Consider the following 107,665-nt stretch of genomic DNA (forward strand, 5'->3'; position numbering starts at 1 on the left):
GAACACCACCAGCTTCGCCCTGGCCAACGCCGGCAAGCTGCGCTCGCGCGGGGTCGAGCTGGAGACCCAGTACCGCCCCAACCAGGCCTTCCAGTTCTCGGGCAACGTCGCCTATGCCGACACCCGCGTCGAAGGCTTCGCCCCGGCCTGCTACCCCGGCCAGACGGCGGCGCTCGGCTGCGTGGGCGGGCGCCAGGAGGTCACCGGCAGCGCCCTGACCAATGCGCCCATGTGGTCCTACACCCTGGCCGCCAGCTACAACCGCGCGCTGGAATCCATCCCGTTCGACCTGACGGCCGACCTCTCCTACAGCTACCGCTCGTCGGTGTTCTTCACCTTCCGCGACCCCAACACCGTCCAGCCCGGCTACGGCCTGCTGAACCTGAACGTCGGGCTGAAGAGCCAGGACGGCCGCTACGGCGTCACCGTCTTCGCGCGCAACCTGCTGGACGAGCAGTTCGTCTCGGGCATCGGCACCGGCTTCCTGGACACCAACGCCACCGGCGCCGGCTACACCCAGAGCATGACCGTCGACGCGTTCCGCCGGGTCGGCGTCGAGGCCCGTATGCACTTCTGACGCAAAAAGGCCGGCTCGCACCACGGCGAGCCGGCTTTCACGATCTTCCCCCTCGGGCGCTGCGCAGGCCGCGCCCTTCTTTTTTGCCTACTCGTCGAAGTAGCGGGCGAAGCGGCAGAGCAGGTCCGAGGGCTGGGCCAGCGGGCCTGAGCCATAGCGCTCCCACTCCTGCGCCCACAGCCGTTGAAGCCGCGCCAGCACCTGCGGATGGCGCTGCGCCAGGTCGACCGTCTCGGCGTAGTCGACCTCGGTGTTGTAGAGTTCCCAGCGGTCGGCCTCGAACGGCGTTCCGCACTTGTGCATGGCCACCGCGCGCCAGCCGCCGTCGGTGATCGCCCGATTGCCGCGCAGCTCGAAGTATTGGGTGGTGCGGGCCGGAGCCCGCGGATTGGCGAAGCTCGCCCCGAACGAACGGCCGGCCACCGGCAACTGGCGCTCGCCATCGACGACTTCGGCGAACCTCGCGCCCGCCGCCTCCAGCAGGGTCGGGCCGATGTCGATGACGTCGACATATTGGCTGCGGACGGCGCCGCCATCCTTGATCCTCGCCGGCCAGCTGACGATCAGCGGCGTGCGCACCCCGCCCAGATAGGGCCATAGCTTATAGCGGCGGAAGGGCGTCACGCCGGCCATGGCCCACGGCCGCGGATAGGCCGCCTGGGTTTGCGCCGTGCCGAGTTCGGCCAGCCGGGCGCGTTGCTTGGCGGGCGCCAGGGTGTTGGGCCGGTAGAGCCCGTTGAACTCGCCCGCTTGCCCGGCCTCCGAAGCCGCGCCGTTGTCGGAGAAGAGGACGACGAGGGTGTCGTCGTCGAGGATGTCGAGCAGCCGTCCGACCTGCTCGTCGGCGTGTTGCATGAAGCCCGCATAGACTTCCATATAGCGGGTGAAGACCGCCTTTTCGTCCTCACTCAGCGCGGTCCAGGGACGGTCGCCCTCGTTAGGGGGCGGCAGGGCGGTGTCGGCGGGGATCACGCCCAGCTCTTTCATCCGCGCGAAGCGCTGGCGGCGGATCTCGTCCCAGCCCTTGTCGTAGACCCCGGCATAGGCGTCGGCGTAGCGGGCCGGAACCTGCAGCGGCGCATGCGCGACGCCCAGCGCCAGGTGCAGGAAGAACGGCTGGTCGGGCGCCTTGCGGCGATGTTCGCCGACCAGAGCGATCGCCTTGTCCGCCAAGTCGCTGGACAGGTGATAGTCGGCCGGCAGCGTCGGGCGGATGTAGCCGTTGTTCTCGACCAGATCGGGTCTGTACTGGTCCGTCCAGCCGCGCGCGAAGCCGTAGAAATAGTCGAAGCCGCGTTGCAGCGGCCAGTCGCCGCGCTCGGCGTCCGCGCCCAACTGCTCCTTGGGGATCAGGTGCCACTTGCCGACGATCCAGTTGGCGTAGCCGGCGCCCTTCAGAGCCTGGGCGAAGGTCTGGGCGTTGTGCGGGATGTGGAAGGCGTTCTTCGGGAACGAGCCTGCCGGGGCGACCATGCCGAGGTCGGGGACGTCGGGCATGTTCACCGTGTGGCCGTTGCGACCGGTGAACATCGCCGCCCGGGTGGTCGAGCACACCGCCTTGGTGTCGAAGCGGTTGTAGCGCAGGCCTCTGGCGGCCAGGCGATCCATGTTCGGCGTGCGGATCTCCGAGCCGAAGCATCCGAGATCTGAGAAACCCACGTCGTCCAGCACTATGGTGACGATGTTCGGCCGCTTGGCCGCCTTGCGCGGCGCGGCCGTGGCCGCCCGAGCCAATGCGGTGGACGCCAACAGCGAGGTGAGCAGGACGCGGCGGTGGATCATGGCGGGCTCCTGGATACGATCCGCCCGCCGAGGCTGCGAGCGGGGCCTCGTGCAGACGGCCAGCGCCGCCCTCCACCGCAGGTTTCGGCCTGCGCGACTATTATGTCAACTCTATAGCATCGTAATTCAACGCGCGCCGGGCGGGGCCAGCAGGCTCTGGATCAGCGTCCGCAGCTCCTCGTCGCTGACGGGCCAGTTCAGCGAAAGGAAGTTGCGCGCGATGCCGTTCAGGACATTTAGGATCACCGGCGCCGGCAGCGCCGGCGGCGGCTCCATTCGCGCCAGCGCCTCGGCCAGCGCGCCGGAGTTGCGACCGCGGCGGAACCGCGAGCCGGCTGTCATCGCGGCGCCGATCTCCGTGTTCACCCGGCCCTCCGTCTGCAACGCCACCGAACAGGCGCCGAGTTGGGGATGGGTGTAGAGCTCGATGAGCTTGTGGGCGAAGACCTCCAGGTCCGCCGCGGGCGCGCCGGTGTCCTTGAACTCGGCGTCGTTCCAGACTTCGAGGAAGGCTTCGACCACACAGGCCGTCGGGGTCTCCCAGCGGCGATAGAAGCTGGCCTTGGTGACGCCCGCCTCGGCGCAGACCCGCTCCAGGGTCATGCCTGAGAACCCGTGCCGGGCCAGCACCGACAGGGCGGCGGCCTTGATCCGCCCTTCGAGCGCAGTGTCACGCGGGCGGCCGCGCCCACGCCGCGCCGGCTCGGCCGTCTTGGCCTCGGTCGAACTCATGACCTTGGATATCTCCCGCACCGAATCCGCGCCGGCCAGGCGGGGCCGGCGCACGCCTCCAGAGGCCCCTCCTGCCCAGCTCCGTCAACCCCTGCGCCTAGGCCAGCTGCGCCTCGACGCTGGCGCGGGCGGCGGGATAGTCGGCCTTGCCGTTCGCCGCGCGCAGGTTGCGGTCGGCGATGACGATGCGCTTGGGAGTCTTGTAGCCGGCCAGGGTCTTGCGCACGTGGGCGCGCAAGGCCTCCTCGTCCAGCGCCGCGCCCTCGGCCAGGCGCACCACGCCAGTGACCGCCTGCCCCCACTTCTCGTCGGGCAGGCCGATGACCAGGGCGTCCTCGACGCTGGGGTGGGTCTTCAGCGCCTCCTCGACCTCTTCGGGAAAGACCTTCTCGCCGGCGGTGTTGATGCAGGCGCTGCCGCGGCCCAGCAGGGTCAGCGAGCCGTCCGGCTCGACCACGCACCAGTCGCCAGGGATCGAGTAGCGCACGCCGCCGATGGTGCGGAAGGTGCGCGCGGTCTTCTCCTCGTCCTTGTAGTAGCCGAGCGGATTGGGCGGGCCGATGGCGACGATCCCGGGCACGCCCGAGCCGGGCTCCACCGGCCGGTCCTGCTCGTCGAACACCTTGCACCGCTCGCCCAGCATGAACTTGGCGGTCTGCACCTCCATGCCCTTGGCCATCAGCGACACGCCCATGCCCAGCGCCTCGGACGAGGAGAAGGCGTCCGACAGCACCGCCTGCGGCATGTGCTCCAGCATCCCCTGCTTGACCTCGTAGGACCACATGACCCCCGACGAGACGATCATCTTCACCGACGAGACGTCCCAGCGGCCCGGATGCGCATTCAGGGCGTTGAGGATCGGGGTGGCGAAGGAGTCGCCGACGATCACCAGGGTGTCGGGCTGGTTTCGGTCGATGGCGGCCAGCAGTTCCTCAGCCTCGAACTTCACGCCTTCGAGCGTGATGACCGTGCCGCCGCCCAGCATGGCGTTCATGCCGGTGAGCAGGCCGGTGCCGTGCATCAGCGGCGGGGCGGGCAGGACGCGTCCCTGCGGCCCGACGGCCTTAACGTGCTCGGCCAGGGCCTCGAGCGTCTCCGGCACCGAGCCCATCTTGCGGGCCGCCGCCAGGGTGATCTCGCGCAGGTCGTGATGCGTCCACATCACGCCCTTGGGCATGCCGGTGGTGCCGCCGGTATAGATGAAGAACTCGTCCTCGCCCGACCGCTCAATGCCGAGCGGCGAACCGTCGCCCTCCGCCGCCAGGTCCTCGAACCGCTCGGCGAAGTCGGCGACCTGACCGTCGTTGCTGACCTCAACCCAGGTCTTCACCTTGGGCAGGCGCGGGCGGATCTGCTCGATCGCATCGCGGAACTCCGAGGCGTAGACCACCGTCTGGGCGTCGGAATTGTCGAAGATGTACCAGACCTCTTCGGGGGTGTAGCGGTAGTTGACGTTGACGTGGGTCAGCCGCGCCTTCCAGCCGGCCGCGACCGACATGAGGTATTCGGGCCGGTTGCGCATGTAGATCGCGATCTTGTCGCGAGGTCGCGCGCCGCGGGCGATCAGGGCGCGGGCCAGGTTGTTGGTCGCCGCCCTCGCCTCTCCCAGTGTGATGATCCGCTCGCCGTGGATGAAGGCCGGATGATCCTGGGGCAGGACCGGCTCCACGGCGTCGAGAATGTCTCCGAAATTCCAGGGCATCGCTCACCTCCCGTCCGCGCCCCGGTCTTCGCCGGGTGCGCGTGTGACTGACCTGGGATGCTATCGACCATTCCTGACGTCGCGGAAGGGAATATCTCTGTCGACTTCCGGCTCCTTGGGCAGACCCAGGACCCGCTCGCCGATGATGTTGCGCTGGATCTGGTCTGTGCCGCCCCCGATCGAGGTGAAGTAAGCGTTGAGCGCCAGGAAGTTGGCGTCCTCGGCCCGTGGGTGATCGGGACCTTCCAACAGGCTGCCCGCGCCCAGGATCGCTGCGCGCACCCGCGCCTCCTCGTGCAGGATGCGGCTCATGGCCAGCTTGCCAAGGCTCATCACCGGCGAGGAACTGCCCTGGGCCAGGTCGGCCTTGGCGCGGGCCGTGTTGAGGGCGTTCAGCCGCTTGTAGGCGATGACCTGGGCGATGTCCTGCCGCAGCAGCGGGTCCTCCAGGCGCCCCGCCTCGCGCGCCAGCGCAATCAGCGGTTCCTCGGTCTTCGATTCCGCCGCGCCGCTGCGCGGCCCTCGCGCGCCCTCGCCCATCACCGAGCGCTCGTAGGCCAGCGCGGTCTGCAGCACCCCCCAGCCCTCGCCCAGGTTCTTGAGCAGGTTCTCCTCGGGGACGACCGCCTCGGTGATGAACACCTCGTTGAAGTGGCGCTCGTCGGTAATCTGCCGCAGCGGCCGCACCTCGACCCCCGGCTGCTTCATCGGCAGGAAGAAGAAGCTGATGCCCTTGTGCTTGGGAACGTCCCAATCGGTGCGCGCGATCAGCATGCCGTAGTCGGCGGTGGCCGCGCCGGACGTCCACACCTTTTGGCCCGTCACCACGAAGTGGTCGCCCTGGCGGTCGGCCCGCGTGCGGATGCCGGCCAGGTCCGATCCCGCGCCCGGCTCGGAATAGAGGAGGCACATGCCGACCTCCTGGCGCAGCAGCGGCAGGATCAGCTTCTGCTTCAGCGCCTCGGTCCCGCAGGCCAGCAGGGTGTTGGCCCAAAGGTTTGTCCGATCCTGGCCCGTACCCGGCGCGCCGACGGCGGCGAATTCGCGCTCGATGATCTTGGCCTGGGCGTTGGAAAGCCCGCGCCCCGACCATTCCGGCGACCAGCGCGGAACCGCCCAGCGCGCCTCGACCACCTTGGCCATCCAGGCCTTCTGCTCGGCCGAGACGGTCCAGCCGGCCCCCTCGCCGCCGCTGCGCTTGGGCAGCCCTTTCCAGTTGTCGGCCAGCCAGGCGCGGACCTCGTCGCGCAGGGCCTCGTCGGTGACGGTCTCCACCATGGTCAGGCTCCCAGCGCCTTAAGGAAACGTTCGCGGTGCAGGTTCGAGGCGCCGAACAGCTGCGCCCCCGAGCGGGCCCGCCGCAGATAGAGGTGGGCGGGGTGCTCCCAGGTGAAGGCGATGCCGCCGTGCATCTGCACCGCGTCGGCCGTGGTCCGCACATAGGCGTCGGCGCAGGCGAAGGCGGCCAGGGCGACGGCGGCCTCGGCGTCCGGGGCGGCGTCGGCCAGCTTGGCCGCGGCGTTGCGCGCCGCCGAGATCGCGCTCTCGCTCTCAAGCAGCAGGTCGGCGGCCATGTGCTTGATCGCCTGGAACGAGCCGATGGCGCGGCCGAACTGGAAGCGGGTCTTGGCGTAGTCGACGGTGAACGCCAGGCACCGCTGGGCGCCGCCGGCTTGGTCTCCGGCCAGGGCGACCAGAGCCAGGTCGAGCGCGGCCTGCACCGCCGGCCAGGCCGCGCCCTGCAGCCGCCGCGCGGGCGTCTCCTCGAAGGTGATCCGCGCCAGCCGCAGGGTGTGGTCGAAGGTCGGAAGGGCCGCGATCTCTACGCCGGCCGCATCGGGCGCGACCTCGAAGACCGCCAGGCCGTCCGGCGCATGGGCCAGCACCAGCAGCACGCCGGCGTTCTGGCCGTGGAGGACATAGCTCGCAAGGCCGCTGAGCGCGCCCCCGGCCGAGGCGCTCACCGCCACGCCCTCGGGCGACCAGCTTCCGGCGTCGCCGGTCAGGGCGGCGGCGGCCAGGGTGGTCCCGGCGGCCATGCCCGGCAGCAGCCGCGCCTTGGCCTCGGCGTCGTCCAACCCCTGGAGCAGCCCGGCCGCCAGCACGCTGGAGCCCAGCAGGGGCGCGCAGAGCAGGCTGGCGCCGGCCGCCTCCATGACGTTTTCCAGCTCCAGCGGCCCGGCCCCCGCGCCGCCATAGGCCTCTTCGATCACCAGGCCGGCGACCCCCATGTCCGAAAGCTGGGCCCACAACGCCTCGTCGTAGCCACTAGCGGTCTCCATCGTCCGGCGGACATCCGCCTCGGTGCTGCGGTCGGCGAGCAGACGGGTGACCGCATCCCTCAGCGCCGTACGTTCCTCTGCCGACAGGCTCGCCACGTCGCGCTCTCCTTGATTATCGGACGGCTTCCGTCTAAAAATATGCACATGGCGGATGTGATCGCAAGCAGGAGCGCCGGCCGGGGCCGGCCGCGCGATCCGGGACTGGAAGACCGCGTCTTCGACGCCGCCATCGCCCTCTATGCCGAGGCGGGCTGGGCCGGCTTTTCCTTCGAGGCCCTTGCCAGGCGCTCGGGCGTCGGCAAGGCTGGGCTCTATCGCCGCTGGAGCGACCGCCAGGAGCTGCTGCGCCAGACGCTGGAGGCCCGCTGGCTGGCCCCGGCTAGGATCGAGACCGGCGCCCTGCGCGGCGACCTGCTGGCCCTGGCCCGCCAGGTCTTCGCCGCCTATGCCGGCGAAAACGCCCGCGTCGCTCGCTGGATGGCGATGGACGGCGAGCGTCATCCCGAGGTCCGCAGCGCCACCGCCCCCTATGTCGAGACGACCATTCGCCAGGGCCGCGCCATCGTGCGGCGCGCCATCGCCCGTGGCGAGATCGCCGGCGGGACCAATCCGGGCCTGCTGATGGACCTGGTGGTCGGCGGCGTGATCAATCACGTGGCCACCACCCCCTTGCGTTTACGCGGCGCGATGGTCGCAAAGATGGACGCCTTCACCACCGACCTGGTCGACACGGCGCTGAGAGGGATCGGCGCCGCCCCGAGCGAGGACAGATGAGCATCAGCGACAACACTCCCGTCATCATCGGCGTCGGCGAGGCCTCAGAGCGGATCGGCGCGCCCGGCTACGCCGCGCTGTCGCCGGCCGCCCTCGCGGCCGGCGCCGCCAAGGCCGCTATCGAGGACGCCGGGGCCGGCGACATCGCCGGCCAGATCGACGTCATCGCCGCCATCCGTCAATTCGAGGTCTCCGGCCCCGGCGCCAAGCCGCCGTTCGGCGCCGCCGACAACTTCCCCCGCTCGGTCGCCGCCCGCATCGGGGCTGATCCGCGCCATGCGATCCTGGAGATCGTCGGCGGCCAGGGGCCACAGCACCTGGTGAACGAGTTCGCCCACGCCATCGCCGCCGGCGAGACCCGCATGGCGCTGATGGTCGGTTCCGAGGCGATCTCCACCGTTCGCCACCTGGCGACCCAGGGCGAGAGCCGCGATTGGAGCGAGGCGATCGGCGGTCAGCTTGAGGACCGCGGCTACGGACTGGAAGGGCTGCTGACCTCCGACCTTGCCGGCCACGGCGCGCGCACGCCGATCTCGGTCTACGCCCTGTTCGAGAACGCCCGCCGCGCACGCATGGGCAAGGATCGGGCGAGCTACGGCCTGGAGATGGGCGAGTTGTTCGCCCCCTTCACCAAGGTCGCTCACGGAAACCCCCACGCCATGAGCCAGGAGGTCTACACGCCCGAGGAGCTGGCGACCGTAACCGGCCCCAACCGCCTGACCAGCGATCCCTTCCCCCGCCGGATGGTTGCGCGCGACCAGGCGAACCAGGGCGCGGCAGTGCTGATGACCTCGGCCGGAAAGGCGCGCGAACTGGGCGTGCCCGAGGATCGCTGGATCTATCTTTGGGGCGGGGCGGACGTGAAAGAGCGCACGCCCGTCCAGCGACAGGACCTGTCGAAGAGCCCGGCCTCGACCGCCGCCGTCCAGCGCGCCCTGGACGCGGCGGGCGTGCGTCTTTCCGACATCGGCGTCTTCGACCTCTATTCCTGCTTTCCGATCGCGGTGTTCAACATCTGCGACGCCCTGGGCCTCTCGCCGACCGATCCGCGCGGTCTGACGGTGACCGGCGGCCTGCCGTTCTTCGGCGGCGCAGGGAACAACTACTCCATGCACGCCATCGCCGAGATGGTCCGCCGCCTGCGCGCAAAGCCGGATACGGTGGGTCTGGTCGGCGCCAACGGCGGCTTCCTGTCGAAATATTCCGTGGGCGTCTATTCGGCCAAGGCCCGCGACTTCGCACCGTTCGATTCCAAGCCGCTGCAGGCCGAAGTTGATAGCTGGGCGGCGCCGGCTCTCGACCAGGCCTATTCCGGCGAGGCGGCGGTAGAGACCTACACCATCGACTATGCCGGCCCCGCCCCGCGCGGGGTGGTGGTCGCCCGCACGCCCGCCGGCGCCCGGATCATCGCCATGACGCCGCCCGACGACGCCGCGGTGGTCGGCGAAATGATCGCGACCGACCCGCTGGGCCGCCGCGCCATCCTGGCTCCCGGCGAGGGCGGCAAGGTGCTGGTGACGGGGCTCGCGGGCTGATGGACGCGACCGTGCAGGACCTGAACAAGACCCTCGGCTTCGTGCGCCGCGTCTCCATGGATCCGGAAGGCCGCGCCGTCATCGAATACGAGGCCGGCATGCACATGTGCCACTCGGGCGGCGTGGTGCAGGGCGGCTTCGTCACCGGCTGGATCGACGCGGCGATGGCGCATGCGGCCATGGCCATGGCCGGCCCGGACGTCACCCCGATGTCGCTGGAGCTGAAGGTCAGCTTCTTCGCGCCGGCCAGACCCGGCCGGGTGATCGCCGAGGCCTGGGTCGAGCGGCGGGGCAAGCGCACCTGCTTCTTCGAAGGCCGTTTGCTGGACGGCGAGGGCAAGGTGCTGGCCAAGGCCAGCTCCACCCTGATGTTGGCCGCCCGCGACCGCGTCGAAGCGGCGGCGAAGGCCGCAGCGCAGTAGGCGACCCTAGAGCGCTGAAATGTCGAGTCGGGCCAACCGAGCCCGGCGTTCGGCGTAACGGTCACCGAGCGCCGCAGTGCTCAGGAACGTGGCGAGGATGCGCTCGGCCACGGCGGGCTCGGTGACGTCGGCGCCCAGCACCAGCACGTTGGCGTCGCCATGCTCGCGAGCGGGGGCGGCTTCCTCCAGCGTGTGCAGCAGCGTGGCGCGGACGAAGGGGAAACGGTTGGCGGTGATCGCCATCATCTGCCCGCTTCCGCAGATCCCCACGGCGAAGTCCGACCGGCCGGCCTTCAGCTCGGCCGCCAAGCGCAGCGCATAGTCCATGGCGTTGACTCGCTCGCCTTCGCTGTCGGCCCCGCAGTCGGTCACCCCATAGCCGTTGGCGGCCAGCCAGGCCTTCAGCCGCGCCTTCAGGGCGACTCCACGATGGTCGGTCGCAATGGCGATCGGCTTGTCGGTCAGCTTGCGGATCATGGCGCGACCGTAGCGTCCCCGCCGGCCTTCCGCCATCGGCGTTAGGGGGTGGGCTGGGACGCGGCCCGCGCCTCGACGGACGGTGCGAAACCAACGGCGCGGGCGCGGGCCTCGCCGCGAGCCATCTCCTTCACAAGATCGGCGACATAGAGGTTGAAGTCGACCTGAATGGTGTGCCGCTTGGCCTGGTAGTAGTGCCCCATATGCAGGGCCTCGTCCTTGCCGATCACCTCGCTCATCTCGGCGACTGGCGGCGGACGATAGCGGCCGGTCAGGTATGCGGCGGCCAGCTTGGACTGCTGCTCGGCGAAGTTCACCAGGGTCGGCAGGGGCTGGGCCAGCCCCATGTAGAACAGGTTCGGCACGCCGGGCTTCATCATCCGCTTGAACAGCGGCAGACGGTGGTCGGCGTCGGGGACCAGCTCGGGGTCGTCCAGGAACGGAAAGCGCATGTCGTAGCCGGTGGCGAAGACGATGACGTCGACCGGCTCGACGCTGCCGTCGGCGAAGCGGACCTGGCGCCCCTCCAGCCGCGCGATCGCCGGCTTGAACTTTACGTCGCCGCAGCCTGCCCGGGTCAGGAACTCGCCGGAGACCGAAGGGTGGGCCTCCAGCGGCTCGTGGTCGGGACGCGGCAGGCCGTAGTCCTCCATTCGGCCGATGGCCTTCTTGATCGCCCCCCGCGCCAGGGCCAGGCCCAGCTTGCGCGGCATCCAGGACGGCAAGGCCGCCTTATCCGCCGGACGGCCGTGCATGTATTTCGGCAGCACCCAGACGCCGCGCCGGGCCGAGACCCACAATGTCTTGGCGATCGGCCGCTGGGCGAGCTCGGAGGCGATGTCCATCGCCGAATTGCCCATGCCCACCACGACGACGTTCTTGCCGCGCATGTCGACGGGGTCGAACGGGTCGCGATAGGCGTGGCTGTGGAACGCCGTCCCGTCGAACTCGCCGTCATAGGCGGGGATGCGCGGGCTCCAATGGTGGCCGTTGCAGACGAAGAGCACGTCGTAGAGCCGGGTCTCACCGGTCGAGAGCCGCACCCGCCACAAGCCGTCCTGCGTGCGGCTGGCGTGTTCGACGGCGGTGTTGAAGGTGATGGTCGGCCTCAGGCCGAAATGCTCGACATAGTCCTTGAAGTACTGAAGCAGCTGGGCGTGATGCGGGAAGTCGGGCCAGTCCTGGGGAACCGGAAAGTCCTCGAAGGCCAGCCGCCATTTCGAGGTGTCGATATGCAGGCTCTCGTAACAGGCCGAGAGGCCGTTCGGATTGCGGTAGTACCAGTTGCCGCCGATGTCGTCCGACAGCTCGAAGCAGTCGTAGGCGATGCCGTGGTCCTTCAGCCGCTTGGCGGTCGTGAAGCCCGAGCACCCCGCGCCGATGATGCAGGCCTTGAGCGCCACCTCGCCTCTCCCTTCAGGTCGGTCCGGAGGGAGAGGCTAGTCCGGCGCCACGCGCGGCGCCTAGCATGTCGTCGCGGAAGGCTCAGCCGCGGCGCAGCAGCCTGACCGGGCCGATCAGGCCCGACGGACGTAGCGGCGCGTCGGGCCGGTAGGTCGGGGTGGCGACGAAGGCGACCTTCTGCGCGCCGGGCTGGACGTCGCCGATCAGGCGGTTGGCCCAGACGTTGGCCACGCGGATTTCCAGACTGTTGCGGCCGCGCTTGACCGCCGAGGTGACCTCGATCCGATGCGGCAGGCGCCAGCTCGTGCCGACCAGCTTGCCGTTGACCACCACGTCCGCCAGGTCGCCGACCTGGCCCAGGTCGAGCCAGATGCCGCCGCCGGTCTGCGCCAGGTCGAAGTCGCGGCGATAGGTCGAGACGCCGGAGAAGTAGCGGACGCCGGGGTCCGCGTTCCTGGACAGCGACTCCAGCCGTTCCAGCTTCAAGCTGGCCGGCGCGCCGCGCCCCTCCTCGAAGGTCACCGCCCAGCCGCCGCCGAGATCGGCCAGCTCCTGGTCGGCGGCATCCGGGATCGCATGGCTGGCTTGGGTCGAAGGCTCGCGGAACACTATGAAGACCGCGTCGTCCGGGTCGAGCTTCAGGTCGACCACCGTGCGCCCAGCTTCGGTGCGATAGGCGACGTCCTCGACCGCGCCGGTGTCGGCGCGCCACAGCACCGGGCGATGACCCGTGACGCGGAAGGCGACGCTGACCGGCTCGGCCCGCGCCTGGCGGTTGCTGACGAAGTAGACCTCGCCGTCGGCCAGCTTGCGGTGCACGAACATCAGCTTGGCGTCGGCCGCGCCCTTCACGACCTCGAAGTCGCGGACCAGGCCGAGTTGGACGAGGGCGGCGTTGAGGTCGCGGGTGGCGATCACCCGGCCCCTGCCGACCTGGCCTCCTGCTGCGCCCCAGAGGCCATCGGCCGCCTGCGCGACGGCGCGCGGATCGTCGGTCAGGCTGGGCGAGGCGCTTGGCCGTTCGCCCACCAGGGTCGCGCCGTCCTTCACCAGCTGGGTCAGTCGCTGCAGCACCGCCAGGGTCAGCTTCTGGCTGGCCCCGCCGAGATAGAGCACTCGATAGCTCATGCCGGTCGGCGTCGTCAGCGCCCCATCCTTCACGCTCAGATGGTTCTGGAGCACGTCTGGGTTCACGAAGTCGTAGCCGAAGCCTGCCGGTTCGTGGGGAATGGCGCGGTCGATGAAGAGGCCCGTGAGCGGCGCCTCCTCGCCGTAGAAATAGGCGACGTCGGCGTGGAAGCGGCCCTGCTGCAGCATGAAGGCGCTGCGCGACAGGTAGTCGACCCAGGGCTTGGCCTGGCCGGCCCAGGTGTCGTGCCGGTTGAAGTACTGGCCGAAGACCGCCAGCGAGAGGCCCGGCTTCTTTTCGACAGGTTGGTGGACGGAGGTATGGATAACCGGCCGATTGACCCCTAGCGCGAACTGCAGGTCGACGTTCGACTTGAGGTCTGCGGGCGCGAAAGCCCAGGGCGAAGACCCCGCCGTCAGCGACTCCGCGCCGACGATGTTCTGGCCGTAGATGTGGGCGACCGAGGCCGCGCCGCGCAGGTCGGCGATGTAAGGGAACCGCGGCCCGTCCTCGCGCCGGTAGGTCCACATCGCGCCCATCGGCACGTCCGCGTGGCGGCGCATGGCCATGTCGTCGCCCAGCGACGGGCGGCCGAACTCGAGGGCCTCGGCGTAATGGACCATGCCGCGCGCATGGGCGCTCTCGGCGATCTGGCCGTAGTGATGCTCGGCCAACAGGTCGCCGATCGTGCGGCGGAAGTCGAAGAGGAAGGCGTCGCTGCGCGCTGCGTTCTCGACGATCACGCCGGTCAGGACCGGCAGCCAGGGAACCGGATCGTAGCCGCGCAGGCGGCGAAACTGGGCGACCATGTCGCCCGTCCAGTTCATCGGCCCGACCTCGATGCTGTCGTTGAGCAAAGCCTTCAGGCCGCGCTTGCCGATCAAGTCCTTGCCGGTCGTGGCTTCGAAGGTGTCGAGATAGGTCTCGATATAGGCCTTCACTGCGGCGCGATCGAGCTTGTCCACTTCCAGCCCGGTCGCCTCGGGCGTCGCGGGATGGTTCTGCTTGCCGGTCAGCGACCAGCCGAAGCGGAGCACCTTCCAGCGGCCCTTCGGCGGGGTCCAGTCGAGCCTTCCGTCCGGGCTCATCTTGCCGGTGAGGTCGATGACGGTCCCTGCCGCTACGGGGCGCTCGGCGACCCCGGCCGGGGTCTCCAGCGCGTAGTAGTCGGGCGCCACGCCAAAGCCTGCCTTCATCTCGGCGGCGTGGACCCGCGCGGCCTCGAACAGGGCGAAATGGCTGACCCCGATGGTCGCCGGCGTCCTGGACGCATCGAAGGTCGAAAGGATCACCGCCCCCGGCACGCTGCCGAGCCGCTCCAGCCCCGGGATCCAGCCATAGGCGTCGAAACGGATCCGGAAGCTTCGCGCCGTGACGGGCGGAAAGCTGATCGTGCGGCGCGCGACGCCGGCCTCGGGGAAGCTCGCCGCCGGCCGGAAGGTCACTCCATCATCGCTGGCCTCCAGGTGCGCGGCGAGCAGGCTCGCGGAACTGATCTTCAGTCCGAGGGTGGCCGCGCTGATCGTCCGCGGTCGATCGTAGTCGACCCGCAGCCAAGCCGCCGCGTCCTTCGTGGCGGCCGGCAGATCGACCGTGGTGGCGTGGCGCCCGTCGCTGAGCACGGCCGCATCCACCGCCCCGGCGCTGGAACTCAGCCTGCCCTGGGCCGGCTCGCCGCCCTCCGGCGCCGGATAGGCTACGACCAGGGTGTCGGCGTAGAACTGTGGCGTCGGCTTGCCGGTGTCGGCGGCGATGGCGTCCTTCGGCGCCGGCGCGTCCTGGAAGTAGCCAGTGGTGCTGGGCGGCGCGGCCAGCACGCCGTCGAAGCGCCTTCCGCCCTCGACGAGGGTCTCGCTCCAGACGAACTTCTTGATGCCCTCCTCGGGCGTCACCCACGGCCCGCCGGTCTCGCTCCAGCCGGCCGACGAGGCGATGGCCAGCTCCAGCCCCAGCTGGTCGGAGAGTTCGGCCGCGTAGCGGAAGGCGTCCTTCCATTCCGGCGTCATGTAGCTGAGGCGCTTTTCCACCACCTGCGGGGTGAAGAGCTGGGCGTCGAAGTTCTGCAGGCCCCCTATCCCGACACCGTGCATCCATTCGAGGTCGCGCTTGATGCCCTCCTTGGTGACGTTGCCGTTCATCCAGTGCCACCAGACGCGCGGGCGTGCGGCGTTGGGCGGATTGAGGAAGGCCTCGCGCAAGGGATCGGGCGCCATCGTGGAAGCTCCTCTGCTCTCGGCTGCGGCCGGCGCGGCGGCGTAGGCGAACGCTGCGCCAGCCATCATCAGCGCGCTGCGGCGCGTCGGGGACGAACTCAAATCAAATCCTCCGTGCGAAATCAGGGCCGCGCGTGGCGGGCGCCGAAACCGCCATAGAGCGCCACGGCTGCGAAGCTGATCGCCGGCAGCAGGAAGGCGGCCGGGACGCCGTAGGACTCGGCCATCAGCCCCATTGGATAGGGCAGCAGCACGCCGCCGCCGATCGCCATGACCATCATCGAGGCGCCCTGCTTGGTGGCCGCGCCCAGCCCCGCGATCCCCAGGGTGAAGATCGTCGCGAACATCGCGCCCATGAAGAAGAACGTGCCGATCAGGGCCACCGCCGAGACCTTCTCGATCCCTGCGGCCACCACCAGGCAGAGGACGAGGTTGATCAGGCCGTAGAGGGTCAGGATGGTCCGCGGCGCGACCTTCAGCAGCAGCGCGGTGGTGGCGAAACGGCCCGCCAGATAACCCGCCGTGGCGATGGAGAGCATGAACGCTCCGCCGCGCGAAGACAGCCCCGGCCAAGTCTCGGTGACAAGGTTGATGAAGAAGGCGCCAATCCCGACCTGGGCGCCGATGTAGAGGGCCTGGGTGACGACGCCGAGCACGAAGTGGCGATGCGCCCAGACGCTGCCGACGGCCCCGTCGGACGCGCCGTCGTCGTGGTCGGACAAAGCCGGGTCGCCCTGCTCGGGCAGCCGGGCGCGCCAGACCAGGAGCGCGAACAGCAGCACCGCCACGGCGATGACGAGATAGGTCGCCTGGACCGCGCCCTGATCGCTGGCGCCCTCGCTCTTCTCGGCGAAGAACAGGAAGCCGCCGATCAGCGGGCCGCAGAACACGCCGAGCGCATTGAAGGACTGGGCGAGATTGAGGCGGCGCGGCGCGTGCTCGGCCGGACCGAGCACGGCCACATAGGTGTCGGCGGCCGTCTCCAGCACGCAGAGCCCCGCCGCCAGCACGAACATCGAGCCGACGAAATAGGTGAAGCCGCCGGCCTGGGCGGCAGGAATGAAGAGCAGCGCGCCGAAGGCGGTGACCAGCAGCCCGGCGATGATGCCAATCTTGTAGCCGGCCCGCTGCAGCAGCATGCCGGCCGGGACGCTGAGCAGCAGGTAGGCCCCGAAATAGGCGATCTGCAGCCAGGTCGACTGCGCCTTGCCAACGTTCAGCGTCTCCTGGAAGTGCTTGTTGAGGACGTCCAGCAGGCCGTAGGCCAGGCCCCAGATCGAGAAGCAGGCGATGGCGATCGCCAGCGGCCCACGCAGCGAAAGCGACGGCGCAGCGACCCTTTCCGATGCGATGCGTGTCTCGAACGCCATACCGAACCTCCCCATGCCGCGCTTGCCGCGTGTCTTGCGGGCAGACTGCCCGTGATTGTTAGTGAACGCAAATGATTAGTTTCAATCAATCCGATGGCGAGATCGCATGCCGCAGATCGGAGAGCCGAGTGGAACCGGTCAGCGCCATAGCCACCTTCATCTCCGTGCCGATCAGGTCGATGACGTGCCGTACGCCCGCCTCACCGCGCGCAGCGAGAGCGTAGGCCCAGGCGCGGCCCAGCAGCACGCCGTCGGCGCCGAGGGCCAACATTCGCGCCACGTCGAGGCCCGAGCGCACGCCGCCGTCGGCGAGGACGGTCAGGCGGCCCGCCACCGCCCGGGCGACCTGCGGAAGGGCGCTGGCTGTGGAGACGACGCCATCGAGTTGGCGCCCGCCATGGTTCGAAACGACGATGGCGTCGGCGCCGAGATCGGCGGCGGCCACAGCGTCGCGCGGATCGAGCACGCCCTTCAGGATCAGCGGCCCGGTCCAGCGCTCGCGCACCCAGGCCAGGTCCTTCCAGGTGACGCCGGGATCGAAGTTGTCGCGCATCCAGGCGAAGAAGTCCTCGAGCCCGCTGCGCGGCCCCAGGATCGGCGCGACATTGCCCAGGCTGTGCGGACCGCCGCGCAGGCCGACGTCATAGGCCCAGCCCGGCCGTATCATGGCCTGGGCGGCGCGGCGCAGGGCGCCCGCCATCCCGCCGGCGCCGGCAAGGCCCGAGCGGTAGTCGCGATAGCGGGTTCCCGGCACCGGCATGTCGACGGTGAAGACCAGGTGCGTGCAGCCGGCCGCCTGCGCCTGGTCCAGCAGGTCGCGCATGAAGGCGCGGTCTCGGATCATGTAGAGCTGGAACCAGAAAGGCTTCTCAACCCCGGCCCGCACCTCGGCGATCGAGCAAGCCGACACGGTCGAGAGGCAGAACGGCACGCCCGCGGCCTCCGCCGCCCGGGCGGCCTGAACCTCGCCGCGCCGGGCGTTCATGCCGGCCAGGCCGATGGGACCAAGCGCAATCGGCAGCGGCTGGCGCTGCCCCAGCAGCTCGCTTGACAGGTCGATCTGCGAGACGTCGCACAGGACCCGCTGGCCAAGCGTCACCGCCCGCAGGTCGGCGAGGTTCCGCGCCAAGGTCGTCTCGTCATACGAGCCTCCGTCGATGTACTCGAACAGGAAGGGCGGCAGGCGGCGGCGGGCGAGCGCCCGATAGTCCGAGATCGAGACTGGCTTCATAGGATCAGACGCAAAGGCCGGCGCGCCACGCGCGCGCATAGCTGTCGAGAGCGAACGGAAGCGGCGCGACCGCGACCAGGGGCGAAGGCGGCGGCAGGTCCGGCGCGATCAGGCGCAGGGCGCCGTAGGGCACGTCGTCGTGCGCGTTGGAGACATAGACCTTCTGTCCGCCGCGCAGAGCCGCCAGAGCGCGCACGAACACCTCATGCTCGGCGAAACGTCCCTCGACCAGCAGCCGCCCGCGCGACCCGATCAGGTCGAGGGCCTCACTAGCCATGAGCGCGAGGTAGAGTTCCATGGCCGCCCGCCGCTGACGCTCGTCGTCCGGCCGCCGGTCCCAACGGCCCACATCCTCAGGGAACGGGCCGACGCCGGGGGCGAAGGTGGGGTAGAGCGCAGCGCCTGCCTCGAGCACCAGCCGGGCGCTCTCCAGGTCGGCGGCCTGGGGGCCGATATCGGCCGCCTGGCAAATGACTTCGGCCTCGCGCCCGCCCATGAACCGGGCGGACAGCGTCGGGCGGCCGAAGGCGTCGACATTGACCAGACAGTCGCGGCGCGGATCGAGCGCCGTGCGCTCTGCGGCCTGCTCGCCGGTCGAGCGCAGCGCCACGAACCATGTGCCGGTGGAGAGCACGGTGGCGTCCTCGGCGGCGATCTCGGCATGACCGCGGGCAGCCAGCAGCGCCGCGTTGCTGTCGTGCAGGCCGCACAGCACCTGGCAGTCGGCGGACAGTCCCAGCGCCGTCCACTCCGCAGTAACAGGCCCCAGCACCGCCCCGGCGCGGCGCAGCGGCGGCAGACGCCGCGCCCATCCAGCGTCCTGCGCCAGGGCGCTGGGCGCGCCGTCCCACGGACGCCACAGGTCGCTGTGGCAGCCCAGGCTCGTCACCTCGCTGGCGGTCACGCCGCTGAAACGCCACGCCCAGTATTGCGGCCAGGGCAGGATGGCGAGATCGTCGGGCCAGGGTCCGGTCAGGGTTTCGAGGCGATGCAGCTGGAAGCCGAGGTTCAAGCCCACGGGGAGGGCCGGCGACCCGGTCGCTTCGAAGGCGTCGCGCCGCGCGAGATAGGCCGCCCGTTCCTCCTCTCCGCCCTCGTCCTCATAGTCCATCGGCGGCGCGAAGAGCCTGCCGCCAGCGACAAGAGCCGCCGCCGCGCCGTGTCCGACCGGCACGATCGCCCGTACGTGCGCGATCCTGGCGAAGTCAGCCAGCACCGGCGCCATCCAGGCCTCGATGCCCGCGGCGTCGAGCGCGCGGTAACCGGCGCCTTCGATGATCTCGTTTTCCCGGACATGACGCGCAAGGCAGCGCCCGGCGCGATCCCAAAGCGTCAGCTTCGCGTTGGTCTTGCCGATATCCAGCACCACGGTGCAGCCGTCTTCCACGTCGCCCCCATCGATCAATTTTGACTGCTTTTTATCGAAAATGATTGATTGTTGAAAGAGGGAAGGTTAGCCTTCGCTATCATGTCGAGCCTCACCGCCCCAAAATCCGCCCTGCTCTTCCAAATCCCCGCCTCGCGCTGGTCGGACGCGGACGCCGCGTCGAAGTCGCCGGAAGAGCTGCTGCTCTATCGCTCCAATCTGCTGGGGTCCGACCTCACCGTCACCAACTTCGGCGGCGGCAACACCTCGGCCAAGCTGAAGGGCGCGGACCCGCTGACCGGTGAGACCGTCGAGGTTCTGTGGGTCAAGGGCTCTGGCGGCGACATCGGCTCGATGAAACTGGACGGCTTCTCGACCCTCTATCTCGACCGGCTGCTGGGGCTTGAGAAGCTCTATCGCGGCCTGGAGTTCGAGGACGAAATGGTCGGCTACCTGCCGCACTGCACCTTCGCCCTGAATCCGCGAGCAGCCTCGATCGATACGCCGCTGCACGCCTACCTGCCCTTCGCCCATGTCGACCATGTGCACCCGGATGCGATCATCGCGCTGGCGGCGGCCTGCGGCGGCGAGGCGGCGACGCAGGAGATCTTCGGCGGCAAGGTCGGCTGGCTGCCCTGGAAGCGGCCGGGCTTCGATCTGGGCCTGCAGTTGCGGGACTATGTGGCCGCCAATCCGGGCCTGCGCGGGGTGATGCTGGCCGGGCACGGGATCATCTGCTGGGCCGACACATCCAAGGCTTGCTACGAGAACACCATCGACCTGATCGCCAAGGCCGCGGACTACCTCAATGCGCGTCTGGCCAAGGCCCCAGCCTTCGGCGGCAAGGCGCTCGCCCCCCTGCCGGCCGAGATTCGCGCCAGGACCGCGGCGGCGCTCATGCCGCGGCTGCGCGGCCTGATGACCGGCGAACGCCCGAAGGTCGGCCATTTCAGCGACGACGCCGAAACCCTGGAATTCGTCGGCTCGCGCGACTTCGCGCGGCTGGCCGGCGTCGGCACCTCGTGCCCCGACCACTTCCTGCGCACCAAGATCGCCCCGCTGGTGCTCGATCCGGCGCGGATCGACGACGGCGACTATCTGGCTCAGGCGCTGGCCGACTATCGCGAGGGTTATGCCGCCTACTATGGCCGCAACGCCGGCCCCGCCGATCCCAAGATGCGCGACGCCAATCCGGTGGTCGTGCTGCTGCCCGGCGTCGGCCGCTTCACCTTCGCCGCAGACAAGGCTACCGCCCGCATCGCCGGGGAGTTCTACGCCAACGCGATCAACGTGATGCGGGGCGCCGAGGTGATCGGCGGCTATGTGGGCCTGCCCGAGGGCGAGGCCTTCGCCATCGAGTATTGGGCGCTGGAGGAAGCCAAGCTGCAGCGGATGCCCAAGCCGAAGCCCCTCGTCGGCAAGATCGCGCTGGTGACCGGCGCAGCCGGCGCCATCGGGGCCGCAGTGGCCGTACGCCTGCTGGCCGACGGCGCGTGCGTCTTCCTGACCGACATCAGCGCCGACGCCCTGGAGGAGCGCCGCGCGGACCTCGCCGCGCGCTTCGGCAAGGACCATGTCCGCGCCGGCGCCTGCGACGTCACCAATGAGGATCAGGTCGCCGGCGCCTTCGAGAGCGCGGCGCGCGAGTTCGGCGGCCTCGACATCGTCGTCGCCAATGCGGGCCTGGCCTCCTCCGCCCCCATCGAGGAGACCAGCGTCGCCCTGTGGCGCAAGAACTACGACGTGCTGGCCGAGGGCTATTTCCTGACCAGCCGGGCCGCCTTCCCGCTGATGAAAGCCCAGGGCGGCGGTTCGATCGTCTTCATCGGGTCTAAGAACGCGCTGGCCGCCACGCCCAACGCCTCGGCCTATGCGTCGGCCAAGGCCGCCTCGCTGCACCTGGCCCGTTGCCTGGCCCTGGAAGGCGCCGAGCACGGCATCCGGGTCAATGTGGTCAACCCCGACGCGGTGATCCGCGGCTCGCGCATCTGGGACGGCGACTGGCGCAAGGAACGCGCCGGCGCTTACGGCATCGACCCGGGGGAGGAGTTGGAAGAGTTCTATCGCAAACGTTCGATGCTGAAGCGCAGCGTGCTTCCAGATGACATCGCCGAGGCGGTCTGGTTCTTCGCGGGCGAAGCCTCGGCCAAGTCGACCGGCAACATCATCAACGTGGACGCGGGCAACGCCCAGGCGTTCACCCGCTAAGCGACGGAGTCCGCGCCGTGACCACCAACCCGCCGCTCGCCGCCGACCGGATTCAGGCCCACAACGCCGCGCGCATGGACGCGCTGCGCGATGAGTACGACAGCCTGGGCCGCGCGCTCGCCCGCCGCGGCGCCGACATCGAAGCGATCAAGGCCAAGGTCGCCGAGTTCTCGGTGGCCCTACCAACCTGGGGGAGCGGCCGCGGCGGCACCCGCTTCGCCAAGTTCCCCATGGCGGGCGAGCCGACGAACATCCATGAGAAGCTTGCCGACTGCGCGGTGGTCCAGCAGCTCAGCCAGGTGACGCCCCGGGTTTCGCCGCACTTCCCGTGGGACAAGGTCAGCGACTACGGCGCCCTGCGCGAGGAGGCCGCCAGCCTCGGCCTCGGCTTCGATGCGATCAACTCCAACACCTTCCAGGACCAACCCGGCCAGGTCCACTCGTACCGCAGCGGCAGCCTCAGCGCCCAGGACCCGGCGGTCCGCGCCCAGGCTGTCGCTCACAATATCGAGTGCATCGAGATCGGCGAGAAGCTGGGCGCAAAGGCGCTGACCGTCTGGGTCGGCGACGGCTCCAACTTCCCCGGCCAGCAGGATCTTGGTCGCTCGCTTGATCGCTATCTCGAGGCCGCCGCCGAGATCTACGCCGCTTTGCCCGGAGACTGGCGAATGCTGCTGGAACACAAGATGTTCGAGCCCGCCTTCTATTCGACGGTCATCTCGGACTGGGGATCGAGCGTTCTGGCCGCCCAGACCCTGGGGCCCAAGGCGCATTGTCTGGTTGACCTCGGCCACCATGCGCCCAACGTGAACATCGAGCAGATCGTCGCGCGACTGCACCGCTTCGGAAAGCTGGGCGGCTTCCATTTCAATGATTCCAAGTACGGCGACGACGATCTCGACTCCGGCTCGATCAACCCGCACCAGCTGTTCCTGGTGTTCAACGAGTTGGTGGAGGCCGAACTGAATCCGCGCGAGGGCTTCGATCCCGCCTATATGATCGACCAGTCGCACAACGTCACCGACCCGATCGAAAGCATGCTGTCCTCGGCCGAGAGCATCGCCCACGCCTACGCCAAGGCGGTGCTGGTCGACCGTGGCGCGCTGCACGCCGCGCACGAAGCCGACGACGTGATGATGGGCTTCCAGGCCCTGCGCCAAGCCTATCGCACCGACCTGACGCCGGTCCTGGCCATGGCGCGTGTCGAGGCCGGCGGCGCCGTCGATCCGCTCAGCCTCTATCGCGAGCTGCGCTGGCGCGAGCAGAAGGCCCAGGAGCGCAAGCCCGTCGGCCTGGGCGCCGGCATCGTCTGACGTTTCCTGATCAATCTTGATTGCGCCGCATCGAGAAGCGGCGGAGATTGGCGCCGGAACCATCCGGGGGAAACATGCACGCCACCGAGCGCGAACGGCTCATACTGGACCTGCTGCAGGCGCGCGGCTTCATCGGGTTCCAGGAGCTGGACCAGAAGGTGGACGCTTCCCCCGCCACCATCCGCCGTGATCTGGAGCGCCTGGCCGGCGAAGGCCGCATCGAGCGCGTACGCGGCGGAGCGCGGCTGGCCGGGCCGGTCGAGACGGCCGCGGCCGACCGCCCACACCTGCGCGGCGTGCCCTTCCACGAGAACATCGCCCGCCACACCGCCCAGAAAGAGGCCATCGGCCGCGCCGCCGCCGAGCTATGCCATCCGGGCGAGGCGGTGATCATCGACGGCGGCTCCACCACCCTGCAGATGTGCCGCCACCTGGAGCCGCTGGAACTTCAGGTCCTCACCAATTCTCTGCACATCGTCAGCGCCCTGTTGCCCCAACCCAACACCCGCATCGCGATTCCGGGCGGCTCGGTGTTCCGTGAACAGAACATCGTGCTCAGCGCCTTCGAGGACGACGGCGTCAGCCGCTACCACGCCAGCAAGATGTTCCTGGGCGCCGAGGCAGTCGGCCGGCACGGCATCCTCCAGAGCGACATCCTGCTGGTGCAGGCCGAGCGCCGACTGCTGAGCCGGGCCGACGAGCGCATCCTGCTCGTCGACTCCAGCAAGTTCACAGCCTCGGCCGGGCATCTGGTCTGCGGACTGGACGAGATCCATGTGCTGATCACCGACGACGGCGTTTCGCCCGAACATCGCCGCATGTGTGAGGACGCCGGGGTGCGGGTGATCGTCGCCGGCTAGGAGCCGACGAGACGGCGCAGGCCGTGCAGGAACTGGCGGACGTCCGCCTCGAGACCGCCGACCGCCCCCGCTGAAGCCTTCGCCGCGACCAGCGACGCCTCCAACTCCGTCAGCCGCCAGCCCTCGTCCGGTGACAAGGGCAGGCGGCGCGCCTGGCGCAGCAGCACGAGCAGCTCGTGCGCGCGCCGCACGACGGCGAAGGCCTCCGACATCGGCCCCAGCAGGCCGGGCTCGCCTCGCCAGCTGCGCCCGTCGAACAGGTCCTGGGTCACCCGCTGGCCGGCGCCCAGGCAGTCGTAGCCGACACAGCCGGCGAACCCGCGCCGGGCGCGCGCGGTATGGATGGCGCAGCGGCCCGCCTCCGTGAGATGCCCGCACGCCGCGCCCGCCGGCTTGTCGAACGCGAACAGCACGCCGCGGTCGAAAGCCAGGGCCACGCAGCACAGCGCCGCACAACGCCCGCAGTCGGGGCGCAGGTTGATCTCGGTCATGATGGAACCCCGCAGCGCAGGCGCTGCGGCGCGCGTCACGGCGACGGCGCTCGAAGGACCTGCGGTACGGGAAAAATTCCCGGCCCCGCTGAGGGGACGGTCAGACAGGCCGCAAACCTAAGCGATGGGCGCGCAAGGGCCAAGCCCCTAGCTCCTAGACTGGCCGTCCCGGCCAAGGCGCCTGCGGAATGGCGAGGTCGCCCGCGTCCATCCGGGTCAGAAGGTCGAGAGCCGCTTCACGCACCGCGCGATCTTCCGAGGTCAGGTCTCCCGCCAGCTCGGCGAGCAGGGTGGCCGCAGCATCGTCCAACACATCATCGTCGATCCAGCGCGCCAGCGACCGGACAAGATGTTCGGCCGCGCGGGCGCGCAGGTCCAGCGGACCGGTCATGGCGCATCCCCCGCGGCAGCGCCGCCGCCCGGCGCAAGCGGCTCCACGCTTGCCTCCATCCAGTCGAGCGCGCGCTCCAGGCTAGCCGGCGGCAGGGATTGGAGGCGGCCGAGCAGACGCGTTAGGCGCTGATTACCGGCCAGCAGATCCCACAACCGTCCCTCGGGATCCGACGCGGCGGCCGGCAGCAGCGCGGCCGACGGCGCGTCGAGAATCTCGGCGAAGCGGCAGAGCATGCTGGCCGACAGCCGGCTCTTGCCGGTTTCGTACTTCTGAATCTGCTGGAAGGTCAGGCCCGCGGCCTCCGCCAGCGCCGCCTGGGTCATGGCCGCCGCCCCTCGCAGCGCGCGTAGGCGCAGGCCGATCTCCCGGTCGACCTCGCCGGCGCGCCGGATCGTCGCCTCGTTGCTCGTTCCCGCGTCGGTCACCCGTTGCGCACCCCTTTCGGGATCACATTAGGACAGATTAAGACTCATATTAAGAACTATTTGCATCCAAATTGGTCGGCGCGCGCCCCCCAAAAAAAAGAGGGCGGAGCCGATCGGCTCCGCCCAAGACCCGCGGGGGAAACATGCGCCGGAGGCCCGGCGCAGGCAGGTTGGTCAGAACTTGACGTCCAGGGTCAGGTAGAACGACCGCGGCTGGACGGTGATGATGTTGAGGAACTGGTTCGGATCGGCCGCCAGGCGGGCCGGCGTGAACCCCTGGCGGTCCAGAGACGACGTCAGACCGCCGCCGGACGCCCAGCTCATCACCCCTTCGCTGTTGAAGAGGTTGTTGACGTTGGCCGACAGCCGGACTTTCGGCGTCACGTCCCACGACCCGCCGACGTCGACCTGGTGGAAGCCAGGCAGGTCGAACGTGTTGTAGCGGTTGGCGGCGCGGTCGCCGAGGTAGCGCCAGGTAGCGAAGACGCTGACCGCGTCGATCGGCCGCCAGGTGGTGGTGAGGGTGGCCGAGATCTTGGCGCTGTTGTCAGCCTTGCCATCCGGCACGCGCACCAGCACGTCGTCGGCCTCGCCCGGGGTGTTGGCGATCCAGGTGGCGAAGTTCTTCGACTTCGGGTCCTGCAGGGTCGCCTGGAGCTGGAGCGACAGGGTGTCGGTCGCCTCCCAGCCCGCGTCCACCTCGACGCCCCAGGTCTCCATGGTCGCGAAGACCGGCGCCGGGTTGTAGGTGCTGCCGTCGGCGCGGTTGAACACCTGCACCGAGCCGACATTGCTGAGCTTGCTGTAGAACGGGTTCAGGGTGACCTGGATGCGATCGAACACCATCCGATGGCCCAGCTCGACCTGGAAGATCTCCTGGGCGATCGAAGGGGTGTTGGCAGCCGCGGCGGGCGTGTTGATGGCCGAGTAGAAGCTTAAATCCGGCGCCTTCTTGCCGCTGGAGACCCGCAGATAAGTGCTCTGCTGATCGTTCCAGCGATAGGTCGCGGCGGCGGAATACGAGGTGAAGTTCATGCTGCGGTCATAGGCGACCGGCGCGCCGAGGCCTTGGCGGACGTTGTCGTAGAGGGTGTTCGGATTGCCGTCGAGGCCGCCGGGAAGCTGGCTGGCGGCGGGCGCGCTGGTCCAGTTGGCGCCCTTGTTCTCGATGCGCTCATAGCGCAGGGCGCCGTTCAGTGTAATGGCGTCGGTGAGATTCCAGTCGCCGCCCGCGAACAGCGAGGCCTGGACCTGCTTTGCACGGGTCAAGGTGGCCGAGACGCGGTTGCCGATGGAGCCGTAGCCGTCGGGATCGGTGACCTGCTGGATCACGCCTGCCGGAGTGGTCAGCGTCACGACCATATTGGTCGGCCGGTCGGCGATCGGCGAGACCGCGACCCCGGCGCCGCCGGTGACGTTCTCGACGTCCGAGCGGGCGTAGAAGGCGCCGAGGGTCAGGCTTCCGGACTCGAACTTCCGGGTGACCGACACCTGGTCCATCACCTCCTCGACCTTCGGATTGTAGAACAGCGCCGCCTGGGACAGCACGCCATTCGCCAGCACCGACTGGTTCGGCAGGTTGTTCGTGACCACGGTCGCCGTGCCGCCGACGCGATTCACCTGGGCCAGGAGCGCGCCGGTCTTGGCGTCGCGATAGGTGTAGAGGCCAGGCGCGGTCGTGCCGACATAGGCGGCCAGGATCGGATCGGTGAGCGACACCGGGAAGATCACTCCGCCCGAGTTCCAGTCGAGTTCGTTGCGAGAGATGCGCAGCGAATTGCTCAGGCTCCAGCCGCCGCCGAAGTCGTGGTCGATCCGGGCGCCGAAAGACGCGGCCTTGGCATGGGCGAGATTCTTGCCATCCCAGGTTCGCGGGCCGGCGCCGGCGTAGGGCTCAAAGCTGTGGCTGGTGGGCGCAGGCAAGAAGCTCGTGTCATTGCCGAGTTCTGCGACCACCTTCGGATTGTTGAAGTTGCGGGCCGGCAGGAACTCGAACCAGCCGTTGTGGTCATTCAGGTACTTGCCGAACAGCTGGATGCGGCCGGCGCCGTAGTCGTAGGTCAGGTTGCCCTTGACCTGACCACCGCTGTTCATGTCGTAGCCGGGGTCCCGCGCGCCGCGGCTCTGGCGGTAGAAACCCGAAAGGCTGTAGGCGAGACCGGTCTCGCCGATCGGCCCGGCGAAGTAGGCGTCGCCGCGATAGTAGGGATTGGCGCCCTCGCCCTCAGCGCCAAACTTCAGGCGGATCTCCCGCTCAGCTTCCACGCCGCCCTTGCGCGAGATGTAGTTGAAGATCCCACCCGGCGCGTTCGGACCGGTGACCGTCGCGGTGCCGCCCCGCAGCGCCTCGACCCGGCCGAGGCCGATGTCCGGGCGCAGGAAATAGTCAGGCCCGTAGTTGGTGAAAGTGACATTGGTCACCGGCAGGCCGTCTTCCTGCAGCGAGACGTAATAATAGCCCCCCGCCGCCTCGACCGAGTTGGCCGATACGCCGCGCGAATAGACGATGTTGCGGATCTCGCCGAGCGCGGAGTTCACATAGACGCCAGGGACCGCCTTAAGCAGATCGGCGGCGCTGACCGGGGCCGCGCGCTCCAGTTCCTCGGCGCCGATCACCGAGACGGCGACCGCGGACTTGCCCTTGCTGGCTTCCGAAAGAACCCCGGTGACGATCACTTCGGCGACCTCGTCGCCCTGCGCGGCCTCGGCGTGAGCCTGCGCGCCGAGGCTCGCCGCCAGGACCAGGAGCGAACCGCCAACCAGCAGTCGGTGCATGGAAATCCCCTTTTTGCGTTTCCCGCAGCGCCGTCCGCGGCGCTCTTTTTCTTGAAGCCCGACAGGCCTCATGACCGCTGACTAACCTCAATTTTGATCACAAACAATCACTTTTGAGTGTAATTGATTACATATCAATCAATTTCAATCACCGCGTCGTACCCGAAGAGGCGCGGCCTGCTCATCGCGCAGGGTTCGGTTCCGTGGGGCTCGGCGGCTCAGCGCGCCGGAGGCAGGTCGCCTTCGTAGAGGACGCGCAGGAAGCGTTGCAGAAGCACGATCGACTGCTCGAGCTCGGCGCGGTCCTTGACCAGCATGAGGTCGATGGAGAGGCCCCGCACGGCGGCGACGAACAGCCGCCGCATAGCGTTGAATTCGGGAATGTCGGGCAACTGCGCCTCCCGCAGGATCGCCTCGACCGTCCCCTTGGAGACCGCTTCGATCTGACGCTGAAGGGGGGCCAAACGGGCGGCGAGTTCAGGATCCGAGCGAGATCCCATCATGATCTCCAGCACCGCCATGGCCGAGGGGCGGGTGAAGGCGTCCCACATCATTTCGGGGAACTTGTAGAACCGCTCGCGCGGGGAGACCGCGCTCATGCCCCGCTCGCGGTATTCGTTGGTCTCACGCGAATAGACGTCGCTGACCACAGCCAGCATCAGATCCACCTTGGTCGGATACTGGTGAAGCATGGCGCCACGGCTGACGCCCGCCTCCTGGGCGATCAGCCCGCTGGTGGTGGCGCCGTAACCGAGCCGGTGCAGGACTGCGATCGCGCCGTCGATCAGCTTGCGCTGTGTCTCGGCGCTGCGTTGCGCCTGAGTTCGGCGCACGACGGCTGCACGCCGCGGCGCCCTGCCCCCGCGCGCCCGCACCGAACCTGCCTGCGCCTTATCGCCCGCCAAATCCGATTCCCCGCGCCCGTCGCCAATGTAGCCCTGCTTCACCCGCAATGTCAGCGCAGACAACGGGCGGCGCACAATGGCTATGTACATACGGGATATCCTGCTTGTAAATGTCGCGACAGCAGGGACGAACGGGGATGAGCATGTGGGCGGGATGGATGGCGGCGGCGGGCATGACCTTGGCTGGGGCGGCCTGGGGAACCGAAGCGCCGCAGGTGCGGCTTGACACCGGGCTTGCGGCAGGGGTCTCGGCTGGCGACATCGACATCTATCGCGGCCTGCCCTACGCCGCGCCGCCGGTCGGCGACCTGCGCTGGCGCGCACCGCAGCGCCCGGCCCCCTGGCAGGGCCTGCGGGACGCGAGCGCTTTCGGCCCTGCCTGTCCGCAACGCGGCCCGCAGGGCGTCGCCGACATTGTCGCCTATGGCGCGGCGCCGGAACCGACCAGCGAAGATTGCCTGACGCTCAATGTCTGGGCGCCGGCCAGGGCGGCCGCGTCCCCGGCGCCGGTCATGGTCTGGCTCCACGGCGGCTCCGGACGCATGGGCTCAGGCGCGCTGCCCTACTACGACGGCTCGGCTTTCGCGCGCGACGGAGTGGTGCTGGTCACGGTCAACTACCGCCTCGGACACCTGGGCGCCTTCGCCCACCCGGCCATCACCCGCGAGAACGGGCCGAAGGGGGCCTACGGCCTGATGGACCAGGTCGCTGCCCTGCAATGGGTCCAGCGCAACATCGCCGCCTTCGGGGGCGACCCGAGGAACGTGACCATCTTCGGCGAGTCCTCGGGCGGCATCAGCGTGCTGACCCTGACCGTCATGCCCTCGGCGAAGGGCCTGTTCCACAAGGCCATCGTGCAGTCGGGCGGCGGCTGGTACCCGCCATTCGGCAAGGCCGACCAGATCGAGGCGGCGGGTGAAGCGGTGGCCCGCGCGGCCGGCGCCCCGGCGAACGCCAGCGCCCAGCAGCTGCGCGCCCTGGACGCCAGGGCGGTCGCGGCCGCCACCGGCGACGCCCAGACCTATCCCGACAAGACGTTGCTGCCCGAGCCCCAGACCATCGCCGTGGACGCCGGACGCCATGCGGCCGTGCCGCTGATGATCGGCTCGAACAGCGGCGAGGACTCTCTGCTCGATTACGGCGGCGGCATGGCTCGCGCCAAGGCGGCGACCAAGGCCAAGGACCTGGCCAAGCTGCGCAAGGTCTACAAGCTCGATCCGTCTCAGGACGAAATGGCCATCCGCTACAGCCTGAGCGATGGCCTGCTGGCGGCGCCGGCCCGCTGGGTCGGCAAGCGCTGGTCGAAGCATGCACCCGCCTATGTCTACTATTTCGATCACGTCGACACCGCCGACCGCGCCCGGCGCGAGCGCGCCGCCCACGGAGCGGAAATCTACTACGTCTTCCAGACGCTCGGCCTGCAACCGCTCGATCCGCCTGCGCCCTCCGAGGCCGACCGCAGGCTGGCGGCCGAGATGCACGCTCGCTGGGTCGCTTTCGCGCGCACCGGTTCGCCCAATATGGCGGGCGCTGCGCCCTGGCCCGCCTACGAGCCGCGGAAGGACGAAGTGATGGTGTTCGGGCCGGAGACATCGGCCAGCCGCCACGCCTTCCGCAAGCCGGTGCTCGACTGGCACGAGCGCCGCATGGCGCCGCTGATCTTCCTTCTGCGGATCAAGACAGAAATCGAGCGCCTGTTTCGCTTCTAGCGGCCCTTCAGCCGCTCGCGCCAGAAGGCCGCGGCCTCGTCCATCGCCGCCTTGCCCTCGGGCGCCCCGGCCATGACCATCATGCCGGGGAAGGCATGCGGCATGCCCTCGTAGAGCTCCAGGCGCGACTCGCTCCCCGCAGCGCGGATGGCGCGATGCAGCCGCACCATGTCGCTGATCAGGATCTCCTTGGTGCCGCCCTGGATCAGGGTCGGCGGATAACCCTTGGAGAAATCGCCATAGACCGGCGAGACGTAAGGATTCTTCTGGTCGGCCGGGTCGGCGTAGAGGTCGAAACCCGGCTGGACATTGCCGGGCGGCAGCACCGGATCGGCCTGGGCCAGGGTCACGTAGGTGTCGCCGGCGCGGGTCAGGTCGGTGGCCGGCGAGATCAGGATCAGGCCGGCCGGCATCGGCAGGCCCTGGTCGCGCAGCTTCAGGGTCGCCGCGGCCGTCAGATTGCCACCGGCGCTCTCCCCAAAGATGCCGATCGAAGCGGGCTTGCGGCCCTGCGCCAACAGGGCGCGATAGACCGCGACCACCTGGTCGGTGGCGATCTTCCAGTTTCCTTTCGGCGCCACCGCGTACTCGATCGAGAACACCCGCCGGCCAGTGGCGTGCGCCATGATAGCCGCGCCGCGCAGGCTGGAATGGATGCTTCCGTAGATGAAGCCGCCGCCGTGCAGGTAGATCAGCGCCGTACCGTCGTCGCGATAGTCGCGCGGCAGCACCTCCAGCACCTTCACCCCGCCCAATTCCTGCTCGGTCGTGGTCAGGCCCAGGGCCGTCAGCGGCGCATTGCCTGCGTCGGCCGCCTTCTCCCCAGCCAGGTAGCGCGCCTCGATCTCGGCGCGGGTGCGGGCGATCTGCTGATCCGCGGTCAGCACGAAGGGCCGGTAGCGGGCGTAGAGCGCCGCAGCTTCCGGCGAGACGGTGCTCGGCACATAGGCGCGCAGCGGATCGGCGGGCGCCGACGTCTGCGCCGTGGCGCTCGCAGCGCCCAGCACCGCGTATCCTGCGATCACAGTTGCCGACAGCGCACGCATGGTTCCCCCTCCTGGCTTCGGCGGCGGATACTGAAGAGCAATTTACAAGCAGGCAAGACTGCTTTTATCTAAACGTGGGCGCAGTCTGTCCTCCGGGCCGGGTCCACGCTCGTCTCAGGCGGTCTTGGCTTCCATCAGATGCAGTTCCTCGACCATCGCCTTGCGGATCTCGAACTTCTGGATCTTGCCGGTGACGGTCATCGGGAATGCGTCCACGAAGCGGACATAGCGGGGAACCTTGTAGTGGGCGATCTGGCCCTTGCAGAAGGCGAGGATCTCCTCGGGGCTCGCGCTCTCTCCGGCCCTCAGCTTGATCCAGGCGCAGATCTCCTCGCCGTACTTCGGGTCGGGCACCCCGACCACCTGCACGTCCTCGATCTTCGGGTGGCGGAAAAGGAACTCCTCGATCTCGCGCGGATAGACGTTCTCGCCGCCGCGAATGACCATGTCCTTTATGCGCCCGACGATGTTGCCGTAGCCTGCCTCGTCCAGCACGGCGAGGTCGCCGGTGTGCATCCAGCCTTCGGCGTCGACGGCCTCGGCGGTCTTTTCCGGGTCGTCCCAGTAGCCGAGCATCACCGAATAGCCGCGGGTGCAGAGCTCTCCCGCCTGGCCGCGCGGGACGATTGCGCCGTCCGGCCCCACGATCTTCACCTCCAGATGCGGCTGCACCCGGCCGATGGTCGAGACGCGGCGATCCAGGGCGTCGTCGACCGCGGTCTGAAACGAGACGGGACTGGTCTCGGTCATGCCGTACGCGATGCCGACCTGCGTCATGTGCATTCGGTCGATCACCTTGCGCATCACCTCCACCGGACAGGGCGAGCCCGCCATGATCCCGGTGCGCAGCGAGGAGAGGTCGAAGCGCTCGAACTGTGGATGCTCGAGCTGGGCGATGAACATGGTCGGCACGCCGTGCAAGGCGGTGCAGCGCTCGGCCTCCACCGTGTCCAGCACCGCCAGCGGATCGAAGGCGTCAGCCGGATAGACCATGGTCGCGCCGTGGACGCAGCAGGCCAGGTTGCCCATCACCATGCCGAAGCAGTGGTAGAGCGGCACCGGGATGCACAGCCGGTCGCCCTCGCGCAGGCCCATCGCCAGCCCGACGAAGTAGGCGTTGTTGAGGATGTTCCGGTGCGACAGCGTCGCGCCCTTGGGCAGGCCCGTGGTGCCACTGGTGAACTGGATATTGATCGCCTCGTTGCGGTCGAGGCGCGGCCCTATCTCAGCCAGGGCCGCGTGCTCGGCCTCGCCCGCCAGGCCTGCGACGTCCTCGAAGGCCAGCCAGCCGGGCCGCGGCTCACCGCCGATGCGGATCACGCTCTTCAGCATCGGCAGGGCCGGCGAAGCCAGAGCGCCGGGCGCGCAGGCGGCGATCTCCGGCGCCAGGGCCTCGGTCATGGCCAGATAATCGCTGGACTTGAAGCGGGCGGCGCAGATCAGCGCCTTCGCCCCCACCTTGGCGAGCGTGTATTCGAGTTCGGAAGTCCGGTAGGCCGGGTTGATGTTGACCTGGATCAGGCCGGCCCGGGCGGTCGCGAACTGGGCGATTGTCCATTCGGCGCAGTTGGGCGCCCAGACTCCGACGCGGTCGCCGGGCTCAAGGCCGAGCGCCAGCAGGCCGGCGGCGAAAGCGTCGACCTGCCCGGCGAATTCCTTCCAGGTCAGGCGCACATGCTGATGGCGGCTGACCAACGCCTCGACGTGGGGCCAGCGTTCGGCCGCCAGAGCCAACGCCTGGCCGATGGTGTGCTCCAGCAGGGGCGGCTGCGCCGCGCCAGCGACCACGCTCGAAGTGTCCACGATTTCCTCCTGGAGGCTGCGCGCTTTCCGGCCGGATCGTCGCACCAAGGCCGCGGCGCCCGCTACCTCGGAATCTCCATCGAACCGTCTGGACGCGTGATCGGAATTGATCATTGACGCAATCACGATCAATCAATAACGTCAATTTGCGAGCGCGCAACACCGGATGCCCGCTCATGAAAACGATACCATCAACAAACCGGCCCGATCTCAGGGGCTGTTACGGGGGAAACGAGATGAGCCAGGAGATGGCGCTTCGCGCAGTGGATCCGTCTGTTCGGAAATTGGCGCGCTGGATGATTTCCGCGAGCGTGCTGGCCCTGGCGGCCACGCCGGCCCTGGCCCAGGACAAGAACGGCAAGGATGGTGACATCGTCGAGGAAGTCGTGGTCACCGGCACCCTGATCCGTGGGATCGCGCCGACTGGCACCAACGTCATCGACCTCGGCCGCGACGAGGTGATCGCCACGGGCGCGGCCTCGTCCAACGACCTGCTCGCCTCGATTCCGCAGATCGGTAACTTCGCCACCGTGCCGGCGGGCTCGGCTGGTTTCGGCAACCCGATCGTGCGCCCCAACATCCGCAACCTGGGCGGCTCGGGCGGCTCGACCACCCTGCTGCTGATGAACGGCCATCGCCTGGTCGGCGCCGGCGTCCTGCAGACCTCGTCGGACCCCTCCATTATCCCGCCCGGCGTCGTCGAGAAAGTCGAGGTGATTCCGGACGGGGGCTCGTCGATCTACGGCTCCGACGCCATCGGCGGCGTGGTGAACTTCATCACCCGCAAGCGCTTCGAAGGCGCCGAGGCCACTGCCCGCTACGGCGTCGCCGACAACTACAAGACCTTCGACGCCAACCTCACGGTCGGCCACGCCTGGGACCGCGGTTCGGCCCTGATCTCCTACGCCTACGCCTGGCACGACAACATCCAGGGCATCGACCGCGACTACGTCACCGCCAACAATACCCCGCGCGGCGGCACGGACCTGCGCAGCACCGCCTGCGCTCCTGGCAACATCACGCTCGGCGCGCTGACCTTCGCCCTGCCCGGCCGCCTGCCGGGCACGCTGAACCGCTGCGACCAGACCGACTACGCCGACATCTATCCGCGTGAAGAGCGGCATAGCGTCTTCGCCGCCGTCCAGCAGGAGATTGCCGACAACCTGGACTTCGACGCCCACGCCTACTGGTCGCGGCGCGACACCACGACCCTCAGCGCCCAGGGCAGCACCAGCGGCGTGATCACCGCGACCAACCCCTACTTCCGCACCATAGCGGGCGAGCCGGCCCAGAGCGTCGCCTTTGCGTTCGACCAGGTCTTCGGCCCCAGCGCCAAGAGCGAGGCTCAGTTCGAGTCCTATGGCGTCACCCCGTCGCTGACCTTCCGCTTCGGGAAGGACTGGCGTCTGCAGGCCCAGGCCAACCTCGGCCGCAGCGAGAACGAGGTCAGCGAGGCGACCTTCAACGCCGCGGCTGTCACCCTCGCCCTGGCCGGCACGACCGCCGCCACGGCGTTGAACCCCTACGACCTGGCCGCGACGAACCCGGCCGTGCTGGCGGCCATCGGCGACTTCGAGAACTTCGGCGCGGCGACCCAGGACATGGCCGAGTTCCGGCTGGTGGCCGACGGCAGCCTGATGACTCTGCCGGGCGGCGACCTGCGCCTGGCGATCGGCGCCGAGCACCACTACGAGAGCATCGACGGCGTCGTCTCGCTCGACCGCCGCGGGGTGCGCACCTCAGCCACCCGGGCGGAAGCCTCGCGGCGCGTCAACTCGGTGTTCGCCGAGCTGTTCATCCCGCTGGTGGGCGAGGACAACGGCATGCCGGGCCTGCGCGGGTTCGACATCTCGGCCTCGGCCCGCTTCGACGACTACAACGACGTCGGATCCACCACCAATCCGAAGATCGGCTTCAACTATCGGCCGTTCGAGGACATCGTGATCCGCGGCAACTACGGCACTTCGTTCCACGCGCCCAGCCTGGCCGACACCACCAACTCGGTGGACGCCCGCGCCCAGATCCTGCCGATCAGCCCGTTCAGACCGGCCTCCAGCCCGCCGATCGACCTGCTGCGCCCGACCGTGGTGCTGGCCGGCGGCAACTCGAACCTGAAGCCCGAGACCGCCGACACCTGGTCGCTGGGCGTCGACTGGACCCCGGCGGCTATTCCGGGCTTCACCGCCAGCATGACCTACTGGAACGTGAAGTTCGAGGAGGTCATCGGCATCGTGCCGGGCACCTCGCCCGTCATGTTCACGGATCCGAACTTCGCCAGCTTCTACGTGATCAACCCGACCCTGGAGCAGGTGAAGAACGCGGTCGGCTCGCTGCCGCTGAACGGCGCGCCCAGCATCGAGAGCCTGTTCGTCGGCCGCTCGCCGTTCATCCTGATCGACGCGCGCCGCAACAACCTGGGCGCCATCAATCTGGACGGCGTGGACTTCAACCTCGCCTATGCGCGCCCGACCAGCTTCGGGGCGGTGACCGCCAGCCTCGGCGGCACCTACGCCCTGAACCGTGAGATGCAGACCGTTAAGGGCGGCGCTTTCACCAACCAGCTCCAGAACGGCTACGGCCGCTGGGCGGTGACCGGTTCGGTGGGCTTCAAGTACGGCGACCTGAGCGCCCGCGGCACGGTCAACTTCCGCGACAGCTATCCGGTGCTCGGCTACATCAACCAGATCAAGATCGAGTCCTTCACGACCGTCGATCTCTTCCTCGGCTATGACCTCAAGGGGATCGGCCCGGCCGAGGGCTTCATGCTGACCCTCAACGTCGACAACGTCTTCGACGAGGATCCGCCCTACTCGAACACCAGCACCGGCTACGCAAACGGCAGCACGCTCGGCCGCCTGGTCAGCGTCGGCCTGCGGGCGAGGTTCTAGGTGGCTGCACCGGCGGCGACGCGCACGACTGCGGACGCGCGTCCTCCCCGGCGCGCCCGTTGGTCGCCGCCGGTGCGGTTTTCTCGTGCAAGCAGGGCGGGCGCGACGCTCGCCATGCTGGTAAGCCTCTGCCCCATGGCGTCGTTCGCAGCATCGCCGACCGGGCTGAAGGTCGAATACGCGGTCCGGCCGCTGGGCCTGGACGAGGCGCGCCCGCGCCTCTCCTGGCTGGCGCCGGCCAAGACTGAGGGCGACTATCAGATCCAAGTCGCCGCCTCGCCCGAGGCGCTGACGCGCGGCGAAGCTCTGATCTGGGATAGCGGCCGCCTGCAGGGCGGCGACACCGGACAGATCGAATACGCAGGCCCCGCCCCCAGCGCCCGCACCCGCTATTGGTGGCGCGTCCGCAGTTGGGACGCCCAAGGGACCGCCTCGGACTGGTCCGCCCCCGACTGGTGGGAGATGGGCCTGCTGGCGCCCGACGACTGGCAGGGACGCTGGATCGGCGGCCGCCAGGACCCGGACCACGACTGGTCCGACTTCACGCTCAAGACCGACCTCACCCTCACCGCCGCGCCGTTCAACCTGCTGTTCCGCGCCCGGCCGGTCGGCAAGACCTATGGCGAAGCCTATGTCTGGACCTTCACCACGGAAGAGGGCCGTCCGGTCCTGATCCAGCAGGTACGCCGCTATCCGGGGGGCTCCAGCTCCCAAACCACGACCAAAATCATAAAGCGCACGCCGCTGGCGACCGGCGCCGGACGGCGCAGCATCGCCATCACCGCCAAGGGCGAGCAGATCACCACCGCGATCGACGGCAAGGTTGTCGACGTGCTGAGCGATGCGACCCACGCCCACGGCACGGTCGGCTTCTCCGCTCGCGCGGCCGACGCGGCGAGCGTCCATTCGGTCGAGGTCGCCGCCAAGGGCCACGCAACCTTCCGCACCGCCTTCGCGCTCAACGACAACCCGTTCACCGGCGGCCGCGTGTCGGCGCAGGGCCTGACGGTCCTGCCCAATATCGACGTCGTCCTGCCGATCGACAGCCCTGCACCCCTGCTGCGCCGAGCGTTCAAGGCCAAGGACAAGCCGGTCGCCCGCGCGCGGCTCTATGCCGCCGCCGGCGGCTTTCCCAAACTCAGCCTCAACGGGCAGGCGGTCGGCGCCTCGGCCATCGCCGACGGCTTCACCGACTATGGCAAGCGCACGCTCTATCGCGCCTACGACGTCACGGCCGCGCTGCGGCCTGGTGAGAACGTGATCGCCGCCGAACTGGGCCGCGGCTGGTACGGCCTCACCGATCCCAACGAATGGTATTTCCACCAGGCGCCGTGGCACGGCGCGCCGGTCCTGAAGGCCCAACTCGAAATCCTCTATGCCGACGGCGAGCAGCAAGTGATCGCCACCGACGCGGACTGGCGCGCCGCCGACGGACCGACCTTGAGCGACTCCATCCATCGGGGCGAGCGCCATGACGCCCGGGTGGAGCCAGCCGGTTGGCGGCTCCCCGGCTTCGACGCCCGCCAATGGAAACCTGCAACAGTGGCGCGCGGACCCGCCGGCGCCCTGGTCGCGGCCAATCTCGAGCCCATCGCCCCCGTCGAGGAGGTTCGGCCCATCTCGCTGCGCGAGGTCAAGCCGGGCGTCTGGATCTATGACTTCGGTCGCATCTTCGCCGGCTGGACACGGCTTTCGGTCAGCGGACCGGCGGGCTCGGCGGTCTCGCTGGTCCACAGCGAGCGGACGGGCGAGGACGGCCAGGTGAACCCCGCGTCGGGCCTGATCGACGCGCAACTGCAGACCGACCGCTACATCCTGGCCGGTCGCGGCCAGGAAAGCTGGGAGCCGAGCTTTGGCTACAAAGGCTTCCGTTACGTGCAGGTCGAGGGTTTCCCGGGCATTCCGACCCTGGAGAGCCTGAGCGGCCGCGTGGTCCATTCGGCGGTCCCGCGGACCGGCCGGTTCACCTCCAGCCTGCCGCTGCTGGAGAAGATCGACGCGGCCGCCCGCGCCAGCATCCTCAACAACATGCACGGGATGCAGACCGATACCCCGACCCTGGAGAAGAACGGCTGGACCGGCGACGCCCAAGCCTCGGCCGGGGCGGCGGCGCGAAACTTCGACGTCTCGCGGGTCTGGACCAAGTGGCTGGCCGACTTCCGCGACGCCCAGTCGCCCAAGGGCGAGATCCCGGAAATCGTCCCGACCACGCCCGATTACGGTTATGAAGACACCCCGGGCTGGAACGCCATCTGGGGTCCGACCACGCCCTGGGACGCGTCGACCTTCATCCTGCCGTGGGAGATGCGCCAGACCTATGGCGACACCCGCATCCTGGCGCGGATGTACGAGACCCAGAAGCGGCTGGTCGATTATACCGCCACCTACTTCAAGGCCCCCCAGTATCTCCATGAGAAGGGGCTGTCGGAGTGGAGCCCGCCGGGCGCCTCCGACTACGTCAACGCCCGCGGCGGCGGGGTCGGCGCGGTCACCACCGCCTATTTCTATCTTGAGGTCGATCATCTGGCCCGCGGCGCCGAGCTGCTGGGCAAGAGCGCGGACGCGGCGCGCTACCGGGCGCTCGCAGACGACGTGCGCGCCGCCTACAACCGCCGCTATTGGGACGCCGAACGGGGTCTCTACCGCACCCTCGACGCCAAGGGTCAGGCCAACGCCTACGCCCAGGTCCAGAACGTGCTGCCGCTGGCCTTCGGCATGGTTCCGGCCGGCGCCGAACAGAGGGTTGCGGACCACCTGGCCGCCGACGTCGACGCGCGCGGGCTGCAGACCGGCGTCTTCTCGACCCGTTACCTGCTCTTCCTGCTGGGCGACTACGGCTACCCGGACCTCGCCTTCCGCCTGGTGTCGAACACCAAGGAGCCGAGCTGGGGCTGGTGGATCGAGAACGGCCACTCGACCATGTTCGAGACCTGGAGCCTCGGCTCACGCTCGCGCGACCACCACTATTTCGGTTCGGTCTCCGACTGGCTGCACCAGGGACTGGCCGGCCTGCGCCCCGGCGCACCGGGCTATGCGACCGTCCTAGTCCGCCCGGCCGTGCCCAGGGGGCTGGACCAAGCCGCCGCGAGCATGGAAACCCCGCGCGGGACCGCCAAGGCCGGCTGGCGGCGCGAAGGCGCGAACCTGCGCCTCGAGGCGACCATCCCGAACGCCGCGCGCGGCGAAATCTGGGTTCCCCTGGGCGCCGGCGAGGTCCGCGCCCCGCCAGGCGCGCAGCTCATCCGTCGCGAGGCCGGCCATGCGATCTATGCAGTCGGCGCTGGAGCATTCGTCTTTGAAACCATCGGTTGGAACTGAGGAGTAGGCGGTGAGCCTGATCGCAACCCTGACCCGCACGGCCGCCGTGCTGGCGCTGAGCGCCACCGCGGCCCAGGCCCAGACCGCAACCCTGCGGCTCTGGCCCGATGGCGCGCCCGGCGCGCCGCTGCCGGGCGCCAGCGCCGAGGTCACCCAGACGCGCGGCGCCGAGCAGATCGTGCGGAACGTGACCGAGCCAAGCCTGACCGTCTTCCGGCCCGACCCGAAGCTGGCCAACGGCGCCGCGGTGATCGTAGCGCCGGGTGGCGGCTTCCACCTGCTGTCCTGGACCAGCGAGGGGACCGAGGTCGCCCGCTGGCTGAACAGCCTGGGCGTCACCGCCTTCGTGCTGAAGTACCGCCTGACCCCGACCGGCGACGACTTCCAGCAGCAGCTCTTCGCCCGCCTGATCTCGCCGGCCAAGATGCAGGAGATGCTGGCCCCGCTGCGCCCGCTGGCCGCCGCTGACGGCGAACAGGCCGTGCGCGTCGTGCGCCGCGACGCCAAGACCTTCGGGGTCGATCCCCATCGCGTTGGCATGCTGGGCTTCTCGGCGGGCGGTGCGGTGACGGTCTGGACCTTGCTGGCCGGCCACGCCGACAGCCGGCCGGACTTCGCAGTCGCGGTCTATCCGGGCCTGCTGCCGCAGGACCTGACGCCGCCGGCCAAGGCTCCGCCGCTGTTTGTCATGGCGGCCGAGGACGACCAAGTCGCTATCGGCGATGCCAAACGCCTGGCCGCCGCCTGGAGCGCCGCGGGCGCGAAGAGCGAACTCCTGACCTACCCCAAGGGAGGCCACGGCTTCGGGATCACCAAGCGCGGCGCGACCACCGACGATTGGCCGCAGAAGGTCGCCGCCTGGATGCGCGGCCTCGGCCTGCTGAAACCCTGATCGAAAGGCGCTTTCCATGACCTTCCACACCCTGATGTCCGGCGCCGCCTTCGCCGCCCTGGCGCTCGTCGCCGCCCCGGCCGCCGCCGCGACCTGCGAGGACCTGGCCGGCGTGAAGCTGCCCGACGGCGTGGTCGAGAGCGCGACGCCGACCGCGGCCAGCGACTCCATCGCGCTCGGCGGTTCGATGCCCGGCCTGCCCGCTCCGGCGGCCTTCTGCCGGGTCAAGGTGCGGCTGAAGCCAACCGCGAGCTCCGACATCGGGGTCGAGGTCTGGTTGCCCGAGAAGGCCGCCTGGAACGGCAAATTCCTCGGCGCCGGCAACGGCGGCTACGGCGGCGGCTTCATGGGCCCGTTCCTGATGATGCGGGGCGGCGTGGCCAAGGGCTTCGCCGCGGCCGGCACCGACATGGGCCACACCGGCAAGAGCGACACCGACGCGAGTTGGGCCCTGGGTCAGCCTGAGAAGATCAAGGATTTCGGCTATCGCGCCAATCATCTGACCGCACGCGCGGCGAAGACGCTGATCGCGGCCTATTACGGGGGCGCGCCTAAGCTCTCCTATTTCCACGGCTGCTCGGACGGTGGGCGCGAGGCGCTGATGGAGGCCAGCCGCTTCCCCGATGACTATGACGCAATCATCGCCGGGGCCCCGGCTGCGCCGTGGACGCGACTGATGACCGCCTTCGCCTGGAACGCCCAGACCGTGGCCGCCACCCCCATTCCGGCGGCCAAGCTGGCCGTGGTGCAGAACGCCGTCATGGCGCAGTGCGACAAGCAGGATGGGGTCGCCGACGGAGTGCTGGAGAACCCGGACGCCTGCCGCTTCGATCCCAAGACCGTGCAGTGCAAGACGGGTGACGCCGCCGACTGCCTGACGCCCGCACAGATCGCCGCTCTGCGCCGCATCTATTCCGGCCCCACGACGCGCGGCGGCCGCTCGCTCTATCCGGGCTTCCCGGTGGGCGGCGAGGCGGTTCCCGGAGCCTGGGACAGCTGGATCGTCAAGCCGGACGGCCAGCACGCGAAGTTCTCGACCGAGTTCTTCCGCAACATGGTGTTCGACGACGTGAGCTGGAATCCAGCGACCTTCGACGCCGAGCGGGACCTCAAGACCGCCCGCGCGCGGCAGGGCGGGACGCTGGACTCCGACAACGCCGACCTCTCCGCCTTCAAGGCCCGGGGCGGCAAGCTGATCCTCTATCACGGCTGGGCGGATGCAGCGATTCCGGCCGGCAGCACGATCGAGTACTATAAAGCCCTGGAAGCCCGGACCGGCGGCGACTTCGTGCGGATGTTCCTGATGCCGGGCATGTCGCACTGCCTGGGCGGCCCCGGCCCTAACGTCTTCGACGCGCTCGGAACCCTGGACGCCTGGCGCGGCGGCGGTCCAGCACCTGAGCAGATGATCGCCACCAAGTTCGACAACGACCTGTTCGGCTTCCTCGGCTTCCCGGCCAAGCCGGTGCGGACGCGCCCCATCTGCGCCTGGCCCAAGACCGCGCGCTGGGACGGCAAGGGGTCGACCGACGAAGCGGCCAGCTTCGCCTGCGTCACCGAAAACAGCGTCAGTCGGCGTCCATGACCCGCCGGACCGCAGCCTCGAGGACCCTGCGGGCGTCCTCTGGGCTGAGGTTCTGTTCACGCCGGAGCCGCGACCAGCTCTCCCAGCTCAGCAGCAGGTCCAGCGCCTCGAAGCGGTCGGCGTCTAGCCGGATCGCCTCCGGCGCCACCAGCTGGAGGATCTCGCGCAGCGCGACCACCAGCCGGTCGCCGTCGTCGTCCAGGAACCGGGAGCGGTGGCGCAGCACGTCCGAGGCGCGCTTGAACGGACCGATCTTCTCGAACACCGCCCCGCGGCGGGCGACCAGCTCGACCACCCGTTCGTGCGGGTCCTCCGCTTGGAACGGCTGGCCCGCGATCCCCCGCATCTCGACCTCGATGACCTCGGACATCTCGCGATAGAGGCTGTCCATGTCCTTGAAGTGCCGGAAGACGGTGCGCAGGCCCACGTCCGCCCGCTCGGCCACCTGCTCGGCGCCGGGCGAGACCTCGCCGTCGCGGATGATTTCGAGCATGGCCGCGACGATGCGGGCGCGATTGTCCTGGCCACGGCGACGGCGGCCGTCCGTCTCTTCTGCCGGCTGTTCGGTCCTGGTCACGCTACGCCCCGTACTCGACACGCCCCCTGACTAAGGCCAGAGCGCCTCAAGCTCCAGAGTCGAAGAGCGCCTCGCAGCCGGTTTGCGCAAGCAGATCATCCGCCGCCTGGCGCGCTGAGCCCTGCAGGGCGGCGTGCGCCTGCCGCAGCCAGACCAGGCATTTGGCCTGGTAGGGGAACAGCTGCTGGCTCCAGGCTTGGCCATCGACCTCGGCGCTCACCTCCTCCGCACCGCTCATCACCGCGGCGGCGTTGGCCAGCATGAGGGGGACGTAGGTGCGGCCCATCTCAGCCAACAGCGGCTTTAGGGTCGGCGGCGGGGCGGCCGGGTCGATCCAGTCGCCCTCGCCGGGCTCCAGCCCCGACTGGTCCTCCATCATCCCGACCCAGGCGGTGACCCGTGGCGCGACCTGCAGGGTCAGGGCCATGGGCGTCGGATCGAACTCGGCCAGTTGGGTGAGTTGGCCGAACACCGCGAAATCGCAGGCCGCCGGGCGGCGGCCTAGCAAGTAGGGCTGGCCGCGCAGATGATCCTCGAAACGCTCGAGAAAGCGGCGATAGCTCGCTTCGATCACCGGCCCGGTTGCAGCGTTGGAGCCGACGTAGCGAAGGCGGCCGATCTGGCGTTCGGCGACCAGGCGCCCGCGCTCGGCCAACTCTTCGTCCGGAATGCAGAAGCCCCGCCAGCAAGGAAGCATGGCCGCGGCCTTGGCGATGTCGGGCGCGTAGGACCAGCGATAGTGGAACATCGCCTTGGTCAGCCACTCGTCGGCATAGTCCTCGATCAGTTCGTCAAGGAACGCGAGCGCGAGGTCCGCAGGGATCAGACTGCGCCCGTCGTGCTCGCGCTCCAGCCGCCGGATGATCGGGGTGGAGTCGGTGACGGCGTGCAGCTGACCGTTCTCGTCGGGCAGGTAGAAGGTCGGCAAAAGCGAGACCTTCGGCTGCGGCAGGCCCGCCAGCGCCGGGCCCGAGGGCGGCAGGAAGCGATAGGGAATACGGCGATAGCGCAGCACCGCCAGCATCTTGCGGGTATAGGGCGAGCCCGGCGCCCCCGAGAGCGAGATGGGGTCCTTCATCGGCTTTCTCCCGTCACTGGAAAATGGCCAGTCGGTTCCTTCGTTCGATCTGCGTCCCGCCCGCCGGCAGGGTGATCAGATCGCCGTCGTGGCCGACGCGGATTTCGCCCGAGAACAGCCGCCGCGAGTCGCCCAGGAATGGCCCCTCCAGCGCCCGCATGGGCAGCGGCGGAATGATATGAGTGAACAGCAGGTAGCGCGCGCCTGCCCGCTGCGCGATCCGCGCAGCGTCCTGGGGGGCGGTGTGGTAAGAGAGGATATCGTGGGTGATGGCGGCGAGGTTGTCGCGTCCATGCGCCTTGGCAGCCCGGTTCTGCATGGCGACCAGCTCCGGCGACAGCCCCTCGTGCACCAGGACGTCGACACCCTTGGCGGCCGCCTCCACCCTTTTCGAGACGGCGGTGTCGCCGCTGACCACCACGCTGCGTCCCTTGTAGACGAACTTGTAGCCGACCGCCGGTTCGACCGGCGCATGCTGGACCGGGAAGGCGAAGACCTTGAGGTCCGGGGTGTCGATCAGCAGCAGGTCGGGCCCGTCCCTGGGCGGATCGAACGGGTGCGCCGTCCCGCCGAAGCCTAAGGGATGAACGACCTTTTCGCCGTGATGGGCGATGCGGAAGCCGCGATCGAGGAGATAGGCCTGCTGGAAGCCGGCGACCACCTGGTCGACGCCGGTCGGGCCATAGACCGGCACGGGCGCGCTAGCCCCGCCGCCCGCCCAGCGCTGGAGCATCAGTTCGCCCAGACCGTCGATGTGGTCCGAATGCAGGTGGGTCAGCAGCACCGCGTCCACCTTTGCCGGCGGCAGGTTCATCAGGCTGAGATTCTTGGTCGAGCCGGCGCCGGAGTCGATCACGAACAGGCGCTGGCCGGCCAGGACCGCCGTGCAAGGTCCCGCCCGCCCCGGATCGGGCATCGGCGAACCCGATCCGCACAACCCAACGTGCAGGCCGTCCGGCAGGTCGGAGAAGGCGTCGGGCGCCATGGCGCGGTCGTAGATCTTCTCCATGGCGGCCATGGCCAGACGCTCGCGCGCCGCCCACAGGCCCAGCCCCGCGACAGCGATCAGCGCCGCCGCGCCCGCGGCGATCTTCCATCCCTTAGACATCGTTCCTCGCCCGATGGCCGCGGCTTGACCCGCGCTTCATATAATGACACGCATATTGCCAATAGTTTTGGAAATGGCCAGCGCGGAATGTGCGGCGGGAGGGTGCGATGCAGGTTCTGAGGACTCCGGACGAGCGGTTCGCAGGCTTGCGGGACTGGCCATACCCACCGCGCTATCTGGAGCTGAAGGACGGTCTGCGGCTGCACTATGTGGACGAAGGCCCCCGCGACGGGGCGGTCGTGCTGCTGATGCATGGCGAGCCGTCGTGGGCCTATCTCTATCGCCACGTGATCGCAGGCCTCGTCGCCAAAGGCCGCCGGGTGGTCGCGCCGGATCTGATTGGCTTCGGCCGCTCGGACAAGCCGGCCGCACGCGCAGACTATACCTACGAACGCCACGTCGCCTGGATGAGCGAGTGGCTGACCGATCTCGACCTGCGCGACATCACCCTCTTCTGCCAGGACTGGGGCGGGCTGATCGGTCTGCGGTTGGTGGCCGCCTATCCCGAACGCTTCGCGGGCGTGGTCGTGGCGAATGCCGGCCTGCCGACCGGCTCGGGCATGACCGACGGCTTCAAGGCTTGGCTGGAGTTCAGCCAATCGATCCCGGTGATGCCGATCGGCATGATCGTCAACGGCGGCACGGGACGCGACCTGTCGCCCGAGGAGGTCGCCGCCTATGACGCTCCTTTCCCGGACGAGAGCTACAAGGAGGGTGCGCGCCAGTTCCCCGCCTTGGTGCCAGTCACGCCGGAGCATGCCTCGATCTCCGAAAACCTGTCGGCTTGGGAGGTGTTGGAGCGGTTCGAACGGCCGCTGGTCACGGCCTTCAGCGATGGCGACGCCGTGACGCGCGGCGGCGAGGCGCCGTTCCAGGCCCGGGTGCCGGGCGCCAACGGCCAGGCCCATGTGACCTTGAAGGGCGGCCACTTCCTACAGGAGGACTGCCCCGCAGACATCGTGCAAGTCATCGACGGCGTGATCGCCGCCCGCCCGGCCTGAAGGAGCGCGCAATGGAAGTCCGCAACGCCGTCTATCCGCCGCCGGAACAGGCCATGCAGTTCTTCGGCGGCGCCGAGGATGGCCCGTTCGTCATGGTCAATCTTCTGAAGTTCAAGGAAAGGGCCGAGTACCCCGACGGATCCGACGCACACCTGACGGGCGCGCAAGCCTATGCCCGCTACGCCGTCGAGGTGCGCAAGCTGGTGGAGGATCTGGGCGGGACGATCCGCTACGGCGGTCAGGTCACCGGCCTGCTGATCGGCGAGGTCGAGGAGTTGTGGGACATGGTGGCCCTCGCCGAATACCCGTCGCTAGCCGCCTTCCAACAGATGGCGATGTCGCCGCAGATGCACGCCATAGAGCACCACCGCACGGCAGGCTTGGCCGGCCAGCTCAACATCCGCACCCGGCCCGGCGAGGGCTTCTAGCCCCGCCGGGTCCGCAGCGAGAGCGCCAGGAAGACTAGGCCCAGCGCCAGCCCTGCCAGACTGCCGTAATGCTCGGGGGGGCGATGAGCGGGCGCTGGCGCGCCCGGCCCCCAGGCGCCCAGCACCAGCAGCACGCGCTCCAGCACGAACAGCGCCAGGAACAGCGGCGTCAGGCTGCGATAGCGCAGGGCCACGGCGAGCATGGCCAGACCGAAGGCGATCTGCGTCGCCCCGTGCCAGGCGAAGATGGCGATCACCAGTTCGCGCCGGTCGCCCATGTCGAGCCCGGCGATGCTCCCCGCCCCGCCGTCGGGCAGGAAGGCGTGGATCACGCCCGGGACCAGGGTCAACACGCCCCCCAAGGCGAGGAACCAGGCCGCGACGCGTGCGCCGCGGTACTGGTCGTTGGTCGATGGCGCCAACAGGGACATCAGTTGTCCCAGAGGATGTATTCGTCGCCGGCCTTCTGGGGAACGCCGCCCGGCTTGTCGATGAAAACCGGCCCCTGAAGCAGCGAGGGCCAGATCGGCTTGACGCTGCGGGCGTCCTGCTGGGCGAGCAGGGCGCTCAGCGCCTTTACCTTGTCCGGGCGCGCTGACGAAAGGTCGTTGCGCTCAGCCGGATCGGCGGCCAGATCGTAAAGCCAGACCTTGTCGCGCGCTCCATTGACTTGAAGCTTCCAGTCGCCGTCCAGCACCGCCTTGTACTGGCCCGAGCGCCAGAACAGCGTCTGGTGCGGTCGCGCCGCGTTGGTCCCCTTCACGTAGGGCAGCAGGTCCACCCCGTCGATCGGCCGGTCGCTCGGAACCGCCGCACCCGCCGCGCCCGCAGCCGTGGCGAAGATGTCGATGTGGCCGACGGGATAGCGGTATCGCATCCCCGGCTGGATCGCGCCCGGCCAGCGCATGAAGAACGGCGCATGGACCCCGCCCTCGAAGAAGGTCGACTTGAAGCCACGATAGGGCTTGTTGACGTCGGGCAGGCCGACATAGCCGGCGCCGCCGTTGTCGCTGGTGAAGATGACGAGGGTGTTCTGGTCCAGTCCCTCGTCCTTCAGCGCCTTGAGGATCTTGCCGACATTGGCGTCCAGGTTGCGCGCCATGGCGCCGTAAACCCGCGTGCGGTGGTCCTTGATCTGCGGCAGGGCGTCGTAATCTTCCTTCTTGGCCTGCAGCGGCGTGTGGATGGCGTTGGGCGCGAAGTAGATCAGGAACGGCCGGTTGCGGTTGGCCTTGATCGCCTTCACCGCCTCGTCGGCCAGGTAGTCGGTCATGTAGCCCCGCGGGGCGAACATGGACGAGCCGTTGTACTGCACCGCATAGGGCAGGTTCGGCCACAGGAAGCGGTCGATCGCGTCCCAATCCTGCTTGGAATTGACGACCGTGGGGTCCTTTTCCGGCAGGTACATCGACCCGCCGGCCATGAAGCCCAGGCTCTCGTCGAAGCCCTGGTCCTCGGGCCGCGAGCCCTTCTTGCCGCCCAGGTGCCACTTGCCCAGGTGGACGGTGTGATAGCCGCGGGTCTTAAGCACCTCGGCGATGGTGATTTCGCTGGAGGGCACGCTCAGTTCGTTGACCGCGGCCGGATTGCGCGCGGTGCTTCCGGGCGGCATGTCCTTGATGCGCTCGGGGAAGAACTTCGGCTTCACCAGGGCGCCGGGCTCGGCCTCGGTGCCGACCATGCGCTCGAAGGCGACCGGCGCCGGAGTGAACTCGAAGCCGAAGCGGGTCGGATAGCGGCCGGTGAGGATGGCGGCGCGCGACGGGGCGCAGGTGGCGTTGCCCGCGTAGCCGTTGTCGAAGACCACCCCCTCGCGACCGATGGAGTCGATGTTCGGCGTCGGCACGGCGCCGGCCGCCACTCCGCCGCCGTTGAAGGTGATGTCGTTGTAGCCGAGGTCGTCGGCCAGGATGAACACGACGTTCGGCGGTCGCTGGCCGGCCGGCGGCGCAGCCGGGCCCTGCGCCCAGGCCACCGGCCTGTTGTCCTCGACGGGCGGCATCTGCGCCCGGGCGATCATCGACAGGATCGTCGTGCGGTTCGCCGACGCCACGGCCAGTCCGGCCGCAAGCACGAGCGCGCTGGCGCCCAGCCACCTCGACAGCTTCATCCTCGCCTCCCAGCTTTATATTGACACTAATCGTGTCATTATATTCGCAAAGGGGCAAGCCGAGGTTGCAGGCGCCCCGCCTCAAGGTGGAGCAAGGCGCCGCGGAGGCCAACTAGAAGTCGACCCGAAGCCCAACCCGGAAGGTCCGGCCGTTGGTGTCATAGAGGCTGCGGTTGGTCTGCGGATAGCCGGGGGTGTTCTCCGCCCCAAGGTTCGCCGGGTTCCCGACCAGCACTGGATCGGTGTTGAAAAGGTTCTTGATCGAGACGAACGCCTCGCCGCCCACCGGCCCGACCGTGAAGTCGTAGCTGGCCGAGACATCGACATAGAGCGTTCCGTCCACGCTGTTGTCGTTGATCGTATAATAGGGCGCGACACTGGCCGGGCAGGCGGACGTACACTCGGTGTAGGCGTTGCTGACCACGCCGTTGCTGACGCCGCGGGCGGTCAGGTTGAACGACCAGGGCTCCAGATCATAGCTGGCGGTCAGACGGTACACCCAGTCCGGCGTGCTGCCGGTGTTGGAGCCCGCCAGGTCGATGGCCGTGACCCCGTCGTCTGTGACGTTCTCGATATAGTGGGTGAACATGCCGCGCAGCGTCAGGTCGCCCGCGCCCCACGAGACGAGATCGGCTAGGGCCTTGCGATAGGAAACCTCGATGTCGAGGCCCTTGGCGGTCATGCTGTTGAGGTTGTCGTAATATAGGTTGATGGTCTGCAGCACGCCGCCTGAGAAGACCAGTTGGCTGCAGTAGGAGGCGACGTTCTGGACGTAGCAGTAGTCGGCCACCTGCTGGGCGGTGACGAAGCTGATCACTCCTTCGACCTTGATATCGTAATAGTCGATCGAGGCCTGGAAGCCGGGCAGGAAGCGCGGCGAGACCACCACCCCGACGCCGAAGCCGTCGGCGACCTCGGGCGCCGCGTTCGGGTTGCCCTGCAGGTTCTGGACGAACGGCGTCGAGATCCCGTTGATGTTGACCGAGTTCGAGCGGGCAGTGCCGGCGTCGTAGAGCTCGCTCATGTTCGCCGCCCGGATATCGCGCGACGCCGAGGCGCGGAACTTTACGTCCTCGATCGGCGAATAGGTCAGGCCGGCCTTCCAGGTCTTGGCGGTCCCCGAGGTCGAATATTCGGTGATCCGATAGGCGCCGTTGAAGTCGAGGCCGTCGAAAATAGGCACCAGGGCTTCGATATAGGCTTCCTTCACGTCGTACTCGCCCGAGGTGACGCGGAAGTTGCCGTACTTCCAGCCCGCGCCGTACTGGGCCTCGACGAAGCCGCCCATCTTCTCCTTGCGGTACTCGGCGCCGACCGCCAGCGAGATCGGTCCGGCCCAGCCCTGGATGCTGTTGGTGGTCAGGTTGAAGGCGACGACGTCCTGGGTGAAGTGCTGGTCGCGATAGGGCGTGCCGAGCACGTAGTTCAGCGCCTCCTGGCTCGCGACGCCCTCCCCGAAGCGGTTCAGCGGCACGCAGCCGTTGGTCGGGTTGGTGAGGGTCGAGCGACAGACGATCTGCCCGTTGGCCGGATTGACCACCGCGTCGGTGGCGAGCGCCAGGCGGGCGTTGTTCCACGTCGGCGTCAGCTGCTCGTGGGTCGTGGTCTTGCCGTGCTGATAGTAGGCGTCCCAGTCGACATCGAGGCCGAGGGCGGAAAAGTCGCCCTTGCCGCCGACCACGTAGCGCTCGGTCTCCCGCTCCATGGCGCTGCCCGAGGCCGGCATGTCGGCGTTGCTGGTGCCCATGGTGAAGGAGGTGATCCCCAGCGCGACCATCTGGTTGCGGACAGACGCGGGCAGGAAGGCGTTGTCGCGCTGAATGACGATGCCGGTCTGGGTCGGCTTGATATAGTAGCTGACGCCCTCGTACTTGGCGAAGGAGGCCTGGGCGAAGACCTCGACATTCGGGGTCAGCTCGAAGCTCAGCCGCCCGAAGTAGCTCTCGCGGTCCTCGTCCGGGATCAGGGTGTTGGACCCGAGCATGTCCGAGATCGAATAGGCCCAGTCGCCGCCGATCATCCACTGGCCGGTCGTCGCTCCGTAGGCGAGCTGATTTACCGCGCCATTGACGCCGAAATAGGTCCCCTTCAGCGCGGTGTTGGTGATCAGGCCGCCCGGCGTATAGCTGCCGATGCCGACGTTCTTCGACAGGATATAGTAGGGCGCGCCGGCGGAGGTGTCTGTGTTGCGCACGGCGAAGTAGCCGCTCTTGTTCCAATCCCGGTCGATGGTCTGCACGCCCGATTGGCTGGCCCATTCGCCGCTGAACAGCGCATGGCCGCGGCCGCCCGCGAACGGCCCGCCTGCGGTGATGTTGTACTTCCAGTTCTCGCCGTCGCCGTAGGTGGTTTCGCCGTATTCGAGGGAGGTCTTCACGCCGGTATAGGTCTTGTCGAGGATGAAGTTCACGACCCCGCCGACCGCGTCGGACCCATAGGCCGAAGAGGCGCCGCCAGTCACAACCTCGACCCGAGAGATCAGCGACTGCGGGAAGGTGTTGGTGTCCACCTGGCCGGTCGCGGCCGACACCACCGAGCGCTGGCCGTCGAACAGCACCAGAGTACGGCCGGTGCCGAGCGAGCGAAGGTTAAGGGCGCTGATCCCGGCAGCCCCGTTCGACAGAGAACCGGACGAGTTGGCGGCGGTGATGCTGCCCGCCACCGACGGCAAGGTGTTCACGAAATCGGCGATGTTGGCCGGCGCAGAGGCGGCGATCTCCTGCGCCCCCAACACATTGACCGGCGTGGGCGCGTCGTAGCCGTCGCGCGCGATGCGCGACCCGGTGACGACCACCTCCTCAAGATCGCCTGCCCCGGCGGCCTCGTCCTCGGCCAGAGCGGGCGACGCCGACAGCGCCGCGATGCTGGCGCTTGCGAGGGCGTATCGCCGGGCGTTCCGCAGCATCTTATGACGAATAGAAAGGTTCATTTTGATCCCCAGCAAAATGTTCGACTGCAAAAGCGGACACGCCCTCAGCTCACGACGGAATATCCGCCGTGCCTTTCCGCACTCGCCTCCCCCCTTTGCTCACCGCATGGCGCGGCGAAGCAGAGTCGGCACGCAACGCGTGTGAAGAGCTCAGGAGACGTCTTTTTTTGCGTGACGTACTTGCCCGCCCCCGACTGGGACCACATTAATCGGACGCGAAGCGATGACTTGCCGGAAGCGGGATTTCAGCGCTGAAAATGTCCTTCTGCTGCCGATTTATGCACGGAGCCTGTCAGGCAATGCCGAAATCCGAACATCTGGACCTGGATGATGTCGATTATCGGCTCCTAAAGGAGCTTAGCGCTGACGGCCGCGCCTCTGACGTCTGGCTGGGCGAGCAGATCAACCTCTCCAGCACGGCGGTCGCGCGGCGCCGCAAAAGCCTGGAGGAGCGCGGCGCGGTCGCCAGTTACTCCGCCAACCTCAACATGCCGCTGTTGGGCTTCGGCGTGGTGGTGTTCGTCGCGATCGAGCTCAGTTCCCAGGCCGAGCAGGCGCTGAACGAGTTCGAGCGCGAGGTCGTGAAGTGTCCTTCGGTGTCTTATTGCGGCTTCGTCTCGGGTGACACCGACTTCCTGATCATGCTGCACGTACAGTCGTTCGAGGACTACGACCGCGTCTATCGGCGCGAACTGTCGCGCCTGCCGCATGTGGCCAAGATCCGATCCAGCTTCGTGATGCGCGAAGTGGCTCGCCGGGTCGCCCCGCCCGTGGTCTTCCAGGACGTCGACTAACCACGAAAAAGGGGAGGCGTTCCCGCCTCCCCTTCCACACCCCCGATACGCGGGAGGCCTACTTGGTGGTCGGATACTTCACCCCGATTTGATCCAGGTAGGTCTTGTACTTCTTCGGATTGTAGTAATACGGCTCCATTTTCGGCCGCATCTGCTCCATGATCTCCTTGTTCAGGTGGATCGCGGGGTTGTCGGTAGGCGCCAGCACCGGGTCGTACTTCTGGTCCTTCAGTTGGACGTCGTTGAAGTAGGCCTTCGCTTCTTTGATCAGGGTCGGGGTGGTCACCAGATCCAGCACCGTCAGCGCCACCGCCTTAGCGCCGACCTCGACGCCCTTGTGGGCGATGGGGGTGGCCATCGCCATGGCCGAAGTCACGTTGTGGCCGATGGCGTTCGGGATGTTCGACGGATAGCGCACGGTGATGGTTGGCACCGTCCACATGATGTCCCCGATGTCGTCTGAACCGCCGCCCATCGAGGGGCCGCGGCCTTCGGGGGTCGACAGCGCCGCGACCTCGGTCGCCAGCGGCTCCAGCTTGAAGCCGTTCACCTCCTGCACGCCCTTGGCGAAGGCCTGGTCGTCGGCCGACCACTTGGGCATTCCGATCCGCTTGATATTGGCGTAGGCCGCCTCGGCCAGCGGCTTGTTGCCGTAGTTGGGAGCCGCGTAGCCAAGCACACGATGCTCGACGGTGGTGCCGGTCGCCTTGGCCGCCGCCTCCGAGATGGTGTTGCCGAGTTCATAGAGCTCGCGGATCGACTGGAAGGTATTCTCGCGGAAGTAATACCAGACGCTCGCCACGCCAGGCACGATGTTGGGCTGGCCGCCGCCATTGGTGATCACATAGTGCGAACGCTGGCTCAGCGGCAGGTGCTCGCGCCGCATGTTCCAGGCGATGTCCATCAGTTCCACCCCGTCCAGGGCGCTGCGCCCCGACCACGGCTGGCCGGCAGCGTGGGCGGTCTTGCCATGGAAGGTGTATTCGACCGAAACCATGCCGTTATTTCCGGCAGGCCCCCAGCCGGTCGAGAAGTCGCGACTGACATGGGCGAAGATCGAGGCGTCGACGTCCTTGAAGAGGCCCGCGCGCACATAGAAGGCCTTGGTCGCCAGCAACTCCTCGGCCACACCCGGCCACAGCATGAGCCGACCGGGGATCTTGTTCTTCTCCATCACATCTTTGGCCGCCAGAGCCGCGACGATCATCATCGGCATGCCGGAGTTGTGACCCTCGCCATGCCCCGGCGCGCCGGCCACCTGGGGCTTGATGTTCGGGTCGCCTGGGATCTGCGAAAGGCCCAGCAAGGCGTCGATGTCGCTGCCCAGCGCGATGACCGGCCCGCCGGTTCCCCAGGTGGCGGTCCAGGCGGTCGGAATGCCGGCCACGCCGCGCTCGATCTTGAAGCCGTTCTTCTCCAGCACGGAGGTCAGATATTCGGAGGTCTTCACCTCCTGGAAGCCGGGTTCGGCGAAGCTGTAGACCGAATCCACCATCTCCTGGGACAGCTTGGCGCGGGCTTCGACGCCGGCCACCGCCGCCTGCCGCATCGCTTCGGTCGGCTCGGCGTTCACGACCGTCGGTGCGGCCAGAGCGCTGGCCATCAGCAGGCCGGCCAGCGACTTCGTTGCCAAGATGCTCTTCATTCCCGTCCCCCAGGGCTATCGGCCGCCAAGCGTGCCGCTTTCCGTCGAGATTTCCCGCTTTCGCGCAAAAATCCTAAATCAACCCGGCCATTTGATCGCGGTTTTCAGATCGAACAAGCCGCGATTTGCGGGAAAGCGTCTCCAGCGCCCTTTCCGCTTCAACTGACGCAGATTGCAGCAGACCGCCGCCGCCCGGCGCCGAAATGGTGATCGCCTGCCTCTACCGGCGGTGGCGCGATCGCTCCAGGTCGTCGTAGCGTACCTCCGCCCAACGACAGCGAGCATGGCATGGCTGGCCCCGCCCCGACCATCGAGCAAGACCTGACGATCGGGACGACGCGCCTTCGCGAACACCTGCTGAACCACGCCGAGCTGCTGTTTCGTCGCGTGCTGGCGACAAGCCCGGAGCATCCGGTCGCCACGCGCCTGCTGGGCGTGACGCTGTTCAAGATGGACCGGCGAGAGGAAGGCCTGGCCTTGTTGCGCCGCGCAGCCGCGGCGGAGGGATCGCGCGAGGCCTGGAGCGACCTCGCCTGCGCCCTGCGGCGCGGCGGAGAAGCTGAGGCGGCCGCCGAAGCCTACGCTCGAACCGAGGAGAACGAACCACTGCCCGTCGACCTCGCCTTCACAACCGAGCGCGCGATCCACGACTTCAAGGTGGTCGACTACCCCTACCGATCTCTGGTCCGCTACGGCTCCGGCCGCCCCGCACACCCCCAGCTCGCCGCGCAGATCGGGGCGGGACGCACGCGCTATGAGGCGGTCGTCGACGCTTTGGGTGCTCTGCAGGCCGACTTCGCCGAGGTGCCGCTGGGCGGAAGCTACCAGAACGCCGATCCGTTCTGGCTCAACGCCTGGTTCCCACCGCTGGACGCCATGGTCCTGACTCACATGTTGCGCAGCAGCAACCCGAAACGCTTCGTCGAAGTCGGATCGGGCGTCTCGACAAAGTTCGCGCGGCGCGCGGTGGACCGCTACGGCCTGCACACCAAGCTGATCTCCATCGATCCACAGCCGCGCAACGAGATAGACCGCCTCTGCGACCAAGTGCTTCGCAAGCCGCTGGAGGCCTGCGACCCGGCGATGTTCGAGGCGCTGGCTCCCGGCGACGTGTTCTTCCTAGATTCCTCGCACCGGAGCTTCCAGGGCTCGGACGTCACAGTCTTCTTCCTGGACATCCTTCCACGGCTGAAGCCGGGCGTGATCGTGCAGATTCACGACATCTATCTGCCTGACGACTACATCAGCGGCCATTTGGGGCGGCTGTGGAACGAGCAGTACCTGCTGGCCGCCGCCCTGCTGTATGGCCCGGAAGCGTTCGAAATCCTGTTCCCGTGCTGGTTCGCCGGCCAGGATCCGGCCCTCGCGCAGCGCGCCGCCGGCGCGCTGAAGCATGGGCCGCTGGAAAACCTGAACCTCTACGGGGCCTCGTTCTGGCTGCAGAAGACCTGAGCACGCCAGGTATTGCCACCCTACCTGCCGGAAGGCAGGTTGCCCGGCCGATCACAGGAGCGATTTCCAATGAGCAGCACCCCGAACGCCCTGGAGGAGCTGAAGCGCGCAGCCGCCGAGGCCTGGATCTTCGGCCTGCCGCTGATCGAAGTCGCCACGACCCGCTCGCGCGCCGGCCAATTTTCCGCAGCGGCGGTCAACAGCTTCGGCCACATGCGCAATCTGGCCGACCATCGGGCCCGGGCGGTGACCACTCCCAACAACGACACGCTCTATTCAAGCGCGCAGCTCGACCTTTCGGTCGGCCCGGTGACGATCACCCTGCCGCCGACCGGCGAGCGCTACATCTCGCTGGCGCTGATGGACGCCTATACGAACAACTTCGCGATCCTGGGCACGCGCACCGCCGGCCCGGACGGGGCGACCTATCGCCTCGTGGGCCCGAACGATGCGGCCGAGGGCGCCAACGTGGTCCGCTCGCCGACCAATCACGTTTGGGCCCTGGCCCGTATCCTGGTCGACGGCCCGTTCGACCTGGAGGCCGCGCGCGCGGTGCAGTCCGGCATTTCAGCCCAAGGGCCGGCTGCGCCGCCCTCCAAGGCCTTCGCACACCGCAGCGCGCCCCGGCAGGAGTACTTCGCCGCCGTCGATGAACTGATGGCCCTGAACCCGCCGCCGGCCACCGATCTCGGCCTGCTGCGCCGCATCGCCCCGCTCGGCCTCGGCGGCGGCCAGTTCGATCCGGCGCGCTTCTCCGCGAAAGAGGCGGCGGCCATCGAGGCGGGCATCGCCGAGGGCAGGACGATGATCCGGGGCCGCGGGGTCGGCGGCGTCCAGTGGATCGACGGCTGGTCCTATCCGCGCGCCGATCTGGGCGACTTCGGCCAGAGCTACGGCTATCGCGCTGCGGTGGCGCTCGCTGGGCTCGCAGCCCTCCCGCCTGTGGAAGCGATGTACATGCGCGGACAGGGCGAGGCCCGCGGCCTGTATGACGGTTCACGCCTGTGGCGGCTGCATTTCCCGGCGGACCGGCTGCCGGCGGTCGACAGCTTCTGGTCGCTCAGCCTCTACGAGGCGACCGAGGATGGGCAGTTCTTCTTCGCCGACAACCCGCTGAACCGCTATGCGATCGGCGACCGCACGCCAGGCCTGAAATACAATCCCGACGGCTCGCTCGACCTCTGGATAGGCCGCGACCATCCTGGCGCTGACCGCGAAAGCAACTGGCTGCCCGCGCCGGACGGTCGCTTCGCCCTGTTCATGCGCGCCTACCTGCCCAAGACCGAAATGCTGGAAGGGATCTACCGGCTGCCTCCGGTCGAGGCGGTCTGAGATCTCAGTGCACGCGCTCGAAGTGACCGCAAAGCCGCTCGATCGCATAGACCGTTGCGCGCAGCTCGCGGACCAGTTCGGGCGCGGTTTCCAAATTCATGCCAGCCGCCCATAGCTCGCTGTCCTGGCCACAGGCGGCGAGCATGGTTCGCAGGGCGATCATCAGGTCCTCCCAGATCGAGGCGCCAGGCCGCGTAGACGGCAGCGGCGGTTCGAACACCTCGCTGGCGAAGCGGCGCATGCATGCGGCCGCGTGGATCACGTCCAGCGCCAGATCGCTGCCGCGCAGCTGCGCGGGCGCCAGGACGCGGTCCAGCTCTCCAGGTGAGGAGCCCGCCCACAGCAGACCGTTGTTCAGCCGATTCAAGGATTCGCTGAGCCGCAGCAGCCAGTAGGCCACGTCATCGTGGAGCGGTGGCGATAGGAGCGCGGGCTGCATCAGCGCACCTGTTCGATCGGCAGGGCGGCCAGACATCTCTTCAACGCCAGGCCGAGCGCCACCACCATGACTAGCCAGACGGCCAGAAAGCAGGAGATAAAGACAGCTAAGCTCATTCGGGACCACCGGGACGACACGTCCTCCCGAGGAAGGACGCTGGTTCTCGGTAGCCCACAAAGGCAGGAGGGGAGGCGTAAACTACTGGAACCTTTACCCTTGTTTACAACCCTGGCCGCAGCCATCCCTGTAATTGTGGCGCTGGGCGCCGGATTTCGCACGGCGTCGTCGACGATGTGCGGTCAAGTTCGAGCATGCGTATGAGAATTGCGGCGTTGGATGACGACGACGCTCAGAGAGAAGCGATCTCCCGTTTGCTGGTCGGGGGCGGGCACAGCTGCCAATGCTTTCATCTTGGCGCTCCGCTAATCGCATCTCTGCGTCGTGAGACCTTCGATCTGTTGATCCTGGATTGGAACCTCCCCGACATGAGCGGGCTGGAGGTGCTGACCTGGGCGCAGAAGAACCTGTCGCCCTGTCCGCCGGTGCTGCTGCTGACCAGCCGCGCGTCGGAAGCCGACATCGTCACTGGCCTCAACAGCGGGGCCGACGACTATGTGGTCAAGCCGGTCCAGGGCGGCGTGCTGCTGGCGCGCGTCAACGCCCTGCTGCGCAGGTCCTATCCTGACCGCGGCGCGGGGGGTGTCGAGACCTACGGCGACTACCAGTTCAACCTGCCGGCCGAGCAGGCGACGGTGCGCGGCGAGCTCGCGCCCCTGACCGCAAAGGAGTTCGGCCTGGCCTTGCTGCTGTTCCGCAACATCCACCGGGCGCTATCCCGCGGCCATATCCTGGAGGCGATCTGGGGCCGCAATCCGGACCTGCCGACCCGCACCCTGGACATGCATATCTCCCGCATCCGCACCAAGCTGGACCTGCGCCCGCAGAACGGCTTCCGGCTCGCGCCCGTCTACAGCTACGGCTACCGGCTGGAGCGGCTGACCGACGGCTGGGTGGAAACGGAGGAGGCAGTATCGTGAGTTGGCGCGCCGCCGCCCTCTCGGGCTTGGCCTTCGCCGCCGTGGCGAGCGGGGCCCGCGCCGCCGAGCCGGCTGAAGTCTATGTCGTCAAGAAGGGCGACACGCTCTACGGCTTGGCTCAAGCCTATTTCGTCCGGCCCGGCGACTACCGGACGGTCCAGCGCCTGAATGCGATCTCCAACCCTCGCCGGCTGGCGGTCGGCACGCGGCTGACGGTGCCCGCGCGCCTGTTGCGAACCCGCGTGATCGAGGCCCGGCTGGGCGCTTATCGCGGCGCGGTGCAGGTCAGCCTTTCCGGACGTAACCTCCCGCTGACCCAGGGCGCGGTGCTGAAGGAGGGCAGCGTGGTCGCAACCGGCGCGAACGCCTTCGTGCGCCTCGACCTGCCGGACGGCACGCGCCTGTCGATCCCGTCCCAGAGCCGCGTACGCCTGGGCCGCATGATCGCCGTCGAGATGACCGGCGTCGTCCGCCGCGAACTGAACGTCGAGGCCGGGCGACTGGAATCCGAAGTGATCCCACTGCGCGATCCGCGCGACAGCTACATCGTGCGTACGCCAATGTCGGTTTCGGCCGTGCGCGGCACGGTGTTCCGCGTCGCCTACGACCCGGCGACCTCCAAGGCCCAGACCGAGGTCGTCGAGGGCGTGGTCAAGGTCGACGGCAAGAACGAGGGCACGGTGCTGGCGGCCAACTACGGCGCCCTCGTAACCGCGGCCGGCTCCAGCGGCCCCCTGCCCCTGGCCGCCGCCCCGACCGTCACTGACCCCGGTCGCGTGCAGGACGAGGCGGTGGTTCGCTTTTCCATCACCGCTCCGGCCGCCGCCGGCGGTTACCGCGCCCGTCTGGCCGCCGACGCCGGCTTCCTGGAGGTGCTGGGCGAGACCGCAGTCGAGACGCCGCAGGTCAGCTTCGAGAATCTGCCCGATGGGGTTTATTTCCTGCGCTTGGCGGCGCTGGACGATCGCGGTTTGCTCGGCGCGCCTGCCACCTACGCTTTCGAGCGACGGCTCAATACGCTGGCCACCACCGCCCCGGCTTCGTCGGTCGAGGACGGGGTGCGGCGCTACCGCTTCCGCTGGGAGGTGGGCGGCGCCGGGGAGCGCACCTATCGCCTCCAGCTCTTCCGCCAGGGCGAAGCCGCCCCGGTGATCGACGAGGCTGGCCTCGCCCAGCAGGATTTGACGGTCACCCAGCTACCGCCGGGAGTGTATGACTGGCGCGTGATGTCACGCACCTTCGCCGGCGGGCGCTACGTCGAGAAATGGTCTCCCCTCGAGCGGTTCGAAATCGGCCGTTGAGCCGCCCGCGCGCCATAGCCGGCCCGCTAGACCGCGCCGCACGCCGCCGGGTGATCGCCGAATGGACGCTGGTGGCCCTAGCCGCGACCGCCCTGGTGGTCTTCCTCAGCCTCAGCCGGGTGACCGATCGCGCCGACAACGTCGTGTTCGACACGCTCTCGACCTTGGGCGTGCGCGCGCCCGAACCGCAGATCGTCATCGTCGCCATCGACAACCGCAGCCTGGCCGAACTGGGGCGCTGGCCCTGGCCCCGTGCGCGGCACGAAGCGCTGCTGCAGAAACTGGCCGAGGCGAAACCGAGGGCGATCGCCTACGACGTGCTGCTGGTCGAGCCCGACCCCGACCCGGCGGTGGACGCCGCCCTGGCCAAAGCGATCGCCGGCGCCGCCCCGGTCTTTCTGCCCATGACCTTCGACGTACCGGGCCGGAACGGCGCGCCCTACGATCCGCTGACGCCGATCGAGCCCCTGCGCTCGGCGGCCGCGGGCCTGGGGCAGGTCAATGTCGAATTCGACTCCGACGGAGTGATCCGGCGCGCCTATCTGCTTGAACGTGACGGCGACCAGACCTGGCCGCACCTGATGGCGCTGATGCGCGACGCGTGGCTGGGGCGCTCGGCCTTGCCCGCGCCCTCGCCTCAAGCCGCGCCCATCGGCGAGGGTCTGCTGCGCGAGCATCCGTTGCTGATCTCGTTCGCCGGGCCGCCGGGCCACTTCCGCACCATCTCTTTCGTCGACGTGCTGCGCGGCGACACCGCGCCGGAGTTCCTGCACGACAAGCTGGTGCTGATCGGCGCCACGGGCGACGGGCTGGGCGACCGCTACGCCACCCCGCTCTCAAACCACACCGAGATCATGTCGGGGGTCGAGTTGCAGGCCAACCTGCTCGACACCCTGCTGAACGGCCGCGCCCTGACTCCTGCCGGTCCGATCGGCCTGACCGCCTTCTCCCTAGCCCCGCTGTGGCTGGCTCTGGCTGGCTTCCTGATGTTCCGTCCACGGCTGAACCTGATCATGTGGGCGGCGCTTTCGGCCGCGACCGTCGGGGTCAGCGCCCTGCTCTACCTCCAAGGCCGGGTCTGGGCGCCGCCGACCGCGGCCCTGGCCGGCCTGCTGCTGGTCTATCCCCTGTGGAGCTGGCGGCGGCTGGAAGCGACCAGCGCCTATATGTTCCAGGAATTGCAGGCATTCTCCCAGGAACCCGACCTGCTGTCGGCCCTATCTCGGCCGCGCGGACCACCGACCGACGTCATCGACCGCCAGGTTGTCCTGATGCACAGCGCCATCGAGCGAGCCCGCGACCTGCGCAGCCTGGTGCTGGACGCCCTCCACGGCCTGCCGGACGCCACCCTGGTCACCGACCTCGCGGGCCGCGTACTGATCGCCAATCGCGAGGCGGACGCCTTGTTCGCCGCAGGTGCGCCCGACGACCTTACCGAGCGGCCCCTGACCGAGCTGGTGGCCTACGCTGCGCCTGACGCCCCGCCCGAGGCCACCGACCTGAGCCTGGCCCCAGCCGAGATCGAACTGACCGGGCGCGACGGACGCGCCTTCGACCTGCGCCGGACCGCCTTGACCGACCAGACCGGCGCGCCCATCGGCTGGATCGTAAGGTTCAGCGACATCAGCGCCCTGAAAGCCGCCGGCCGCCAGCGCGAACGCATCCTGGAGCTGCTCACCCACGACATGCGCTCGCCCCAGGTCTCCATCCTGACCCTGCTGGGCGCGCCCGGCTTCCAGGCGCCGGCCGCCATGATTGATCGGATCGCGGGCTACGCGCGGCGCACCCTGGCCCTGGCGGACAACTTCGTGAACCTCGCCCGCGCCGAAGGCGACCAGTACGCCCTCGAGCCGCTCGACCTGGGCGATGTGCTCGTCGAGGCGATCGATGACCTCTGGCCGCAATCGTCGGCGCGCGGCATCGAGGTTTCCACCACAGGCATTGAAGGCGAGCATGTGATCGTGGCCGACCGCTCGCTGCTGACCCGGGCCCTGATCAATCTGATCGACAACGCCATCAAGTTCTCGCCAGACGGCGGACGCATCGCCTGCGCTCTCGCCCCCACAGCGTTCGAGGGCAGGCCTGCCGTCGTCTGCACCATCTCCGACCAGGGCCCAGGCCTGACGACGGCCCAGATCGCCGGCCTCTTCCAGCGTTTCCGCCGAACGGTTTCACAAGGCGAGCGGCGCGTGGACGGAGTGGGCCTTGGGCTCTCCTTTGTCCAGGCCGTGGTGGAGCGCCACGGCGGACAGATCAGGTGTTCGAGCGCGCCCGGCGAAGGCGCGACCTTCGCCGTCACCCTGCCCTTAGCGCCCCTGGCCTGACGCCGCCAGCTTGCCCGCGATGGCCGCGGTCAGCGCCTCGGACTGGCCGCAGCCCGGTCCGCGCCCGCGGGCCGAGGCCCGCACACGATAGGCCTCATGGCCGTCCGCCGCTGAGATCACCCGTACCGAGAGAGTGCAGATTTTGGTCGTCCGCGGCGCCCACAACGGGCGCGACTGCGGGGGCGCCAGCCAGGCCTCGCGTTCCTCCGGCGTCCCGGCGCCGGAATAGGCGCCGACAGGCCAGGGCCGCTCGCCGCTGGTAATCTCCATGAGATAGGCGGCGCTTGCCTGAGCCCGCTCGATTCCCGCCGCACCGAGCCTGGTCAGCAGCGGGGCGCCAGCTTCGGCGTCGGCGTCCCGCGCCAGCGCGAAACCGCCCGCCAGGACCGGCGCCTCTCCGCTCTCGACCAGGTCCACCCGCGTGGCGCAGCCACCCAGCAACAGCGCCAGGCATCCGATGGCGACGGTTCGACCCGAAATCTTCATGCGCGACACTCACACCCAGCGACCAGCTTACTATCCCAAGGTTCGTGGCCGAAATCGATCCTATCGGGCCGCCTGCGGCCTTTACGTCGCGGCAAGCATCCGAGCGCACCCTTCGCGTCATGGACGCAGGACCGCCCGATGGGAAGGAGCGGCGCGCCAAGCCGCGCCAGCGGACCCTGCTGCGCGGGCGCATATGCTACGGCCCCCGTCACGTGATTTCCGTGGATTGCGGAATTCGCAACCTGTCCGAGGACGGCGCCCAGTTGCGGGTGCCCGCAAACCAGGTTCTGCCGGCAAGCTTCACCCTGCTTCATATTGTCCAAGGACTCGCGTTTGACGCGAACCTGGCCTGGCGGCGCGACGATCTTGCGGGCGTGCGATTTTCCGCACGTCACAACCTGAAAGATGATGTAGACAGCGAACTCAGGTCGCTCAGAGCGATCTGGATGGCGCTTGCTCCCGCTTGAAGCGACTTTTCAGCGCCGAATTCCTGAACTTGCGAAGCTTTCGCTATGCGAGTACTCGGCGTTCGCGCAACATGTTCGCTGAACATGCTCGACGCTCTGCGCGCCTGTGGCGATCAGTACTCTTTCCAAAGCAAAGATATCGGCCTTAACTTCCTCGAATCCAAAGCGAACCCCGGAGCCTTTACTCCGTCGGCAGAAGTTTTGGGTGAGGAGACCACAATGTCTGCTGAGCCTTCGAACAAGACCCCCGACCCCATGGACGTGGCCCTCGGCGCTGCGGTGAGGATCAGGCGGCGAACGATCGGCATGTCGCAGGAAGCGCTTGCCGAACAGTGTGGCGTGAGTTTCCAGCAGATCCAGAAGTACGAGAACGGCGCTAACCGCATCTCGTTCTCCCGGCTCGTCCAGATTGCACGGGCTTTGCGATGCCGGGTTGTGGACCTGATGGACGTCCTCGACACCCCCGCGGGCGATGGCGACGTCGATCTGCTGAGCCGCATGCGCACCCCCGGCGCGCTTGAATTGCTCAGCGCCTTCGAGCGGCTTCCGCAGGAGGCCAGGTCCTCGCTGGTCAATCTGCTCCGGATCATGACCGACCCTGACGCGGCCCAGCGCGGTCGCCAGAAGGAAGTGGCCTAAGGGTCCGGATACGACGAGGGCGCCGGCCCGGGGTCAGGCCGACGCCCCCGCGTCGTCTACATCGTCGTGCGTCAGAGCGGCTTGAGGTCGACCGCCGCGACCTTGCCGCGCTCCTCGCGCTCCTGGAACTCCAGCTTCTGCCCCTCGTTGAGCGCGCGCAGGCCGGCGCGTTCGACTGCGGAGATATGGACGAAGACGTCCTTGCCGCCGTTATCCGGCTGGATGAAGCCATAACCCTTGGTGGTGTTGAACCACTTGACCGTCCCGGTGGCCATGACGCTTTCGTCTCCCTGACAAGCGTTCCGCTAAGGACGCGCGGGGGCGCGCCCTGAAACAATCTCAGTCATCTGGGAAGGTTGGTTCGATCCGCAAGCGCGGGGGGAAGAACGTCCGCAGGCCCAAGTCCGGATTGCGGCGCGCAGTGTTGCACACGCACAGGTGAGGCGGTCAACCGAGAACGCGGTTCAATTTTCCGCCACCACCTTGTCGATAAGGGCTTTGGCGTCCTTGCCCGACCAGTCGGCGCCCCCGGCCAGCCGCCCGCGCTCGACCCCGTCCGCGCCGTAGATGATCGTCGTCGGCATGCCCGCGGCCACCGGCTTGAAGGCGAATGGCAGGGCCATCTTCGGGTCGTGATAAAAGGCCAGCGGCGCGTGCTTGGCGATGAAGGCGCGGGCCTTCCCCTCGTCCGCCGGGCGGTCGATGCTGACCGCCACCACCTCGACCGGCTTGCCCTCGTAGCTCGCCGCCAGCTTGGCGAGCGTCGGCATCTCGATCACGCAAGGCCCGCACCAGGTCGCCCACAGGTTTACGACCGTCACCTTGCCCTTGAAGTCGGCGATCCGCCGCGGCGCGCCCGAGGCGTCGAAGAAGCTATCGGCGGGCGGCGGCGCGGCTTCGGCGGGGATCGTGAACTTGGCCATCTCACCGCGGGCCAGCGGCTTCAGCGGGCTCTTCTGCTGGGGGGTTATGGAGGCCTGGGCGATGATGTAGACAACCGCCGCGACGCCGAGCACGGCGACGCCCCACAGGCCCCATTTCAGCGGGAAGCCCTTCGGTTCGCCGGCGGTTTTCTCTCCAGACTTATCGGTCATATGACGCAAACTTCCTCGACTGCTACCGGCGACGCCGCCAAAGGCCAGGCCCAGGGCCAAGCCATGTGGGGCGGGCGTTTCTCCGCCAAGCCCGCCGAGTTGATGCAGGCGATCAACGTCTCCATCGGCTTCGACAAGCGGCTGGCCGCCCAGGATCTGGCCGGATCCCGCGCGCACGCCGCGATGTTGCTCAAGCAGGGCGTGATTACAAGCGAGGACGAGGCGGCCATCCAGGGCGGCCTGGCGACCATCGAAGCCGAGATCGCCGCCGGGACCTTCCCGTTCCGCGACGAATACGAAGACATCCACATGAACGTCGAGGCGCGGCTGCGCGAGCTGATCGGCCCGGCGGCCGGCCGCCTGCACACCGCCCGCTCGCGCAACGACCAGGTGGCGCTGGACTTCCGCCTGTGGGTTCGCGACGCCTGCGATCGCACCATCGTCCAGATCAAGGCCCTGCAGGCCGCCCTGATCGCCAAGGCCGAGCCGCACGCGGCGACCCTGATGCCGGGCTTCACGCACCTGCAGCCGGCCCAGCCGGTCACCTTCGGCCACCACCTGCTGGCCTATGTCGAGATGTTCGGTCGCGACGCCTCGCGCTTCGCCGACGCCCGCGCGCGGATGAATGAGTGCCCCCTTGGCGCGGCGGCCCTGGCCGGCTCGCCCTTCCCGATCGACCGCCATGCGACGGCCCTCGCGCTGGGCTTCGCACGCCCAACCGCCAATTCGCTGGACAGCGTCTCGGACCGCGACTTCGCTCTGGAGAGCCTCTCGGCCGCCAGCCTCTGCGCGGTCCACCTGTCGCGCCTCGCCGAGGAGATCGTGATCTGGATGACGCCGCAGTTCGGCTTCGTGAAGCTGACCGACGCCTTCACCACCGGCTCGTCGATCATGCCGCAGAAGAAGAACCCGGACGCGGCCGAACTGATCCGGGCCAAGGTCGGCCGCGTGCTGGGCTCGCTGACCCAGCTCACTGTGGTCATGAAGGGCCTGCCCCTGACCTATTCGAAGGACATGCAGGAGGACAAGGTCCCGACTTTCGAGGCCTTCGACGCCCTGGAGCTGTCACTGGCCGCCATGGCTGGCATGGTCGCCGACCTGGAGCCGGTCGCCGAGAAGATGGCCGCCGCCGCCGGCGCGGGCTTCTCCACGGCCACCGATCTTGCCGACTGGCTGGTGCGCACCCTGGACATGCCGTTCCGCGACGCCCACCATGTCACAGGCGCGGCGGTGAAGAAGGCCGAGGGCCTGGGCGTCGACCTGCCCGGCCTGCCGCTCGCCGAACTGCAAGCCATCGAGCCGCGGATCACTGCGGCCGTCTACGACGTGCTGACGCCGCAGGCGTCGGCCGCCAGCCGCAAGAGCTACGGCGGAACCTCGCCGGAGCAGGTCCGCGCCCAGATCGCGCGTTGGAAGGAGATGCTGTGATGACCCTTCGTCCCCTCGCGGCGATCGCCCTGATCGGCGCGACCGCAATCGCCGGCTGCGGCAAGCTGGGCGACCTGGAACGACCCGGCCCCCTGATGGGCAAGGGCTCGGCGGGCGCCGACGCCGGCGCATCCTCCACCCGCGCTGTCCGCACCGTCGATCCGCGCAACCGCGACGACCGTCCGGCGCCTCCGCGCACGCTGCCGATCGACTCCGCCCAGAACCCGACCGCCCCGGCGCCGCAAGGCGCCCTGCCCGACCCGTACGCGAACCCGCGATGAACCACTTCGAGCTCAAGGGGGGCGAGCTCTTCTGCGAGGGCGTGGCCCTCGCCGACATCGCCAAGGCCGTCGGCACGCCGGTCTACGTCTACTCCTCGGCCACGCTGGAGCGGCATTACACCGTGCTGCGCGACGCGCTGGTCGCCGAGGGGATCGGCGACGGCCACGGCGGCGATCCGCTGATTGCGTTTGCCGTGAAGGCAAATTCGAACCTGGCCGTCCTTCGCACCCTGGCCGCGCTCGGCGCCGGCGCCGATACGGTGTCGGAAGGTGAGATCCGCCGCGCCCTGGCCGCCGGAATTCCGGCCGAAAAGATCGTGTTCTCCGGCGTCGGCAAGACAGCCGACGAGCTGGCCTTCGCGCTGAAGGCCGGGGTCGCTGAGATCAACGTCGAATCCGAGCCGGAGATGAAACTGGCCAGCCAGGTCGCCCGCTCGCTGGGAACGCGCGCCACAATCGCCATCCGGGTCAATCCCGACGTCTCGGCCGGGGGCCACGCCAAGATCTCGACCGGCAAGTCCGACAACAAGTTCGGCGTCTCGTTTTCCGAGGCCGAGCGGCTCTACGCCAACGCCGCCAACGACGCGGGCCTCGACCCGGTCGGCGTCACCTGCCACATCGGCAGTCAGATCACCGATCTGGAACCGATGGCCGAGGCGTTCGAAAAGATGCGCGGTCTGGTCGAGCGGCTGCGCGGCGAAGGGCTGTCGGTCCAGCGCCTCGATCTGGGCGGGGGGCTCGGCGTGCCCTATTTCAATCAGCCCGAACCGCCATCGCCCGCCGACTACGCCCGCATGATCGCCAAGACCATGAAGGGGTTCGACATCGGCTACGCCTTCGAACCCGGCCGCATGATAGCGGCCAACGCGGGCGTGCTGGTGTCCCAGGTCCAGCACATCCATGAGCGGCCTGAGGGACGCAAGTTCGTGGTGCTGGACGCGGCCATGAACGACCTGATCCGTCCGGCCATGTACGACGCCTATCACGAGATCGTCCCGGTCAAGCCCCGCGAGGGCGAGCCGGTGGCCTATGACGTCGTCGGCCCGATCTGTGAGACCGGCGACACCTTCACGCGCGAGCGGCCGATGGCGCCGCTGGCCGCGGGCGACCTGGTCGCCTTCCTCAGCGCCGGCGCCTACGGCGCGGTGATGTCGAGCGAATACAACAGCCGCCTGCTGGCGCCCGAGGTGCTGGTCAAGGGCGGCGCCTACGCCGTCGTGCGGCCGCGCCCGACCTACGATGACATGCTCGCGCGCGAGGCCGCGCCGCCCTGGCAGTAGGGTTTAGGCGGCTAAACCATTCCTGAACCCCCGCCTGCCAGTTTGTCGCAGGGAAGGCGGGGGTTTCCGTGGCGCTGAACGAGATTCTGGACGACGGCCGCGAGGGCGCGACGCTGCGCATGAGCAAGCGCAGCGCCGTCAACCGCCGCGTGATCACTCTGCTGATGGGCGTGCTGCTCTGGGCCGAGTTCGGCTGGAGCGCGGCGCTCGCCTGGGGCGCCAACGGCCTGTTTCTGGAGATCCTTCTGGCCGCCAGTCAGCGGCATTTCGCTCAGCTCCAGGCCCAAGGCCGGCGAGTGTCGCGCGCTTTCCGCCTGATCTCGCCGACGATCATCAGCCTCTCCTGGTCGTCCATGGCGGCGGCGTGCTGGGTCTTCGGCTCCGAGCCGATGAAGTTCGCGGCCCTGCTCATTCTGTTCGGCATCATCATAGAGGCGCTGAAATACGCAGCGCTCAGCCGTGCCGCCTTCCTGGCCCTGATCCCGTGGCCCCTGCTGGCGCTGGTGTCAGCGCCGCTCTACCTGGCCGGCGTCGGCGGCTGGCGGCTGGGCGTTGTCATCCTGGCGCTGGTCGGGGTCGGCATGGCGGTCGTCGACGTCTCGCGCGCGTTGCGCGGCAACGCGCTCGCGCTGGAAAAGGCCCAGGCCGAGGCGCTGCAGGCCAGCCAGGCCAAGTCAGCCTTCCTGGCCATGATGAGCCACGAACTGCGCACTCCGATGAACGGGGTGCTGGGCATGGCGCACGCCTTGGCCTCGACCAGGCTCAGCCGCAAGCAATCGAACTATCTGGACATGATCGTCCAGTCCGGCGATGGCCTGATGGCGATCCTCAACGACATACTCGACCTGTCCAAGATCGAAGCCGGCAAACTGGAGCTCGAGGCTGTTCCCTTCGACATCGAGCGGATCGGCCGCCAGCTCTTCATGTTGTGGAGCGAGACCGCTCGCCAGAAGGGCGTCGAGTTGGCCTTGGAGATCGATCCGGCGACGCCGGTGTGGCTCGAAGGCGATCCGGTGCGCGTGCGTCAGATCCTGCTCAACCTGGTCTCCAACGCCCTGAAGTTCACTGATCAAGGCATCGTGGGGGTCGCCATCGGGCCGTCGGCGACCGGCGGGATCGAGTTGGTCGTCTCCGACACCGGGATCGGGATGACCGAGGAACAGCAGGCGCGTCTGTTCCATGCCTTTTCGCAGGGCGAGATTTCCACCACCCGCCGCTTCGGCGGCACGGGCCTGGGCCTGTCCATCTGTCGCCAGCTCGCCGAGATGATGGGCGGCGAGATCAGCGTCTCCAGCCGTCCCGGCCAGGGATCGACCTTCCGCGTCCGCCTGCCGCTGGCCCCCGCCGAAGGACCCGACGACGCCGACGGCGCCGGCGAGGTCGTCACCCTGGACGGCATGGGGGTCCTGGTGGTGGACGACAACAAGGTCAATCAAGCCGTCGCCCAGGCGGTGCTGGAAGCCGCCGGCGCCCAGGTGCGCTGCGCCGACGACGGCGTGGACGGTTTGGAGATGCTGCGTGCCGGGCGCTTCGACGTGGTGCTCATGGACATCCACATGCCGCGGATGGACGGGATCGAGGCTCTGAAGCGCATCCGCGCCGGCGAGGCTGGCCTGCGCTCGGTCCCGGTCATGGCCCTGACCGCGGACGCCATGTCCGGCGAGGGCGAGCGGCTGGTCGCCCTGGGCTTCGACGAGGCCCATCCGAAGCCGATCCAGCCGGCCGACCTGATCCATGCAGTGGCCGCGCTCGGCCGTCAGCAGGCTCTGCAGGTCGCGTCCTAGTCCAGCGCGCCGATGAAAGGCAGGCCGCGCAGGGCGCCGGCCGCATCCATGCCGTAGCCGACCAGGAACCGGGCCGGCGCCTCCCAGGCCACGAAGTCGGGAACGATGGCGCGCGGCGTCGGCCACGGCTTGGTCGCGAAGACCGCCGTAAGCACCCGGCTGGCGCCGGCGTCGTTGACCAGTCGGTGGGCCTCCGACAGCGACAGGCCGGTGTCGATGACGTCGTCGATGATCAGCGCCGTGCGTCCCGCCAGCGGGCGCTGCAGGTCGGCGCGCACTTCGCAGCGGCCAAGGCTGGCCCGCTCGTCGCCATAGGAGGCCAACCACAGGGCGTCGAACCGCACGAACCGTCCCTGACGGGCCAGGGCGCGCGTCAGGTCCGAGGCGAACCACAGCCCGCCGGTCAGCAGGCAGACGGCCACCGTCTCGTCGTCGATCGCCGGGGCGATCCGGCGGGCCAGGGCTTCGACGCGCCCGGCCACCTCCTGCTCGGTCAGCAGGACGTCGGGGACGCGGTCGGAGGCGGGTTCAGTCATGGGCGGGCGCCGGTTGAGCAGGAAGAGCGTCGGGACTGCCGGGGGCCAGCGGCTGGGCCTCGATCGGCGCCGGAACCGGCGGGGCGGTGGCCGGACGCAGGGCCGGAACGGCTGAACGGGCGGCGGGCGCGGGATCCGACTGCTGGACCTTTACGCCCAGCGGCTCGCGCGGGGCGAAGGCGACCTCCAGCTCCTTGGCGCGGGCCGGCGGGTCCAGCAGGGCGATGGCGAAGTGGCGCGTCTCTCCAGGCGGGATGCGCGCGTCGGCCGGACGGGCGATCTTGGTGGCGACCGCCTTGCCCTCGGCGTCCAACAGGCTGATGCGGAGCGGCGGGGTCACCACCGGTTCGTTCTCAATATTGCGGATCATGCCCGACACCGCCAGGGCGGCGTGGCCGTCCTGCAACGAGGGCTCGAACCGAACGCCCTCGATCACCAGGCCCAGGCTGTTTACCGGCAGGCCGACGCCCGCATAGGCGCTGGCCGTGCGCGGCCACAGGCGCACCACGTCCACGCGGAAGATAATGCCCAACGCGATGATCAGGACCAGCGCGGCGGCCATGCCGGCCCAGATCACGCCGGTCGCGGCGGCCTCGCGCACACGCCGCTCGGTGTCGGCCTTGGCGCGGAACGCCTTGGGCAGGTCCTCGCCGGTCAGGTCGCGCGCCGGCTTGTCGTCGATCTCGGCCGGCGCCGGCTCGCGCGCCACTGCGCCCTCGTCGTCCGAGGCGTGGAGTTCCAGGGTCGGTTCGGCGGTCGCGGTCCATCGCGCGCCGCAACTTGCGCACTTCACCAGCCGGCCTTCCGCGGGGATCTTGGAATCGTCCACGAAATAGCTGGTGGCGCAGTCTGGACAGGTCAGTATCATGACGGCCGAATCGGACGCTCCAGCAACCTCCACCGAGGTCGCCGATTTCGGCCCCCATGTCCAGAAACCCGAACGCCCCAGGCGCGACCGGCGCCGATCATGCCGTGGTCCGCTTCGATGATGTATCGATGCGCTATGGCCGTGCCCCCGAGACCTTGAAGGACATCACCTTCGCCCTGGAGCCCGGCTCGTTCCACTTCGTCACAGGCGCGTCCGGCGCGGGCAAGACTTCGCTCCTCAAGCTCGTGTTCCTGGCGGCCAGGCCGTCGAAGGGATTGTTGCACCTGTTCGGGCAAGACGTCTCCACCGTCGCGCGCGAGGACTTGCCGTTCCTCCGGCGCAGGATCGGGGTCGTCTATCAGGAGTTCAAGCTGCTCGATCACCTCTCGGTGTTCGACAACACCGCCCTGCCCCTGCGCATCGAGGGCCGTAAGCCGGACGACTACCGTGACGACGTGGCCGAGTTGCTGGCCTGGGTGGGCTTGAAGCATCGCATGCACGCCATGCCGGCGACCCTGGCCGGCGGCGAGCGCCAGCGCCTGGCCATCGCCCGCGCGGTGGTCAACCGGCCCGAGATCCTGCTGGCGGATGAGCCGACAGGCAATGTCGATCCCGAGATGGCGCTGCGCATCCTCAAGCTGTTCGTCGAACTGAACCGTCTCGGCGCGACCGTGCTGTTCGCCACCCATGACGAGGATCTGGTGGCCCGCTCGGGCATGCCGGTGCTTCACCTGGCCGGCGGCCGCCTCACCAAGCCTGGAGCGCGGCCATGAGCGACTTCGACGTCGCCGCCTGGCGGCCCGCCCCCTTCCTGCCCGAGACCGACGATCGCGACGGCTCGCTGACCTTCGTGGTCGCGGTGCTCTGCTTTCTCGCCTGCCTCACCCTGCTGGCCCTGCTTTCGGCCGACCGCGCCGCACGCGACTGGACCCGTCAGCTCGAAGGCCAGGCCACGGTGATCGTACGCCCCAAGGCCAATGAAACCCCGGACGGCGCCGCCGCCCGCGCCGCCGAGACCCTGGCGGGCGTCGACGGCGTGGCCGAGGCCCGCGCCCTGGAGCCGGAAAAAGCCGAGGCGCTGATCGCGCCCTGGCTGGGCGATGCGGACCTCTCCGACCTGCCGATTCCGCGTCTGGTGGCCGTGCAGCTCACCGCCGAAGCCCCGGCCAATGCGGCCGCCCTCGACCGCGCGCTGAAGGCCCAGGGATTGGACGCTGTGGTCGACGACCACACGGCCTGGATGGCCGATATCCAGCGAGCCGCGCGCTGGGCGCGCCTGGCGGGACTTGCGGTCTTCGCCCTGATCGCCGTCGCCGCCGCCGCGGTCATCGGCTTCGCCACCCGCGCCGGCCTCGCCGCCCGGCGCGAGGTCGTCGAGGTCCTGCACCTCTCCGGCGCCGAGGACGGCTTCATCGCCCGGCTGTTCCAGCTCAGGTTCGCGCGTATGGCGGCGCAGGCGGGGTTGTTCGGCGCGGGCGGCGCGGCGATCATGGGCGCCGTTTTTCGCCTGGCGGGGGGAGGCCAAGGTTTGACGCCGGTGCTGCCGATCGCCTGGACCGACCTGCTCTTCGTGATCCCCGCTCCGCTGGCGGCGGCCGGCGTCGCGGCCATCGCCGCGCGCTTCACCGCCCAGGCGCTGATCCGGGAGCTGGCGTGAGGGGACTGGCCGCCCTGCTGGTTGTCGTCGCCATCTGGGCGGCTGGCCTGCTGGCCTTCGCCGAGCGGGTGCAGCGCTCGACCCCTGCGGCCGAGCCCGAGCAGGCCGAAGGGATCGTTGTGCTGACCGGCGCGGGCTCCAACGCCCGCATCGCCGCGGCCATGGCCCTGCTCGAAGACGGCAAGGGCCGGCGCATGCTGGTCTCGGGCGTCAGCCGAGAGGCCTCGCGCGAAGACATCCGCGTGGTCAGCCGCGCCGCTCGCCGGCTCTACGATTGCTGCGTCGACCTCGGCTTCGACGCTGCCAACACCCTCGGCAACGCACGCGAGACCGAGGAATGGGCGCGGGCCATGCGCTATGACCGCTTGATCATCGTCACCGCCGACTATCACATCCCGCGCGCCATGCTCGAGCTGCGCGGCGCCATGCCGGGCAAGCGGCTGGTCGCCTATCCTGTCGAGACGCCGGTCATGAACGCCGCCCGCTGGTGGCGGACCAGCGGCTCGGCGCGCTTGATGGTGCTGGAGTATTGCAAGTATCTGGCGATCCTGGGCCGCGAGGCCGTGCTGAGCCTCGGCCCGCGCGCCGACGCCGAGGCGACCGTCGCCAAGAAAGGCTGAACTCCTTGACCGCTCTACGCTCCCTTCTCTTCGTGGCCCTGTTCTATCTGTGGTCGGTGATCATCGCGGTCGGCGCCGCGCCCATCTGCCTGCCCGCCCCGCGCCGCTGGACCATGGAGATGATGCGGCTGTGGGCCAGGGGCATCATCTTCCTGCTGAGCGCGGTCTGCGGCATCCGGGTCGAGGTTCGTGGGCGCGAGCACATGCCGACCGGCGCGGCGGTTCTGGCCCCCAAGCACCAGACCATGTTCGACGTCTTCGCCCAGTTCGCCCTGCTGCCTGACGCCTGCTTCGTGATGAAGAAGGAGCTGATGTGGATTCCCTTCTTCAGCTGGTACGCGATCAAGGCGAAGATGATCGTCGTCGATCGCGGGGGCCATTCGGCCGCCCTGCGCAAGCTGGTCAAGGACAGCCAGGAGCGCTTCGCCGACGCCCGCCAGGTGATGATCGCGCCTGAAGGCACCCGCGTGGCGCCCGGCGCTCCGCCCGACTACAAACCCGGCATCGCCGCCCTCTATCGCGAGATCGACGTGCCGGTGCACCCGGTGGCGACCAACGCCGGCGTGCACTGGCCAAAGCACGGCTTCCTGCGCAAGCCGGGCACCATTGTTTTCGAATATCTCGAACCCATTCAGCCGGGCCTCAAGCGCGCTGAATTCATGCGCACGCTGCAGGAGCGCATCGAGACCGCCTCCAACGCCCTGCTGCCGTTGTAGGCTCTACGTCTCTCCAGGGGAGGAAGATCCGTCACCCCGCAGCCAACTCGCGGGCCTCGACCATGCCCAGCAGCTTTTCCATCGCCGCATCGTGGACGCCCTGTTCGCGCAGGTGCACGACGAGATCGCGCAGATAATCGACATTGCGGCCCGACAGCCCGGCGGCTCCCGAGATCAGCTCGGCCTGTCGCTCCAGACTCAGCGCCCCGGCCCATTGCGGATGGTGGACGTCGGACAGGAAGACCAGGGTCTCGACCCGATGCCCATTGGCCAGGCGGATGTTGGCGCGCGCTTCGATATAGGTCTCGGTCGGCTGCTCGCGCTCGCGCAGATAGGCGTAGGTCTCTTCCCAGTGCGCCTCGGACACGCGATAGGCCGCCCCGCGAACCGCTCCGCCGGGGGCCAGGCCCAGCACCAGGCCCGGACGCTGGTAGGTCCCGCGGTGGTGCACCGAATAGATGCAGAACGCGCGCCGCCGCCCGTGTAGGGTGGCCGCCTGGCGCTCGACGAACTCGAACCCCGGACGCCACATCAGCGACCCGTAACCGAAGATCCAACGTTCAACCGACATGGCCCGCCGCGACAACTCCGCCCCGCCTGCCCCCCCTGTGCCTCATCCCGCTCCCGACCGCAAACCTGGACGCAAAGCGCTGTACGCCCCGTTCGTCTTGGCCGGCGTCGTCGCCGTGGCCTGGAGCGGCTTCTGGCTCTACGCGCGCGGCGAGGCGGCCAAGCAGATCGATCTGGGCGCGACCGCCCTGCGCAACGCCGGCTACGACGTGGCCTGGAGCGAGCAAACCATCGGCGGCTATCCGTTCCGCCTGAACGTCACCCTCAAGGACGCCCGCATCCGCGAGCCGTCCGGCTGGGCGCTGACGGCGCCGAGCCTGGAGAGCCAGGCCTTCCTGCATGGCCTGTCGACCTGGGTGATCGCCACGCCTCAGGGCCTGACTTTCGTGCGGCCCATCGGCGGCCCAGTCGAGGTCAAGGGCGATGTGATCCACGCCAGCCTGTCGGGCCTGGACAAGCCCCTGCCCAAATTCTCGTTCGAGGGGACCAAGCTTTCCTTCGTCCCGGCCGCAGGCGCCCAGCCCTTTGCGCTCTCGGCCGCCGACCGCGTGGAGTTCCACCTGCGTCCCGGCCCGGACGACCAGGCCGCCGTGTTCTTCAAGGTCGACGCTGGCAAGGCGCGGCTCTCGGGCCTGTTCGCCCGCATCGCCGGCGACAAGCCGATCTCGATCACCTGGGATTCGATCCTCTCCAAGGTGAGCAGCTTCAAGGGCCGCGACTGGCCGGCCACGGTGCGCGCCTGGTCGACGGCGGGCGGGCGCATGACCGTACGCAACGCCGGGATCACCGCCGGCGAAGCGGTGATCGGCGCCCAGGGCGGGACCTTGAGTGTCGGCTATGACGGGCGGCTGAATGGCTCGCTCGACGTCACCCTGCGCGAGGCGCCCAAGGCGCTCGGGGCCATGGCCGAGACCGGGACGATCCGGCCGGAAGCGGCGATGGCGGCCTCGGCCGTCGCCATGGCCCGCCAGGGCTCCAACGACGTCGCCCGCGCCAACATCACCTTCCAGGCCGGCCAGACGACGCTGGGTCCGGTGGCGATCGGACCCGCGCCTAAGGTCTATTAGGCCAGTTCGGCCGCACACATCGCCTTGAACTGGGCCAGGCCCTCGCTCGCCTCGGGCAACAGCGCGCCCAGCACCTCGACGGTGAAGGTCACTGGCGCCGAGCCGGGCGCGGTGACGAGCGTGCCGTCGCGGACCGCCGCCGGCGTGTCGGCATAGAGATCCCAGGCGCGATAGCCGCCCGCGCCCTGGCGCAGGAACTCCAGGCTGTTGGACGTGTGGCGCCGAGCGTCCATCAGGCCGGCGCGCGCCACCGCCAGGGTCCCGGCGCAGATGCCGCCGACCACCTTGCCGGCGCCGTCCGCCGCCCGGAGCTCGGCCGAGACGTCCGGCGCGCCCTGCCCCGACCATTTGTCCGAGCCGACCACCACCAGGGCGTCGTAATCGGCCGGCTTCAGCGCCTCGATCGCGCCGCCCGGATGCACGACCATGCCGCCGATCGAGGCGACCGGCTTGCCGCCCGGCGTGTGGAACGAGGTCGAGCCGCCGAAATAGGCCCGCAGGGCCGCGCTCATGTGCGCGTGCTCCCAGTCGGCGAAATCGTCGATGAGGATGAAGGCGATGTGCTTGCCCATAGGTCGGCTCCGGCTGGGGGAATGAGCGCATCCTGGCCCATTCCGGCGCCGAAACCTGTCAGCAGCGTGGCGTCAGCCCATCGGGTTGTCGATCGACGGCGGCGGCTTCGAAAACCACTTCGGCCCGGCGTCGGTCATGTGGATGCAATCCTCCAGCCGCACCCCGAATTTGCCCGGAAGGTAGAGACCCGGCTCATTGGAGAGGCACATGCCCGGCGCGAGCTTCGTCGCCTCGCCATGGACGAAGTTGATCGGCTCGTGGCCTTCCAGCCCGATGCCGTGGCCGGTGCGATGCGACAGACCCGGCAGGCCGTAGCGAGGACCATAGCCCAGGCTCTCGTAGTACCGGCGCACCGCATCATCGACCGCGCCGGCGGCCGTCCCGACCTTCGCCGTCTCGAAGGCGATCTGCTGCCCTCTGGCCACCTCGCCCCAGACCTTCCGCTGCTCGGCCGTCGGCTCGCCGAACACGAAGGTCCGCGAGATGTCGGACTGATAACCCTCGACCGTGCAGCCGCAGTCCATCAGCACGACTTCCCGGTCCCGCACTTCCTGCGGCTTGCCCGACCCGTGCGGATAGGCCGCCGCCTCACCGAGCAACACCATCGAGAACTCGGGTTTGCCGCCCAACGCCGCGGTGGCCTTGCTCATTATCGCGCCGATGTCGCTCGGCCTCATGCCGCGCTCGACCTTCGAATGGGTGTAGCGATAGGCGGCGATGGTGACGTCGGCGGCGATCTGCATCAGCGCCAGCTCGGCCGGCGACTTGATCATCCGGCAGCCGCGGATCACCGGCGCCCCTGGCACGAACGTCGCGTTGGGCAACCTGCGCGCCAAGCCATCGCTGACGAAGAAACGGACGCTTTCCTCAACCCCGATCTTGCCGCTCGCCAACTTGCGCGCCTTCAGCCAGTCGGCGACCGGCCCCGCCGGATCCTCATCTTCCTGCCAGGTCCGCACCTCGCCGGGCACGGCCAGGCTCTCGCGCACCGACGGCTCCTCGAAAAAGGGCGTGATGATCAGCAGATCGCCTTCGACCGGAATGACCGCAGCCGTCACCCGCTCGCTGCGGCGCCACTGCACGCCGGTGAAGTAGGTCAGAGAGGCGCCCGGTTCGATCACCACCGCCGACAGCCCCTGGGCCTTCATCAGGCTTTGGGCCTTAGCCACCCGCGCCAAACGCTCGGCCTGGGAGATCGGAACCGCGCCGGCGGTCATCCTGGTCAGGCCCTCGACCTGGGCCGCCGCCATGCCGCCAGCCGCGGCGCTCAGACCCAGGCCCGCCACGCCCGCCAGCATGGCCCTGCGATTGACGCTCATATTTCTCTCCCCGGAACTTTGCGGGACCTATGGCGCCGCTTGGGCTGTATTTGAGCGCGTTTCGATCTACGCTCAATTGCAAATCCGGCGAGATTTCACCTGGCGCGCCGGCGGCCTCGAAAGGCCCTCAAGGGAGGACGACCCATGCTGAAGTTCAAGGGACTGCTGGCGCTGACGGCGGGCGCGATCGTCATGGCCAGCGCCGCCTCGGCCGCGCCGCCGGCCAATGTTACGGCTGCCCTGGCCGACCCCGCCCGCCCGGCCGAGGACGTCGCGCGCGACGCGGCGCGCAAGCCCGGAGACCTGCTGGCGCTGATGAACGTGAAGCCGGGCGCCAAGGTCGCCGACTTCGTGATCGGCGGCGGCTACTTCACCCGCATCCTCTCGGCGGCGGTCGGACCGACCGGCCATGTCTACGCCTACCAGCCGGCCGAGTTCATCGCCTACCAGGCCTCGTACGGCGAGAACCTCAAAAAGGTCGCCGGCGCCTACAAGAACGTCACTCCGCTGGACGCCAGCTTCCAGGCCCTGGACCTGCCCGACGGGCTCGACGCGATCATCACCGTCCAGAACTATCACGACCTCTATCTGAAGCCGTTCCCGGTCGGCACCGCGGCCAAGGTGGACGCCGAGCTCTTCAAATCGCTGAAGCAGGGCGGGGTGTTCCTGGTGGTCGACCACCAGGCGGTCGCCGGATCGGGGACCAGCGCCGCCGACAGCCTGCACCGCATCGATCCCGAGGCGGTGAAGAAGGACCTGACCGCCGCCGGCTTCAAGCTGGAGAGCGAGAGCAAGCTGCTGGCCAACGCCGCCGATCCGCATACGGCCAGCGTGTTCGACGCCTCGATCCGCGGCAAGACCGACCAGTTCATCCTGGTGTTCCGCAAACCGAAGTAGGCGAGCGGGCGCCTGGCCCCGCGAACCGGTATCGGATGCAACTTTTTTGCGGCGACGGGGCCTATTGCACCCTCGCCCGCAATGACCTAAGCGCCGAACCTTCGTTTTCGGGGGAAAGTATGGCGAACGCCGATCCCAAGACCGCCGCGCCCAGCCTCGAGGCCGTGCGTGCGCGCATCGATGCGATCGACGCCCAGTTGCTGGCGCTGGTGGACGAGCGGGCGGGACTGGCCGTCCAGGTCGCTGCGGCCAAGGCCGCCGCGGGCGACGGCGACAAGTTCGCCCTGCGCCCGGGCCGCGAAGCCCAGCTGCTGCGCCGCCTTCTCGACACCCCCCGCAACGCTGCGCGCCCCAGCCTCGTCGTGCGCATCTGGCGGGAGTTGATCGGCGACAGTCTCTCGCGCCAGGGCGCGTTCCACATCTCGGTCTATGGCGGGCGCGACAGCGGCCGTGCGGTCGAGGGCGCGCGCCTGCGCTTCGGCGCCGCACCGCCGCTGCGCCAGGTCGCCAAGCCCGAGGACGCCATCGCCGCAGCCAAGACGCCGGGGGGCGTGGCCGTTCTGTCGCTCGCTTCGGAAACGCCCTGGTGGGGCCGCCTGCTGGTCGAGCCGAAGCTGCGGGTGTTCGCCGCCCTGCCGTGCCTGTCGTCATGGGGTCCGCGCGCGGCGGTCGCCGTGGCTGAGGTCGAGGTCGAACCCACCGGGGCGGACCTGACCTTCTGGGTCACCGACGCCGGCGGCTCGGCCGAGGCGATTGAGGCGGCGCTGGGACGCGACGGCGTGGCCGGCGACCTGATCGCCGAAGCCGGCGGCCTCAAGCTCTTCGCGTTGATGGGCTTCTACCAGCCAGACGATGCGCGCCTTGCCCGCGCGCCCGGCCGCCTGACCGGCGTCATCGGGGCTGCGCCCGCCCCGCTCGACGTGTAGAAGCCGCGGGCCATGTCCGACATCAGCCTCGACCGCGCCGCCGCCCCGCGCCCTATGCCCAAGCCGGGAATCCTGGAAATCGCCGCCTATGTGCCCGGCAAGTCCAAGGTCGAAGGGATCGAGCATCCGCTGAAGCTATCTGCCAACGAGAACATTCTCGGCTCCAGCGAGAAGGCCCGCGAAGCCTTCGCCGGTGCTTTCGACAAGCTGCAGATGTATCCGGACGGCCAGTCCAACGAGTTGCGCGACGCCATCGCCGACCACTTCGGCCTGGAGCGCGAGCGCCTGATCATGGGGTGCGGGTCGGACGAGATCTTCCACCTGCTGTGCCAGACCTTCCTCGAAGCCGGCGACAACGTGGTCCAGGGCGAATACGGCTTTGGCGCCTATGCGATTAGCGCCCGCGCCTGCCAGGCGGAGCCGCGCTTCGCCAAGGAGCCGAATTATCGCATCGACGTCGACGAGATGCTGAAGCTGGTCGATGCGCGCACTCGCATCGTCTTCGTCGCCAATCCGGGCAATCCGACCGGCACCTGGCTGAGCGGCGAGGAAATCCGTCGCCTGCACGCGGCCCTGCCGCCCAGCGTCATCCTCTGCCTCGACGGCGCCTATGCAGAGTTCTGCAGCGATCCGCGCTTCGAGGACGGCCTGTCGATGGTCCGCGAGTTCGAGAACGTCGTCGTCACCCGCACCTTTTCCAAGCTGCACGGCCTGGCTGCGCTGCGCGTCGGCTGGGGCTACATGACCGCCGAAATGGCCAGTGCAATGGACCGCATCCGCCTGCCCTTCAACGTCAACATCCCGGCTCAGCTGGCCGCCAAGGCGGCCCTCGCCGACGAGGACTTCCAGCGCCGCTCGCTGGACCTGGTCGAGCAGTGGCGCCCCTGGCTGACCCAGCAACTCGGCGGCCTGGGGCTGGAGCCGGTGCCATCGGCGGCGAACTTCGTCCTGGTCGGCTTCCCCAAGACGCCGGGCCGCACGGCCAAGGACGCCGAGGCGTTTCTCAGCGCCCGCGGCCTGATCATCCGCTATGTCGGCAGCTACGGCCTGCCTGACCACATCCGCATCACCATCGGGCGCGAAGCCGATAACCGCGCCATCGTCGAGGCCCTGGCCGAATTCATGAAGGGGCCGGCGGCGTGAGCGTCATCTATCCGCGCATGGCCGTGATCGGCTGCGGCCTGATCGGCTCGTCGGTGATCCGCGCCTCCCGCGAGGCCGGCGTGGTCGGCCACGTGTTCGTCGCCGACGCCAGCGAGGCCCATCGGGCGCGCGTCGTCGAGCTGGGCTACGCCGACGAGGTGACAGGCGACATCGCGCAAGCGGTCAAGGACGCCGATCTGGTGGTGCTGGCCGTGCCGGTGCTGGCCATGGGCGAAGCCGCCGCCGCCGCCGCATCGGCGCTGAAGCCGGGTGCGACGGTCACCGACGTCGGTTCGGTCAAGGGCAGCGTCGCCGACGCCATGGCCAAGGCCCTGCCGGACAATGTCTTCGTCATTCCCGGCCACCCGATCGCCGGCACCGAGCATTCCGGACCCGACGCGGGCCTGGCTGAACTGTTCCAGAACCGTTGGGTGATCCTGACGCCGCAGCCGCGAGAGGACGCCGCCTATGTCGAGGCGACCGCGCGCCTCGCCGAGTTCTGGGGCGCGCTCGGCGCCAACGTCGAGCAGATGGATATCCGCCACCACGACCTGGTGTTGGCCGTCACCAGCCACCTGCCCCACCTGATCGCTTACAATATCGTCGGCACCGCCGCCGACATGGAGGAGGTCACCCAGGCCGAGGTGATGAAGTACTCGGCCGGCGGCTTCCGCGACTTCACCCGCATCGCCGCCTCGGACCCGACCATGTGGCGCGACGTCTTCGTCGCCAACAAGGAGGCGGTGCTGGAGATCCTCGGCCGCTTCACCGAAGACCTCCAGGCTCTGTCGCGGGCGATCCGCTGGGGCGAGGCCGACAAGCTGTTCGACCTCTTCACCCGCACCCGCGAAATCCGCCGCGGCATCATCGCAGCCGGCCAGGAAAGCGCCGAGCCCAATTTCGGCCGCGACCGCGGCAAGCACTGACGTCCGTCCGTCTGCTCGCGGCTACGCCGCCGGTTGCTCGCCCTTGGCCACCTGTTCGGCGAGCCGTCCTGGAAGCTCGGCCATGTGGTCGAACTCCGCGGTGAACTCGCCCAGGCCCTGGGTCAGGCCTCGCAGTTCGACGATCAGGTCCTGTCGCTCCGCCCGGGGCAGGCAGACCTCAATCTCGTCCCAGTCGGCCCAGCCTTCGCGCGGGTGGAAGCCCAGGATCTGGCCGCGTCGCGCCGTCACCGCCTGGGTGATCTTCGAGGTCGAGGCCTGGGGCGCATGGATGACGATCTTCTCCACCGGCTCCAGCAGGTAGGGCGCGCCAGCCCGCAGGCCCTCGCTCATGGCCAAGCGCCCGGCGGCGCGGAAGCTCATCTCCGAGGAGTCGACGCTGTGGTAGGAGCCATCGACCAGCACGACCTCGACGTCTGTCACCGGAAAGCCGAGCGCGCCGCGCTCCATGGCGTCGCGCACCCCCTGCTCGACGGAAGGAATCCACTGCTTGGGGACCACCCCGCCAGTGATCTTCTGCGAGAAGGCGAAACCTTCGCCGCGCGGACGCGGGCGGATCTCCAGCACGACGTCGCCGAACTGGCCGTGGCCGCCGGTCTGCTTCTTGTGGCGGCCGCGCTGGGTGACCGGTTTGCGCAGCGATTCCTGGTACGAGACCTTCGGCCGGCTGGTCGCCGCCTCGACATTGAAGCGCCGCTTGAGGCGATCGATCACCACATGCAGGTGCGCCTCGCCGCGCCCGGCGATGATGGTCTCGTGGGTCTCGGGATCCTGGCCGATGGCCAGCGCCGGGTCCTCCTCCGCCAGCTTCAGCAGCGCCGCCGACAGCCGCACGTCGTCCTTGCGGTCCTTGGCTGCGATCGACATTGCATAGAGGGTCGCCGGCGGTCGGGCGCCGTCGGCCCAGCTTCGGGGCTTGCCGTCCAGCGACAGCAGCGCGCCGGTCGATGCCCCGTCCAGCTTGCCGATGGCGACGACCTCGCCCTCACGCGCCCGGTCGGTCTTCTTGCCGTTCGGCGCGGTGAAGACAGTCAAGCCGCCGGCGCGCGCCTTGCCGCCGTCGCCGAAGGTCAGCTCCGCACCGTCGGCCATCTCGCCGGACATCACCCGGGCGAAGGCCAGCTTGCCCGCCTGGCCGGCGTAGGAGGTCTTGAAGACATAGGCGCAGGGCCCTTCGATCCCCATGCGCGCTGCGGCCGCCATCACGTCCGGCGTCTCATGTCGCAGCGCCTTCAGCAGCCGGCGCACGCCGAAACCGTTCATGGCCGAGCCGAAGAACACCGGCGTGATCAGGCCTTGGGCCAGGTCCGCCACCAGGTCGGCGAAGACCGTATCCTGGCTGGGATTGAGATCCGACAGCAGCTGCTCCATCAGCGCGTCGTCGAAGTCGGCCAGTTGCTCCAGCATGTGGAAGCGCGCGTCGGCCTCCAGGGTCGCGACATCGCCGGAAAGGTCGACCTGCTGGCTGGGCTGGCCGGGGCGGTAGACGAAGGCGCGCTCCAGGGCCAGGTCCACGAAGCCGGTCACGTGCTCCTTCTCGACGAGCGGGATCTGCCGTGCCACCAGCCGGTTCCCCGACGCGGGCGCCATGGCGGTCAAGAGCTCGTCCAGCCCCCCGTGCGCCTGGTCGATCTTGTTGACGAACACCGCGTGCGGCGTGCGTCGCTGCTCCAGTTCCTTGAAGATCGGCTGCAGCAGAGCCGCTCGCCCCGGGTTCGGATCGGCGACGATGATCGCCAGGTCCACCGCCGGCAGCACATAGTCCTCGCAGCCGGCGAACTCCGGCGACCCGGGGCAGTCGACCACCGAATAGCGGTCGCCCATGAACTCGAAGCCGGCGACGTTGAACTCCACGCTCTGGCCTCGCGCGCGGGCCTCGGGTGTGGCGTCGCCGATGCTGGTGGAGCCCACCTCGCCCTGTCGCGGGACCGCGCCCGCAGCGAACAGCATGGCTTCCATGAGGGTTGTCTTGCCGGATCCCGCCGCGCCGACCAGCGCGATGGCGCGTGCGGAACCGGAACCTGGTCTGCCCATTTGCAGGCCCTCCCAAGCTCTAGAGGCGCCCGCCTCGTTGGGAGCGGGCGCATGTGACCCCGACCGGTTCCTATGCTTCCACCCGAGAAGCCCGCAGCGCAAGGCTTGGCCGCGCCATGCGAAACACGCCATCGTGTTCGTAACGGGAGATGCGGATGAATGGATACGCTTGGCTGGCCATCGCCATCGTCGCCGAGGTGATCGGCACCTCGACGCTCAAGGCCTCGGAGGGCTTCACCCGCCTCCTGCCCTCGGTCGTCACGGCGATCGGCTACGCCATCGCCTTCTACTGCCTGTCCCACTCGATGAAGACGGTGCCGGTCGGCGTCGGCTACGCGATCTGGTCGGGCGTCGGCATCGTGCTGATCACCGCCATCGCCTGGGTCGCCTTCAAGCAGCGGCTCGACCTGCCGGCCCTGGCCGGCATGGGCCTGATCATTTCAGGCGTGCTGGTGATCAATCTCTTCTCCAAGAGCGCCGTGCACTGAAGGGGCGCGACACAATCTTAGGATGTTGCCACGGGGGAGATACGCACTCAAGCTGCACCCAGGCTAGGACGTGACAGGTTGCGGCATGCGGCGCTTTTCGCGGCGAAAGACGCTCGGTTTGATGATCGGCAGCGCCCTGTTGAGCGCCTGCGGGGACCGCCGCCAGCCGTCGGAAGAGCCTGCGCCCAAAGCCGCCCCTTTGTCGCCGTTGCCGGACCCCACTGGCCAAGCCGTCAGCTTCTGCGAGAGCGCCACGTCTTTCGGGGAGTCGCTGATTGACCTGCTGCAGCAGCAGGGCCCCTCCAAAACCCAGGTCGTCTCTCCGCTGAACCTCGCCGCCACTCTGGCGATGCTAGGACAAGGCGCTCGGGGACGAACGGCCGCCGAGATCGCCGCCGTGCTCAGGCTCGATCGAGCCGGGTCGACGTTGAGCGCGGTCGGCGAAGCATATGCATCGGTCCGCTCGCGTCTCGTTTCCACCCCGAACCGCGTCGCACCGGTTCCAGCCACCGTTCTGACGGCGAACGGTCTCTGGATCGACGACGCGCTCACGCTCGCTCCAGCGTTTCGCGCGACGCAGGCAAAGGCCTTCGACGCGCGAATTGAAAGCGCCGACCTTTCGAACCCGGCGACGGCGAGGCAGATCAACGCGTTTGTCGAGCGCGCCACAAAGGGGCTGATTTCCAGCTCCGTAGAGCCCGGCGACCAACTGGCGACGCTCGTTAACACGCTCTATTTCAAGGGCGGCTGGCTTCTGCCCTTCGAAAAATCGGAAACCCGGACTGAACCGTTCACGCGAGCGGACGGCTCTAAGATCATGACGTCGCTGATGCGCCGGAACTCGTTCTATCGGTACTTCGAGTCGTCACAGCTTCAGGCCGTAGCGCTATCCTATGCGGACTTCCGCTATGAGCTCGTGCTCGTCCTGCCGCGCAAACCCGGCCTGCCGCCAAAATGGGCGACCTCGGCGCTGGCTGGACTAGGCCCCGACGAGACCAATTGGGAGCTTCGCGAGGGAGAGGTGATCGTCCCGCGCCTGAATCTGCGCATACGGGCCGGTGTAATCGACCCGTTACGGCGCATGGGCCTGACCGAGACGCTCAGCCGGTCGCCCGATTTTCCCGGGATCGCCGCTCAACCGCTAACAATCGGGGCCATCGCGCATGACGTCGTCTTCCTGATGGACGAGGAAGGCGTCGAGGCGGCCGCCGTCACCGAAGCGGATACGGCCGCCGCGGCGACCGATCCTACCCCGCCGCCTCCACCCTTCACCTTCCGAGCCGACCGTCCGTTCGGCTTCGTACTTCGCGAAATTGAGTCGAAGGCGCCGCTGCTGATGGGATCTGTCGCCGATCCGGTTTCCCGCTAGTCGGACGGAGGTCCCAAAAATTCGCTCACAGCCTCGATCACCTCGACCAGGCTCAGGCGGTCGACGCGCACGCCTTCGGGCAGGCCGGAGAACAGGCGTGTCGGGGCCGCGGCGTCCAGCATGACGAACACGCCCTTGTCGTCGGCGCGACGGATCAGGCGGCCGAAGGCCTGGGAGATGCGGGCGCGGGCGACATTGTCGTCATAGACCTTGCCGCCGAAGCGCGTGCGCCGCGCCTTGTGCAGGATGTCGGGCCGCGGCCAGGGCACGCGGTCGAAGGCCAGCAGCCGCAGCGAGCGCCCCGGCACGTCGACCCCGTCGCGCACCGCGTCGGTGCCGAGCAGGCAGGCGTCCTCCTCGGCCCGGAAGATGTCGACCAGGGCGCCGACCTCCAGCGGGTCGACATGCTGGGCGTAGAGCGCCAGCCCCTTGTCGGCCAGGGGTGCGGCGATCTTCTCATGCACCGCGCGCAGGCGGCGGATGGCGGTGAAGAGGCCCAGCCCTCCGCCTCCCGCCGCCAGGAACAACTCGCGCATCGCCGCGGCCACTTGGCGGGGATCGTCGCGCCCGATGTCGGTGACCACATAAGCCCGCGCATTTGCCGCGTAGTCGAAGGGCGAGGCCAGTTTCAAGGTCTTGGGCCGGTCGGGCAGGCGCGCCGCGCCGGTGCGCATCTCCGCCAGGGCGAAGGGGTCGTCCAGAGTCGGGTCCGAGAGGGTGGCGCTGGTCACCAGAACGCCGTGGGCCGGGGCGATGACGGCGTTGGTCAAGGGCTCGGTCGGGTCGACCCAGTGGCGGCGGCAGGCGGCGTCCACCACCCGGCCATAGAGGAAGGTGGCGTCGAACCAGTCGACGAAATCCGGGTCATCCTCCGCGTCTTCGTCGATGGCCCGCAGCATCGAGCGCCAGGCCGGCAGCAGCATGCGGCAGCGTCGGTCCAGACCCCGCAGCGCGCCCTCGATGCGGCCGCGGTCGCTGGTGACGATCTGGGCCGCCTCCTCATCCAGCAGGTCTTCCAGCGCGCGGGCCAACGCCAGCAGCGGCGCCTCGATTTTCGCCAGCGCCGCAGCCGCATCGCGGGCGGTGGCGCGCACCAGGTCCAACGCCGGGCGCGCGGCGCACTCCATGCCGACGTCCGAGGGCGCGGCGCGGGCGCGAAGCTGCTCGATCACCGCCACCAGGAAGGCCTCGATCGGGCCGATGGGGTTCACCTCGCCGTTCGGCGGCGCGATGCGGCCCGACCAGCCCTCGCCCGGCAGGGCCGAGGCGGCCTGGATGGCGTCGGAAAGGGCCATGCGCGCCTCCTCCCGGTCGCCCAGCATGTCCATCAGCCGCGCCTCCAGCCCGCGGCCGCGCCGGCCCCGCCCTTCCGGCCCGCGGATCCAGCGGCGCAGCTCGGCCGTCTCCTGGCCCGACAGCGCCGCCGAGAACGCCGCGTCGGCGGCGTCGAAGAGGTGGTGGCCCTCGTCGAAGACGATGCGACGCGGCTGGGTGGTCTCGGCGTCGCCCTTCGAGCCACGGGCGGCGCGCGCACCGTCGAAGGCCGCCTGGGTCATGACCAGGGCATGGTTGGCGATAACCAGGTCGGCGCGGCGCGAACCGCGGATCGCCTTCTCGACAAAGCAGGCGCGATAGTGCTGGCAGCCAGTGTGGATGCACTCGCCGCGCCGGTCGACGAGGTTGCCGGCGCTCGCCTGCCCCGCGGCCGGCACGGCGAACAGGGTCGGCAGCCAGGCCGGGAAGTCGCCACCGGTCATGTCGCCGTCACGGCTGGCCCGCGCCCAGCGCGCCGTCAGACCGATCCCGACCAGGTCCGCCCCGCCGAGTTGGGCGGTGTTGGCCATATCCTGGAAGTTCAACAGGCAGAGATAGTTCTCGCGCCCCTTGCGCACGACCGCCTTCTTGGCGCGCACCTTGGGGTCGGGAAAGATCGAATGGCTCTCGCGCTCGATCTGCCGCTGCAGGGCGCGGGTGTAGGTCGAGACCCAGACCGACGGCCCGTTGGCCTCAGCCCACAGCGAGGCCGGCGCCAGATAGCCCAGGGTCTTGCCGACCCCGGTGCCGGCCTCGGCCAGCATCATACGCGGCTCGCCTTCGCGCTCGCGCGGCTGGAAGGCGAAAGCCGCCTCGGCGGCATATTCGACCTGGGAGGGCCGCGCCTCGTCCAGCCCCGCCCGCTGCAGCAGTTCGGCCAGACGCTGGGCCGCCTCCTCCGGCGCAACCGGCTTGGAACTGGCCTCGCCGAGCGGCGCCTGGTCCTCCCACTCCATGATGCGGGTCCAGACATCGAGGCCCGAGGTCCGGAACTGGTTGCCGACCGGACGCGAGCGCAAGGCCGCCACGCAGGCCGGACCCCAAGCCCAGCCGGCCCGCATCAAGGTCTCGGCGATGGCCAGCGCCTCCTCGCGGCTCGGCTGTGGAGCCTCGGCCAGCTCGCCCAGCAGCCGCGCGCAGGCCTCGCGCAGCGCCTCGGCCTGGGCCTGCGCCCCTTTCGGCTCGGCCATACCCAGCGCCTGCGCCAACCCCACCGCCGACGGCGCGCAGAAGGTGGCCGGCCGCACGAAGGCGTAGAGCTCCAGGGCGTCGAAATGGCCGGGCAGGCGCGGCGGGGCGTTCAGCCCCAACCGCCGCGCGGTCATCGAGGCGTGGGCGACCAGGACCGGCCCCTGCTGCATCAGGTCGCGCGCATCGGGCGGGCGGATCGCCTGGGCGCCGGCCGCATCGGCCGCCGCCGCCCTCGGGCCGGGCAGCACCACCAGGGCGGGCGCAAGATCGAGACTCGGGGCGAGCGCGTTCACCCGTTCGGCTTAGCGGCTTTTCCCCCGAAACGGAACGCGAACGATGTCGCGGAAGGCGCGCGTGCGGCGATCTGGTCGGCCACGCTCCAGGCCGCGCCAGTCAGGCAGAGCGCAACGGCGGTCATGGTCCATTCCAGCTGACTGTTCGGGTCGGCGAGGATCCGCGGAACGTGCAGCAGCAGTACGAAACCGGCGAACATCATGCCCAGCAGCCGGGAAGCCAATCTCGCCCATACGCCGGAGATGATCGCCAAGCCCGCAGCCAGGTGGCAGACTCCCGTCGCATAGGCCCAGAAATGCTGGTCTGGCGGGATCCAGGCCGGGACCATCGAAGCGGTGAAGTCGGCATAGGCGAAATGGGCCGTCCCGAACACCAGCGGGCAGAGACCAAAGGCGCGGACCGCCAGCCCGCCGGCGCTGCGGGCGCCCGCCGTCGGCAGCCAAAGCGCCGCACCGGCCAAAGCCAGGGCGAGGCTCTCAGCCACGCCGTTCCAGGCTCCGAAGTCGGCGGGCGCGTCCATGACCGCCCGGGTGTGCAGCACGATCCAGAGGCCGAACATTGCGGCCAGGGCCGCCGCCGCGATCCCACGCAAGCGCCGCGCCTGTATCGCCAGGCCCGTCGCCACGAAACCGGCCGCGCTCAGCAGGGCGATCGCCTCGCGCCCCGCCCAGCCGCGCGGGACCGGCTGCCATTGCAGGGCGAAGTCGCGGAAGATCAGACAGACCGCGCCCAGCAGGACCGCGCCCGCGCCATAGATACGAAACCCCGCCACCGCGCCTGCTCCCCAGCCTTGGCCGAGCCGAAAGCTCCGAGCCGATTGGGGCGCGATTGCGACGGTTGCTCAGTCTTTACCGGCGCGTCGCGCTCACTCGGCGATCGCCTCGCCGGAGCCGCCGAACTCGGCCGGGAAGTCCTTCAGCTTGGGCAGGCCGTCGCGCATCGGCAGCACCGTCTCGGCGTAATTGACGTGCACGCCGGGCTGGAAGTCGAGGCCCGGCAGCGTGGCGGCGAACACATCGACCAAACCCAACGTAGGATGGTTGGTCATCAGGTGGCCTCCGCACTTGGTGCAGTACTGGCGTTCGCTCATCTCCGTCTTGGCGTAGGTGGCCAGGCTGTCGGCGCCTGCTATCACCTTCACATCCTCCGGTCGCCAGAGGCTGAAAGCGTTTACCGGGCCGCCGGACCAGGATCGGCATGATCGGCAATGGCAGTAACCCATGGCCTGCGGCGCGCCGGCCGCCTCGATCTTCACCGAACCACAGAAGCACTCACCCTGGTACGTCTCGGTCATGGCCGGATCCTTCTCAGAGTTGCAGGCCGCCACCATGGCGCCGCTGGGCGGCGGCGACCAGCGACCTAGGATCGCAAGGCGCTTGCGCGAAACGTAACGCGAACATCATATGACGCCATGGCCGACAGCCCGGCGTTCCCGCCCGATCTCCTGCCTGCGAAGTTCGCCGCCTGGTTCGAAGGCCGCGGCTGGAGCCCGCGCGCCCACCAGCTGGAGATGATCGAGAAGGCGCGCGAAGGCCGCGACACTTTACTGATCGCCCCGACCGGCGGCGGCAAGACGCTTGCCGGCTTCCTGCCCAGCCTGATCGAGCTGGCGGAGCGACCGCCGGCCAATGCGCCGCGCGGAATCCACACCCTCTACATCTCGCCGCTCAAGGCGCTCGCCGTCGACGTCGAGCGCAATCTGATGGCGCCGATTCTCCAGATGGGATTGCCGATCGTGGCCGAGAGCCGCACGGGCGACACGGGCGCTGCGCGGCGCCAGCGTCAGCGGGTCAAGCCGCCGGACATCCTGCTGACCACGCCGGAACAGCTCGCCCTGTTCTGCGCCTGGGAGGGCGCGCGGCTCTACTTCGAGGATCTTTCCTGCGTCATTCTCGACGAGATCCACACTCTGCACGGCTCCAAGCGCGGCGACCTGCTGGCGCTCGACCTCGCGCGCCTGCAGCAGTTCGCCCCCAACCTGCGCCGCGTCGGCCTCTCGGCGACCGTCGACGACCCTGACGTGATCCGTCGATGGCTGAGCTGTGGGCGGGGGACCGCCCCACATGAGTCCGTCGCCCTGGTTCGTGGCCCAGGCGGGGCCGCGCCGATCGTCGACATGCTGCTGTCGGAAGGCCGCGTGCCGTGGGCCGGACACACCGCCAAGCACGCCATGGACGAGGTCTACGACGCCATCAAGCAGGCGCGAACCGCGCTCGTCTTCGTCAATACCCGCTTCCAGGCCGAGTTTGCCTTCCAGGAGCTGTGGCGGCTGAACGAGGACAACCTTCCTATCGCCTTGCACCATGGCAGCCTGGCCGCCGAACAGCGGCGTAAGGTCGAGGCGGCCATGGCCAGGGGCGAGTTGCGCGCGGTGGTCTGCACCTCGACGCTCGACCTCGGCATCGACTGGGGGGACGTCGACCTGGTCATTCAATTGGCCAGCCCGAAGGGCGCCAGCCGCATGGTCCAGCGCATCGGCCGCGCCAACCACCGGCTGGACGAGCCGAGCCGCGCCCTCTTCGTGCCGGCCAACCGCTTCGAGATGCTGGAGTGCCAAGCCGCCCGCGAGGCCATCGCCGAGAACCGCTTCGACGGCGAGCTCAGCCGGATCGGCGCGCTCGACGTGTTGGCCCAGCACGTCATGGGCTGCGCCTGCTCCGAACCCTTCGACCTCCTGGCGCTTTACGATGAGATCACCAGTTCCGGTCCCTATCGCGACCTCTCATGGGAGGATTTCGAGCAGGTCGTCGATTTCGTCTCGACTGGCGGCTATGCGCTGAAGACCTATGACCGCTTCCGCCGGATCGTGAAGATGCTGGACGGCCGCTGGACCGTGCGCAACGCCGAGACCGCGCAGCGCCACCGCCTGAATGTCGGCGCCATCGTCTCGCCCGCCATGCTTGCGGTGCGGGTCTCGATCGGAAAGGGCCGGGCCGGCCGCAAGATCGGCGAGGTCGAGGAAGGCATGCTGGAGATGCTCGATCCCGGCGACACCTTTGTCTTCGCCGGTCAGGTCTGGGCCCTGGTCGCCGTCACCGGGACCGAGGTGCTGGTCAGCCCGGCGACCAACAAGGACCCGAAGATGCCATCCTGGGGCGGGTCGAAGTTCGCGCTGTCCACGTTCCTGGCCACGCGCGTGCGCGAACTGATGTTCGACCAGGCGCACTGGAGCGTGCTGCCGCCCGACGTGCGCGAATGGCTGGAGGCCCAGCGCGACCTGTCGCTGATCCCCCCCGCCGACGACATGCTGCTCGAGACCTTCCCGCACGGGAAGCGACATTTCCTCGTGGTTTATCCGTTCGAGGGGCGGCTGGCCCACACCACGCTGGCCATGCTGCTGACCCGGCGGCTGGAGCGGGCCGGGGTCGGACCGTTGGGCTTCGTCTGCAACGACTACGCTATGGCGATCTGGGCGCTAAAGCCGATGGATGGCCTCGATTTCGACGAGCTGTTCGCGCAGGACATGCTGGGCGACGACCTGGAGGCGTGGCTCGCCGAGAGCTTCATGATGAAGCGCGCCTTCAAGGGCTGTGCGATCATCTCGGGGCTGATCGAGCGGCGATTCCCGGGGCATGAGAAATCCGGACGCCAAGTGACCTTTTCGACGGATCTGATCTACGACGTGCTGCGCCGACACCAACCCGACCACCTGCTGCTGCGCTGCGCCCGGGACGACGCGGCCACCGGCATGATCGATGTGGCGCGCCTTTCCCAGATGCTGGCGCGGATCGCCGGCCGCATCCGCCATTCGCCGCTGGGGCGCCTGTCGCCCTTCTCGGTCCCGATCCTGCTGGAGATCGGCAAGGAACGCTCGCCGGGCAGCGCCGCCGACCTGATCCTTGCGGAGGCCGAGGAAGACCTGATCGCCGAGGCTCTGTCCTGAGCATGAAGCCGTGAGCGCCCTGCCCGCCTCGTCCGCCGCCTACGCCTTCGCCGCCAGCCCATGCGGCGGCCTGCGCACCGACCTCAACGGAACCACGGTGACCCTTCGCGCCAGCGGGGCGTTGTGGATCGAGGCCCGCCGCATGCTGGTCGTCGCCGACCTGCACCTGGAAAAAGGCTCCGCCTATGCGGCGCGCGGCCAGATGTTGCCGCCCTATGACACGCGCGACACCTTGCGCCGGCTCCAGGGGGAGATCATCGCCGCCGCGCCACAGGCCGTGGTCCTGCTAGGCGACACCTTCCACGACCGTAAGTCCGAAGATCGCCTGGCGCGTGACGATGCCGCCGCGCTGCGCGCCCTCGCGGGCATGACGCGATTGATCTGGGTGGTCGGCAATCACGACTCCGACGGCCCGCGCGACCTGCCCGGCGAGACTCTGGACGAAATCGCGGTCGAAAGCCTCATCCTGCGCCACGAACCGACCGAAGGACCGCAGGCGGGCGAGGTCGCCGGCCATCTGCACCCCTGCGCCCGCATCGTCGCCGCCAGCGGCAGCGTGCGGCGGCGCTGCTTCGTGACCGACGGGGCGCGGATGGTGGTCCCCGCCTTCGGCGCCTATGCGGGCGGCCTCAGCATCCGGGACGAAGCCTTCGCCGGACTGTTCGCCCGCGCCCCGCTCTGCGGCGCATTGGGCGCTGGCCGCGTCCACGCAATCGGTTGGCGGTCGATCAAGGCGGACTGACTACAGGCGCAGCGCCTGCTCCAGCGCCAGGGCCAGCGAGAGGCACGCGCCGAGCGTGAGGGTCGTCATCAGCCGCGGATAGCGCGCCGGCACGTCGGGCGCGGTGTGATCGTACAGCCATTGCAGGATGAAGGCCGCGATCAGGCCGCCGAGCAGCCAGCTCGTCTCGAGAGCTCCGCGCGAGAACAGCAGCGACCAGCCGGCGATCGGCGACAGGACCGACTGCCCCAGCCGTGTCCAGCGGGGCTGGGCCCGGCCGCTCTCCAGGCCCCAGCGAATTCCCCCCAGGAAGCCCAGCATGATCGCCGACCAGGTCAGCAGGACGCTGAGCGCCGGGCCGCTGAGATCGGCCGGGCCGTAGAGATAGACGAGCGCTGAGATCGGAAACGGCGCCAGGCCCATCAGGGCGATCGCCCAGAGCGGGGCGGGCGTCACGGCCTCGGCATGGACATGGGTCTCGGCGTGCAGATCCAAGCGTCAGTTCCTCCGGAACGCGACGGAAGCGCCCCAGCCGGCGGCGAGGGCGATCACCACGGACGCGATGCCGTAGGACCATGGCCTGTTGTGGGCGAAGAGGTAAAGCGCCCGTTCGGCGCCGGCCTTCTCGACCGTCAGCCCACGGATCCGCCGCGACACCGGCTTGCCGTCCTGGAACAGCAGGATCTCGGCGGTATAGACGCCGATCGGGGCTGACGCTGGCAGGTCGATCTCAGCCTTGAAGAGACCGCGGTCGACGAAGCTCACGCCACGCTCGTCGGCCGCGTAGAGACCGGCCGCCTCCTTCAGGCGCACCACCGCGCGCCGCCAGTCGAGGTAGTCCGCGCCCAGGCCGCTGACGACGACGTCGCGCACGCCGTAACGGGTCTCGGTCCGCTGCTCCATCGGTGCGTTGATCCGCAGGTGGTCGACCCCAGCGCCCAGCTTGCGCAGGGTGCTGAAGCTGGCGATCTGGTCGAGCGGTCGCGTGGAGGCGGCCATGTAGAAGCCGGGCGCGCCCTCGAACACCACCGGGCGCGAATTAACCCAGACTCCGGCGACCTTCGACTTGCGCGCCAGGCGTAGCGGCGCGTCCGGGCCGCGGACGATCACCACCACGTCGCTCGGCCTCGTGGTCGGGTCGAACACCGCGCCGTAGAGCACGATGCGCGCGCCCCGGAAGCTGGAGGTGACCCGCACATTGGTCGTGGTCAGGGCGGCGGAGACGGCGGCCGGCGGCAGTGCGGCGTCGACCATCAGCCGTTCCCCGCCATCAGAACGAACGGCTCGTCCGGCGTGAAGAAAAGACCCAGCCCCATGCGCAGCCCGACCGCCAGCACTATGATCGCCAGCAGCGCGCGCAGTTCCTCTGCCCGGAAGCGCGAGGACGCGCGCGCCCCGACCTGGGCGCCCAGGACCCCGCCGATCAGCAGCAGGGTCGCCAGCACCACGTCCACGGTCTGGTTGCGGCCAGCCTGCAGCACGCTGGTGAGCGAGGTGGTGATGATGATCTGGAAGAGGCTGGTGCCGACGACCACCCCTGCCGGCATGCGCAGGATATAGACCATGGCCGGCACCAGCACGAAGCCGCCGCCGACGCCCATGATCGCCGAGAGGATCCCGACAAACACCCCGAGCAGGATTGGCGGAATGACGCTGATATAGAGCCGCGACCGCGGGAAGCGCATTTTGAACGGCAGGCCGTAGAGCCACGGCGGGCGGCGATCCCTGCGCGGCTTGGGGGCCTCGCCGCGTCGGCGGCGCAGGATCGAGCCGAGCGACTCCCACAGCATCAGCGCGCCGATCACGCCCAGGAAGACCAGATAGGACAGCGAGACCACCAGGTCGGCCTGGCCCAGCAGCCTCAGCCAGCGGAACACCTCGACGCCCGCAAGCGAACCCAGCGCCCCGCCGGCCGCCAGCACCCCGCCCATACGGAAATCCACCGCCTTGCGCCGGGTGTAGGAGATTACGCTGGAGGTCGAGGAGGCGGCGACGTGGTTGGCCTCGCTGGCCACCGCCACTGCCGGCGGGATGCCCAGGAACACCAGCACCGGCGTCATCAGGAAGCCGCCGCCGATGCCGAACAGGCCGGAAATGAAGCCGACCGCCGCCCCGAGCGCCACCAGGAGGGGGGCGTTCACCGAGACTTCCGCGATGGGCAGATAGAAATCCAAGAGCGCCCCTTACCTGGCGCGCGTTACTGGGTGAAGACCTTCAGGCGCGAAAGGGTCAGTTGATCGAGCTTTCCGGTCGCCGCCATGCCTTCATTCCGCTGGTAGGCGGCGATGGCCATGGCGAGCGCCGGCGAGGCCGAGCCATCGGTCGGTCCCTGGTAGTAGTCGAGCCGCGAAAGCGCCCGTTGGGCGGTGGCCACGTCGGCGCGCGACAGAGCCTCGGCCTCGACATAGGCCGACGGATTCGGCGCAGTGGGCCGGAAGGCCTGGGCCGAACGCTCGGCCACGTCGCGGCCCTCGGCCGACAGGCTGGCGCGCACCCGCCCGGCGTTCTTGCGGGCCTGCTCGTCGCCGCTGCGCGCGGCGATCAGGTACCACTTGTAGGCCTCGGCGGCGTTCTGGCCGACGCCGCGGCCCTGTTCGTAGAGGACGCCCAGATTGTACTGGCTGTCGACCAGGCCGAGATCGGCCGCGCGACGGAACCACTGGGCGGCGATGGCCGCGTTCTCGGGTCCGCCCTGACCGTCTGCATAGGCGATGCCGAGGTTGTGCATGGCCGCGCGGTTGCCGCCTTCGGCCGCCCGCTCGGTCCAGCGGCGCGCCTCGGCGAGGTCCTTCTTCAGCCCCGCACCGCCTTCGGCATAGAGCTTGGCCAGATAGAACTGGGCCGGGGAGTGGCCGAGATTGGCGGCCTTGCGAAGAGCCTCCAATCCGCCAGCCTGGCCGACCTCCAGCGCACGGACCGCGCTCGCATAGAGACCCGCGGCCTCGGCGTTCTCGCTGGTCGGCTGGGGCGGCAGGGTCTGAGGCGCCAGGGCGACCGCCGCCCGCGCGGTCTCGATCGCCGGCGTCGTGTCGGCTTCGCCGCCCTTGATCTCGCCGGCCTGGTCCTTGGCGAATACGTCGAGCGCGTCGGCCACACGCTTGGGCGGCGCGCCGCCGGCTTCGCCCTCGGCGACGAAATAGCTGGCCGCGCCGAGGCTGAGGAACGCCGCGCCGCCAGCCACCAGCAAGGCGGTCTGCAGCGAGCCGCCCGCGCCACGCTTGCGCAGGCTGAGCCCCGAGAACAGCGACTTGCCGCGTTCCTTCGGCAGTTTCTCGATCTTGCCGCCCTTGCTGGGTGCGGTCGGCGCCTTCTTGGCGTCGCCGGCGGCGGCCGCCCTCGCCGCGGCGCGGGCCTGCTCGATCACTTCGCGGGTCGACAGGGTCGGAGCCGGAATCTCGGCTTCCGGCTCAGGCTCGGCGATCAGCGGCTCGATCCTCCGAGGCCGATCGGACTCTACCTCGGACGCAGCTTGCGTCTCGGGCTCGATTTCGGCGACCGGCGCGACCTCCGGTTCGGGCTGGGGCGCAGCCGCGGCCGGGGCTTCGGCGTCCTCGATCACACCTGCCTGAGGCAGCGGCGGCAGGCCGTCGGCCGCCTCGAAGTCCTCGACACCGAACTGCGGGGGCTCGGCGGTCTGCGGGAATTCCTCGGCCGACGCCGTCGCCTCGGCGAACGGGTCGGGTCCGAAAGCCTCCGGTTCGGCCTCGATCTCCTCGCGAGGTTCGTGCGCGAAGGCCTGCAGGGTCAGGGGCGCCGCGGACGGCTCGGCCGGGCCGAGATCGCGGAACGGATCTTGCGAGAAGGGCGAGGGCGGCGGCTCCTCGCGGGTGATGCGCGGGGCGGCGACGGCGGCCAGGGCCTGCTCGCCGATGCGGCGCTGGGATTCAGCCAGGCTGCGGTCGATCTTCTCGCGCGCCTCGTCCAGCAGCCGCGCGGTGCGCTCCTCGCTCTGACGGATGCGCTCGGCAAGGTCCTCGACCGAGCGTTCCTGGCGCTGGCTGATCCGCTCGCTGACGCGCGCCACCTGCTCGCCCACATCGTCGATCGCCTGCGCGGCGCGGCGCTCGGAACTGCCGATCCGCTCGGTCAGGCGGTCGGTGATGCGGCCGATCTCCGCACCCAGCTTCTCCAGCGCCTCGGCGTGGGCGGTCTCGGACCGCCCCAGCCGGCTCTCCATCGCCTGGGCGATGCGGGCGACCTCGCCTCCCACCTGCTCCAGCGCGTCGGCGCTGCGATGCTCGGCGGCCTGAACCTGGCGGTTCAGGGCGTCGGCCATGGCCAGGACCTCGCGGCCCATCTTCTCGGCAGCGTCGGCCGAGACCTTTTCGGCCTGGCGCACGCCCTGCGCCATCTCGCCGATCTGCTTTTCGATACGGTCGAAGCGGCCGTCCACATCGCTTTGCAATTGGCGGGCGATCTCGCCGCGCGATTCCTCCAGGCGACGAGTCAGCTCGGCCGACAGGTTGGCGATCCGGCCCTCGATATCCGGCCCCAGGCCGCCCTCGGTCCTGGCCACTCGGGCCTCAAGGGCGGCGAAGGCGCCGGATAGGGCGCTCAGCGTCTCTTCCGTGCGGGCCTCGGCGTCGACCAGGCGCGCATCGACCCGATTGACCACTTCCTCGATCAGGCCGGCGGGATCGTCCACGCCCTTGGCGATGATCTCGTCGATCCGGTGCTCGACCGCGCGGATCGTCTCCTGGGTGCGGCTCTCGCCCTCATAGAGGTGGCTCGCCACGCGGCCCAGCGCCGCCTCCAGCGATCGCAGCGCCTCGACCGAGCGCGGCCCCGCCGCCTCCGCCTCGATCTTGCGCAGGCGGTCGGCCAGGCGCGAATTCTCGGCCCGCGCTTCCTGCACCGCGCCCTCGAAGCGCGCGGCTACCGCCACCGCCTCGCGCTCGGCCGCCTCGATGCGCGCCATGGCGTCGGCCATCACCCGCTCGGCGGCCAGCGCCGCCGGCGACGGGCGCGGGTCACGCTCGAACCGGCTCAACCGGTCCAGCGCCAAGGCCACGCGGTCCAACTCGTCGCCGACATGCGCAGGAGCCTCGTAGCGCGGCGGAACGAGCGGCTCGGGGCGGCGTTCCAGCACGTGCGGACGTTGCGCCTCAGGCCGCGGGCGCTCGTCGAAATAGGACTGGCTGGTGATCTCCTCCGGCCCCTCGTCCTCGAGGATCATCCGGTTGAGCCACTCTCCGAGCGTCATGCCGGAACGGCGGGCCAGGTCCTTCGCAACCTCCCTCGCCTTAGGGTCGATCCCCTTGACGCTCCAGGGCGCACCCGAGGTCATATCGAATCGTTCTCCCAGCCCATTCTGGACGCTACCACCGATCCTTGGTGTGTAAACGGACCGTTAACACTAGATATTGCGTCCAGTGCGAAAGCCTGTGGATTTGTCGCATCCGCCCGCGAGGACCCAAGCCGCCTTATGGTTAACCACCGGTTACCTGCTCGCCCGGAAGGTGATTTCGCCCCCTGCAAATTAAGTCCCCCGGCCATGGCCCGCTTTCCCTGGCGACTGCGCATTGGTTCTTGAAGTCCCGTCATTGGGGTCCGGGCGCGTCGCCGGACGGGGGCTTGCAAAGGAGCACGGCATGAAGACTTCGACTTGGCTGCGGATCGCGGCCTTGGCCTCGGCGGCGAGCCTCGCAGGCGCCGTCGACGCCGCCCAGGCGGCGGTGATTGACATCAGTTCGCTGAGCGGGACCGGCGTGACCGTCTCCCTCGGCGCCGGGACTTACACGCTCAAGCCAGTGGGCGTGACCCGCGGCGGCGCCTACGACGCCTGGAACCCGTGGAGCGCAGTCGGCGGCTGCGACGCGGCCGGAGCTCATTGCTCGATGGGCTGGAACGTCTCGTTCGCCATGGACCTCGGCGGCGGCGCCGGCTTCAACTACGGCCATAACGGCGGCAATGTCGATACCGCCGCCAAGGCGCTGGCCGCGTGGCAGGCGGGTCCCAACGCCTTTGCCCCGCTGGCCCAGGCGAGCAACCCGGCCGCCTATTCGCCGCTGGTCGGTCCGATCGTCTTCACGCTGGCCGCGGCCCAGGACGTACGCTTCTTCATCATCGACTACCCGTATGGCGACAACACCGGCGGCGTCTCGCTCGACCTCGCCCAGCAGGTCTCCAGCGGCGTGCCGGAACCCTCGGCCTGGGCCCTTATGATCGCCGGCTTCGGCCTGGTCGGGGCGAGCGTGCGCGGCCGTCGTCACCGTCTGAACGCGGCCTGACCGATCGATCCAATGATCGACGCGCGCCGCTCGCGCCTTGCGAGCGGCGCGCGTCGCCTGAGCCCTGCATGTCCCGCGCCGCCTCCTTCGGTCCCCTGCTCGCCCACCGCGCGACGAGCGTGGCCGCGCGCCACCGAGCGGTGTATCGTCGAACGACGGTTTCTGGGTGGCGGGCGATGTCGGCGGGGTTTCACCAGGACGAGACGGCGCATGCGCCGGCGGAGCAGCGGCGCGGCGCGGCCGAAGCGCTGATCGCCGCCTGTTACGACGACATGCGCCGGGTGGCGCGGCGGATCATCGCCGGCGACCAGATGCGCCTGGTGCTGCAGCCCACCGACCTCGTGAACGAGGCGGCGCTGCGTTTGATCCAATCCTCGCCCGACACCGTCTCCGACCAAGGCCACATGCTGGCGCTCGCCGCCCGCACCATGCGCCGCATCCTGATCGACGAGGCCCGTCGCCAAGCCGCCGCCAAGCGTCGCCCCCCGCTGCTGACCCAGTGGGTAGAAGGGCCGGCCCCTCAGTTGGTCGATCTGGAAGACCTCGACCGGGCCCTCGCCGCCCTCGACGCTTACTCGACCGAACACGCCCGCGTGGTCGAGCTGCGGTTTGGCCTCGGCCTGACGGTCGAGGAAACGTCCCGGGCGATCGGCGTACCCGAGCGCACGGTGAAGCGCCGGTGGCAGGCCGCTCGCGCCTGGCTGCAGGACTATCTGAGCCCGGGCCTTGGATCCGCAACGGCCTGAGGTCGAGCGCCGCGCTCTGCGGCTCTACGAGCGGCTCAGCGAGCGCCCGGGAGACCTGCGCTTCCGCCGCCGCCTGCTGGGGCGCGAACCCGAGGCCGTGGTCAAGCGGATCGAGGCGCTGGAGCGCAGCGCCGCCGCCGGGCGACGGGCCCTGCCGACTGTGGCCTCGGTGCTGGCGACACCGGCGGCCGAGGCGCCCGACCGGGTCGGCCCCTTCCGGCTGCTCGAACAGATCGGCGAAGGCGGCATGGGCCAAGTCTGGCGCGCCGTGCGCGACGACGGGCTCTATGAACAGCGGGTGGCGGTCAAGCTGCTGCACGCCCACCTCGCGCCGCTGGCCGCCTCGCACTTCGTGCGTGAGCGCCAGATCCTGGCGCAGCTGGAGCATCCCAATGTCGCGCGGCTTATCGACGGCGGCGTCACCGAGGACGGCGCAGCCTATCTGGTGATGGAGTACATCGACGGCGCGCCCATCGACTTGGCCGCCCGGCCCCTCGGCCTGATCGAGCGTGCGGCCTTGTTCGCCCAGGCCGCCGACGCGGTGCAGTTCTCGCACGAGCGGTTGATCGTCCACGCCGATCTGAAGCCCTCGAACATTTTCGTCGACGCCCAGGGCCGGGTGAAGCTGCTCGACTTCGGCATCGCCCGGCTGCTGGCCGAGGACGAGGAGCCCTCTCGCCCGACGCCGATGACCGAGGGCTACGCCAGTCCAGCGCGGCGGGCCGGCGCTTCTCCAGGCGTCGCCGACGACGTCTTCTCGCTCGGCGTGCTGCTGAGCGAGCTGGTCGGCGCGGCGGGCGACCCCGATATCGCGGCCATCGCCGCCAAGGCGCGGGCCGACGCCCCCGAGGCGCGATACGGCAGCGTCGCGGCCCTGCTCATCGACCTCGATCGGTGGAAAGGCGGCTATCCGGTCGCCGCCCGTCCCGACAGCTTCCGCTACCGGTCCGGCAAGTTCCTGGCGCGCCACCGACTGGGGGTGGGCGCGACCGCCGCCGCCATGCTGGCTCTGGCGGGCGTCGCCGGCGTCGCGACGACCAACTACCTGGCCGCCGAGGCGGCCCGGGCCGAAGCGACGCGCCGTTTCGACGACCTGCACGGCGTCGCCCGCTACCTGCTGTTCGATCTCTCCGATCGGCTGGAACGCCAGCCGCAGTCCCTGCCGCTGCGCGCTGAAGTCGCCCAGGTCTCGCAAGCCTATTTGGATCGCCTGGCCGGCTCTCAGCGCTCGCCGGGGCTGACGCGGGAGTCGGTCGAGGGCCTCCTTCGCCTGGCCGAGCGACAGGGCAAGCCAGGCGCTCCCAACCTGGGCCAGCCCGTCGCGGCCAAGGCGAACCTACGCCGCGCCTACGCGTTGGCGGCTGGGTTGCCAGGAGCGGAAGGCGCACGGTTGGCGGCGCGGGTGCGGCTGGAGCAGACGTGCATTGCGACCATGGTCGACAACGACCTGCCCAGCGCCGAGCGGCTGCTGGCCGACGCCCGACGGCTGATCGGCGACCCGCTGACCGCGTCCGACGGCCTCGGCGCCCGCTACTTCCAGCAACTCGCCGCCCTGCGTCAGTGGCAAGGGCGCTACGGCGAGTCGATCGCCGCGGCCCATGCGGGCCTGACCGCGCCCGCCGCAAGCAAGCCTCAGGAGGCGCGGCTGATCGAGGCGTCGCTGTACGACCTGCTGGCCGAGAGCATCTATTACGACGGACGGAAAGCGGACGCCGAAGCGCCCTACAGGCGGCAGATGGACATACTGGCCGCGGCGGCTCGCCAGTGGCCGGGCGATCCGGCCATCACCCGTCGGCTGTCGCGTTCGCGCTGGGCGCTGGGTACGACCTTGCTCAGCCTGGAGCGCCCGCGCGAGGCTCTCGGCCTGCTCCGTCTGGGCGAGCAGGAAAGCCGCGCCATCGCCGAAGCCGACCTGGCCGACGCGGACGCTGCGCGCATGCACCGGATCATCGTTGACGCCGAGGCCCAGACCCTGGCCGCTCTCGGCCAGCCGGCGCGCGCCGCCGACCTGTTGAGAGAGGGCGTGGCCGAACGGCGAGCGCTCTGGCAGGAGCATCCGGCCGAGGCCATGCGGCTGCGCGATTACGCCATGTCGCTCGCCATGCTCGGCGACGTCGAGGTCGTGGCCGGCCGCAAGGCCGACGCCTGCGGCCGCTACGATGAGGTCGAACGGATCTTCGGCCATCTCGCGCGCGGCGGCCGCGCCACCGCGCTGGATTCGGACAGCACCCTGCGACTGGTCCGCGAGGCGCGCGAAGAGCATTGCCGCGGACGCCCGTGACCGGCCGCCCCATTGCCGGCCCGACGCGCATCGGCTAGGGCGCGGTCATGCCCTTGGAGCTGACCGCCGCCATTCTCGTCGCGCTGCTCGCCATCGCGGCCTTCGCCGGCTGGCGCGGCGGCAAGCCGCCGAACCCCGCCAAGGGACCGCGGATGATGCCGTGGCGGCTGATCATGGTCACCGCCTCGGCTTTCGCCCTCTTCATGATGGTCCACATCGTGAACCTGCTGGGGGTCACGACCGGCCGTTAGGCTTCGCCTCCGCCTCGTCGGTCTTCTTGGGCCGCTTGGCCAATCCCGCCACCCCGCCGGAGGTGAGCAGCCCCATATCCGCCAGCAGCAGCGGAATGGCCCACTTGTTGGCGGCGGCGATGTAGCGCGGCCGCCAGACCGGATCGTACTTGCCCTTGTAGGCGCGCACGCCCTGAAAATTGTAGAGGTCCTCGCCCCGCTCGAAGATCAGGGCTCCAACGCGTGAGAGCACCGGAGCCAGCGGCCGGTCGTCCAGGCCCGACAGCGGGGCCATGCCGAACTCCACAGCCTGGTAGCCTTCCTTGCGGCCCCATTCGATCAGTTCGACGAACAAGAAGTCCATGATCCGCCGCGGCCCTTCCTCGATGTAGCGCATCAGGTCCATCGAAAAGGCGCTCTTGTTGGCGGTGATCCAGAGCGTCGCAAAGGCGATGATCCGCCCCTCGAACCGCACGATCCCCACCGGAAATTCCGCGACATAGGCCGGATAGAAGCCGCCCATCGAGAAGCTCTTGTCGCCGCCGGCGTGATGCACCAGCCAGGCGTCCGAGATGCGCTGGAGCTCGGGCATGATCTCGCCGACCTTCTCTGGCGGCACGACCTCGAAGGTGGCGCCCGCCTCTCCGGCCTGGCGCCACGCGCGACGGAGATTGCCGCGCTTGGTGCCCTCGATGGTGAACGTGTCCAGCGAGACCGCCGCGCTCTCGCCCACCTTGGCGATGGCGAAACCCAGCTCGACCACATCGGGCAGGTCCTCGCTGTCGAGGCCGTAGAAGCCCGGCCGCGCCGCATGGGCGTCGGCCAGTTCGCGGAACCGCCAAAGCAGCTCCATCTGCTCGTCACGACGCCCGACCGGCGCGCCCAGCGAAATCCAGGAACGGCCGCGGACGCCGAACATCAGGAAGCTCTCGCCTGATTGCGAAAACAGAAAGCGCTTGTCGCCCAACAACGCCAGGTTAGAACCCGGCTCGGCTTCCTCGGCGCTTGCCAGGATGGCGCGCACGCGCCCCAGCTCGGGATCGCTCTCGCCGACCACCTTGGGCGTCGCTACCGTCGCAAACAGCCGCCAGACGCCGAAGGCCAGCAGCAGCACCGCCGCCCCTGCCCAGCCGCGTATGGCGCGCGCCGCGTCCGCGTCGGCCATCACGGCCCAGAACGGCTTGTCGCCGTAGTCGGCGTGCTGGAATGACCAGAGCCCCAGCAGCCCTGCGCCGATCACCGCGGCCAGGGCCGAGATCAGCCACCCGGGCGTGACCTCCATCCGGGCCAGGCGCGCCTTGCGTGGGAAGGCGCCGTGGAAGGGCAGCAGCAGGGCCGCGAACGCCGCCAGGGCCGTCGCCTCTTCCCAGGCGAAGGCTTTGATCAGGGCCAGCGGGCTGGCGATCAGCAGGGTGACGAGCGTCGCCCACCAGGCGCCGTCCAGCCGCGCGCGCAGGCCGAAGGCCAGCAGCACCAGCACCAGGCCCAGGATACTGGACAGGAAGTGGCTGACCTCGATCAGAACGACAGGGGCGACCTCGTAAATCTGAAAAAAGCGGTCGGGGATGGTGGGCGTGGCGCCCGAGGCCAACAGCATGATCCCGGCGAGCAGAGCCAGGACCGCGGCCGTCGACGGCGCCGCGGCGAAGGCCGCCGGCTTGAGTTCGCGCCAAAACCTCATCCGACCTCCAAACGCCGCCCGCGACGCGCCAGCTATATAGCGTGATTTGCCAGCTGGGCAGACGCTGGCGCAGCTTCAAACAAGCGTTTTGTTTCCCTTGCTCTTGGGTCGACCGGCGCTAATGTGGCGGCGCAAAAGGCGTACCGTATCCAGGGAGGATTCCATGGCCGACTTCGGCGGCGGCGATCTCGACGCGTTCCGCGGCGACGTGAAGACCTGGCTGGAAGCCAACTACCCGGCCGAGCTGCGCGATCCCAAGGCTAAGACCGATCCCGAGGCCGTCTGGGGCGGCCGCGCCTTCGAGGGGTCGAGCGATCCGCAGATCGTCTGGCTGAATCGCATGGCCGAAAAGGGCTGGACCGCCCCGACATGGCCGGCGGCCTATGGGGGCGGCGGACTCTCGCGCGACCAAGCCCGCGTGCTGGAGCAGGAACTGGCGGCTGGCCGTTATCGCCAGCCGCTCGCCTCGTTCGGCGTCTGGATGCTCGGCCCCGTGCTGCTCGAATACGGCAGCGAGGCGCAGAAGCAGGAATATCTGCCCAAGATCGTCCGCGGCGAGATCCGCTGGTGCCAGGGCTATTCGGAACCGGGCGCCGGCTCTGACCTCGCCGGCCTGCAGACCAAGTGCGAGGACAAGGGCGATCACTGGCTGATCAACGGCCAAAAGATTTGGACCTCCTACGCCAACAAGGCCGACTGGTGCTTCTGCCTAGTCCGTACCGATACTTCGAAAAAGCACGAAGGCATTTCCTTCGTCCTTATTGATATGAAAACCCCGGGCGTGGAGACGCGGCCGATCCAGCTGATCTCGGGCGAGAGCCCGTTCTGCGAGACCTTCTTCACGGACGTGAAGATCCCGAAGGACGCGCTGGTCGGAAAGATCAACGGCGGCTGGGAGATCGCCAAGCGCCTGCTGCAGTACGAGCGGCAGAACATCTCGGGCGGCTTCGGCGGCGGCGGCGGCGCGGGCGGCATGGCCGGCGACCTGGCCCAGATCGCGAAGGGCTATGTCGGGATCGATGCGACCGGCGCCCTGGCCGACAGCGACCTGCGCACGCGCATCACCAAGAACAAGATGGACTTCGACTGCTTCTACAAGACCATCGCCCGCGTGGCGGCGGAGTCGAAAGCCTCGAACGGCCCCAGCGCCGCCACCTCGATCATCAAATACGCCGCCGCGACCTTCGCCCAGGAGCGCTCCGAACTCATGGTCGAGGCCATGGGCGCCCAGGCCCTCGGTTGGGAGGGCGAAGGTTTCACCCCGAACGAGCTGACCGCCACCCACGGCTGGCTGCGCTCGAAGGGCAACTCCATCGAGGGCGGCACCTCGGAAGTGAACCTCAACGTGGTGGCCAAGCGCGTGCTCGGCCTGCCCGACCCCAAGTAGCCCCCAAAGCGGCGCGGCCCCTTTTCATCGGGCCGCGCCGTTCCGACTGCATTTTTCGAAGCGAGATTTCCCATGGCTGATTTCGGCGGCGACGACCTGGACGCCTTCCGCGCGGAAGCGCGCGAGTGGCTGGAAGCCAACTTCCCCAAGGCCCTGGCGGCCGATCCGGCGGCCCAGGTCGCCAAGATGAGCGGCGCCGAGGAGAGCGACGACGCCCGCGCCTGGCGCAAGGCCATGGGCGCCAAGGGCTGGGGCGTGCCGACCTGGCCGGCGGAGTACGGCGGCGGCGGCCTGTCGGTGAAGCAGGCCCGCGTGCTGCACGAAGAGATGGGCAAGATCGGCGCCCGCAACCCGATCGGCGGTATGGGCGTGATGATGTTCGGCCCAACCCTGATCGAGTACGGGACCGAGGCGCTGAAGCGCCAGCACCTGCCCGGCATCGTCAGCGGCGACGTGCGCTGGTGCCAGGGCTATTCCGAGCCGGGCTCCGGCTCCGACCTCGCCAGCCTGCAGACCCGCGCCGAGGACAAGGGCGACCACTATGTGGTGTCGGGCCAAAAGATCTGGACCAGCGGCGCGAACCTCGCCGACTGGTGCTTCTGCCTGGTGCGCACCGATACCTCGAAGAAGCACGAGGGCATCTCGTTCCTGCTGATCGACATGACCAGCCCGGGCGTCGAGGTGCGGCCGATCCGGCTGATCAACGGCACCTCGCCGTTCTGCGAGACCTTCTTCACCGACGTGATCGTGCCGAAGGACCAGCTGTTCGGCCCGCTGAACGGCGGTTGGACAGTGGCCAAGCGCCTGCTGCAGTTCGAGCGCGACAACATCTCGGCCGGCCTCGGCGGCGGCTCGATCGGCGCGCCGGTCAAGGCCCTGACCGTCAAACAGGCCGCGCTGGACTATGTCGGCCTGGACGAGACCGGCCGCCTGGCCGACGCCGACCTGCGCCGCCGCGTCACCGAGCACCTGATGGAGGCCCAGGCCTTCCAGCAGACCGTGCGCCGCGCGGCCGACGAGGCGAAGGCCGGCAACGGCCCCTCTGCGGCGACTTCGATCATGAAGTATGCCGGCGCCAAGGTCGCCATGGACCGCAACGAACTGATCGTCGAGGCGCTGGGCACGGCCGGGACGGGATGGAGTGGCGACGGCTTCGAAGAGCCCGAACTGGCGGCCGTCCGCACCTGGCTCCGCTCGAAGGGCAACTCCATCGAAGGCGGCACCTCGGAGATCAATCTGAACGTCGTTTCAAAACGAGTGCTGGGCTTGCCCGATCCCAAGTGATTTCATGTCGTCTGCCCGTTTTTGGGAGCGCGAGCTACGATCGCGCCAAGACAATGAATATTAGGGAGATTTTTCATGGCTGACTTTGGCGGCCCCGATTTGGAAGCCTTCCGCGCCGAAGCCCGCGAGTGGCTCGAGGCGAATTTTCCGAAGTCTCTGGCCAAGGACGTGGCCGGTCAGACCGCTGCGCTGATGAGTCCGGAGAAGCCCACCGGCGACCTGGCGGTCTGGAAGGAGCGCATGGGCGCCAAGGGCTGGGGCGTCCCGACCTGGCCCAAGGCCTATGGCGGCGGCGGGCTGAGCGCCCCCGAAGCGCGGGTTCTAGCCCAGGAGATGGCCAAGATCGGGGCGGTGAACCCGATCGGCGGCATGGGCGTGGGCATGTTCGGCCCGACCCTGCTGGAATACGGCACCGAGGAACAGAAGCGGAAGTACATCCCCGACATCGCCACCGCCAAGGTGCGCTGGTGCCAGGGCTTTTCCGAGCCGGGCGCCGGCTCGGACCTCGCCAGCCTGCAGACCAAGGCCGAGGACAAGGGCGACCATTGGATCGTCAACGGGTCGAAGATCTGGACAAGCGGCGGCCAGCACGCCGACATGATCTTCTGCCTGGTCCGCACCGACCAGACCAAGAAGCACGAGGGCATCTCGTTCGTGGTGTTCTCGATGCACCAGCCGGGGGTCGAGGTGCGGCCGATCAAACTGATCGCCGGCAACAGCCCGTTCTGCGAGACCTTCTTCACCGACGTGAAGGTGCCCAAGGAGAACCTGGTCGGGCCGCTGAACGGCGGCTGGACGGTGGCCAAGCGGCTGCTGCAGCACGAGCGTAGCGGCATGAACGGCGGGCGGGCCGGCGGCGGGTCGTCGGTGACCCTGGGCGCGCTGGCCAAGAAGTATGTGGGCGAGGACGAGGCCGGCCGGCTGGCCGACAGCGACCTGCGCACCCGCATCATCATGAACGAGATCGACCGCCGCGCCGTGCAGCAGACCGTCGTGCGCGCGGCCCTGGAGGCCAAGGGCAATTCCGGTCCCTCGGCCGCCACCTCGATCATGAAGAACGCCTTCATGAAGGCGACGCAGGACCACGCCGAACTGACCCTGGAGGTCATGGGCCACCAGGGCCTGGGCTGGGAGGGCGACGACTTCACCCCCGAAGAGCGCGCCGCGGTCCGCACCTGGCTGTCGGGAAAGGCCGGCTCGATCTACGGCGGCTCGAACGAGGTGCAGAACAACATCATCGCCAAGCGGATCCTGGGTCTCCCCGACCTGACCCAGAGCCGCTAGGGTGAAGCCTCTTTTCAGACGACCCTATTTTTCAGGAGACGATTTCAATGGCTGATTTTGGCGCCACGGACCTCGACGCCTTCCGAACGGAAGTGCGCGACTGGGTCGAGGCCAACTTCCCGGCCGCCCTCAAGGGCAAGCCGAACCCGATGATGCGCGAAGAGCGCTCGAACCCGAGCCCCGACCAGGACGCCTGGCGCAAGGCGGTCGGCGCCAAGGGCTGGGGCACCCCCACCTGGCCGGCCGAATACGGCGGCGGCGGCCTGACCCCGGCCCAGGGCCGGATCATCCAGCAGGAATTCGGCCGCGCGGGCGCCTACAACCCGATCGGCGGCATGGGCGTGATGATGTTCGGCCCGACCCTGCTGGAATACGGCACGGAAGATCAGAAGAAAGAGCACATTCCGCCGATCTGCCGCGGCGAAATTCAGTGGTGCCAAGGTTTCTCGGAACCGGGCGCCGGCTCTGACCTTGCCTCTCTTCAGACGAAGTGCGAGGACAAGGGCGATCATTACCTGATCAACGGCCAAAAGATCTGGACTTCGGGCGCCCAGTGGGCCGACTGGTGCTTCTGCCTGGTCCGCACGGACACCAGCAAGAAGCACGAGGGCATCTCGTTCGTGCTGTTCACCATGCACCAGCCGGGCGTCGAGGTCCGTCCGATCCCGCTGATCGCCGGCAACTCGCCCTTCTGCGAAACCTTCCTGACCGACGCGCGCGCCGAGAAGAAGGACCTGGTCGGCCCGCTGAACGGCGGCTGGACCATCGCCAAGCGCCTGCTGCAGCACGA

At 68.9% G+C, this 107,665-nt stretch carries 90 protein-coding genes (1 of these 90 running past the window's edge); 47 read left to right on the forward strand and 43 right to left on the reverse strand.

Annotation, left to right across the window (positions count from 1 at the left end; translation table 11 throughout):
- A protein-coding gene (locus tag ACE3T2_RS09100) for a TonB-dependent receptor (RefSeq protein ID WP_374656805.1) crosses the window boundary here: on the forward strand, window positions 1-577 show its 3' portion. The gene continues 1,739 nt to the left of window position 1, outside the view; the window shows 577 of its 2,316 coding nt (coding positions 1,740-2,316); its start codon lies beyond the left edge, outside the window; the stop codon is at window positions 575-577.
- Between the two features lie 87 nt (window positions 578-664).
- Here the strand turns inward: ACE3T2_RS09100 and ACE3T2_RS09105 are convergent, their stop codons facing one another.
- From ACE3T2_RS09105 to ACE3T2_RS09125, 5 genes are all read right to left on the reverse strand, one after another.
- Window positions 665-2,359: an arylsulfatase gene (locus ACE3T2_RS09105; RefSeq protein WP_374656806.1), complete on the reverse strand. Its 1,695-nt coding sequence runs from the start codon at window positions 2,357-2,359 to the stop codon at window positions 665-667.
- A 126-nt stretch (window positions 2,360-2,485) separates the two neighbouring features.
- Window positions 2,486-3,091 carry a TetR/AcrR family transcriptional regulator gene (locus tag ACE3T2_RS09110; protein WP_374656807.1) on the reverse strand — a complete coding sequence of 202 codons (606 nt, stop codon included), beginning with the start codon at window positions 3,089-3,091 and terminating at the stop codon, window positions 2,486-2,488.
- A gap of 97 nt (window positions 3,092-3,188) precedes the next feature.
- Window positions 3,189-4,793 (reverse strand): acyl-CoA synthetase, encoded by a 1,605-nt coding sequence (locus tag ACE3T2_RS09115; protein WP_374656808.1) that lies wholly within the window; start codon window positions 4,791-4,793, stop codon window positions 3,189-3,191.
- A 60-nt stretch (window positions 4,794-4,853) separates the two neighbouring features.
- Window positions 4,854-6,071, reverse strand: a complete 1,218-nt coding sequence (locus ACE3T2_RS09120; RefSeq protein ID WP_374656809.1) for an acyl-CoA dehydrogenase family protein — start codon at window positions 6,069-6,071, stop codon at window positions 4,854-4,856.
- Window positions 6,072-6,073: 2 nt separating this feature from the next.
- Window positions 6,074-7,171 (reverse strand): acyl-CoA dehydrogenase family protein, encoded by a 1,098-nt coding sequence (locus tag ACE3T2_RS09125; RefSeq protein WP_374656810.1) that lies wholly within the window; start codon window positions 7,169-7,171, stop codon window positions 6,074-6,076.
- A gap of 48 nt (window positions 7,172-7,219) precedes the next feature.
- On the opposite strand from ACE3T2_RS09125, the gene ACE3T2_RS09130 reads away from it, so the two are divergent.
- From ACE3T2_RS09130 to ACE3T2_RS09140, 3 genes are read left to right on the forward strand one after another with little or no spacing between them, the layout of a single operon-like run.
- Entirely contained in the window at window positions 7,220-7,849 is a 630-nt protein-coding gene (locus tag ACE3T2_RS09130) for a TetR/AcrR family transcriptional regulator (RefSeq protein WP_374656811.1), read from the forward strand.
- Complete coding sequence (locus tag ACE3T2_RS09135) at window positions 7,846-9,384, forward strand: acetyl-CoA acetyltransferase (protein ID WP_374656812.1); 1,539 nt, start codon at window positions 7,846-7,848, stop codon at window positions 9,382-9,384. The genes ACE3T2_RS09130 and ACE3T2_RS09135 overlap by 4 nt, the downstream gene beginning before the upstream one ends.
- Window positions 9,384-9,806, forward strand: coding sequence for a PaaI family thioesterase (locus ACE3T2_RS09140; protein ID WP_374656813.1), 423 nt, complete (start codon window positions 9,384-9,386; stop codon window positions 9,804-9,806). The genes ACE3T2_RS09135 and ACE3T2_RS09140 overlap by 1 nt, the downstream gene beginning before the upstream one ends.
- A gap of 6 nt (window positions 9,807-9,812) precedes the next feature.
- On the opposite strand, the gene ACE3T2_RS09145 is transcribed toward ACE3T2_RS09140, so the two are convergent.
- The 6 genes from ACE3T2_RS09145 to ACE3T2_RS09170 form a co-directional block, all read right to left on the reverse strand.
- A complete protein-coding gene (locus ACE3T2_RS09145; protein ID WP_374656814.1) occupies window positions 9,813-10,283 on the reverse strand; it encodes an RpiB/LacA/LacB family sugar-phosphate isomerase in 471 nt (156 codons plus the stop codon).
- 41 nt (window positions 10,284-10,324) lie between these two features.
- Complete coding sequence (locus tag ACE3T2_RS09150) at window positions 10,325-11,686, reverse strand: flavin-containing monooxygenase (RefSeq protein ID WP_374656815.1); 1,362 nt, start codon at window positions 11,684-11,686, stop codon at window positions 10,325-10,327.
- A gap of 82 nt (window positions 11,687-11,768) precedes the next feature.
- Window positions 11,769-15,131 (reverse strand): glycosyl hydrolase, encoded by a 3,363-nt coding sequence (locus ACE3T2_RS09155; RefSeq protein WP_374656816.1) that lies wholly within the window; start codon window positions 15,129-15,131, stop codon window positions 11,769-11,771.
- Window positions 15,132-15,151: 20 nt separating this feature from the next.
- Window positions 15,152-16,399: an MFS transporter gene (locus ACE3T2_RS09160; RefSeq protein WP_374656817.1), complete on the reverse strand. Its 1,248-nt coding sequence runs from the start codon at window positions 16,397-16,399 to the stop codon at window positions 15,152-15,154.
- Between the two features lie 85 nt (window positions 16,400-16,484).
- Entirely contained in the window at window positions 16,485-17,630 is a 1,146-nt protein-coding gene (locus tag ACE3T2_RS09165; protein WP_374656818.1) for an L-lactate dehydrogenase, read from the reverse strand.
- 4 nt (window positions 17,631-17,634) lie between these two features.
- A complete protein-coding gene (locus ACE3T2_RS09170) occupies window positions 17,635-19,035 on the reverse strand; it encodes an FGGY-family carbohydrate kinase (protein WP_374656819.1) in 1,401 nt (466 codons plus the stop codon).
- Between the two features lie 63 nt (window positions 19,036-19,098).
- Here ACE3T2_RS09170 and ACE3T2_RS09175 point away from each other — a divergent pair, with 63 nt between their 5' ends.
- The 3 genes from ACE3T2_RS09175 (at window position 19,099) to ACE3T2_RS09185 (ending at window position 23,377) form a co-directional block, all read left to right on the forward strand.
- Window positions 19,099-21,204 (forward strand): bifunctional rhamnulose-1-phosphate aldolase/short-chain dehydrogenase, encoded by a 2,106-nt coding sequence (locus ACE3T2_RS09175; protein WP_374656820.1) that lies wholly within the window; start codon window positions 19,099-19,101, stop codon window positions 21,202-21,204.
- Window positions 21,205-21,221: 17 nt separating this feature from the next.
- A complete protein-coding gene (gene rhaI / locus ACE3T2_RS09180) occupies window positions 21,222-22,517 on the forward strand; it encodes an L-rhamnose catabolism isomerase (RefSeq protein WP_374656821.1) in 1,296 nt (431 codons plus the stop codon).
- 74 nt (window positions 22,518-22,591) lie between these two features.
- Entirely contained in the window at window positions 22,592-23,377 is a 786-nt protein-coding gene (locus ACE3T2_RS09185) for a DeoR/GlpR family DNA-binding transcription regulator (protein WP_374656822.1), read from the forward strand.
- Here ACE3T2_RS09185 and ACE3T2_RS09190 read toward each other — a convergent pair.
- The 5 genes from ACE3T2_RS09190 to ACE3T2_RS09210 form a co-directional block, all read right to left on the reverse strand.
- Window positions 23,374-23,868: a hypothetical protein gene (locus tag ACE3T2_RS09190; RefSeq protein ID WP_374656823.1), complete on the reverse strand. Its 495-nt coding sequence runs from the start codon at window positions 23,866-23,868 to the stop codon at window positions 23,374-23,376. The two genes, ACE3T2_RS09185 and ACE3T2_RS09190, sit on opposite strands and share 4 nt — an antisense overlap.
- A gap of 154 nt (window positions 23,869-24,022) precedes the next feature.
- Window positions 24,023-24,259, reverse strand: a complete 237-nt coding sequence (locus ACE3T2_RS09195; RefSeq protein WP_374656824.1) for a hypothetical protein — start codon at window positions 24,257-24,259, stop codon at window positions 24,023-24,025.
- The gene (locus ACE3T2_RS09200) at window positions 24,256-24,687 is read right to left on the reverse strand and encodes a helix-turn-helix domain-containing protein (RefSeq protein ID WP_374656825.1); all 432 of its coding nucleotides are present in this window, start codon (window positions 24,685-24,687) and stop codon (window positions 24,256-24,258) included. The genes ACE3T2_RS09195 and ACE3T2_RS09200 overlap by 4 nt, the downstream gene beginning before the upstream one ends.
- Window positions 24,688-24,861: 174 nt before the next feature.
- Window positions 24,862-27,462 (reverse strand): TonB-dependent receptor, encoded by a 2,601-nt coding sequence (locus tag ACE3T2_RS09205; protein WP_374656826.1) that lies wholly within the window; start codon window positions 27,460-27,462, stop codon window positions 24,862-24,864.
- A gap of 218 nt (window positions 27,463-27,680) precedes the next feature.
- The gene (locus tag ACE3T2_RS09210) at window positions 27,681-28,295 is read right to left on the reverse strand and encodes a TetR/AcrR family transcriptional regulator (RefSeq protein ID WP_374656827.1); all 615 of its coding nucleotides are present in this window, start codon (window positions 28,293-28,295) and stop codon (window positions 27,681-27,683) included.
- 209 nt (window positions 28,296-28,504) lie between these two features.
- Here ACE3T2_RS09210 and ACE3T2_RS09215 point away from each other — a divergent pair, with 209 nt between their 5' ends.
- Window positions 28,505-30,076: a carboxylesterase/lipase family protein gene (locus tag ACE3T2_RS09215; protein WP_374656828.1), complete on the forward strand. Its 1,572-nt coding sequence runs from the start codon at window positions 28,505-28,507 to the stop codon at window positions 30,074-30,076.
- Here ACE3T2_RS09215 and ACE3T2_RS09220 read toward each other — a convergent pair.
- Together ACE3T2_RS09220 and ACE3T2_RS09225 are read right to left on the reverse strand one after the other, a co-directional pair.
- Window positions 30,073-31,122, reverse strand: coding sequence for an alpha/beta hydrolase (locus tag ACE3T2_RS09220; protein WP_374656829.1), 1,050 nt, complete (start codon window positions 31,120-31,122; stop codon window positions 30,073-30,075). The two genes, ACE3T2_RS09215 and ACE3T2_RS09220, sit on opposite strands and share 4 nt — an antisense overlap.
- A 114-nt stretch (window positions 31,123-31,236) precedes the next feature.
- On the reverse strand, window positions 31,237-32,925 hold the full coding sequence (locus ACE3T2_RS09225; RefSeq protein WP_374656830.1) for an AMP-binding protein: 1,689 nt from the start codon (window positions 32,923-32,925) through the stop codon (window positions 31,237-31,239).
- A gap of 296 nt (window positions 32,926-33,221) precedes the next feature.
- On the opposite strand from ACE3T2_RS09225, the gene ACE3T2_RS09230 reads away from it, so the two are divergent.
- The 4 genes from ACE3T2_RS09230 to ACE3T2_RS09245 all read left to right on the forward strand — a co-directional run bounded on the left by ACE3T2_RS09230 (window position 33,222) and on the right by ACE3T2_RS09245 (window position 41,608).
- Entirely contained in the window at window positions 33,222-35,813 is a 2,592-nt protein-coding gene (locus tag ACE3T2_RS09230; RefSeq protein ID WP_374656831.1) for a TonB-dependent receptor domain-containing protein, read from the forward strand.
- Window positions 35,814-35,927: 114 nt separating this feature from the next.
- Window positions 35,928-39,131 (forward strand): family 78 glycoside hydrolase catalytic domain, encoded by a 3,204-nt coding sequence (locus ACE3T2_RS09235; protein WP_374656832.1) that lies wholly within the window; start codon window positions 35,928-35,930, stop codon window positions 39,129-39,131.
- Window positions 39,132-39,141: 10 nt separating this feature from the next.
- Window positions 39,142-40,023: an alpha/beta hydrolase gene (locus ACE3T2_RS09240; protein ID WP_374656833.1), complete on the forward strand. Its 882-nt coding sequence runs from the start codon at window positions 39,142-39,144 to the stop codon at window positions 40,021-40,023.
- Between the two features lie 16 nt (window positions 40,024-40,039).
- Complete coding sequence (locus ACE3T2_RS09245) at window positions 40,040-41,608, forward strand: tannase/feruloyl esterase family alpha/beta hydrolase (protein WP_374656834.1); 1,569 nt, start codon at window positions 40,040-40,042, stop codon at window positions 41,606-41,608.
- Here the strand turns inward: ACE3T2_RS09245 and ACE3T2_RS09250 are convergent.
- From ACE3T2_RS09250 to ACE3T2_RS09260, 3 genes are read right to left on the reverse strand one after another with little or no spacing between them, the layout of a single operon-like run.
- Window positions 41,592-42,185: a TetR/AcrR family transcriptional regulator gene (locus ACE3T2_RS09250; protein ID WP_374656835.1), complete on the reverse strand. Its 594-nt coding sequence runs from the start codon at window positions 42,183-42,185 to the stop codon at window positions 41,592-41,594. The two genes, ACE3T2_RS09245 and ACE3T2_RS09250, sit on opposite strands and share 17 nt — an antisense overlap.
- A 46-nt stretch (window positions 42,186-42,231) precedes the next feature.
- Window positions 42,232-43,263 carry a glutathione S-transferase family protein gene (locus ACE3T2_RS09255; protein WP_374656836.1) on the reverse strand — a complete coding sequence of 344 codons (1,032 nt, stop codon included), beginning with the start codon at window positions 43,261-43,263 and terminating at the stop codon, window positions 42,232-42,234.
- A gap of 13 nt (window positions 43,264-43,276) precedes the next feature.
- Window positions 43,277-44,371, reverse strand: a complete 1,095-nt coding sequence (locus ACE3T2_RS09260) for an MBL fold metallo-hydrolase (RefSeq protein WP_374656837.1) — start codon at window positions 44,369-44,371, stop codon at window positions 43,277-43,279.
- A 107-nt stretch (window positions 44,372-44,478) separates the two neighbouring features.
- Between ACE3T2_RS09260 and ACE3T2_RS09265 the strand changes: the two genes are divergently transcribed.
- Together ACE3T2_RS09265 and ACE3T2_RS09270 are read left to right on the forward strand one after the other, a co-directional pair.
- Window positions 44,479-45,372, forward strand: a complete 894-nt coding sequence (locus ACE3T2_RS09265; RefSeq protein ID WP_374656838.1) for a haloalkane dehalogenase — start codon at window positions 44,479-44,481, stop codon at window positions 45,370-45,372.
- Window positions 45,373-45,383: 11 nt separating this feature from the next.
- Window positions 45,384-45,800, forward strand: a complete 417-nt coding sequence (locus ACE3T2_RS09270; protein ID WP_374656839.1) for a DUF1330 domain-containing protein — start codon at window positions 45,384-45,386, stop codon at window positions 45,798-45,800.
- On the opposite strand, the gene ACE3T2_RS09275 is transcribed toward ACE3T2_RS09270, so the two are convergent.
- The 3 genes from ACE3T2_RS09275 to ACE3T2_RS09285 all read right to left on the reverse strand — a co-directional run bounded on the left by ACE3T2_RS09275 (window position 45,797) and on the right by ACE3T2_RS09285 (window position 50,839).
- The gene (locus tag ACE3T2_RS09275) at window positions 45,797-46,231 is read right to left on the reverse strand and encodes a hypothetical protein (protein ID WP_374656840.1); all 435 of its coding nucleotides are present in this window, start codon (window positions 46,229-46,231) and stop codon (window positions 45,797-45,799) included. The two genes, ACE3T2_RS09270 and ACE3T2_RS09275, sit on opposite strands and share 4 nt — an antisense overlap.
- The gene (locus tag ACE3T2_RS09280; protein WP_374656841.1) at window positions 46,231-47,910 is read right to left on the reverse strand and encodes a sulfatase-like hydrolase/transferase; all 1,680 of its coding nucleotides are present in this window, start codon (window positions 47,908-47,910) and stop codon (window positions 46,231-46,233) included. Before ACE3T2_RS09280 ends, ACE3T2_RS09275 begins: the two co-directional genes overlap by 1 nt.
- A gap of 112 nt (window positions 47,911-48,022) precedes the next feature.
- Window positions 48,023-50,839, reverse strand: a complete 2,817-nt coding sequence (locus ACE3T2_RS09285) for a TonB-dependent receptor plug domain-containing protein (protein ID WP_374656842.1) — start codon at window positions 50,837-50,839, stop codon at window positions 48,023-48,025.
- Between the two features lie 299 nt (window positions 50,840-51,138).
- On the opposite strand from ACE3T2_RS09285, the gene ACE3T2_RS09290 reads away from it, so the two are divergent.
- A complete protein-coding gene (locus tag ACE3T2_RS09290; protein WP_374656843.1) occupies window positions 51,139-51,633 on the forward strand; it encodes an Lrp/AsnC family transcriptional regulator in 495 nt (164 codons plus the stop codon).
- Between the two features lie 58 nt (window positions 51,634-51,691).
- Here ACE3T2_RS09290 and ACE3T2_RS09295 read toward each other — a convergent pair whose 3' ends face one another.
- On the reverse strand, window positions 51,692-53,278 hold the full coding sequence (locus ACE3T2_RS09295) for an amidohydrolase (protein ID WP_374656844.1): 1,587 nt from the start codon (window positions 53,276-53,278) through the stop codon (window positions 51,692-51,694).
- Window positions 53,279-53,566: 288 nt separating this feature from the next.
- Between ACE3T2_RS09295 and ACE3T2_RS09300 the strand changes: the two genes are divergently transcribed.
- Both ACE3T2_RS09300 and ACE3T2_RS09305 read left to right on the forward strand, forming a co-directional pair.
- Window positions 53,567-54,730 (forward strand): class I SAM-dependent methyltransferase, encoded by a 1,164-nt coding sequence (locus ACE3T2_RS09300; protein WP_374656845.1) that lies wholly within the window; start codon window positions 53,567-53,569, stop codon window positions 54,728-54,730.
- Window positions 54,731-54,799: 69 nt separating this feature from the next.
- Complete coding sequence (locus ACE3T2_RS09305; RefSeq protein WP_374656846.1) at window positions 54,800-56,062, forward strand: DUF1254 domain-containing protein; 1,263 nt, start codon at window positions 54,800-54,802, stop codon at window positions 56,060-56,062.
- A gap of 4 nt (window positions 56,063-56,066) precedes the next feature.
- Here ACE3T2_RS09305 and ACE3T2_RS09310 read toward each other — a convergent pair whose 3' ends face one another.
- Window positions 56,067-56,501 (reverse strand): hypothetical protein, encoded by a 435-nt coding sequence (locus ACE3T2_RS09310; protein WP_374656847.1) that lies wholly within the window; start codon window positions 56,499-56,501, stop codon window positions 56,067-56,069.
- Window positions 56,502-56,818: 317 nt separating this feature from the next.
- Here ACE3T2_RS09310 and ACE3T2_RS09315 point away from each other — a divergent pair, with 317 nt between their 5' ends.
- The 3 genes from ACE3T2_RS09315 to ACE3T2_RS09325 are packed head-to-tail and all read left to right on the forward strand — an operon-like array spanning window position 56,819 to window position 61,163.
- Window positions 56,819-57,538, forward strand: coding sequence for a response regulator transcription factor (locus ACE3T2_RS09315; protein WP_374656895.1), 720 nt, complete (start codon window positions 56,819-56,821; stop codon window positions 57,536-57,538).
- Complete coding sequence (locus ACE3T2_RS09320; protein ID WP_374656848.1) at window positions 57,535-58,839, forward strand: FecR domain-containing protein; 1,305 nt, start codon at window positions 57,535-57,537, stop codon at window positions 58,837-58,839. Before ACE3T2_RS09315 ends, ACE3T2_RS09320 begins: the two co-directional genes overlap by 4 nt.
- Window positions 58,836-61,163 (forward strand): CHASE2 domain-containing protein, encoded by a 2,328-nt coding sequence (locus tag ACE3T2_RS09325; protein WP_374656849.1) that lies wholly within the window; start codon window positions 58,836-58,838, stop codon window positions 61,161-61,163. The genes ACE3T2_RS09320 and ACE3T2_RS09325 overlap by 4 nt, the downstream gene beginning before the upstream one ends.
- Here the strand turns inward: ACE3T2_RS09325 and ACE3T2_RS09330 are convergent.
- Window positions 61,146-61,649 (reverse strand): hypothetical protein, encoded by a 504-nt coding sequence (locus tag ACE3T2_RS09330; protein ID WP_374656850.1) that lies wholly within the window; start codon window positions 61,647-61,649, stop codon window positions 61,146-61,148. The genes ACE3T2_RS09325 and ACE3T2_RS09330 overlap by 18 nt on opposite strands.
- 44 nt (window positions 61,650-61,693) lie before the next feature.
- Here ACE3T2_RS09330 and ACE3T2_RS09335 point away from each other — a divergent pair, with 44 nt between their 5' ends.
- Window positions 61,694-62,116, forward strand: coding sequence for a PilZ domain-containing protein (locus tag ACE3T2_RS09335; RefSeq protein ID WP_374656851.1), 423 nt, complete (start codon window positions 61,694-61,696; stop codon window positions 62,114-62,116).
- 84 nt (window positions 62,117-62,200) lie between these two features.
- Window positions 62,201-62,755: a helix-turn-helix domain-containing protein gene (locus ACE3T2_RS09340; protein ID WP_374656852.1), complete on the forward strand. Its 555-nt coding sequence runs from the start codon at window positions 62,201-62,203 to the stop codon at window positions 62,753-62,755.
- 71 nt (window positions 62,756-62,826) lie between these two features.
- On the opposite strand, the gene ACE3T2_RS09345 is transcribed toward ACE3T2_RS09340, so the two are convergent.
- Both ACE3T2_RS09345 and ACE3T2_RS09350 read right to left on the reverse strand, forming a co-directional pair.
- Window positions 62,827-63,030, reverse strand: a complete 204-nt coding sequence (locus ACE3T2_RS09345; RefSeq protein WP_374656853.1) for a cold-shock protein — start codon at window positions 63,028-63,030, stop codon at window positions 62,827-62,829.
- A 189-nt stretch (window positions 63,031-63,219) separates the two neighbouring features.
- On the reverse strand, window positions 63,220-63,849 hold the full coding sequence (locus tag ACE3T2_RS09350; protein WP_374656854.1) for a TlpA family protein disulfide reductase: 630 nt from the start codon (window positions 63,847-63,849) through the stop codon (window positions 63,220-63,222).
- Here ACE3T2_RS09350 and argH point away from each other — a divergent pair, their 5' ends adjacent.
- The 4 genes from argH to ACE3T2_RS09370 all read left to right on the forward strand — a co-directional run bounded on the left by argH (window position 63,850) and on the right by ACE3T2_RS09370 (window position 68,622).
- Window positions 63,850-65,277 carry an argininosuccinate lyase gene (gene argH / locus ACE3T2_RS09355; protein WP_374656855.1) on the forward strand — a complete coding sequence of 476 codons (1,428 nt, stop codon included), beginning with the start codon at window positions 63,850-63,852 and terminating at the stop codon, window positions 65,275-65,277.
- Window positions 65,277-65,558, forward strand: coding sequence for a hypothetical protein (locus tag ACE3T2_RS09360; RefSeq protein ID WP_374656856.1), 282 nt, complete (start codon window positions 65,277-65,279; stop codon window positions 65,556-65,558). Before argH ends, ACE3T2_RS09360 begins: the two co-directional genes overlap by 1 nt.
- The gene (lysA, locus tag ACE3T2_RS09365) at window positions 65,555-66,838 is read left to right on the forward strand and encodes a diaminopimelate decarboxylase (RefSeq protein WP_374656857.1); all 1,284 of its coding nucleotides are present in this window, start codon (window positions 65,555-65,557) and stop codon (window positions 66,836-66,838) included. Before ACE3T2_RS09360 ends, lysA begins: the two co-directional genes overlap by 4 nt.
- Before the next feature lie 68 nt (window positions 66,839-66,906).
- Entirely contained in the window at window positions 66,907-68,622 is a 1,716-nt protein-coding gene (locus ACE3T2_RS09370; protein ID WP_374656858.1) for an ATP-binding protein, read from the forward strand.
- Here the strand turns inward: ACE3T2_RS09370 and ACE3T2_RS09375 are convergent.
- Entirely contained in the window at window positions 68,619-69,158 is a 540-nt protein-coding gene (locus tag ACE3T2_RS09375) for a phosphoribosyltransferase (RefSeq protein ID WP_374656859.1), read from the reverse strand. The two genes, ACE3T2_RS09370 and ACE3T2_RS09375, sit on opposite strands and share 4 nt — an antisense overlap.
- Window positions 69,151-70,026 carry a DUF3426 domain-containing protein gene (locus ACE3T2_RS09380; RefSeq protein WP_374656860.1) on the reverse strand — a complete coding sequence of 292 codons (876 nt, stop codon included), beginning with the start codon at window positions 70,024-70,026 and terminating at the stop codon, window positions 69,151-69,153. The genes ACE3T2_RS09375 and ACE3T2_RS09380 overlap by 8 nt, the downstream gene beginning before the upstream one ends.
- A 56-nt stretch (window positions 70,027-70,082) precedes the next feature.
- Here ACE3T2_RS09380 and ftsE point away from each other — a divergent pair, with 56 nt between their 5' ends.
- Genes ftsE through ACE3T2_RS09400 form a run of 4 tightly spaced genes read left to right on the forward strand, consistent with a single transcriptional unit; the run spans window position 70,083 to window position 73,019 of the window.
- Window positions 70,083-70,799, forward strand: a complete 717-nt coding sequence (gene ftsE, locus ACE3T2_RS09385; protein WP_374656861.1) for a cell division ATP-binding protein FtsE — start codon at window positions 70,083-70,085, stop codon at window positions 70,797-70,799.
- Window positions 70,796-71,683 carry a cell division protein FtsX gene (locus ACE3T2_RS09390; protein ID WP_374656862.1) on the forward strand — a complete coding sequence of 296 codons (888 nt, stop codon included), beginning with the start codon at window positions 70,796-70,798 and terminating at the stop codon, window positions 71,681-71,683. Before ftsE ends, ACE3T2_RS09390 begins: the two co-directional genes overlap by 4 nt.
- The gene (locus ACE3T2_RS09395) at window positions 71,680-72,303 is read left to right on the forward strand and encodes a YdcF family protein (RefSeq protein ID WP_374656863.1); all 624 of its coding nucleotides are present in this window, start codon (window positions 71,680-71,682) and stop codon (window positions 72,301-72,303) included. The genes ACE3T2_RS09390 and ACE3T2_RS09395 overlap by 4 nt, the downstream gene beginning before the upstream one ends.
- Before the next feature lie 5 nt (window positions 72,304-72,308).
- A complete protein-coding gene (locus ACE3T2_RS09400; protein ID WP_374656864.1) occupies window positions 72,309-73,019 on the forward strand; it encodes a lysophospholipid acyltransferase family protein in 711 nt (236 codons plus the stop codon).
- A 31-nt stretch (window positions 73,020-73,050) separates the two neighbouring features.
- Here the strand turns inward: ACE3T2_RS09400 and ACE3T2_RS09405 are convergent, their stop codons facing one another.
- Window positions 73,051-73,590, reverse strand: a complete 540-nt coding sequence (locus ACE3T2_RS09405) for a gamma-glutamylcyclotransferase (protein WP_374656865.1) — start codon at window positions 73,588-73,590, stop codon at window positions 73,051-73,053.
- On the opposite strand from ACE3T2_RS09405, the gene ACE3T2_RS09410 reads away from it, so the two are divergent.
- Window positions 73,589-74,656 carry a DUF2125 domain-containing protein gene (locus ACE3T2_RS09410; RefSeq protein WP_374656866.1) on the forward strand — a complete coding sequence of 356 codons (1,068 nt, stop codon included), beginning with the start codon at window positions 73,589-73,591 and terminating at the stop codon, window positions 74,654-74,656. The two genes, ACE3T2_RS09405 and ACE3T2_RS09410, sit on opposite strands and share 2 nt — an antisense overlap.
- Here ACE3T2_RS09410 and ACE3T2_RS09415 read toward each other — a convergent pair.
- Together ACE3T2_RS09415 and ACE3T2_RS09420 are read right to left on the reverse strand one after the other, a co-directional pair.
- Window positions 74,653-75,228, reverse strand: coding sequence for a DJ-1/PfpI family protein (locus ACE3T2_RS09415; protein ID WP_374656867.1), 576 nt, complete (start codon window positions 75,226-75,228; stop codon window positions 74,653-74,655). The genes ACE3T2_RS09410 and ACE3T2_RS09415 overlap by 4 nt on opposite strands.
- A gap of 72 nt (window positions 75,229-75,300) precedes the next feature.
- Window positions 75,301-76,548 (reverse strand): M24 family metallopeptidase, encoded by a 1,248-nt coding sequence (locus tag ACE3T2_RS09420; RefSeq protein ID WP_374656868.1) that lies wholly within the window; start codon window positions 76,546-76,548, stop codon window positions 75,301-75,303.
- Between the two features lie 144 nt (window positions 76,549-76,692).
- Between ACE3T2_RS09420 and ACE3T2_RS09425 the strand changes: the two genes are divergently transcribed.
- The 4 genes from ACE3T2_RS09425 to ACE3T2_RS09440 all read left to right on the forward strand — a co-directional run bounded on the left by ACE3T2_RS09425 (window position 76,693) and on the right by ACE3T2_RS09440 (window position 80,440).
- Entirely contained in the window at window positions 76,693-77,445 is a 753-nt protein-coding gene (locus ACE3T2_RS09425; RefSeq protein WP_374656869.1) for a class I SAM-dependent methyltransferase, read from the forward strand.
- A gap of 119 nt (window positions 77,446-77,564) precedes the next feature.
- Window positions 77,565-78,371 (forward strand): chorismate mutase, encoded by an 807-nt coding sequence (locus ACE3T2_RS09430; protein ID WP_374656870.1) that lies wholly within the window; start codon window positions 77,565-77,567, stop codon window positions 78,369-78,371.
- A gap of 12 nt (window positions 78,372-78,383) precedes the next feature.
- Window positions 78,384-79,514 (forward strand): histidinol-phosphate transaminase, encoded by a 1,131-nt coding sequence (gene hisC, locus ACE3T2_RS09435; RefSeq protein WP_374656871.1) that lies wholly within the window; start codon window positions 78,384-78,386, stop codon window positions 79,512-79,514.
- Complete coding sequence (locus tag ACE3T2_RS09440) at window positions 79,511-80,440, forward strand: prephenate/arogenate dehydrogenase family protein (protein ID WP_374656872.1); 930 nt, start codon at window positions 79,511-79,513, stop codon at window positions 80,438-80,440. Before hisC ends, ACE3T2_RS09440 begins: the two co-directional genes overlap by 4 nt.
- Window positions 80,441-80,461: 21 nt before the next feature.
- On the opposite strand, the gene ACE3T2_RS09445 is transcribed toward ACE3T2_RS09440, so the two are convergent.
- Window positions 80,462-82,492 (reverse strand): elongation factor G, encoded by a 2,031-nt coding sequence (locus tag ACE3T2_RS09445; RefSeq protein WP_374656873.1) that lies wholly within the window; start codon window positions 82,490-82,492, stop codon window positions 80,462-80,464.
- A gap of 155 nt (window positions 82,493-82,647) precedes the next feature.
- Here ACE3T2_RS09445 and ACE3T2_RS09450 point away from each other — a divergent pair, with 155 nt between their 5' ends.
- The gene (locus ACE3T2_RS09450; RefSeq protein ID WP_374656874.1) at window positions 82,648-82,980 is read left to right on the forward strand and encodes an SMR family transporter; all 333 of its coding nucleotides are present in this window, start codon (window positions 82,648-82,650) and stop codon (window positions 82,978-82,980) included.
- An 85-nt stretch (window positions 82,981-83,065) separates the two neighbouring features.
- Window positions 83,066-84,349: a serpin family protein gene (locus ACE3T2_RS09455; RefSeq protein WP_374656875.1), complete on the forward strand. Its 1,284-nt coding sequence runs from the start codon at window positions 83,066-83,068 to the stop codon at window positions 84,347-84,349.
- Here ACE3T2_RS09455 and ACE3T2_RS09460 read toward each other — a convergent pair.
- The 3 genes from ACE3T2_RS09460 to ACE3T2_RS09470 all read right to left on the reverse strand — a co-directional run bounded on the left by ACE3T2_RS09460 (window position 84,346) and on the right by ACE3T2_RS09470 (window position 88,442).
- Window positions 84,346-87,024 carry an ATP-dependent DNA helicase gene (locus ACE3T2_RS09460; protein ID WP_374656896.1) on the reverse strand — a complete coding sequence of 893 codons (2,679 nt, stop codon included), beginning with the start codon at window positions 87,022-87,024 and terminating at the stop codon, window positions 84,346-84,348. The two genes, ACE3T2_RS09455 and ACE3T2_RS09460, sit on opposite strands and share 4 nt — an antisense overlap.
- A gap of 119 nt (window positions 87,025-87,143) precedes the next feature.
- The gene (locus ACE3T2_RS09465) at window positions 87,144-87,920 is read right to left on the reverse strand and encodes a DoxX family membrane protein (RefSeq protein WP_374656876.1); all 777 of its coding nucleotides are present in this window, start codon (window positions 87,918-87,920) and stop codon (window positions 87,144-87,146) included.
- A gap of 93 nt (window positions 87,921-88,013) precedes the next feature.
- Window positions 88,014-88,442, reverse strand: a complete 429-nt coding sequence (locus tag ACE3T2_RS09470) for a GFA family protein (RefSeq protein WP_374656877.1) — start codon at window positions 88,440-88,442, stop codon at window positions 88,014-88,016.
- Window positions 88,443-88,559: 117 nt separating this feature from the next.
- Between ACE3T2_RS09470 and ACE3T2_RS09475 the strand changes: the two genes are divergently transcribed.
- Window positions 88,560-91,031, forward strand: a complete 2,472-nt coding sequence (locus tag ACE3T2_RS09475; protein WP_374656878.1) for a ligase-associated DNA damage response DEXH box helicase — start codon at window positions 88,560-88,562, stop codon at window positions 91,029-91,031.
- A gap of 10 nt (window positions 91,032-91,041) precedes the next feature.
- Window positions 91,042-91,773, forward strand: a complete 732-nt coding sequence (pdeM, locus tag ACE3T2_RS09480; protein ID WP_374656879.1) for a ligase-associated DNA damage response endonuclease PdeM — start codon at window positions 91,042-91,044, stop codon at window positions 91,771-91,773.
- Here pdeM and ACE3T2_RS09485 read toward each other — a convergent pair whose 3' ends face one another.
- The 4 genes from ACE3T2_RS09485 to ACE3T2_RS09500 are packed head-to-tail and all read right to left on the reverse strand — an operon-like array spanning window position 91,774 to window position 97,039.
- On the reverse strand, window positions 91,774-92,247 hold the full coding sequence (locus tag ACE3T2_RS09485) for a DUF3429 domain-containing protein (RefSeq protein ID WP_374656880.1): 474 nt from the start codon (window positions 92,245-92,247) through the stop codon (window positions 91,774-91,776).
- 3 nt (window positions 92,248-92,250) lie between these two features.
- Entirely contained in the window at window positions 92,251-93,006 is a 756-nt protein-coding gene (locus tag ACE3T2_RS09490; RefSeq protein ID WP_374656881.1) for a TIGR02186 family protein, read from the reverse strand.
- Window positions 93,006-93,926, reverse strand: a complete 921-nt coding sequence (locus tag ACE3T2_RS09495; protein WP_374656882.1) for a sulfite exporter TauE/SafE family protein — start codon at window positions 93,924-93,926, stop codon at window positions 93,006-93,008. Before ACE3T2_RS09495 ends, ACE3T2_RS09490 begins: the two co-directional genes overlap by 1 nt.
- A gap of 23 nt (window positions 93,927-93,949) precedes the next feature.
- A complete protein-coding gene (locus ACE3T2_RS09500; protein ID WP_374656883.1) occupies window positions 93,950-97,039 on the reverse strand; it encodes a peptidoglycan-binding protein in 3,090 nt (1,029 codons plus the stop codon).
- 304 nt (window positions 97,040-97,343) lie between these two features.
- On the opposite strand from ACE3T2_RS09500, the gene ACE3T2_RS09505 reads away from it, so the two are divergent.
- The 4 genes from ACE3T2_RS09505 to ACE3T2_RS09520 all read left to right on the forward strand — a co-directional run bounded on the left by ACE3T2_RS09505 (window position 97,344) and on the right by ACE3T2_RS09520 (window position 101,260).
- Entirely contained in the window at window positions 97,344-97,982 is a 639-nt protein-coding gene (locus ACE3T2_RS09505; RefSeq protein WP_374656884.1) for a PEPxxWA-CTERM sorting domain-containing protein, read from the forward strand.
- 176 nt (window positions 97,983-98,158) lie between these two features.
- A complete protein-coding gene (locus ACE3T2_RS09510) occupies window positions 98,159-98,728 on the forward strand; it encodes an ECF-type sigma factor (protein ID WP_374656885.1) in 570 nt (189 codons plus the stop codon).
- Entirely contained in the window at window positions 98,709-101,009 is a 2,301-nt protein-coding gene (locus tag ACE3T2_RS09515; protein ID WP_374656886.1) for a protein kinase, read from the forward strand. Before ACE3T2_RS09510 ends, ACE3T2_RS09515 begins: the two co-directional genes overlap by 20 nt.
- A gap of 47 nt (window positions 101,010-101,056) precedes the next feature.
- Window positions 101,057-101,260 carry a hypothetical protein gene (locus ACE3T2_RS09520; RefSeq protein ID WP_374656887.1) on the forward strand — a complete coding sequence of 68 codons (204 nt, stop codon included), beginning with the start codon at window positions 101,057-101,059 and terminating at the stop codon, window positions 101,258-101,260.
- Here the strand turns inward: ACE3T2_RS09520 and ACE3T2_RS09525 are convergent.
- Window positions 101,244-102,920, reverse strand: coding sequence for a phosphatidylglycerol lysyltransferase domain-containing protein (locus tag ACE3T2_RS09525; RefSeq protein ID WP_374656888.1), 1,677 nt, complete (start codon window positions 102,918-102,920; stop codon window positions 101,244-101,246). The two genes, ACE3T2_RS09520 and ACE3T2_RS09525, sit on opposite strands and share 17 nt — an antisense overlap.
- 163 nt (window positions 102,921-103,083) lie before the next feature.
- Here ACE3T2_RS09525 and ACE3T2_RS09530 point away from each other — a divergent pair, with 163 nt between their 5' ends.
- The 4 genes from ACE3T2_RS09530 to ACE3T2_RS09545 all read left to right on the forward strand — a co-directional run.
- A complete protein-coding gene (locus ACE3T2_RS09530) occupies window positions 103,084-104,307 on the forward strand; it encodes an acyl-CoA dehydrogenase family protein (RefSeq protein WP_374656889.1) in 1,224 nt (407 codons plus the stop codon).
- A 72-nt stretch (window positions 104,308-104,379) separates the two neighbouring features.
- Complete coding sequence (locus tag ACE3T2_RS09535) at window positions 104,380-105,591, forward strand: acyl-CoA dehydrogenase family protein (protein ID WP_374656890.1); 1,212 nt, start codon at window positions 104,380-104,382, stop codon at window positions 105,589-105,591.
- Window positions 105,592-105,666: 75 nt separating this feature from the next.
- Window positions 105,667-106,875: an acyl-CoA dehydrogenase family protein gene (locus ACE3T2_RS09540; RefSeq protein WP_374656891.1), complete on the forward strand. Its 1,209-nt coding sequence runs from the start codon at window positions 105,667-105,669 to the stop codon at window positions 106,873-106,875.
- Between the two features lie 47 nt (window positions 106,876-106,922).
- Window positions 106,923-107,665, forward strand: a 743-nt coding sequence (locus ACE3T2_RS09545; protein WP_374656892.1) for an acyl-CoA dehydrogenase family protein, incomplete at its 3' end; no start/stop codon positions are given.

It is taken from the genome of Phenylobacterium sp. (assembly GCF_041919955.1).
Lineage (GTDB): Bacteria > Pseudomonadota > Alphaproteobacteria > Caulobacterales > Caulobacteraceae > Phenylobacterium.

Coding starts and splice junctions, on each gene's coding strand:
- ACE3T2_RS09175 (WP_374656820.1), top strand. CDS start 19,099: ATGTCGAGCCTCACCGCCCCAAAATCCGCCCTGCTCTTCCAAATCCCC.
- ACE3T2_RS09115 (WP_374656808.1), bottom strand. CDS start 4,793: ATGCCCTGGAATTTCGGAGACATTCTCGACGCCGTGGAGCCGGTCCTG.
- ACE3T2_RS09360 (WP_374656856.1), top strand. CDS start 65,277: ATGACCCTTCGTCCCCTCGCGGCGATCGCCCTGATCGGCGCGACCGCA.
- ACE3T2_RS09120 (WP_374656809.1), bottom strand. CDS start 6,071: ATGGTGGAGACCGTCACCGACGAGGCCCTGCGCGACGAGGTCCGCGCC.
- ACE3T2_RS09270 (WP_374656839.1), top strand. CDS start 45,384: ATGGAAGTCCGCAACGCCGTCTATCCGCCGCCGGAACAGGCCATGCAG.
- ACE3T2_RS09295 (WP_374656844.1), bottom strand. CDS start 53,278: ATGAAGAGCATCTTGGCAACGAAGTCGCTGGCCGGCCTGCTGATGGCC.
- ACE3T2_RS09455 (WP_374656875.1), top strand. CDS start 83,066: ATGCGGCGCTTTTCGCGGCGAAAGACGCTCGGTTTGATGATCGGCAGC.
- ACE3T2_RS09185 (WP_374656822.1), top strand. CDS start 22,592: ATGCACGCCACCGAGCGCGAACGGCTCATACTGGACCTGCTGCAGGCG.
- ACE3T2_RS09215 (WP_374656828.1), top strand. CDS start 28,505: ATGAGCATGTGGGCGGGATGGATGGCGGCGGCGGGCATGACCTTGGCT.
- ACE3T2_RS09275 (WP_374656840.1), bottom strand. CDS start 46,231: ATGTCCCTGTTGGCGCCATCGACCAACGACCAGTACCGCGGCGCACGC.
- ACE3T2_RS09140 (WP_374656813.1), top strand. CDS start 9,384: ATGGACGCGACCGTGCAGGACCTGAACAAGACCCTCGGCTTCGTGCGC.
- hisC (WP_374656871.1), top strand. CDS start 78,384: ATGTCCGACATCAGCCTCGACCGCGCCGCCGCCCCGCGCCCTATGCCC.
- ACE3T2_RS09470 (WP_374656877.1), bottom strand. CDS start 88,442: ATGACCGAGACGTACCAGGGTGAGTGCTTCTGTGGTTCGGTGAAGATC.
- ACE3T2_RS09105 (WP_374656806.1), bottom strand. CDS start 2,359: ATGATCCACCGCCGCGTCCTGCTCACCTCGCTGTTGGCGTCCACCGCA.
- ACE3T2_RS09135 (WP_374656812.1), top strand. CDS start 7,846: ATGAGCATCAGCGACAACACTCCCGTCATCATCGGCGTCGGCGAGGCC.
- ACE3T2_RS09520 (WP_374656887.1), top strand. CDS start 101,057: ATGCCCTTGGAGCTGACCGCCGCCATTCTCGTCGCGCTGCTCGCCATC.
- argH (WP_374656855.1), top strand. CDS start 63,850: ATGACGCAAACTTCCTCGACTGCTACCGGCGACGCCGCCAAAGGCCAG.
- ACE3T2_RS09110 (WP_374656807.1), bottom strand. CDS start 3,091: ATGAGTTCGACCGAGGCCAAGACGGCCGAGCCGGCGCGGCGTGGGCGC.
- ACE3T2_RS09190 (WP_374656823.1), bottom strand. CDS start 23,868: ATGACCGAGATCAACCTGCGCCCCGACTGCGGGCGTTGTGCGGCGCTG.
- ACE3T2_RS09500 (WP_374656883.1), bottom strand. CDS start 97,039: ATGACCTCGGGTGCGCCCTGGAGCGTCAAGGGGATCGACCCTAAGGCG.
- ACE3T2_RS09410 (WP_374656866.1), top strand. CDS start 73,589: ATGGCCCGCCGCGACAACTCCGCCCCGCCTGCCCCCCCTGTGCCTCAT.
- ACE3T2_RS09165 (WP_374656818.1), bottom strand. CDS start 17,630: ATGAAGCCAGTCTCGATCTCGGACTATCGGGCGCTCGCCCGCCGCCGC.
- ACE3T2_RS09405 (WP_374656865.1), bottom strand. CDS start 73,590: ATGTCGGTTGAACGTTGGATCTTCGGTTACGGGTCGCTGATGTGGCGT.
- ACE3T2_RS09255 (WP_374656836.1), bottom strand. CDS start 43,263: ATGAAGGACCCCATCTCGCTCTCGGGGGCGCCGGGCTCGCCCTATACC.
- ACE3T2_RS09315 (WP_374656895.1), top strand. CDS start 56,819: ATGAGAATTGCGGCGTTGGATGACGACGACGCTCAGAGAGAAGCGATC.
- lysA (WP_374656857.1), top strand. CDS start 65,555: ATGAACCACTTCGAGCTCAAGGGGGGCGAGCTCTTCTGCGAGGGCGTG.
- ACE3T2_RS09375 (WP_374656859.1), bottom strand. CDS start 69,158: ATGACTGAACCCGCCTCCGACCGCGTCCCCGACGTCCTGCTGACCGAG.
- ACE3T2_RS09285 (WP_374656842.1), bottom strand. CDS start 50,839: ATGAACCTTTCTATTCGTCATAAGATGCTGCGGAACGCCCGGCGATAC.
- ACE3T2_RS09280 (WP_374656841.1), bottom strand. CDS start 47,910: ATGAAGCTGTCGAGGTGGCTGGGCGCCAGCGCGCTCGTGCTTGCGGCC.
- ACE3T2_RS09160 (WP_374656817.1), bottom strand. CDS start 16,399: ATGGCGTTCGAGACACGCATCGCATCGGAAAGGGTCGCTGCGCCGTCG.
- ACE3T2_RS09245 (WP_374656834.1), top strand. CDS start 40,040: ATGACCTTCCACACCCTGATGTCCGGCGCCGCCTTCGCCGCCCTGGCG.
- ACE3T2_RS09460 (WP_374656896.1), bottom strand. CDS start 87,024: ATGCAGCAGGGGCCGGTCCTGGTCGCCCACGCCTCGATGACCGCGCGG.
- ACE3T2_RS09145 (WP_374656814.1), bottom strand. CDS start 10,283: ATGATCCGCAAGCTGACCGACAAGCCGATCGCCATTGCGACCGACCAT.
- ACE3T2_RS09380 (WP_374656860.1), bottom strand. CDS start 70,026: ATGATACTGACCTGTCCAGACTGCGCCACCAGCTATTTCGTGGACGAT.
- ACE3T2_RS09450 (WP_374656874.1), top strand. CDS start 82,648: ATGAATGGATACGCTTGGCTGGCCATCGCCATCGTCGCCGAGGTGATC.
- ACE3T2_RS09305 (WP_374656846.1), top strand. CDS start 54,800: ATGAGCAGCACCCCGAACGCCCTGGAGGAGCTGAAGCGCGCAGCCGCC.
- ACE3T2_RS09510 (WP_374656885.1), top strand. CDS start 98,159: ATGTCGGCGGGGTTTCACCAGGACGAGACGGCGCATGCGCCGGCGGAG.
- ACE3T2_RS09525 (WP_374656888.1), bottom strand. CDS start 102,920: ATGAGGTTTTGGCGCGAACTCAAGCCGGCGGCCTTCGCCGCGGCGCCG.
- ACE3T2_RS09530 (WP_374656889.1), top strand. CDS start 103,084: ATGGCCGACTTCGGCGGCGGCGATCTCGACGCGTTCCGCGGCGACGTG.
- ACE3T2_RS09490 (WP_374656881.1), bottom strand. CDS start 93,006: ATGGTCGACGCCGCACTGCCGCCGGCCGCCGTCTCCGCCGCCCTGACC.
- ACE3T2_RS09535 (WP_374656890.1), top strand. CDS start 104,380: ATGGCTGATTTCGGCGGCGACGACCTGGACGCCTTCCGCGCGGAAGCG.
- ACE3T2_RS09195 (WP_374656824.1), bottom strand. CDS start 24,259: ATGACCGGTCCGCTGGACCTGCGCGCCCGCGCGGCCGAACATCTTGTC.
- ACE3T2_RS09290 (WP_374656843.1), top strand. CDS start 51,139: ATGCCGAAATCCGAACATCTGGACCTGGATGATGTCGATTATCGGCTC.
- ACE3T2_RS09430 (WP_374656870.1), top strand. CDS start 77,565: ATGGCGAACGCCGATCCCAAGACCGCCGCGCCCAGCCTCGAGGCCGTG.
- ACE3T2_RS09205 (WP_374656826.1), bottom strand. CDS start 27,462: ATGCACCGACTGCTGGTTGGCGGTTCGCTCCTGGTCCTGGCGGCGAGC.
- ACE3T2_RS09445 (WP_374656873.1), bottom strand. CDS start 82,492: ATGGGCAGACCAGGTTCCGGTTCCGCACGCGCCATCGCGCTGGTCGGC.
- ACE3T2_RS09130 (WP_374656811.1), top strand. CDS start 7,220: ATGGCGGATGTGATCGCAAGCAGGAGCGCCGGCCGGGGCCGGCCGCGC.
- ACE3T2_RS09300 (WP_374656845.1), top strand. CDS start 53,567: ATGGCTGGCCCCGCCCCGACCATCGAGCAAGACCTGACGATCGGGACG.
- ACE3T2_RS09260 (WP_374656837.1), bottom strand. CDS start 44,371: ATGTCTAAGGGATGGAAGATCGCCGCGGGCGCGGCGGCGCTGATCGCT.
- ACE3T2_RS09265 (WP_374656838.1), top strand. CDS start 44,479: ATGCAGGTTCTGAGGACTCCGGACGAGCGGTTCGCAGGCTTGCGGGAC.
- ACE3T2_RS09350 (WP_374656854.1), bottom strand. CDS start 63,849: ATGACCGATAAGTCTGGAGAGAAAACCGCCGGCGAACCGAAGGGCTTC.
- ACE3T2_RS09505 (WP_374656884.1), top strand. CDS start 97,344: ATGAAGACTTCGACTTGGCTGCGGATCGCGGCCTTGGCCTCGGCGGCG.
- ACE3T2_RS09340 (WP_374656852.1), top strand. CDS start 62,201: ATGCTCGACGCTCTGCGCGCCTGTGGCGATCAGTACTCTTTCCAAAGC.
- ACE3T2_RS09330 (WP_374656850.1), bottom strand. CDS start 61,649: ATGAAGATTTCGGGTCGAACCGTCGCCATCGGATGCCTGGCGCTGTTG.
- ACE3T2_RS09540 (WP_374656891.1), top strand. CDS start 105,667: ATGGCTGACTTTGGCGGCCCCGATTTGGAAGCCTTCCGCGCCGAAGCC.
- ACE3T2_RS09420 (WP_374656868.1), bottom strand. CDS start 76,548: ATGAGCGTCAATCGCAGGGCCATGCTGGCGGGCGTGGCGGGCCTGGGT.
- ACE3T2_RS09475 (WP_374656878.1), top strand. CDS start 88,560: ATGGCCGACAGCCCGGCGTTCCCGCCCGATCTCCTGCCTGCGAAGTTC.
- ACE3T2_RS09235 (WP_374656832.1), top strand. CDS start 35,928: ATGCTGGTAAGCCTCTGCCCCATGGCGTCGTTCGCAGCATCGCCGACC.
- ACE3T2_RS09230 (WP_374656831.1), top strand. CDS start 33,222: ATGATTTCCGCGAGCGTGCTGGCCCTGGCGGCCACGCCGGCCCTGGCC.
- ACE3T2_RS09310 (WP_374656847.1), bottom strand. CDS start 56,501: ATGCAGCCCGCGCTCCTATCGCCACCGCTCCACGATGACGTGGCCTAC.
- ACE3T2_RS09425 (WP_374656869.1), top strand. CDS start 76,693: ATGCTGAAGTTCAAGGGACTGCTGGCGCTGACGGCGGGCGCGATCGTC.
- ACE3T2_RS09390 (WP_374656862.1), top strand. CDS start 70,796: ATGAGCGACTTCGACGTCGCCGCCTGGCGGCCCGCCCCCTTCCTGCCC.
- ACE3T2_RS09220 (WP_374656829.1), bottom strand. CDS start 31,122: ATGCGTGCGCTGTCGGCAACTGTGATCGCAGGATACGCGGTGCTGGGC.
- ftsE (WP_374656861.1), top strand. CDS start 70,083: ATGTCCAGAAACCCGAACGCCCCAGGCGCGACCGGCGCCGATCATGCC.
- ACE3T2_RS09415 (WP_374656867.1), bottom strand. CDS start 75,228: ATGGGCAAGCACATCGCCTTCATCCTCATCGACGATTTCGCCGACTGG.
- ACE3T2_RS09345 (WP_374656853.1), bottom strand. CDS start 63,030: ATGGCCACCGGGACGGTCAAGTGGTTCAACACCACCAAGGGTTATGGC.